The organism is Ancylobacter aquaticus, assembly GCF_004339465.1.
GTDB classification, from domain to species: Bacteria; Pseudomonadota; Alphaproteobacteria; order Rhizobiales; family Xanthobacteraceae; genus Ancylobacter; species Ancylobacter aquaticus.
Window position 1 is genome coordinate 1,590,450 of sequence record NZ_SMFY01000001.1, and the last position, 110,979, is coordinate 1,701,428.

Consider the following 110,979-nt stretch of genomic DNA (forward strand, 5'->3'; position numbering starts at 1 on the left):
CGGGGGCCGGCTCCAGTTCGTACAGCGTCACCACCGGGCCGGGATTGGCGTCGATGATCTCGCCGCGCACGCCGAAATCGTGCAGCACCTGCTGCAGCTTCACCGAATTGCGGTCGAGGAATTCCTCGGAAAGCTCGTAATCGGGCTCGTTGGCCGGGGGCTCGGTGAGCAGGTCCAGCGGCGGCAGTTCGTAGTCGTCGCTCGCCTCGGTCGCCGGGCGCGGGGCCGGTCGGGTGGCGCGGGGAGACGGGGCGAGCACGGGCACGGCAACCGGCGCCACGGCGGCGGGCACTGGCGCAGGCTCCGGAGCGGCCGGCGGGGCGGCTGCCGGGGGAGCGGCGGAGACGGCGACCATGCCGAACATCGGCCAGGAGAAGGACAGTTCCGCCGGCGCCACGCTGTAGCCGGAGAAGCCGCCCAGCACGGCGGTCGGCACCTCAGCCGGGGGGGCGATGTCCTCGAACGGGGCGGCGACGCTGGGCGCGGCACTGTCTTCCACCCAGAACTCCTCGACAACCGCGTCGGTCTCGTCCTCGTAAACGTCGTCTTCGTCGTCGGCGAACTCATCGTCCGCGAACTCGTCCTCGGCCAACTCCTGCTCGTCGAAGTCCTGCTCGTCGAAGTGCTGCTGTGCCTGTGCGGAGACGGCGGGTTCAGCGGCAATCCGTTCCGATGCGAATTCGTGCGCCTGCTGCTGCGCTTCCGGCCCTGCCGTCTCGCCAGCGGGTGCCGCCGCCGTGTCCCGCACCGCGCCATAGCGCGCGGCGAGAAGGCGCTCCTCCTCCGGGAACTCGTCCTCATAGGCGCCTTCTTCCAGCGGGATGAGGTCGTAAATGTCGGCCACGTCGTTGGCGGCGGTGAAGGGCTGCTCCGGCACCCAAGTCGCGCCCGGCGCGAGCGCCCGCGCGGCGGGAATGGCCGGCGGCGTGTCGTGGCCGAACTGGATCAGGGAGGCGAGAGGCTGCAGGACCGGCGTGGTGACGATGGCAGGCGTTGTGACGGCCGGCGCCGCATGGGCGGGAGCCAGTGACGCGGCAGCGGGCGCCGCGACCTCGGGCTGGGCGGAAAGCGCGCGGCGGGCATGGGCGGCGATCAGCGCCTTCGGCACCGCGCCGAGCGGCGGCTTGCGTGGCGGCACGCGCAGCACCGGCGTCTGCGAGGGACGCGGCGGCACCGGGATGGCCGTTGCGGTGACGGGCGTTTCCGGCACCGGCGCCGGCTGGCGCATCAGATAGTCCGGGGTGCGCGTGAAGCGCGTATTGGGCGGCATGGTGAAGGGCTGCAGCCAGCTCGGCACGGCCTCGTGCTGTGGCGCGACAGCGGGCGGCCGGGGGGCGGGGGGCGCCGCCTTCGGCGCCTTGGGCGCCGGTGGCGCGTGCGTCACCTGCGGGTTGGCGCGGGAGAATACATGAGTCTGGGCAGTCGCCTTCGACTCGGAAGCCTTGTCCGCATTCGGATCGGAGGGACGCGCCGGATTACGCATGGGACGCTGGAACCTTTGCCGCTACTGCCGTTGAGCCTGCCGAGCCGAGCGCGGAAGGCGCCGTCGCGGCCGTGCCATATGGTTAGGCGCACAGCGTTAACGAACGGTATGAAGCGGCGGGATTTCCCGCATCGAGTTGCGCAGAGCGGCGCGTCTCTCCGGTGGCGGAAGCGGATGTATCAGGCGGGAAGGCCGAGCGTGGCACGGATTTCTGCCGGCATCAGGTCATGCGTCTCGGGGTGCTTCATCATGTAGCGGCCGAACACCGAGCAGCGTGGCACCACGGCCAGCCCGCGCTGGCGGGCGCTGGCAAGGCCGGCCTCGACCAGCTTGGTGGCGAGACCGCGCCCGCCCAGTTCCGGCGGCACTTCGGTGTGGGTGAAGATGATGTGGTCATGCGCCAGAATGTACTGCGCAATGGCGGTCTGGCCGTCCTGCTCGATCTCGAAGCGGTCGGCGGCGCGGTTGTCCCGCACCTGGACTTCGCCGTTCATGCTCATGGTTTTTCTCCTTGGGGGCGCCCGGTTCGGATTCGTGAGCTGGGATTCGTGACATCGGTTTGGCGTGAAGGGCGGGCGCCTTGGGATATTGTCGACCAAAACGGGCGCAGCGTCGCCCCCGTTTGGTCGCGCGGGGTGAATTTATCGGCTGGGTCCGATATAGCGCAGCTCAACCCGTAGGGAAGAGACCGCTCATGACCCCGCCCACTCGCCGTCCGCCCGCCCCCGAGACGCTGGCGCTGCTGGAGGCCCGCCGCTCGGTCGCCGCGGCCGGTCTTGCCGCGCCCGGGCCGGACGCGGACCAGGCCCGCCGCCTGCTCGCCATCGCCGCCCGCGTGCCCGATCACGCCATGCTGGCGCCGTGGCGGTTCATCGTCATCGAGGGCGCGGCGCGGAGCGAGATCGGCGCCCGGCTGTCGGAGGCCTATCGCGCCGCCAACCCTGAGATGGTGCCGGAAAAGCGGGAAAAGTTTGCCGCCATCATGGGGCGGCTGTTTCCCGCCCCGCTGGCGCTGGTGGTGGTCAGCCGGCCGGTGGTGGGCGCCACCATTCCCGCCTTTGAGCAGGAGCTTTCCGCCGGCGCGGTGTGCATGAACCTTCTGACCGGCGCGGCGGCGATGGGGTTCGATGCGATATGGGTGACGGGCTGGGCAGCCACGCACAAGGCGGCGCTGGCGATCCTTGGCGTGAGCGAGGGCGAGCGCGTCGCCGGCATTCTCCATATCGGCACGGCCACGGACGCCCCCGCCGACCGGCCCCGCCCGGACGTCGCCGCGCTCACCACCCACTGGTCGCCGCCGGGGTGAGCGGGCATAGTCAGCCTGCATGACCCGCTGCGCTTGGCCAGCCTATGGGTCGGGCCGTAGTGCAAGCAGAGACTGAGGGGAGCCGTGATGGCGGAAGGGGCCTGCGCGTCATGGGACGACGTCATCTCTCGCCTTGATTGTATCGTCGCGCAGGCGCCAGAACCGTTTGAGCAGGACACCATCGATAACGGCCGCGAGCTGATCCACTATCTCCGAGAGCGCTTCATTCCGCCGGATGGATTCGACAAGGGCTACTGGAGCACCTTCAGCCTGTTCTGGGATAATTTCGAGATCGAGGTGTTCGACGAGAGGTTTGAAACCTATCGATTCTTCAAGGGTGCGACCGACATTCTGCATTTTTCACATCGGCCCGGCGAGCCTTTCTCTGTCGAATTCTTGGCCCAGCTTCGAATGCCGCGCCTTGGGGACCCAGCACCTTAGCCATGAAAAAGGCCGCCCCGGCGAACCGGGACGGCCTCTCTTCTTGGCGTTTTTGGCGTTTCCTCGAACGATGAATCAGGCGGCGGCCTGCGCTTCCGCCTGGGCCTGCTTGGCTTCGCGGCGGCGGCGGGTGAGCACGAATTCGGTGTAGCCGTTCGGCTGCGCGCGGCCCTCCAGCACGAGGTCGCGGGCGGCGCGGAAGGCGAAGCCGTCAAAGTCGGGCGCCATCGGCACATAGGCGGGATCGCCCGCGTTCTGGCCGTCGACCACCGCCGCCATGCGGCGCAGCGTCTCTTCCACCTGCGCCAGCGTCACCACGCCGTGCAGCAGCCAGTTGGCGACGTGCTGCGAGGAGATGCGCAGCGTCGCGCGGTCTTCCATCAGCCCGACATCGTGAATGTCCGGCACCTTGGAGCAGCCGACCCCCTGGTCGACCCAGCGCACGACATAGCCGAGAATGCCCTGGATGTTGTTGTCCAGTTCCTCCTGCACATCGGCTGGGTTCCAGTTGCCGCGGTCGACGACGGGGATGGTCAGCAGGTCGCGGCGCGCGGCGCGCTTGCGGTGGCGCAGTTCCGCCTGGCGCTTGAACACGTCCACGGTGTGGTAGTGCAGCGCATGCAGCGTCGCGGCGGTGGGCGAGGGCACCCAGGCGGTGTTGGCGCCGGCCAGCGGGTGGGCGACCTTCTGCGCGATCATGTCGGCCATGCGGTCGGGCATCGCCCACATGCCCTTGCCGATCTGGCCATGGCCGTCGAGATGGGCGGCGAGGCCCGCGTCGACATTGTTGTCCTCATAGGCCTTGATCCAGGCCTGGGCCTTCATCTCGTTCTTGCGCACCATCGGACCCGCCTCCATCGAGGTGTGGATCTCGTCGCCGGTGCGGTCGAGGAAGCCGGTATTGATGAACACCACGCGCTCGCGGGCGGCGCGGATCGAGGCGGAGAGGTTGGCGCTGGTGCGGCGCTCCTCGTCCATGATGCCGATCTTCAGCGTGTTGAGGTCGAGCTCCAGCGCCTGCTCGACTCGGGCGAACAGGTCCACCGCGAAGGCAACCTCCTCCGGGCCGTGCATCTTCGGCTTGACGATGTAGACCGAGCCGGCGCGGCTGTTGCGCAGTTCGCCCTTGCCCTTGAGGTCGTGCAGCGCGATCAGCGCGGTGACGGCGGCGTCGAGAATGGCCTCGGGGATCTCCCGGCCCTCTTCGTCGAGCACGGCATCGGTCAGCATGTGCTGGCCGACATTGCGCACCAGCATCAGGCTGCGCCCGTGCAGGGTGAGTTCGCCGCCGGCGGCCGAGGTGTAGCGGCGATCGGCGGCGAGGCTGCGCTCCACCGTCTCGCGGCCCTTGGCGAAGCTGGCGCTGAGCGTGCCGGCCATCAGGCCGAGCCAGTTGCGATAGACCAGCACCTTGTCCTGCGCATCCACCGCCGCGACGCTGTCCTCGCAGTCGACGATGGTGGTGACGGCCGCCTCGATGACGATGTCGGCGATGCCGGCGGCGTCGGTCTTGCCGATGCGGTGGTCACGGTCGATGACGATGTCGATATGCAGGCCGTGATGGAGCAGCAGCACCGAGGAGGGCGCCTGCGCCGAGCCGCCGAAGCCGGCGAACTGGGCGGGGTCCTTCAGCCCGGTGACGCTGCCGGAGCGCAGTTCCGCTGCGAGCGTGCCTTCCGTCACGCGGTAGGCGACGACATCGGCATGGCTGGCGGCGGCCAGCGGCACGCTCTCGTCAAGGAAGGCGCGGGCGCGCTCGATCACGCGCTGGGCGCGCACCGCGTTGAAGCCGTTGGAGCGCGACGCGCCGCCGTCCTCGGGCAGCGCATCGGTGCCGTAGAGCGCATCATAGAGGCTGCCCCAGCGGGCATTGGCGGCGTTCAGCGCATAGCGGGCATTGGTGACGGGCACCACGAGCTGCGGGCCGGGAATGCGGGCCAGTTCGTCATCCACCCTGTCGGTGACGACCTCGAACGCCTCCGGCTCGGGCAGCAGATAGCCGATCTCGGCGAGGAAGACCTCATAGGCAACGGGGTCGATGGGCTTGTTGCGGTGGGTGCGGTGCCAGGCATCGATCTGCGCCTGCAATTCGTCGCGGCGGGCCAGCAGTTCCGCATTGCGCGGGGCGAAGTCGCGCACGATGCCGGCGAAGCTGTCCCAGAAGGCGGCCTTGTCCACCCCGGTGCCGGGAATGGCTTCATTGTCGATGAAGTCGACAAGGGCTGAATCGACCTTCAGGCCGGCGACGTCGGTATGGCTCATAACGGGTCCCTTCACGCGAGCGGAAAGCCGGTCGCCGCGAGCGACCGGCACAGCTGTGCTTTCCAATAGACAAAAGTGCGGGTGCGGCGCAACATCGCATATAGTCGAACTTTGCGGATCGGCACGCGCACCCTTTGCAATTCAACGCCTGGCGAGGGGTTTGCGGTGCACCAAATCGCGAAAATGTCATCCCGGGGGTAACGAGCCCCCCGGGATGCGGCGTCCCTCTGCGCGTCAGAACTGGGCGGTCTCGGTCGAATCCTGCATCGCCGTGGTGGCGCTGGTTCCTTCGCTAAGCACGGTGGCGATAGCGTCGAAATAGCTGGTGCCGACCTCGCGCTGGTGGCGCGTGGCGGTGAAGCCCTGCGCTTCCGCCGCGAATTCGCGCTGCTGCAGCTCGGAATAGGCGGCCATGCCGTCCTCCCGGTAGCGCCGCGCCAGCTCGAAAGTGGTGAAGCACTGGTTGTGGAAGCCGGCCAGCGTGATGAATTGGTACTTGTAGCCCATGGCCCCCAGCTCGGCCTGGAAGGTCTTCATCTGGGCCTTGTCCATGTGCTTGGCCCAGTTGAACGAGGGCGAGCAATTATAGGCGAGCATCTTGCCCGGATGCACACGGTGCACGCCTTCGGCGAAGCGGCGCGCATCGTCGAGGCTCGGGGTCGAGGTTTCGCACCACAGCAGGTCGGCATAGGGGGCATAGGCGATGGCGCGGGCGATGCCGGCCTCGAAGCCCCCATTGTAGCGGTAGAAACCTTCCTGCGTGCGCTCGCCGGTGATGAAGGGCCGGTCCAGTTCGTCGATGTCGGAGGTGATGAGCCGGGCCGATTCCGCGTCCGTGCGGGCCATGATGACGGTCGGCACGCCGAGCACGTCGGCGGCGAGGCGGGCGGCGTTCAGCGTGCGCACGAACTGGCGCGTGGGCACCAGCACCTTGCCGCCGAGATGGCCGCACTTCTTCTCCGAGGCGAGCTGGTCCTCGAAATGCACCGCCGCCGCGCCCGCCTCGATCAGCGCCTTGGTCAGCTCATAGGCGTTGAGCTGGCCGCCAAAGCCGGCCTCGGCATCGGCGATGATCGGCACGAAATAGTCGTGTTCGGGGCCGGCGACGCCGTCCGCGCGCTCCATGGTCTGGATCTGGTCGGCACGCATCAACGCCTTGTTGATGCGCCGGACCACGGCGGGCACGCTGTCGACGGGGTAGAGGCTCTGGTCGGGATACATGTCGCCGGACGAATTGCCGTCGGCCGCCACCTGCCAGCCGGAGAGGTAGATCGCCTCCAGCCCGGCCTTCACCTGCTGCACCGCCTGGATGCCGGTATAGGTTCCCATGGTGGGCACGAAATCCTGCGTTTGCAGCAGTTCCCACAGCCGGCGGGCGCCGTTGGCGGCCAGCGTGTGCTCGATGCGCAGCGAGCCGGCGAGGCGCGAAACCTCAGCGGGGGCGTAGCTGCGGTGGATGTGCCGCCAGCGCTCCGGCGCCCAGTTGGGGGCGGGGAAGCTGTCGGGCGTGGGGCGAAGCTGGTCCAGCATGGTCGTTTCCTGCAGCACTATCGGGAAGGGAGAGAGACGCGGGGGCCGAGGAGGGAGCGGCTCCCGCGCCGGCCGAGCCACGTCGCGCGTCCTGGAAGCAGGACGGGCTGAAGTCTGGCGGCCTGAAGCTCGGCGTTCTGAAGCGGGGTCTTGCCGCCATGCGCCTAGCGGGGCCGCCGCGAATAGGTCGCCGCCACCAGCCGCCCGCCGAGCAGGGCGCCGACGAGGGCGCTCATGTCCTGCTGGCCCGGCGCCAGCGCGATGCGGTGGCGGCCGATGCGGTGGACGATGGTGAAGTCCTTGGCGGCCAGCCCCTGGTCGCGGAAGACCTGGCCGATTTCCTCGGCGTCGCCACCGATGATGGTGACGAATTCGTCTTCGCCGGGTGCGGCTTGGCTGCTGATGGTCGGGGTCATGTCAATTCCTCCCTGCGGCGTCTGGTGTAAAGATTTAACACTCGACGTAAGAAGGCAAGAAAGATAATGATTTGAGTGTGTTAAGCTGATAAGGCTTGTAAAGTTTACAGGCCGTTTTTGTAAAGCCAGCAAAGGGCCGGGCCATGCTCGCCACCGAACCGCGCATCGGCAGCCGGGTACAGAGGCTGCGCCGGGGCAAACGTATCTCGCAGGCAGACCTCGCGAGCGCGCTCGGCATTTCCGCGAGCTATCTCAACCTGATCGAGCACAACCGCCGGCGCATCACCGTGCCGTTGCTGATGAAGCTCGCCGGCTATTTCGGCATCGAGCCGGGCGAGTTGGTCGAGAACGACGAATCCCGTCTCGTCGGCGACATGATGGAACTGTTCAGCGACGAGCTGTTCGCCGAGAACGCGCTGACCAACACCGACATACGCGACCTCGCCACCTCGAATCCGGCGGTGGGGCGCGCCGTGGTGCGGCTCTACGACCAGTTCAAGACGCTGCGCGAGGCGCACCGCACCGGCGCCGGCACGCTCGATACGGACGCCGGGTATCACCCCTCGACCGACGCGGTCTCCGATTTCATCCAGGAGAACGCCAATCACTTCCCCACACTGGAAGCCGAGGCCGAGCGCATCCGCCGCGACATCGACGTCGCCTCGGATTCGTTCGAGTACGGGCTGAAGAGCTACCTCGCCAATGTCTTCGGGCTCAACTGGCGCTCCGCCTCGCTGCCCGCCGGCATCGCCCGCCGCTACGATGCGGGCGCACACGAACTCATCACCGCCGAGGTGCTGCCGCCGGAATCGGCGCTGTTCGTGGTCGCCCACCAGCTGGGCCTGCTCGCCGCCTCGCGCCAGATCGACGAGCTGATCGACGCGGGCAACCTGCCGGCGGACGCACCCATCGTCACCCGCAACGCGCTGGCGAGCTATTTCGCCTCGGCGCTGGTCATGCCCTATGAGCCGTTCTTCGTCGCCTGCCAGGAGACGCGCTACGACATCGAGCGCGTCCAGCGGCGCTTCCGCACCAGCTTCGAGCAGGTGTGCCACCGCATGACCACGCTGCAGCGGCCGGGGCGGTCCGGCATCCCGCTGCATCTGGTGCGCACCGACATCGCCGGCAATATCTCCAAGCGGTTCTCGCTGTCGGGAATCCATATTTCCCGCCACTCCGGCGCCTGCCCGCGCTGGAATGTCTATGCCGCCTTCTTCCACCCCGAGCGCATCAATGTGCAGCTCAGCCAGATGCCGGAAGGCCAGCGCTATTTCTGCATCGCCAAGTCGATCACCAAGGGCGGCCACCGGCACAATGCGCCGCGCCGGCACCTCTCCATCGGGCTCGGCTGCCACATCAGCCATGCCCACCAGATGGTCTATTCCGACGGCATGAACCTGTCCGATCCCTCGCAGACCGTGCCCATCGGCGTCGGCTGCCGCATCTGCCCGCGGCTCGACTGCGAGCAGCGCGCCCAGCCCCTGACCGATCATCGCTTCACCCTGAACGAGATCGACATGTCGGAGAGCTTCTACGCCCCGGCGCGGCGGGGACTGTGAGGGTCAGTCCACCTTCTCACCTGTCACCTCGCTGAGCCGCCGCCCCATCTCGTCGCTGTAGCGCTTGACCGCGTGCGCCTCGCTGAGAATGCCGACGACCTCCCCACCCGGCAGGGTGACGGCGAGCGCATCGGCCTCCGCCCGCTCGAACAGGTCGAGCGCCTCGCGGATGGTCTGCGTGGGAAGCAAGCTCGCATCCGCATGGCGCAGCAGGGCGCGCAGTGTCTCCGGTTGATCGTCCCGCGTGGCGTCGTAGAGCGCGGCGGGAGGGATCATGCCGGCGTAGCGGCCGTTCTCGGTGGCGACCAGCGAGAGGGTGGAGCCGGGCGGAAAGCGCCGGCGGGCCTCATTGAGCGGCGTTTCGATGTCGATGCGGGCCACTTCCTGGCGCATCAGCGTCGCGACGGTCAGCTCGCGCAGCCAGCCGATGTCGTGCGCGCCGCGAATGTTCTCGCCGCGCAGGTGGAATCGCCAGGTGGCGAAGGAGAAGCCGAACAGCCGCCGCGTCGCCAGCGAGGCGGTGCCTGCCGCCGCGAGCACGGCGAGGGTCAGTTGCAGGTTGCCGGTCATCTCCAGCGCCAGCAGCGTCATGGTCATCGGCCCCCCGACCACGGCCACAGCCAAAGCGCTCATACCGATGAGGGCATAGAAGGCGTGCCCCGGCACGAGGTCCGGCAGCAGCAGCCCCATCCCGCCCGCAAAGACGCGCCCGGCCATCACCCCCATCAGCAGCGAGGCGAAGAACAGGCCGCCGCGAAACCCGGCGCCGATGGAGAGGGAGGAGGCCGTCACCTTCGCCACCAGCAGCAGCGCCGCCAGCGCGAGCCCGGTGTCGGCGGCGAGGAAGTGATAGACCGCACCATGCCCGGCCGAGAGCACCGCCGGATTCCACAGGGCGAGGGCACCGACGATCAGCCCGCCCACCGCTGGACGCAGCCAGGCGGGCAAGGCGGAGCGGCGGAAGCCGGCTTCCACCAGCGTCGCGCCGCGCATCACGGCGATGCCGACCAGCGCGCAGAAGAATCCGAGCAGCAGCACCGAGGGCAGGTCGGCGAGGCTCGGCGCGTCGATCGGCGGAAGGGCCGGGTGGTGCTGGGGTGCCAGGAGCTGCTGGGTCAGGGCGGCGGTGAAGGTCGCCGTCATCATCGGCACGAAGGCGGGAATGGCATAGGTGCCGAGCACCAGCTCGAAGCCATAGAAGGCGCCCATCAGAGGCGCGTCGAAGGCGGCGCCGATGGCCGCGCCGGCGCCGCAGCCGACCAGCAGCCGCAGGTCTGCCCGTCGCACATGGAAGACCCGGCCGAACCAGGAGGCGAAGCCCGCCGCCGCCTGGGTGTAGCCGGCCTCCAGCCCCACCGAGGCGCCGACCCCGCTGGAGAACAGCGTCTGCAGCGCCACGATGAGGCTGTCGCCCAGCGACATCCGCCCGCCCTGGAGCGCATTGGCCTCGATAGGGTCGACCGGAGGGGTGGCGCGGGTGCGCAGGAAGGCCCGCACGCAGAGCCCGAAGGCGAGGCCGCCAAGCGCCGGCGCGAGCAACACCAGCAGCGGGGCGATGCCCTCGGTGATCGAGAGGTGGCCAGCGGCCGGAATGCGGAAGACGAGTTCGTGCAAGCCCTGCAGCGCCGCGTTCATGGCGATGACGACCAGTCCAGCGACAACGCCGACAAGGGCGGCAAGCACGACGATGCCAAGCTCGCTCGTGCGCACCAGACGGCGCAGTCCTTGTGCCAGATGCCGCTCGTCCGTGGTGCTCTCGGGGGTCACGTGCCGCTCGCTCTCGCCCTGTCCCGTCGGCCCACCCGATCAATGTTTTGCGGGTCGACCGGGTCGCGACATCAGGGATCCGAATGTCGCGGTCGGACCACTAGGCAAGGACAGGGCCGCGCGCAACCGTCCTCAGGCCGGCTTACCCAACGTCGCGTCGCCACGATGTGATGCGGCCGGGGATGACCGGGTCGGTGGCCGGGCTAAAGTCGCGGCGAAGCCACACGGATTCGGCGGCGCCCTTGCGGTGGGCCGCCCCACGCATGGGAGTTTTCCTGATGTCCGAAACGTCCGACTACACGTCGCCCAAGGTCTGGGTCTGGAACAAGGGCAATGGCGGTACCTTCGCCAATATCAACCGTCCAACGGCGGGCCCGACGCATGACAAGGAGCTGCCCATCGGAAAGCACCCGCTCCAGCTCTATTCGCTGGGCACGCCGAACGGGCAGAAGGTTACGATCCTGCTGGAGGAACTGCTCGCCGCCGGCCACGAAGGCGCGGAGTACGACGCCTGGCTGATCAAGATCGGCGAGGGCGAGCAGTTCGGCTCCGGCTTTGTCGAGGTGAACCCCAACTCGAAGATCCCGGCGCTGATGGACCGCTCGGGCCCGACGCCGATCCGGGTGTTCGAATCCGGCGCCATCCTGCTTCATCTCGCGGAAAAATTCGGCGCCTTCCTGCCGACCGACCCCGCCAAGCGCGCCGAATGCCTGTCCTGGCTGTTCTGGCAGATGGGCAGCGCGCCTTATCTCGGCGGCGGCTTCGGTCATTTCTACGCCTATGCGCCGTTCAAGATCGAATACGCCATCGACCGTTTCGCCATGGAGGTGAAGCGCCAGCTCGACGTGCTGGACCGGCGGCTCAAGGAGAGCGCCTATCTCGCCGGCGACGACTACACCATCGCCGACATCGCGGTGCTGCCCTGGTATGGCGCGGTGGTAAAGGGTTGGACCTATGGCGATGCCGGCGAATTCCTCTCCGCCCATGAATATACGAATGTGCTGCGCTGGGCTGACGCGCTGTTCGCCCGGCCGGCGGTGAAACGCGGGCGCATGGTCAACCGCATGCCCGGCGAACTCTCCGAGCAGCTGCGCGAGCGCCACGACGCCAGCGATTTCGACACGCGCACCCAGGACAAGCTGGAGGGCTGACGGCGCGGGCATGAAAAAGGGCGCCCCGGGGCAGGGGGCGCCCTTCCTCGCGACGGGGTGACGTCAGGCGCACAGGCGCGTGAGTTCGCGGATGTCGCCCAGCTGTTCCAACCGGCGCACCGTCTCGATGATGGACTCGGTCTTGGCCTTGTCCCAGCGCGCGAATTCGGCGCAGCCACGGAACTTGTCGGCGGCCTCGTCATAGCTCATCGGGTTGGCCGGGCTGCCCTTGCCGAAGTCGGAGCGACCGGAGATAGTGCGCCCGTCCTTCATGTGGATGTCGATGATGGTGGTCATCTTGTCGTAGCCGGCGGCTTCCGCCTCCGGGTGGACATGGAAGTTCACCCGCTCGATCATCGCCTTCACGTCGTCCCGCTCCACCGTTTCGTCGGTGAATTCCGGCAGGCTGCCGCGCCCGTCGAGCAGCAGGATGGCCATGCAGAATTCCATCGAGAACTTGGCCTGAAGCTCGTTCTTGGGCCGGTGGTGGATCAGCGCGTTCGGCATGTTCTGGTTGGTGCCGACATCCACCCGCTCGACATCCTCTGCCTTGATGCCGTGGGTGCGGATGAGTTCCAGCATCTTGGTCATGCCGGGATGGGTGAGCGAGCCCGACGGGTGCGGCTTGATGGAGACGCCCGGCGAGGCGAAGGTCCAGGGCTGGCCGAGCTTGCCGACGATGGCGCCGGGGTCGAAGCCGCCGCCCGCCGCCTGGAAGAAGCCGCGCGGCGCTTCTAGGATCTTGTCGGTGGTGGTCCATCCCAGAGCCGCGAAGTCCGCCGCCACCACGCCACTCTCCGAGGACCGGCCGGCGTGGAAGGGCTTCATCATGGTGCCGAAATTCTCCCGCAGCCCGGCCGACTGGCTGCCGGCGCAGCCGAAGGCGCGCACCATCTGCTCGGCGTCCAGCCCCTTCAGCTTGCCGGCGGCGGCCGCCGCCGCATAGGTGCCGCAGGTGGCGGTGGCGTGGAAGCCGTGCTGGTAGTGGCGAGGGTTGATCGCCTCGGCGATCTTGCACTCCACCTCGACGCCGAGGTGATAGGCCAGCATCATGTCCGGCCCGGAGCGGCCATCGGCTTCGGCAACGGCGAGCGCCGCCGGCAGGGCGGGCGCGGTCGGGTGGGTGAGCAGGCCGTAGACCCGGTCCTTGGCGACGGCGAGCTGGGTGTCGTCATAATCGTCGGCGTGGATGCCGACGCCATTGGCGAAGGCGGCGAAGCGCGTCGGCACCTTCAGCGACGTGCCGATCACGGTGGCCGGCCCTTCCTTGATGCCGAGTCCGGCCAGATAGGTCTGGATATGCTCGCCGCTCTTGGCCACCGAGCCGGAGAGCGCGAGCCCGATGCCGTCGAGGATCGACTTCTTGCCGAGTTCGATCACCTCGGCGGGCAGGTCGGCATAGGTGGTGCCGACGACGAATTCGGCCACTTCCTGGGTGAGGCCGTCGACAACCGGTTGGGCCTGCGCGGGGTTGGTCTGGTGCAGCGTCATGGGGACGTTTCCTTCTGTCTCGTTGGACGGGGTCAGACCGCCGAGGAGGGCAGGGCGCCGATGATGGCGTCGGTGAGTTCGCGCGTGCCGGCGGTGCCGCCGAGATCGCGGGTCAGGCTGTCGCGACGGGCCAGCACGTCCTCGATCGCCTGCTCGATGGCGTGGGCGGTGGCCTCCTCGCCGAGATGGCGCAGCATCATCGCCCCCGACCAGATCTGGCCGATGGGGTTGGCGATGCCCTTGCCGGCAATATCCGGCGCCGAGCCGTGCACCGGCTCGAACATGGAGGGATAGTCCTTCTCCGGATTGATGTTGCCGCCCGGCGCGATGCCGATGGAGCCCACCACGGCGGGGCCGAGATCGGACAGGATGTCGCCGAACAGGTTGGAGGCGACCACCACGTCGAACCAGTCCGGGTTGCGCACGAAATGCGCGGTCAGGATGTCGATATGGTACTGGTCGGTGGTAAAGCCCGGATATTCCTTGGAGATCGCCGCGAAGCGCTCGTCCCAATACGGCATGGTGTGGCTGATGCCGTTGGACTTGGTGGCCGAGGTGACATGTTGCTTGCGGCCCTTGGCCAGCTCGAAGGCGTAGCGCATCACCCGGTCGCAGCCACGGCGGGTGAAGATCGACTGCTGCATCACCAGCTCGTCCTCCAGCCCGTCATAGAGCCGGCCGCCGATGGAGGAGTACTCGCCCTCATTGTTTTCGCGCACGACATAGAAGTCGATGGAGCCGGCCTCGCGGCCCTTGAGCGGGCTCTCGACGCCGGCCAGCAGCTTCACCGGGCGCAGATTCACATATTGATGGAAGCTGCGGCGGATCGGGATCAGCAGGCCCCAGAGCGAGACATGGTCCGGCACGCCGGGAAAGCCGACGGCGCCGAGAAAGATGGCGTCCTTGTCGCGGATCTGGTCGAGGCCGTCCGCCGGCATCATCGCCCCGGTCTTGGCGAAGCGCTCGCAGCTCCAGTCATAATGGGTCCAGTCGAACGAGAAGCCGCCGATGCGGCTGGCCGCCTGCAGAACGCGCTGCGCCTCCGGCACCACCTCGTTGCCGATCCCGTCGCCGGGAATGACCGCTATGGAATAGGTCGTCATGGAAACTCCTCGATATCGGGCGGCGGCACCGCAACGCATGCGGAAGGACAGTGTTCAACGCCTCGCCAACTGTCAACACTTTTTGCGGAATGGGTCACTGATCGCCGGCGCTTCGCTGTCGCGGCGAGAGCCGGAAAGTGGTCGAGACACAGCCAATCGCAACGTGTTCCCCATAGTTCCGCGCCGGGAAGCGGATTTCCCGTGGGGCATCGCGATCCGAGCCGGATGACGGGGGTTTTTGGGCATTCGGCCCATCATTGTTGACAATCGGCGATTTTGTGCGCGGAATGGCTCCATGCTCCGCCGCGTCGCAAATCCCGTCCGCACCCCGCGCACCGCCTCGTTCGTGCCGCTGATCCAGCGTGAGATCGAGCGCATGATCGGCACCGGAGAGCTCACCGGCGGCACCCGCATCAATGAAAGCACGCTGGCGCTGCGGCTCGGCATCAGCCGTGGCCCGGTGCGCGAGGCCTGCCGGGCGCTGGAGCAGATCGGCCTGCTCCGCAGCGAGCTGAACCGGGGCTTCTTCGTGCGCGAGGTCTCCACCAAGGAGGCGCTCGACCTCTACGATATCCGCGCCGGTCTTTTCGGCACCGCCGGCCGATTGGCGGCCGCCATCATCACCACGGTGCAGCTGCGCGGGCTGGAAGAGCTGATCGGCGAAATGGACGCGGCCATCGAGGCGCCCGACATCGCCGCCTTCTACACGCTCAACAACGAGTTTCACCGGCAGGTCGTCGTCGCCTCCGACAATGACAAGCTGATCGAACTGTACCCGCTGCTGGAGGCGGAACTGCATCTGTTCCGCCGGCGCGGCCTGGTGCTGCCCGGCTCGATGCGAACCTCCAATGACGAGCACAAGGCGATCCTCGACGCGCTGCGCCAGAGCGACGGCACCGGCGCCGCCCGCCTGCTGGAGCGGCACATCCTCGCTGGCAAGGCGCGCTTTCTGCGCACGCTTGAGGATGAGAACGCCACCGAGGCGCGCCCCGGGCCGCTCGACCCCCGACATTCACGTTCCAAGGACAGGTAGTTCCATGACCGCGCACCCCCTTCCCATCCTCGCCCTCACCCCCGGCGACTGCACCGGCATCGGCCCGGAACAGACCGCGCGCCTTCTCAGCCAGGGTGGCCTAGAGGATGTGGCGCGGCTCGTGGTCGTCGGCGACGCCCGCGTTCTGGAAATGGGCGCCCGCCATGCCGGGGTGGACCTCGCTTTCGCCCGCTACGCCTCGCCGGGCGCGGTGGACTGGGAAGCACCCGGCATCCCGCTGGTCGATCTCGGCAATACCGACCCGGCGGCGTTCCCGCTCGGCGTCGCCAATCCCGATTCCGGCCGGCTGACTGGCGACACGCTCTCCCGCGCCATCGACTTTGCCAAGGCGGGCGAGGTAGACGGCGTGTGCTTCGCCCCGCTCAACAAGCAGGCCATGTTCAAGGGCGGCTGGCGCTTTCCCGACGAGCACAAGATGTTCGCCCATCTGCTCGACCATAAAGGCCCGTTCAGCGAGATGAACGTGCTGGAGGGCCAGTGGATGACGCGCGTCACCTCGCATGTCTCGCTGCGCACGGCGCTGGACCAGGTGACGTTCGACGCCGTGTGCGGCGCGCTGCGCCTTGCCGACACGACCATGCGCAAGGCCGGCATCGACGCCCCCCGCATCGCGGTCGCGGCGCTCAACCCGCATGGTGGCGAAGGCGGGCTGTTCGGCACCGAGGAAATCGACATCATCCGCCCAGCGGTGGAGGCAATGGCGGCCCAGGGCATCGACTGCGAGGGCCCGTTCCCGTCCGACACCGTCTATCTCAAGGCGTTTGCCGGCGCCTATGACAGCGTGCTGGCGATGTATCACGACCAGGGGCAGATCGCGACCAAGCTCAAGGGCTTCAACAAGGGCGTGACTATCACCGCCGGGCTGGAAGTGGTGTTCACCACCCCGGCGCACGGCACCGCCTTCGATATCGTCGGCAAGGGCGTGGCCGATATCGGCGCACTCCGGTCCGCGATCCACCTCGCGGCCCGCGTGGCGTCCCGCAAGATCGAGGCCCGCGCCGCCGCGTGAGGCGGCGTTACTCCCTCTCTCCGCCGGAGAGGGGGAGGCCCGCTTCAATCGTTGCGGGCGTGCCCGTCGACGGCGGCGATCAGCCGGCGCTTGGCCAGCGCCACATGGCGCCAATGCGTCACCTGCGCCCGCTCGCCATCGCCGGAGGCCAGCGCTTCCAGCATCGCCCGGTGCTCGCGGTTCGACACCGCAAGACCGCCGCCCTGCACCAGCGCGCGGGCACGGAACAGATGCAGCTTGTTGACGAAGCGGTGGTACTCGGCAAGCAAAGTACGGTTGCCGCACGAGCTGACGATGAGATTGTGGAAGCCGAGATTGAGCGGGTAATAATCATCGAAGCTGCCGCGCTCGGCCACCGCGTCCATCTCGTCGACCATGCGGGTCAGCTCCGCGAGCAGGCCGTCGGTCATGCGTTCCGCCAGCAGCCGGCCGGCCTGGCCGAACAGTGCCGCGCGCACGTCGTAGATTTCGACCGCGTCCTCGACCGACAGCCGCCGGACGAAGACGCCGCGATTGCGCACCACCTCGACCAGCCCTTTCGCCTCAAGGCTACGGGTAGCCTCGCGGATCGGGCCGCGGCTGGTGCCGAAACGGTTCGAGAGATGGATCTCGTTGATCCGAACCCCCGGCTCCAGCTCGCCAGTGAGAATGAGGCGCTCAAGTTCCTTTTCGAGCGCGCTCGTCAGGGAGACGCTCTTCACAACGGTCAAATCGTTCAAATGCGCGGAATCGCTGACAATGCTCATCCGTTAATTGTAAACAGTTTCGCGTTGGAAGGCTTCCAGTTTCTACGCCACGCTGCGGGTTGCGCCGGCTTCCGCGACACTTTGACGTTGAAGCAGGGCGATCACCGCCGCCGTCACGTCCTCAGTCCGCGCCGTTCCGCCGAGATCGGGCGTCAACGCGGTGCCATCCGCCGTCACCTGCTCGATGGCGACCATGAGCCGCGTGGCCGCCTGCGCCTCGCCCAGATGCTCCAGCATCATCACCGCGCTCCAGAACGCGCCGATCGGGTTGGCGATACCCTTGCCGATCAGGTCGAAGCCGGAGCCGTGGATGGGCTCGAACATGGAGGGGGTGGAGCGGTCCGGCGCCAAATTCGCCGTGGCGCCGATGCCAAGGCTGCCGCTCAGCGCCGAGGCGAGGTCGGAGAGCACGTCGGCATGCAGGTTGGTGGCCAGCACCGTGTCGACCGTGCCGGGGCGCAGCACAAGGCGCATGGTCATGGCGTCGACCAGCATCCAGTCGACCTCCAGCTCCGGGAAGTCCTTGATCACCCCCCGGCACACCTCGTCCCACAGCACCATGCCGTGGCGTTGCGCGTTGGACTTGGTGACGATGGTCAGCTTCTTGCGCGCCCGCGACATGGCGAGTTCGCAGGCGAAGCGGCACACCCGCTCGATGCCGGCGCGGGTGAACACCGAGACGTCGATGCCGACCTCGATCGGCAGGCCGCGATGCGCCCGGCCGCCAGCGCCGGCATATTCGCCCTCGCTGTTCTCGCGCACGATCACCCAGTCGATGTCCTTGCCGAGTTCCGGCCGCAGCGGGCCAATGATGTTGGGCAACAGGCGCGAGGGGCGGACATTGGCGTATTGGTCGAGCCCCTGGCAAATGGCGAGGCGCAGTTCCCACAGGGTGATGTGATCAGGGATCTCCGGATCGCCGACGGCGCCGAAATAGATGGCGTCGAAGCCGCGCAACGTGTCGACGCCGTCCTGCGGCATCATGGTGCCGACGCGGCGATAGCGGTCCGAGCCCCAGTCGAAGCTCTCGAAATCGAAGCCGAAGCCGCCTTCGGTGGCGGCCAGCGCGTCGAGCACTTCGCGGCCGGCATTGATGACGTCGGAGCCGATGCCGTCCCCGGGAATGAGCGCGATTTTATGCCGGCGCATGAGCGTGGTTCTCCATGAACTTCAGAATGCCGTCGACCATGTCGGTCTGGGTGCCGGTGCCGCGAATGTCGGGCGTGCGGGTCGCGGGGTCGGCCAGCGCCGCGTCGATGCCGGCCTTCATCAGCGCGGCCGCCTCGCCAGCGGCGGGAATGCCGCGCCGGCGCCCGAGCCATTCGATCAGCATCCGGGTGGATTCGATCATCGCATAAGGGTTGGCGATGCCCTTGCCGGCGATGTCGGGTGCCGAGCCATGGGTGGCCTGCGCCATGGCGATGTCGCCCCGTCCGATGCACAGGCCCGGCGCCATGCCGAGCCCGCCGACCAGCCCGGCCGCCTCGTCGGTGAGGATGTCGCCGAACATGTTGGTGGTCACGACCGTGTCGAAGCGCTGCGGCTCGCGCACCAGCTTCATGGCGAAGGTGTCGACGATCACCTCCTCGATGGCGACATCGGGGAATTCCTTCCCCGCCTCGTAGCACTCCTCCACGAACATGCCGCAGCCGAGCTTGAACACGGTGTTCTTGTGCACGACCGTGAGCCGCTTCTTGCGGGCGCGGGCGATCTCGAAGGCGGCGCGGGCGACTTTGCGGCTGCCCTCGCGGGTGATGACGCGCACCGAGATGGTGGTGTCGTGGGTGGGGCGGAACTCGCCACAGCCGGCCACCACGTTGCGGTCCGGCTGGAAGCCCTCATTGTTCTCGCGCACGATGACGAGGTCGATATCGTCATAAAGGCAGCCGAGCCCGGGATAGGAACGGGTGGGGCGCACATTGGCGAACAGGTCGAAGCTCTTGCGCAGGATCGGGTGCGGGTTGATCGCCTCCGGCACCTTCGGATAGGCCTGATGGCCGATCGGCCCGAGAATGAAGCCGTCCAGCGTGCCGAGCGTCTCCAGCGTGCCCGGCGGCATGGTGTGGCCGAGCTCGTCTAGCGCCTTGCGGCCGAGCGGCATCGGGCGCCAGTCGATGGCGAGGCCGCAGGCCTGCGCCGCTGCGCTCGCTATGCGGTGCGCGGCGGGCACGATCTCGTGGCCGATATCGTCGCCATTGAGGACGCCGATGCGGAGCGGCGGGTGCGAGGCCATGGCGCTCACTCCGCCGCGTCGCGCAGGCCGGCCGGCACCGAGGCGCGGGCGACTTCGCCGACATCGCCGAGTTCCGGCAGGCGCCAGCACAGGGCCATGAGAGCCTGCGTGACCTCGTCGCCGACGACCAGCGACGCCTGGTGGGCGAATTTGCGCTCCAGGTGGGCGTTGCTCAGCGGTTTCTCGTGGCTGCCGATGGCGCGCTCGATCACCTTCTCGATCACCCGCCCGTCAGTGAACTCCACCTCGATGACGACGGACGCCTCGTGCACGGACGTGTCGGAGGTGGCCGAGACCTTGTCGCGCAGCGCGATGATGTCAGGCGCGTTGGCGGCCTCGTCGGTGAAGGCGGTGGGCGAACCATCGCCGCGCAGCAGGGCGCAGGCGGCGGCGTGGAAGACGCTGAACTTGGTCTCCAGCCCGGTCTTCGGCGTGCGCTTGCCGGTCAGTTCCAGCACCAGCGGGTGGGTGCGCAGGCGCACCGCCGCGATCTTCCGCACCGCGTCGCCGAGTTCCTCGCGCAGCTGCTGGCAGCCATCAATGGTGGGGTGGATGACGATGCCGCAGGCAAACGGCTTGTAGGAGTTGAGCCCGGCCTCCCAGTTCTGCCCGAGCCCACCGAGGATCTCGTTATAATCCTGCTTGGTGGAGAGCACGTTGGCGAAGCCGCGCGGCGCCTCGATCGCCCGCAGCGAGCTGTCGAAGCCGGCTTTGGCGAGGAAGGCGGCCAGCGCACCATTGCGGGCGGCGGCGCCGGGATGCAGGCTCTTGCACATGGTGCCGAACATTTCGCGCAGCCCAGAGGCCTGCGTGGCGGCAATGCCGAGTGCCCAGACCATCTCGGTCTCATTGAGCTTGAGCATGTGGCCGACGGCGGCGGCGGCGCCGAACACGCCTGTCGTGCCGGTGATGTGCCAGCCGCGGTCATAGTGCTCGGGATACACGCTGTTGCCGATCCGGCATTCGACCTCGACGCCGACGATCAGCGCGTTGAGGAAGTCGGCGCCGGTCATCGGCTGATATTCGGCCGCCGCCAGCAAAGCGGAAGCGACCGGGCCGGCGGGGTGGATGATGGTTTTCAGGTGGGTGTCGTCATAGTCCAGCACATGGGAGGAGATGCCGTTGATCAGTGCCGCGTTCGGCACGTCCAGCCGCTCGCCGCGCCCGAGCACGCTCGCCTGCGGCTTGCCGGCGAAGGGGCCGATGCCGGCCAGCGCCCGGTCGACGGTCTCGTGGCTGGCGCCGCCGACGGCGCAGCCCATCCAGTTGAAGAAGGTGCGCACGCCTTCGGCCTGCACGGGGGCGGGAATGTCGTCGAGCCTGCAGCCGACGATCCAGGTGGCGAGTTGGCGGGTGACGTCTTTCGTGGACATTCTGTTCTCCTTTAAACGAGGCCGCGCGCGATGCCGCCGTCGACATTGATGGATTGGCCGGTGACGTAGCTGGCGAGCGGGCTGGCGAGCCAGGCAACCATGACCGCGATCTCGTCCGGTTCGGCGAAGCGCCCGAGCGGGATCTCGTGCGAGAATTCCGCGTAGATCTCCTCCACCGGCACGCCGCGCTCCGCCGCCATCTTGGTGGCGCGGTTGATCCAGAGAGCGGTCTTGGTCCGGCCGGGGCCGACCGCGTTGATGCGGATGCCCTTCTCGCCGAGTTCCAGCGCCAGCGTCTTCACCAGGCCGAGCAGGCCGGCCTTGTGGACATTGGTCATGATCTGGTGGGCGTAGGGCATCTTGGCCGCCGCCGCGCCGAGCGTGACGATGGCGGGCGCCTCGCCCTGCTCCAGAAGCGGCAGGCCGGCGCGGATGGTGCGCACCGTGGAGAGCACGTTGAATTCGTAGCTGCCGAGCCAGTCGTCATCGCCCAGCGTGTCGAAATCCGCCCGCACGCTGCCGCCCACCGCGCTCACGAGGATGTCGAGCCCGCCCCACAGCGCGTGCGCCTGCGCCATGAGTGCGACGGCCGAGGCGGCGTCCTTCACCACATCGGCAACGAAAGTCTCCGGCGCGCGCCCGGTCGCCGCGATGAGGCGGGCGCTCGCGGCGTCGAGATTGTCCCGGCTGCGCGAAGCAATGAGCACCCGCGCGCCCTCGCGCAGCAGAATGGCGGCGGTGGCCTCGCCAATGCCGTAGCTGCCGCCGACGATGACGGCGCGGCGGCCGTCAAACCCCAGATTCATAATGGCTCCTCAGCACGAAACGGTAGACGCGGAAGACGATCAGGATGGTCGACGAGATCACCGCGATGCGGACGATGTGAAAGGCCGTGACGAGCTCGGCATCGGCGTGCATCGCCTTGGCGGTCAGCACCATTTCGGTGATCGCCGCCGGGGCGAGGGCGAGGAAGCTGGTGGTCAGCGGCAGGCCGGTGGCGAGCGAGAGCACCTCTGCGCCGACGGCGGCGGCGAGGATCAGCAGCACCCCGATCAGCAGCCCGGAAGCGGCAACGCGCGGCAGCCGCACGAACAGGTCGCGCTTGAACCGCATGCTCAGCCAGACGCCGATCATGATCTGCGCGGCGATGATGAGGATGCCGGGCACCGCGACATTCATCAGCCCCGAGGCGCCCAGCGCCGCGCTCGGCAGCAGCGAGCCGAGCAGCCACGGGTTGGGGATCACCGTCGGGCGCAGCGCCTGCGCGCCGAGATAGGCGATGACGAGGCCGAGGGCGAGCAGTAGCAGATCGTGCGAGGTGGCCGGATCGACCGTGTTGACGGTGCCGGCTTCGCCGAAGGCGAACACCATGAACGGCACGATGCTGACAACCGTCGTCACCCGCAGCGCGTGGACGATCGACACCGCATTGGTGTCGCCCCCGCGCGCCGCCGCCACGACGGCCATGTCGGCCATGCCGCCGGCGGCGGTGGCGAAGAAGGCGGTGGTCGGGTCGATGCGCGCCAGCGGCCGCATGATGAGCGCGCCGATGAAGGTGGCGAGAATGATGTAGAGCGTCGCCAGCAGCATCGCCGGCAGCAGTTCCAGCGAGACCAGCAGTAGATGCGGGGTGAACCGCATGCCGATGGCGAGGCCGACGATGACCTGTCCGATCTCGCGCAGATGCCACCCGGCCTGCAGCGGCACGCCCGAGACGTTCAGCAGGCCGCAGACGAAGAGCGGTCCGAGCATCCAGGGCAGGGGGATGTGGATCAGCGAGGCGGCATAGCCGGCAGCGGCGGCGAGCGTATAGGTGCCGAGCAGGCGCAGCCCGGCCCAGTGCCAGGAGGGTTTCGGCGAGGGGCTGGGCGAGGAGCCCCGCGAGGAAGCCCGCAATGCCTCTCCTTCGCCCGCCGGATCGGGCGGTTCGGAACGCGCCGCCATCACCCGTTCGCTCGCCCGGCACGCGCCTGCGTTTTCGTCACGGCGATTCGGGTACGCACGACGATTTGGGAAATGCGGGAGGCCGGCATCCGGCGGTGGCGCGGGCGTTCGGACATGACGGCCTCCCCAATGTGCCGCGACGGTTTACAGGGCCGCGACGGCTTGTTGGCGCCTGTCTCGCAGCGGGCAGGTCTCCGCCGGCAGGGCATGGGGCGATAGAGACATCTGTAATGATAACTGTCAACAGATTGATGGATGCCGCCCCGCCCCGCTGCAGCGGTCGACAGGGCACTGAAAAGGCCCTGCACGGCGTCTTTCAACGACTCTGCGATGTGTGACGCCGTAACGATACCACCCGGTTACAGCCGATCGTGGTTGGCCGGAGTCGGTCGCCCATAGAACGTATCCGCAAATGTGTTGACAGTTGACGGGCAGCGGGACAGTCTTGCCATGCCTAATCCACACGGGCCGGCCGCTTCATGGCCGCCGGCCGAAGGATCCAGATGGAACGGCGGGAGGAAAACATGACAGATTTCACACGCAGAGATGCCTTCAAGATTTCAGCGGGCGGCCTCGCAGCGGTCTCCGGCATGGTTGCCATGCCGTCCATCCTGCGCGCCGCGACCTATCCCAGCCGCCCGATCAACGTGATCGTGCCCTTCGCCACCGGCGGCTACAATGATCGTCTCTCCCGTGCCTTCATGCCCTACCTCGAAAAGGAGCTGGGCCAGCCGCTTGTGATCGTCAACAAGCCTGGCGCCGGCACCCAGCTGGGCAATTCCTATGCGCTGAACCAGCCGGCCGATGGCTATTCCATCCTGTGCACCTCGGCGGCGCCCTATATCCCGCTCACCGTGCTGCTGCAGAATGCGCCCTACAAGGTCGAGGATTTCTCGATGATCAACCTGCCGTCGCGTGACTACACGCTGGCGGCGACCTCGTCCGATGGCCCGGTGAAGACTTTCGCCGAGGTGATCGACAAGCTGAAGAAGGACCCGTCGAGCCTGAGCATCGGCGTGCAGCCGGCCTCGGCCGACTATGCCAACATGGTGCTGGTCTTCCAGGCCGCCGGCATTGATGCCAGCAAGCTGCGCATCGTCACCTATGATGGCGGCGGCCCGGCCCGCAACGCCACCGCCGGCGCGCAGGTCGACGTCGGCTTTGTCGGCGGCGAGGGCTTCCTGCCGCTCAAGACCAAGATCCGCCCGCTCGCCATCTTCGCCGCCGAGAAGGTGGAATGGTACCCCGACGCGCCGCTGATCGGCTCTACCGGCATCAAGACCGACTTCGTCGAAGGCTCGCAGCGCGGCTGGGCCGTCACCACGAAGCTCCGCAACGAGCAGCCTGAGATCTACAAGACGCTCGTCGCGGCGGTTGAGAAGGCCAGCAAGAACCCGAAGTCGATCGAGACGCTGAAGCTGCAGGAACTCGCCACCACCTGGTACGGCCCCGAGGCGTCCGACAAGGCCTATCTCGACAACGCCGCCAAGATGGCGAAGTACGTCGACCTGCTGAAGTAGGCCGCATCAAGAGGAGGCGGGCCGCATTCGCTTTGCGCCCGCCTTCATTCTCGCTCCTCCGACGAATGGAGATGAAGATGCGCATCGGTCGGCACAGCTACGACATCGATTATGGCCATCTGTCGCTCGTCACGTTTATTGCGGCCGTCGTCTTCTGGTACCTTTTGGATGCCCGAAGCGTTTCGCTGAGCGTGAACAATCTTCTTCTGGTGCAGCCGGTGGCGATCTTCGCGCTGGCCATGTACCTGTTCATCCTGCCCCAGTGTTTCCACCGGGTTGATGCCCGCGAGGCGGCGAAGAGCCCCACTCAGAAGGACCCGTTGCATGTGACCATCCCGTCGGAGCGGTCCGATGTGATGCGCATGCTCGCGCTCGGCGTGTCGCTGGGCCTGATGGTCTTCCTGCTCGACGTCATCGGCTTCGACATCGCCATCTTCCTTTTCTCGGCGGCGGCGATGGCTATCTGCGGCGAGCGGCGACCCCTGCGCCTGCTGCTGTTCTCGCTGGGTGTGACTCTGGTCACGATCTACGGCTTCCGCGCCCTGATTTCCTATCCCATGCACACAATGCTGCTGTGAGGCGCGCCCGATGATCGACGTATCCGCCTTCAATGAAGCCTTGGGCATCATGTTCACGTCGGTCGGGTCCTGGGGGTGGATTGTCCCCGGCCTGATCGTCGGCCTCGTCTTCAGCGCCATTCCCGGCATCTCGATCACCATGGCGATGGCGATCGTGCTGCCGATGTCGCTCTACATGGACTTTTTCTCGGCCATCGTCTTCCTCACCTCGGTCTATACCGGAGCGGGGTTCGGCGGCTCGGTTCCAGCGATCCTGATGAACATACCGGGGTCGCCATCGTCCTTCGCGACGACCTTCGACGGCTATGCCATGTCGCAGAAGGGCGAGCATAACGAGGCGCTCGGCTACGCGCTGTTCGCCTCCACCTTGTGCGGCATCGCCGGCTATGTGCTGCTGCTGCTGGTCATCGAGCCGCTCGCCGACATTGTGCTGCGCATCGGCCCGGTGGAAATGTTCGCGGTGGCGATTTGGGGCATGATGCTGCTGGGCTCGCTCGGCTCCACCTATATCAGCCGCGGCCTGCTCGCCGCCGCCTTCGGCATCCTGCTCGGCACGGTGGGCATGAACACCGCCGGCTTCACCCGTGGCACGCTGGGCCTGCCGGTCCTGCTCGACGGCATCGCGCCGATCCCGGCCATGATCGGCCTGCTGGCGGCAAGCCAGCTGCTCAGCCTCGCAACGCGTGACTACATCATCGAGGCGGAAGGGTCGCGCGAGGTCAGCCTGCGCAAGATCCTCAAGGGGTGCTGGGGCACGTTGAAATATCCCGGCGTGCTGCTGCGCGGCTCCATCATCGGCATCATCATCGGTGCCGTGCCGGGCGTCGGCTCGTCCATCGGCAACCTCATCGCCTATGCCGAGACCAAGCGCACCGCCAAGGACAGCGCGACCTTCGGCAAGGGCAACCCCAAGGGCGTCATCGCGGCGGAATCGGCAGTGGCGAGCGGCGAAGGCGGCTCCATGGCCACCATGCTGGCGCTCGGCATCCCCGGCGGCGGCGCGACGGCGATCCTGATCGCGGCCTTCATGATGCACAACATCGTGCCCGGCCCGAGCTTCATCGAGACCCAGAAGCCGATGGTCTACGCGATCATCCTCAACAACATCGTCCAGGCCATCGTGCTGCTGGCGGTGGGCATCGGCTTCATCTACGTCGCCTCCAACATCATGAAGGTGCGGACGCGCTACGTATTGCCGGCGATCCTCGTCATCGCCACGCTCGGCACCTTCGCGGTAACGGGCGAAGCGGCCGGTCCGATCACGCTGTTCGTCTTCGCCCTGCTGGGCTACGCGCTCAACCGCTACCAATATCCCGTCTCGGCGGTGGTGGTCGGCATCCTGCTCGGGCGCATGCTGGAAACCGAGTTCCTGCGCTCCTACCAGCTCTCGGGCGGCAACCCGCTCTATGTGCTGGAGCGGCCGGGCGCGATGGCGATCTTCGCGGTGATGTTCATCTCGCTGGCGATGACCGCGTGGGGCAAGCGCAAGCAGAACCGCGCCGAGGCGGCCGAGGCTGAAGCGATGCTGCGGATGCAGGACGAGGCGAGCCACGCCCACACGCCGAGCAAGGGCTGACGGTTCCTCTGTCTCCCACCGTCTCGCGAGGCTTTCCGAAAGGGCGGGTGCAAACCCGCCCTTTTCCATGCGCGGCGCGCGGGCACCCCGGCACTGACGGCACTCATGGCACGGGCACGAAAAAACCCCCGCCGTCGAGGACGGAGGGGGTCTTTGGGTCTGGTCGGGATGGCGGCGAGAGGTCAGGCAGTGGCGCCGATGGAGACCGGGGCGAACGCCGCGCGCTCGGCCGCGTCGAGCTGGTTGATGAGGTTCATTTCCCAGGCGAGATACTGGCGGGACGCCTCCTTGTTGCCGTCATGGCGGTCATGCACGAACCACACGCGGTCGCGGGCATCCTCCCGGCTCATGCGCCGCTTGACCCGGTCGACCGGCCACCCCGCCTGTGCGCAGGCATCGGCATCGGCCGGTAGCCAGCGGGCCGATATGCCGGCCGCCTGCAACTCGCAGGTGGCGGCCGCGACGGCGGCGGCGTCGCCGAGCAGCAGCACCCGCCGCGTGGAAGCGGCAAGCGCGCCCGGCAGATCGCCGCGCAGCACCCAGCGCGCCCCTTCGAGCCTCCACGCCTCCCATTCGGTGGAACTGCGCAGATCCAGCACCGGCACGCCGCTCTGGGCGAGGCTCCATGCCGCCCTCGCGTCCACCGACAGCGGCCGGGCAGGGGCCTTCAGCGCGGGGTGCGGAACGGCGGGGGCATCGACCCCCTCGGCATCGTCGAGCGCCAGCACATGCACCTCGAAGCCGAGCGCGCGCAGGAACAGCCCGGCCAGCGCGGCCCGCAATCCGGTGTCGTCCATCAGGATCAGCCGCCCATGGCGGACGCCGACATACTGGTCGGTTGCCTGGATCAGCTGGCCGGCGAGGGCGGGGATGGCGCCCGGCACCGGCGGCGCGGCCCGTTCCTCTTCGCTGCGCAGATCGAACAGGAAGGTGGTGCGACCGGCCTCATCCAGCAGGCCTTCCGCCTCACCGGGCGTGAGCGTGGACAGGTGCGACGCGGCGATGAGGCGCGCTGCGCTTGCCCGGCTGGCCTGCGCCTGGCCGGCGTCCAGTTCCGGCATGGGATCGGCGCTGGCGCCCCGGTCGAGGGGCAGGCCGGCCAGCGCCCAGCCCTGCGTGCCGTTCTCCAGCGCATAGACCGGGTTGGTCACGCCGATGGCGCGCAGCGTCAGCGCACCGACAATGCCGCGCGTGCGCCCAGCGCAGGTGATGACGATGGGCGTCGCCGCGTCCGGCACGGCGGCGCCGACGCGATGGGCGAGTTCCCCATTCGGTACGCAGCGCGCACCCTCGATCCGCATCTTGGCGTATTCGGCCGGCGGCCGGGCATCGAAAAAGGCGTGCGGGCGCCCCTCGCGCTGCCAGTTGGCAAGCGTTGCGGCGTCGATCATCGCGGGGTGATGGTCGTGCTCCAGCAGTTCGCCCAGCGTCTTGCTCGGCACGTTGACCCCGGCGAAAACGCCCAGCCCCGCCGCTTCCCAGGCGGGAAGCCCGCCCGCGATCACCGCGATGTCGGTGTAGCCGCAGGCCGCCAGACGCTGCGCCGCCCTCATGGCGATGCCGTCGCCGTCGTCGATGAGCAGCACCGGGCAATCGGCGCGCGGCACGAGGGCGAGGGCGGTGGCCTCCAGCCGGCTGAACGGGCAGGGAATGGCGAAGAGCGGATGCCCCTCGCCGAAGGCCGCCGCCTCGCGCACGTCGAGAAAGGCGATTTCCTCACCGGCATGCAGGCGGTTTTTCGCCGCCGCTGCCGTCACCGATGCCACGCTCATGTCACGGGCTCACCGTGGAAGAAGCGGTGGAAGGCGGCGTAGATCAGGTCCGGGCGATGCTCGGCCGGATAATGGCCGGTCGGCACCGGCAGGCCGACAAGGTCGTCCGCCCATTCCGACCACGCTTCGACCGGCTTGAAGTGCCGCCCGCAATGGCTGTTGGTGCCCCAGATGACCAGCGTCGGGCACTCAATCTTGCGCCTGCCGTAATCGGCGGTGTCCATGTCGAGGTCGACGGTGATGGTCGCGCGGTAATCCTCGCAGACGGCGTGGATCTGCTCCTTGGTGGCGCAGCGTATATATTCCTCCATCGCCTCAGGCGTGAAGATTTCCAGCCCCACGCCCTTCTTGTTGAGCTTGTAGCGCATGTAATAATCGAGGTCGGCGCCCAGCAGGTTCTCCGGGAAGGGCGCCTTCTGCGCCATGAAGAACCAGTGATAGCTCTCGCGGGCCCAGCCGAGCGTGATGTTGTTCAGCACGTGGTGCGTCGGCACGATGTCGAGAGCGGCATAGCGGGTGACGCGCTCGGGCCGGTCGAGCGCCATGCGGAAGCCGACGCGGGCGCCCCGGTCGTGGCCGGCGACGGCGAAGGTCTCATGGCCGAGCGCGTCCATCACCTCGAATGCATCCTCGCCCAGCGCCCGGAACGAATAGCCAGAATGATCCTCGCCGCCCTCGGGCTTGGAGCTGTCGCCATAGCCGCGCATGTCGATGGCGACGACGGAGAAGTCGCGCGCCAGCGAAGGGGCGACCTTGTGCCAGCTCACCAGCGTGAGCGGGTTGCCATGGATGAGCAGGAGGGGCGGGCCCTCGCCGGCGGTGGCGACATTGATCTCGGCGCCGCGCGTCTTGATGCGCTGGAAGGTGAAGCCCTCCATCAGCCGTGTGGAGTGAACGAGTTCGGGAACGGCTTCTGCAACGTCCATCGGGCGCCTCCTCGCAGGGGTCGAGCGGATTTATCCGCATTGTGCCAACTGTCAACAATATGGGCGGGAAAGGCAAGGGGATTGCATCGGAGTGGGCCTCTCCACGGGCGATTGGCGACAACGTTTGGATTGTCGACCAGACCCGCGGCGATCCTGACCCCTATGGTGGAGCCGTAGTGCAACTTTGAGAGACACTGACACAGGCCAGCCTGCGTATTTATACTTGCGTGATAACGATTGCAATTAAATGCAATTGTTATAGATAGAGTGTGACGGGAACGGACCCGCCGCGCTCAGGAAACCCGCCATGACCCGCAACATCGGACCCGTCGACAAGGCCGTCCGCATCGCCCTCGGCCTCGTCCTGCTCTCGCTCACTCTCGTACTGGACGGCGATCTTCGCTGGATCGGCCTCATCGGCGTCGTGCCGCTGCTCACCGCGCTGATGGGCAATTGCCCGCTTTATTCCGTGCTCGGCCTTTCCACCTGCCCGGTGGCCGGGCGCACGTGAGGCCGGCCGAGGCCGGTTGACGCCGAGGAGTTTCCCATGACGCAGAAGCCCGAAGTGACCGGCTTCTTCGACCCGCGCACCTCGTCGATTCAGTATGTCGTTGCCGATCCGGCGGCGAAGAGGTGCGCGATCGTCGATCCGGTCCATGATTTCGACGAGAAGTCGGGCCAGACGGCCACGGTCAATGCCGACCGCATCCTCGCCTTCGTGCGGGCGCGGGGCTACACGGTGAAGTGGATTCTCGACACCCACCCCCACGCCGACCACTTCTCTGCCGCGCATTATCTCAGAGAGAAGACCGGTGCGCCCACCGCCATTGGCGAACGGGTGAAGGACGTGCAGAAACTCTGGAACAGCTTCTACAACTGGCCGGACGTGCCCGCCGACGGCTCGCAATGGGACCGGCTGTTCCGCGAAGGTGACACGTTCAAGGTCGGCGGCATCGACGCCCGGGTGATGTTCTCGCCCGGGCACACGCTGGCTTCGATCACCTATGTCATCGGCGATGCCGCCTTCGTCCACGACACGCTCTTCATGCCCGACAGCGGCACCGCCCGGGCGGATTTTCCCGGCGGCACCGCCAAGGTGCTGTGGAACTCGATCCAGGCCATTCTGGCGCTTCCCAACGCGACCCGCCTTTTCACCGGCCATGACTACCAGCCGGACGGGCGGGCGCCGATGTGGGAATCCACCGTTGCCGCGCAGAAGGCGAGTAACATCCACATGGCGCGCTGCGCCACGCAGGAGGCCTTCGTCGCGGTCCGCGAGGAGCGGGACCGCAGCCTCGCCATGCCAAAGCTGATCCTGCAATCCTTGCAGATCAACACCAATGGCGGCCGGCTGCCAGTGCCGGAATCGAACGGGGTGCGTTATCTCAAGATCCCGCTCGACCTGCTCAAGGGCGCGGTGTGGGACTGACGCCATTCGGGGAAGACACGATGCTCGACACGCCTGCCATCGAGATCGCCGACATGAAGGCCCGGGTCGGCGAGGCCTCGGCCTTTCTGAAAACCCTGTCCAACCCCGACCGGCTGATGGTGGCCTGCGCGCTGGTGCAGGGCGAACGCTCGGTGCGCGAGTTGGAGGACCTTCTCGGCATCCGCCAGCCCGGCCTGTCGCAGCAGATCGCCGGGCTGCGCACGGCCGGGCTGATCGTCGGGCGCAAGGAGGGCAAGCAGGTTTTCTACCGCCTCGCCGATCCGCGCGTCGAAGCCTTCATCGCCACCATGCATGCCCTGTTCTGCGCGCCGCACGCGGCCGAAGCGACGCGATAGCCCCACGACGGAAGCCCCATGACGGAATTCACCCCGATTGCCTCCCTCATAGGCGGCGCCCTCATCGGCCTCAGCGCCGTGCTGATGATGCTGGCGGAGGGCCGCATCGCCGGCATCAGCGGCATCGCCAGCCGGCTCCTTCCGCCTTATGGCGACAAATCCTCTGCGGAAAGATCAGCCTTTGCCGGCCGGCTGGCCTTCGTCGCCGGGCTGGTCGCCGCGCCTTTTCTCTACGCCGCCGCCACCGGCACGGCCGTGGTGCAGACAGTGTCGTCCAATCTCGCATTGATGGCGGTCGCCGGCCTGCTGGTCGGCTTTGGCTCAGTCTGGGGCTCGGGCTGCACCTCGGGGCATGGCGTGTGCGGCCTGTCGCGCCTGTCGCGGCGCTCCTTTGTCGCCACCGGCGTGTTCATGGCGGCGGGCTTTGCCACCGTCTATGTCATGCGCCATGTGATGGGGAGCTGAGGCATGCGGGTTCCGTTTGCGTCCATCCTGGTCAATCTCGGCCTCGGCCTGCTGTTCGGCGTCGGGCTCATTGTTTCCGGCATGAGCGACCCGGCCAAGGTGCTGAACTTCCTCGATCTCACCGGCACGTTCGACCCCTCGCTCGCCTTCGTCATGGGCGGCGCGGTCGTGGTCGCCTTCATCGGCTACCGGCTGGTGCTGACGCGGGACAAGCCGCTCATGGCGCCGCGCTTCCAACTGCCGACCCGGTCCGATATCGACGCAAGGCTGATCGTCGGGCCGGCGCTGTTCGGCATGGGCTGGGGGCTGGGCGGCTTCTGCCCCGGCCCGGCCTTCACCGCGCTGGGACTGGCCGCGCCGGGAACGCTAGCCTTTCTTCCCGCCATGCTGGCGGGGATGTGGGCGGCGCGGTGGGTGGCCGAACGCGGGCGCTGAATACCAGCGCCGCTGGACGAAGGACGAGGGGAGGGCTAGACCGCTCACATGCGGCCCGGGCTCATCATCTTCGACTGCGACGGCGTGCTGATCGACAGCGAGATGCTCGCTGCACGCGCGCTCGTCACCGAGCTCGCCTGCCACGGCGTCGCCGTCGACATGGATTTCGTGGCACGCCATTTCATCGGCCGAGCCCACACGGTGATCCGGACCGAGGTGCAGGCGCGCTTCGGCAGCGATCTGCCGGCCTCCTTCGAGGGGGATTACCGCAGCCGGCTGCTCGCCGCCTTCGAGACGGGCCTCGCTCCCATGGAAGGGGCGGTGGAGGCGCTGGCGGCGCTCACCGTGCCGTTCTGTCTCGCCACCTCGTCCAGCCCGCCGCGTCTGGCCGCCTCGCTGCGGATCGTGGGGCTGGCGGAGGTGTTCGCGGGCCGCGCCTTCACCGCCTCGCAGGTAGCGCGCGGCAAGCCGGCGCCGGACCTTTTCCTCTATGCGGCGGCGCAGATGGGCGCCCACCCGGCCGCCTGCGTGTTGGTGGAAGACAGCGCGGCGGGCGTCGCCGCCGGGCTTGCCGCCGGCATGGAGGTTTGGCATTTCGTCGGCGGCGCGCACTTCGCGGCCATGGACATGCCGCTGCCCGCCGGGATAACCCCCCACCAGCGCTTCGCCCGCTTCTCGCAAATCCGGGCGGCGATGCCCTCTCTCTTTCACGTCCCGGCCGGCATAGCAGACCCGACATGAGCCTGACCCCCACCATCGACGCCACGATCGACGACCAGGCAGCCCGCGCGGCCTGGCTCTATTATGTCGGGGGCCTGACCCAGGACCAGATCGCCAGCGAGATGGGGCTGTCGCGCCAGCGCGCGCAGCGCCTCGTCAGCCGGGCGGCGGCTGCCGGGCTCATACACGTGCGGCTCAACCATCACCTCGCCCGCTGTATCGGACTGGAGGCGGCGCTGCGCGAACGCTTCGGGCTGGTGCGCTGCCGGGTGATGCCGGGGCTCGGGCCGTCGCGCGACCCGGTGCGCTCCATCGCCCCGGCGGCGGCCGAAGAGATGGAGCGGGTTCTGGCGGAGTCCGGCTCGCGCGTCATCGCGCTCGGCACCGGGCGGGCTCTGCGCGGCATGGTGGACGCGCTGAGCCCGGTGGAGGCGCCGCAGCACCGGCTGGTCTCGCTGCTCGGCAACATCGCGCTCGATGGCTCGGCTTCCTATTTCGAGGTCATCATGCGCCTCGCCGAAAAGGTGCGGGCGCCGCATTACCCGATGCCCGTCCCGGTGCTCGTCGACACGGTCGAGGAGAACCGCACGCTCCAGGCGCTCGGCGCGGTGCGCAAGGTGCGCGGGCTGGCGCAGAAGGCGGACGTGACCTTTGTCGGCGTCGGTCAGATGAGCGAGGACGCGCCGCTGATGACCGACGGCTTCCTCACCCCGGACGAACTGCACGAGATCCAGCGTGCCGGCGCGGCGGGCGAGGTGGCCGGGTGGATCTATGACGGGCAGGGGCGCTATCTCGACCTGTCCCTCAATGCGCGCCTTACCGGAGTGAGGGTGGAGATCGCCACGCCGGAGCGCCCGGTGATCGGCATTGCCGCCGGCGCCGCCAAGATCGTCGCGCTCAGGGCGGCGCTGACCTCCGGCATCATCAACGGCCTCGTGACCGATGAGCCGACCGCCGCCGGCATTCTGGCAGGCTGAGTCTTCGCCCCAACCCCCTCGCTGCACACGCGCATGTGAGGCTTGTGACGCATCGGCCACGTGCCCGGCGGTGGCGTGGGGTGCACACTAAGTGTCCGGGCTGCCGCATATAATACCACAAAATGGCGCGCTTTCGACCAAAGACGGGCGGACTGCTCGCGCGTGCAGCATCGAATTCACTTGACGCCTGCATGGGTGCGCGTGAGTATTTGCCCATACGGCGATTATTTGCTCAAGAACGCCGAAGGGAGGAATGCTATGACCATGACATTGCGCGCCCTCGCGGGTGCCTCGCTGACGGTTGCCCTCATGGGCACGGCCTCGGCGCAGACCACCATCACCGTCGCCACCGTGAACAATGGCGACATGATCCGAATGCAGCGCCTGACCCCCGAGTTCAACGCCCTGCATCCCGACATCAAGGTCAACTGGGTGACGCTGGAAGAGAACGTGCTGCGCCAGCGCGTGACCACCGACATCGCCTCCAAGGGCGGCCAGTATGACGTGCTGACCATCGGCAATTACGAAGTGCCGATCTGGGCCAAGCAGGGCTGGCTGATGCCGCTGGAGAACCTCGGCGCCGATTACGACCAGGCCGATCTTCTGCCGCAGGTGGCGCAGGGCCTCACCGTCGATGGCAAGCTGCACGCCGTGCCGTTCTACGCCGAGAGCTCCATGCTCATGTACCGCACCGACCTTTTGGAGAAGGCCGGGCTGAAGATGCCCGAGAATCCCGATTGGGATTTCATCACCGACGCGGCGGCGAAGATGACCGACAAGGGCGCCGGCATCTATGGCATCTGCCTGCGCGGCAAGGCCGGCTGGGGCGAGAACATGGCGTTCCTCACCTCGATGAACAATTCCATGGGCGGCGCCTGGTTCGACATGGAGTGGAAGCCTGAGTTCACAGGTCCCGAGTGGAAGAAGACCCTCGACACCTATCTGAAGCTGATGAAGGAATACGGCCCCCCCGGCTCGTCTTCCAACGGCTTCAACGAGAACCTCGCGCTGTTCCAGACCGGCAAGTGCGGCATGTGGATCGACGCGACCGTCGCCGCCTCCTTCATCTCGGACCCGAAGGAATCGCAGGTCGCCGACAAGGTGGGCTTCGCCCCCTCGCCGGTGCGCAAGGGCGGCTCGAACCACGGCAACTGGCTGTGGTCGTGGAACCTCGCCATCCCGGCGACCACGTCCAAGGCGGAAGCTGCCAAGACCTTCGTCGCCTGGGCGACCTCGCCGGCCTATGCCAAGCTGGTCGCTGAGAAGGACGGCATCGCCAATGTGCCCCCCGGCACGCGCACCTCGCTCTACAAGAACCCGGAATACGTGAAGGTCGCGCCCTTCGCCGAGATGACGCTAACCGCCATCGAGGCGGCCAACACCCAGAAGCCGTCCGAAAAGGCGGTGCCCTATACGGGTGGCCAGTTCGTCGCGATCCCGGAGTTCCAGGCAATCGGCACGGCGGTGGGACAGCAGTTCTCGGCCGCGCTCGCCGGCAGTGCGACCGCCGACCAGGCGCTCGCCGCCGCGCAGGCCCTCACCACCCGTGAGATGACCCGCGCCGGCTACCCCAAGAAGTAGGCGTTACGGGCCTTCGCACCGCGAAGGCCGCTCGGTCCGCTCGGCGCCCGCCCGCGCCGGGCTGTTTCCCGACACGGTGCGGGTGTCTCCCGCTCCCGCGCCGTGTCGGGACCTCCCCTCGCAAGGGCAGGTTCCTGATGAGCAAGCCGGCGCCCCGAGGCGTCGCCCTTGCAGTCGCGCCCCCTTCGATCCGTTCCGTTTTTCCGAGCCCCCAGCGCGCTTCGCCCGCGGCGCGCCCTGGCCAGGGAGGCCCCCCATGGCGACGCAAGCCTCACGCATTGCCGGCCGGCTGATGCTCTCCCCGGCGGTTCTGCTGCTCTTTCTCTGGATGATCGTGCCGCTGGGCATGACCATCTATTTCTCCTTCCTGCGCTTCAACCTGCTGATGCCGGGAACGGAACAGTTCACCGGCTTCGAGAACTACACCTACTTCTTCACCGACCCCGCCTTCTGGCCCGCGTTGGTGAACACGTTGACCCTCGTGCTGGGCGTGCTGGCGATCACCGTGGTCGGGGGCGTGGCGCTGGCGGTGCTGCTCGACCAGCCCATGTGGGGGCAGGGGATCGTACGTATCCTCGTCATCGCGCCGTTCTTCGTCATGCCGAGCGTGTCCGCGCTGGTGTGGAAGAACATGCTGATGAACCCGGTCAACGGGCTGTTCGCCGCGCTGGCGCGGGGGCTCGGGCTGGAGCCCATCGACTTCTTCGCCGACGCGCCCCTGGCCTCCATCATCGCCATCGTCGCCTGGCAATGGCTGCCTTTCGCGACGCTGATCCTGTTCACCGCGATGCAGAGTCTCGACCGCGAGCAGATGGAAGCGGCCGAGATGGACGGCGCCGGCCCGGTCTGGCGGTTCGTTCACCTCACCATCCCCCATCTGATGAGGGCGGCGACGGTGGTGGTGCTGATCCAGACCATCTTCCTGCTGTCGGTCTTCGCTGAAATCCTCGTCACCACAAATGGCGGGCCGGGCACGGCTTCCACCACGCTGACCTTCCTCGTCTACATGCAGTCCATGCTGCAGTTCGACGTCGGACTGGGTTCGGCGGGCGGCATCGTCGCCGTCATCCTCGCCAACATCGTCGCGATCTTCCTGATGCGGATGATCGGCAAGAACCTGGAGGCATGAGATGGCACGCGAGGCTACCAAGGGCCACAAGGCCGCTGTCACCTTCCTCGCCTGGGGCGTGGCGCTGCTGATCTTCTTCCCCATCCTGTGGACGTTCCTCACCTCCTTCAAGACCGAGGGCGAGGCGATCAACTCGCACCCGTCTTTCCTGTTCTTCGACTGGACGCTGGAAAACTACGAGACGGTGAACCAGCGCTCCGACTACCTCGCGCACTTCTGGAACTCGGTTGTGATTTCCGTCGGCTCCACCGTGCTCGGGCTCATCATCGCGGTGCCGGCGGCGTGGTCGATGGCCTTCGTGCCCGGCAAGCGCACCAAGGACATCCTGATGTGGATGCTCTCCACCAAGATGCTGCCGGCGGTGGGCGTGCTCGTGCCGATCTACCTGCTGGCGCGCGACGCCGGGCTGCTCGACACCAAGACCGGGCTCGTCATCGTGCTCACCATGGTGAACCTGCCGATCATCGTGTGGATGCTCTATACCTACTTCAAGGAAATCCCCGCCGAGATACTCGAAGCCGCGCGCATGGACGGGGCCACCCTGTCCTCGGAAATCCTCTATGTGCTGACGCCCATGGCGGTGCCGGGCATCGCTTCCACGCTGCTGCTCAACGTCATTCTGGCGTGGAACGAGAGCTTCTGGACGCTGAACCTGACCGCCGCCAGCGCCGCGCCGCTCACTGCCTTCATCGCCAGCTATTCCAGCCCGGAAGGGCTGTTCTACGCCAAGCTTTCGGCGGCCAGCACCATGGCCATCGCGCCGATCATGATCCTGGGCTGGTTCAGCCAGAAGCAGCTCGTGCGCGGGCTGACCTTCGGCGCCGTGAAATAGGGAGAGACTTATGGGCGAGATCGTTCTTACCGAGGTCCGCAAGTCCTTCGGCGGCGTGTCCATCATCCAGGGCATCGACCTGGTGATCCCTGATGGCGAGTTCGTGGTCTTCGTCGGCCCCTCGGGCTGCGGAAAATCCACCCTGCTGCGCCTCATCGCCGGGCTGGAGGACACGTCCTCCGGTACCATCTCCATCGACGGCAAGGACGCGACAAGGCTGCCGCCGGCCAAGCGCGGCCTCGCCATGGTGTTCCAGAGCTACGCGCTTTACCCGCATATGAGCGTGGCCAAGAACATCGCCTTCCCGCTGCGCATGGCCGGCCTGCCGGCCGAGGAGCAGCAGCGCAAGGTGGAGGCGGCAGCGAAGGTGCTGAACCTGACCCCCTATCTCGACCGCAAGCCGAGCCAGCTTTCCGGCGGCCAGCGCCAGCGCGTCGCCATTGGCCGCGCCATCGTGCGCGAGCCGGCGGCGTTCCTCTTCGACGAGCCGCTCTCCAATCTCGACGCGGCACTGCGCGTCTCCATGCGGCAGGAAATCTCCGAGCTGCACCACACGCTCGCGACCACCATGGTCTATGTCACCCATGATCAGGTGGAGGCCATGACCATGGCCGACCGCATCGTGGTGCTCAATGCCGGGCGCATCGAGCAGGTGGGCAGCCCGCTGGACCTCTACCACTCCCCCGCCAACCTGTTCGTCGCCGGCTTTATCGGCAGCCCGAAGATGAACCTTGTCGAGGGGGCGGAAGCCGCCAAGCACGGCGCCCATACGCTGGGCGTGCGCCCCGAGCACATCGACATCGCGGATGAGGGGCCGTGGAAGGGCATGGTCGGCCTGTGCGAGCACCTCGGCTCCGACACCTTCCTCAAGGTCGATGTCGCCGGCGTCGGCCAGATCAATGTCCGGGTCGGCGGCGACGTGCCGCTGCGCCATGGCGCGCAGGTGAGCCTCGCCCCGCAGGCGGACAAGCTCCACCGCTTCGACGCCAAGGGCATGGCGATGGCGTGACCTCCTGCGCCCCTGCCTGCCTCGCCTGAAATACGGCGCCCGGCCTTCGGGCCGCGCCTTCAACGTCGCCCGCAACGTCGCCTGTGCGCGCATGGTGCGACAACCGGAAGATCTGAGAGATGACGACCCCCGCCCCCGCGCTTCCCGCCTATGCGGCTCCCGCCTATGACCGCGCCCGCCTGACGCCGGGCATCGTCCATATCGGCCTCGGCAATTTTCACCGGGCCCATCAGGCGGTCTATCTCGACGATCTTTTCGCTCTCGGCGAGGGCCATGACTGGGCCATCATCGGGGCCGGCGTGCGCCCGGCCGATGCGGCAATGCGCGAGGCGCTGAAGGCGCAGGACTGCCTCTCCACCGTCATCGAACTGGACCCCCATGGCCGAAGCGCCCGCCGCATCGGCGCAATGATCGACTTTCTGCCCGTCGAGCCGGGCAATGGCGCGCTCATCGCCGCGATGGCGCGGCCGGAAATCCGCATCGTCAGCCTCACCGTGACCGAGGGCGGCTATTTCATGGACCCGGCCGGGCGGCTCGACACCGGCGCCCCCGGCATCCGGGCCGATGCGGCTAACCCCGCCGCGCCGGAAACCGCGTTCGGCGCCATCCTCGCCGCGCTCACGCTCCGGCGCGCGGCGGGCTTGCCCCCCTTCACCGTGATGTCCTGCGACAACCTCCCCGGCAATGGCCATGTGACGCAGCAGGTGGTGGTGGGGCTGGCGCAGCTTTTCGATGCCGACTTCGCCGCCTGGGTGGAGGCCAATGTCGCCTTTCCCAATGGCATGGTCGATCGCATCACCCCCGCCACCGGGGAGCGCGAGCGCGCCATGGCGGCGGCTTTCGGGCTCGACGACCCGGTGCCCGTCACCTGCGAGCCTTTCCGCCAATGGGTGCTGGAGGATTATTTCCCCACCGGGCGCCCGGCGCTGGAGAAGGTCGGGGTGGTCTTCACCGAGCATGTCCACGCCTATGAGGCGATGAAGATCCGCATCCTCAATGGCGGCCATGCCATCATCGCCTATCCCGGCGGGCTGATGGATGTCGCCCTCGTCCATGAGGCGATGGAAGAGCCGCTCATCTCCGCCTTCCTCGACAAGGTGGAGCGCGAGGAGATCATTCCCATCGTGCCACCGGTGCCCGACACGGACCTTGAAGCCTATTACAGCGTCATCCGCGAGCGTTTCGCCAACCCGGAAGTGGCCGACACGGTGCGCCGGCTCTGCCTCGACGGCTCCAACCGCCAGCCGAAATTCATCGTGCCCTCGATCCGCGACAACCGCGCCGCCGGCCGCCTGCCCAAGGGCCTGATCCTCGAATCCGCCCTGTGGTGCCGCTATTGCGCGGGAACCAGCGACAGCGGCGCCGTGATCGAGCCGAACGACCCGAACTGGGACGAACTCACCGCCCGCGCCTGCGCCGCCAAGGACGACCCGGCGGTGTGGCTGGCGATGGACGAGGTCTATGGCGATCTCGGCAGCGATCCCGAAATCGTGGTGGCTTTCGCGCACGCGCTGCGCGCGCTATGGGCGAGGGGCGCCCGCGCGGTCCTCACCGATTATCTCGCGGGCTGACACCGAACGACCCGGAGGTTCGCGCCGATGTCCGCACCCGCCATCCCCTCCGCGCCGGTCCTGCTCTGTGCTGGCGAGGCGCTGATCGACATGGTGCCGCGCTCGACCCCGGAAGGGCAGGCCTTCCTGCCGCTGCCGGGCGGGGCGGTGTTCAACACCGCCATCGCCGCGGCGCGGCTGGGGGTGCCGACGCGCTTCTGGTATGGCCTGTCGAGCGACATGTTCGGCGTGCAGCTTCGCGCCGCGCTCGACGCCGCCGGCGTCGATGCCAGCCTGTGCGCCCCGGTTGACCGGCACACGACGCTGGCTTTCGTGACGCTGGTGGAGGGGCAGGCGCGCTACCTCTTCCTCGACGAGAACACCGCCGGCCGCATGCTGGCCCCGGCCGACATTCCCGATCTTCCCGACGAGGTCGGCGTGCTGTTCTTCGGCGGCATCAGCCTGGTGGGCGAGCCGGTGGGATCGGCCATGGAGGCGCTGGCCGCGCGCACGGCGGGCGACGGGCAGGGGCGGCTCATCATGCTCGACCCCAATATCCGCCCCGGCTTCATCCGCGACGAGGCCATCTATCGCGCCCGCATCTTCCGGATGATCGGCCTCAGCCATGTGGTGAAGCTGTCCGACGAAGACCTTTTCTGGCTGACCGGGCTGGGCGACATCGCCACGCAGGCGGAGCGTATCCGTGCCATGGGGCCGCGCCTCGTTCTCATCACGCTCGGGGCGAAGGGCGCACGCGCGTTCGGCGAGGGGCTGGACGTGGCGGTGCCGGGGCAGGTGGTGCCGGTTGCCGACACGGTGGGGGCGGGCGACACCTTCAACGCCGCCTTCCTCTGCGCGCTTGTCGAGCGCGGGCAGGCACATCCGCTGGCGCTGGCCGGCGTGTCGCCCGATGGGCTCCGCGCGGCGCTCGACTTCGCCAGCCGGGCGGCGGCGATCTCGGTGACACGCGCCGGCGCCAATCCGCCCTGGCGCGCCGAGGTCGTCGACGCGGGCTGAAGACGGCGCATCTCTCCGGAACCGCCCGCCTGCGGGCGGCGTTGAGCCCGACAGGCAAAACGGGAGGAGAGTTCCATATGACCCCCAGTCAGGCCGCCCCCACTGCGCCCGGCCAGCCCGGCGTGCCCCCGATGCCGGATGTGAACCCGGTGCCGGACGTACCCCCCACCCCGGACCCGGCGCCGATCCACGACCCGGTGCAGCCGCCGGTGCACGATCCCGACGTGCCGGAAATTCGCGATCCCGTTCCCCCCCAGGTCAGCGATCCATGGCCCGCGCCGCCCCCGCCTCAGCAGGGGGCCGGGGCAGCAGCGATATGGGCGGCGCCGCCCCGGGAGCCGCCGCTGGACCGGCCTCAGCCGGGCATAGATGAGCCGACAATCCCGCCCGATCAGGATCCCGACATCACCCCCGAGGTCGAGGAGCCGCTCGACGAGCCGACCGCGCCGCCGATCGACCTTCCTCCGCGTGATCCTGTGCCGGCGCCGATGTGACCGCTCTTACGTGACCGCGCCGAAATCTTGAAAAGCAGGGAACAGGGTCCCTGTTTGACGTTTTTATCTTGTGCGGCGCGGCCGAAACAGGTGCGCGCGGCGACGAGTTAAGTAAAGCGCCTATAAATACCATTCCGCAAGGAGGATTCTAACATGGGCCTGTTCTCCAAGGACATAAAGACGATGGACGATCTCTTCGTCCATACGCTTCGCGATATCTATTATGCGGAGAAGAAGATCGCCAAGTCGCTGCCGACCATGATCGAGAAGGCGAGCGATCCGCAGCTGAAGGCGGACTTCCAGAAGCACCTCTCCGAGACCGAAGGGCACATTCTCCGCGTCGAGGAAGTGTTCAAGATGCATGGCGTCGCGGCCAAGGCAGTCACCTGCCCGGCGATTGACGGCATCATCGACGAGGCCGAGGAAGTCTCCGGCGAGATTGCAGACAAGCAGGTGCTCGACGCCGCGCTGATCGCGGCGGCACAGGCGGTCGAGCATTACGAGATGACCCGCTACGGCACGCTCATCGCGTGGGCCAAGCTGCTGGGCCGTCCCGACTGCGCGAGCGTCCTCGCCAGGAATCTTGAGGAAGAAAAGAACGCCGATGCCAAGCTGACGAAGCTGGCGGAAGCCCGCGTCAATCTGCAGGCCGCCGAATAAGTCGGCGCTCGCGGCCGGCGCTCGCCATGTGCGAGCCCGGCGGCGGCGCAATGCGACGATACGCGCGCGAAAGGAGGCTGGAATGCCTGCCAAATCGAAAGCTCAGCAGAAGGCAGCCGGCGCCGCGCTTTCCGCCAAGCGCGGCGAAACGGAGAAGGGCGAGCTCAAGGGCGCCTCAGCGTCGATGGAGAAATCCATGACGGAAAAGGAGCTTGAGGAACTCGCCAGCACCCCGCGCAAGGGCAAGCCGGAGCGCGTGGACGGCTAAGGCCGGGTCTGGAGACAGACACGGCGGCGCGACGTCACCGGCACCAAAAGGCGTTGGTCGGGGAGCCGTCACGGGTTTCCCGCACGTCTCACAGAGGTCGAAAATGGCACTCAGCAGCCGGGGCAAGCCGACGCGCTCCTATTTCACCCGCTTCGCCCAGTGGATTTCAAGCCAGGCCGGCAGGCCCGTGACGTTCGCTGGCGCGGCCGGTCTCATCGTGCTGTGGGCCCTTACCGGGCCCTTTGTCGGCTTTGGCGACACCTGGCAGCTCATCATCAACACCTCCACCACGATCATTACCTTCCTCATGGTGTTCGTGATCCAGAACAGCCAGAACCGAGACACTGCCGCGCTCCACATCAAGATCGACGAACTGATCGCGCGAACGGAAGGGACCCGGCGCGTGCTTCTCGATCTTGAGGAACTGGACGATGGCGCGCTGGAGACCATTCGCGGCGAATATGAAGAGCTCGCCCGCCGGGAGCGGGAGGGCGGCGAGGACGAGAGCGACGCGCCGACCAGCCCCGGCGCGACGTCCGGAACCTCGCCCAAGGCGGGGCGCGACATACGGCCGGCACCCGCCCCGGGCTGAGCTACCCGTCAGTCCTTCGCGTCGGACTTCTTCGCCGCGCTCTTGTCCTTGTCCTTGCCGCGCTTGCGATTGGTATAGCGGGCATTGCCGAGGCCGGTGCCGATGGTCAGCACGCCCCAATGCTCGACATCCTGCATGAAGGGCACTTCGCTCAGCCCCTGCACCACGGCGTCATTGTGCATGACCACGGTGGTCTCGTTGCCGGCGATGGTGGGTATCGCCTCCCACAGAGCGGCGGGCAGGTTGAAGCGCGAACTCTGCCAGTTTCCCGGCAGGTTCTGCGCGCCGTTCTCGATGGTACCGTCGCCGGCGATCGAGCCGGGACAGCCGACGCCGATGAAGGGCGCGAGGCGCAGATCGTCCTTCTTCGCTTCCGCGATCAGCTTCTCCAGCATACCGACAAGCTTGGCGATGGCCTCTTCCCGGCCGGGATCTTCATCGCCATGGCGCCACAGCTCGAAGCTGCGCACACGGGCCTTCGACAGGTCGTCCGCCTTGTCGAGATTAAGCCGGACGATGCCGCAGCGGATGTTGGTGCCGCCGATATCCACGGCCAGAATGTCGTCGAAGCTGGCGAACATCCAGCTCGGGGCGAGGTGGGCGGCGCCGATCAGCCCGGCCTCGTCGGGCTCGTTGCGGATCGGACGCATCTCGATGTCAATGCCCTCGGCCCGGGCGAGCAGCTCGGCCCGCGCCACGGCGATCTCGGCGAAGCGCCCGGCCTTCAGCCCGCCGCCGACGACGATGCGCTGCGTGTCCCGCCATTCCTTGGTCCGCATGAAGCGGCGCACCACGGTGAACAGCTCGTTGGAATATTCCTCGATGGCGCTGTGGATGATGGCCTGCTCATGCGGCTTGCCATTGGCGAGAGCGTCGTCGATCTCCGATTTGGACAGTTCAGCGGTCGGCGTCTTGCCGAGGATCGACAATTCGCGGTCGCCGAGATCGCGCCAGCGGTCGAAGATTTCAAAGAACGCCGCACGCCGGGCACGGTCGCCGAGAAAGCCGTTCTCGTCGCGTATCTGGGCGTTGAAGCCATCCACGGTCACTCCCGTGAGCGTCGCGGCGCCGTGCACCGCCACATTGGGCGGCGTTTCCTTGATCTTCGGCTCCGCGCTCTTGGTCTGCGCCGCGCTTTTGGCCATTCAGATGCTCCCCATTCACTCTCGCTTCATCTGAACGAGAACGACGAATGGGGACCGGGCGTTCCATCGCCCGGCAGGAAGATAGTAGGGCTGCGATCAGCGCTTGCGGCGGCCGGGCGTCGCCGGGGCGGGCGCCGGCGCCTGCGTGACGGTCGGTTCGGCGCCGGCCGTCTTGGCCCGGGCAGCCTTCGGCTTCGCGGCGGGCACCGGGGACGGCGCCGGCGCAGCGGCCGGCTCGGGCATGGGCTCGGGCGTCGGCTCGGCTGCGGGGCCGGCCTCCGCCACGCCGTCCTCCTCCATCACGATCGCGACCGCGCGCAGCCAGTGCTCTTCGTCGCGGCCATGGGGATATCCCTGTTCTTCCCAAAGCCGGTAGGCCCATTCACGGATACGCGTCTCTCGCTCGTTCATCGCGGGTCCCCTGCAAACGGATGCATCAGCGTGAACCGTTCGGGTCCGCTGCGCTACAGCCAAGGTGCCGCACCGCGATGAAAAGCAGAAGACGGAAGACAACGTACGGGCCGTTCGTCGCGATGACGTGAAGCGGCGCCGTCAGTCCCGCAGGCTGCGATAGGCGCCCTGCAGGGTCTCGAACGCCCTGAAGCGGAGCGCGTGCCAGTCGCGCGTCTGCACGTCCGGGGGGTACACCACCTCGATCTCCGACATGGCGGCCATGGCCTGCGTAAAGCTGGCATAGCGGCCGGCGGCCACCGCGCCGAGTATTGCCGAGCCGAGCAGCACCGGCTCGGGCGAGGCGGTGGCGGCCACGTTCACCTGCGCCGCATCGGCCAGCACCTGGCGCACCAGCGCGCTCTGGCCGGCGCCGCCGGAGATGACGACCATGTCCGTGCGCGCGCCCTTGGCGGCCTGCGCGTCAAGGATCTGGCGCAGCCCGTAGCCGATGCCGGCAAGCCCGGCCATGTAGAGCCCGACCAGGCTTTCGAGCCCTTCATCCATGCCGAGCCCGGCAACGATGCCGCGCGCGAGATGGTCGGCGAAGGGCGCGCGGTTGCCGAGAAACTCCGGCACCACATGCAGCGTGCCGGCGAGCTCCGCGATGGCATTCGCGCCGCCGGCTTCCTCAGCGCGCCGGGCGAGCCAGACATTAAGGCTCTGCCCCGCGGCCCGCGCCAGCTCGGCGGCCTGCGGCGCGGCGGGGTGTAGCCGCACCAGCCGGTCGATGGCGGCGCCAGCGGCGGACTGCCCGCCCTCGTTGAGCCAGAGATCCGGCACCATGGCCGAGAAATAGGGACCCCACACGCCGGGCACGAAGGCCGGCTCGGCCGTGGTGAGCAGGGTGCAGGCGGAGGTGCCGAACACATAGGCCATGCGGCTGAGCACATCGCCGCTGCCGCCGCGCGCACCCACCGTGCCGATGCCGCCGGCATGAGCGTCGATAAGCCCGGCCGCCACCGCCGTGCCGGGGGCGAGGCCCAGCTCGGCCGCCGCCTCGCCCGTCAGGCCGGCGCCGAGCGGCGTGCCGGCCGCGACGATCTGGGTGCCGATCCGCGAAAAGCCTTCATCGGTCAGGGCGCCGAGGCCGATCCTGCGGAAATAATCGGCGTCCCAGCGCTGCTCATGGGCGAGATAGGTCCATTTGCAGGTGACGGTGCAGACCGAGCGGGCCAGGCTGCCGGTCGCCTTCCAGGTAAGGAAGTCCGCGAGGTCGAGAAACTGCCAGGCGCCGGCAAAAGTGGCGGGAAGTTCCTCGCTCAGCCACAGCAGCTTAGGCGTTTCCATCTCTGGCGAAATGGTGCCGCCGACATAGTCCAGCACCGGGCTGCCGAGCGCGTTGATGCGGTCGGCCTGCCCCGTGGCGCGGTGGTCCATCCACACGATGACGTTGCGGGCGGGGTCGCCATGGCGGCCGACGGGCAGCGGCTGCCCGCCCTCGCCGAGCACGACCAGCGAGCAGGTCGCGTCGAAGCCGATACCGGCGATGTCGCGGGCGACGAGGCCGGCCGCCCGGAGGGCCTCCTGCATGCAGGCGCAGACACCGGCCCAGATGTCGTCACTCGACTGCTCGACGACATCGCCCGCCTCCTTCCACATGCGGATGTCGCGCTTGGCGACGGCAAGCTGTCGTCCGTCGGCATCGAAAATGCCGGCGCGCACGCTGCCCGTGCCGACGTCGATTCCCGCGAAGCATCCGCCCATGGCCTAGAGGTCCGTTCCGTTCGGCACGATCACCAGATCGCGTATGGTCACGTTACGCGGCCGCGTCAGCATGAAGATGACGCAGTCCGCCACTTCCTTTGCTTCCATCAGGGCACCGGAGGCAAGCGCCTCGTCAAGCTTGGCCTGCGGCCAGTCCTTGATCAGGGCGGTGACGACAGGTCCCGGCAGCACCGCGCCGACGCGGATTCCGTGCTTTGCCACCTGCCGGCGCGTGGTGTGGACGAACGCCTGCACGGCGAATTTCGAGGCGGTGTAGATCGGCTCCCACACCACGGGCACGACCCCGGCGATGGAGGAGGTGAACAGCACGTCGCCGCCCTTCTGCGCAACCATATGCGGCAGCACCGCCTGCACGGTGCGGAAGGCGGCGTTGATGTTGAGGTTCAGCACCCGGTCCCACACATCCGGGTCGCCCTCCACCACATCGCCGCCGATATAGGCACCGGCATTGGCGTGGAAGATGTCGAGCCGGCCGCATTTTTCCAGGATCTGCGGCAGCATGGTGGCGACGCTCGCGGGGGCGAGCAGGTCGACCACGACAGGCACCGCCTTCGGCCCGAGCTCGGCGCTCAGCGCGGCCAGCGTGTCGGCGGCGCGGTCGACAAGGGCGACGGTCGCGCCCTCATTCAGCATGGCGCGGGCGCATTCGAGCCCGATGCCCGACGCCGCGCCGGTGATGGCGGCCACCTTGCCTTCAAGCCGGTTTGCCATGTGAAGCTCCGATGGGGTTTGGAATTGTTTTCCCCTCTCCCGCCGGAGAGGGGAGCGGGCGCGCTCAGCCCGGCATCACGATCTGCAGCTTCACGTCGGTCGGCAGCCCCTTGGCGGCGCGATCGAACGCCTCGATGCTGCGCGCGAAGTCGAAGGTCTCGGAGATCAGCGGCTTGAGGTCGACCTTGCCGGAGGCGATGAGGTTCACGGCGCGGTCGAAATTATTGGCGTAGCGGAACACGGTCTCGATCCGCGCTTCCTTGATGATCGCCGCCGCCACGTCGAATTTCGTCGTCTCCACCGGCATGCCGATCAGCACCAGCGTGCCGCCCGGGCGAACGATGTCGAACAGGCCCTCATAGGCGCGCGGCGAGCCGCTGGCCTCGAACACCACATCGGCGCCCCAGCCCTCGGTTTCGTCCGTGATCACCTCCGCCAGCGGACGCTCGGTGATGTTCACCGGGTGGATGCCGGGATACTGGCCGGCAATGGCGAGCTTCGGCGCCGAGAGGTCGGAAATGTAGACGCGCGAACACCCGCCCGCCAGCGCCGCCAGCGCGGTCATGATGCCGATGGGGCCGCAGCCGATCACCACAGCCACGTCGCCGGGGGTAATGCGCGCCCGCGTCGCCGCCTGCAGGCCGACGGCGAAGGGCTCCACCATCGCGCCCTCGGCGAAAGAGACGTTCGCAGGCAGCTTGTAGGTGAAGGCGGCGGGGTGGACCACCTCGGGGGTCAGCACGCCATGGATCGGCGGCGTCGCCCAGAAGCGGACATCGGGATCGACATTGTAGATGCCGAGCTTGGTGGCGCGCGAATTCATGTTCGGCACGCCCGGCTCCATGCAGACCCGGTCGCCGACCTTGAGGTTCTTCACATGGGCGCCGACCGCCGTGACGACACCCGCCGCCTCGTGGCCGAGCACCATGGGCTCGCGCACCACGAAGGAGCCGATGGCGCCGTGCGTGTAGTAATGCACATCGCTGCCGCAGACGCCGACCGTGTGGATGGAAATCTTCACGTCGTCCGGGCCAACCTCCAGCGGGAGGTCGATGTCGCGAAGGGAAAGCTCGCCCTTCTTTTCGAGAACCAGTGCCTGCACCATGTGCGTGTCCTGCTGGAGTGTGCCGCCGTCGGGGGGCTCTAGAGAGCGAGGCCGGCGGCGTCGAAGAGATAGATGTGGGAGGGGTCGATGCCGAGGGTGAGGGCATCGCCCGGCTTGAGGTTCGGCCGGCCGGGGGTGAGCGCGATGATCGGCTCGCCTTCCGAGCGGGCATAGAGCTGCGTCGAGCCGCCGAGGCTCTCGGCAAAATCCAGCGTCAGCGCCAGCACCGGATTGCCGGTGTTCACGGTCAGGTGCTCGGGTCGTAGACCCACCGTCACCGGCGCCCCCACCTTGGCGCGGGCGGCGGCCGGCGTGTCGAGGGTGAGCGTCCCGCCGGCGAAGGTGGGGTGCTCTAGCGCGAGAGTGCTTCCGGTGACGGAGGCGACCTTGGCGTTGATGAAGTTCATCTTCGGCGAGCCGATGAAGCCGGCGACGAAGATGTTGGCCGGTGTGTCGTAAAGCTCGGTCGGCGAGCCGATCTGTTCGACAAGGCCCGCGCGCAGCACCACGATCCGGTCGGCGAGCGTCATCGCCTCCACCTGATCGTGGGTGACGTAGACCATGGTGGCACCCAGCGCCCGGTGCAGCTTGGCGATCTCCACCCGCATCTGCGAGCGCAGCTCGGCGTCGAGGTTGGACAGCGGTTCGTCGAACAGGAACAGCTTGGGATGGCGCACGATGGAGCGGCCGATGGCAACGCGCTGGCGCTGGCCGCCGGAAAGGGCGCGGGGCTTGCGCTCCAGCAACGCCTCCAGCTGGAGAATGCGGGCGGCTTCCAGCACCTGCGCCTTGATCTCGGCTTCCGGCTTCTTGGCCATGCGCAGGCCGAACGCCATGTTCTCGAACACGCTCATATGCGGGTAGAGCGCGTAGGACTGGAACACCATGGAAACCTCGCGCTTGGCGGGCTCCTCATAGGTCACGTCCTTCCCGTCGATGTAGAGTTCGCCCGAGCTGACATCCTCCAGCCCCGCGATCATGCGCAGCAAGGTGGACTTGCCGCAGCCCGAGGGACCGACGAACACCACGAACTCGCCCTTCTCGGCCTCGAAGCTGACGCCCTTGATGACGGCGGCGTCGCCATAGTTCTTCTTGATGTTGTCCAGTCGCAGGAAGGTCATCGTGCAGTCTCCAGATAGGCCGGCCGCGAGGGTCCGGCGGCCGTCCATCAGCTCTTGAGCAGCGCCTGCGCGCAGCGTTCGTCCGTCACCAGTCGCTTCACATAGCCGGCCCGCAGGATTGCCCGCACGATCGGCACTTTGTAGAGGCCACCCGAGGCGAGGATCGAGTGGCGCACCGGGTTCAGTTCGTGCGGCGCCAGCGAGAGCACGCGCTCGTTCAGCGGGTGATCCACCGGGCGGCCATCGGCATCGAGAAACATGCCGAGCAGGTCGCCCACCGCGCCGGCAGCCCGCAGGCTGTCGATGTTTTCGGAAACGGTCTGTGTCTGCACCAGCAGCGAGCGGGGGGTCATGTCACCGCAAGAGAGCAGCGCCACGTCCACGGTGCGCGCCCGGCGCATGGTCTCGCTGATCCCGTGATGCGAGAGCAGCATGGTGCGGCTCTCCGGGGTCGGGAAATAGAGTGGGGCGGCGAGATAGTAGCACTCGGCGGACATGGCGCGGGCATAGCCGGTGGCGACCTCGAAGGTGCTCGACCCGGAGCCCCGCGTGAGCCCGCCCATGACCGAGGTCACCCAGCTGTCCGTCATCGGCCGGGCGGTGACGCGCTTGAGCCCGGCGGCCAACGTCTTGCCCCAGCCGACGCCCAGGCCCATGCCGTTCTCCAGCAGGCCGTCGAGCAGCCCGCCGGCGGCCTCGCCGATCACCCGCTGCTGCTCGCTTTCATCCGGCAGCGAGGGCACGACGGTGACGTGCCCCAGCCCGTAATGCGCCTTCAGCTTCTCTTCGGCCTCGATGCAGTCGGCCATGGGCAGGCGGATGTCGATGAACACCGAGCCGTCCGAGCGCACCTGACCGAGGATCTTGTTGATGCGCAGGCGCGTCAGGCCGAGCTGGTCGGCGATGTCCTGCTGGGTCAGCCCGCCGATGAAATAGAGCCAGGCGACCCGCGCGCGGATCTGCGCCGCATCGGTTTCCACCGTCCCCACCGGCCTGCCGCGCTCGCGCCCACCGCCATTCATCGCATGTCCCTCAGGCCAGCGCCTGCTTGAGGCGCGCGCAGCTCGTCTCCAGCGCACGAAGGATCGACGCGCTGTCCTGCTCGAAGGGATAGAACACTTCGAGGAAGACCGGGCAGGCGTCGACGCCGGTACGTCGCAGCAGGGCGGCGGCTTCCACGGGATCGACCCTGCCGGGCACGGTGAAGTCCCAGTGGCGGTCGAGCGTGAAGTCGGTCTGCTGGATGTGCACGGCGGTGATGACGTCTGAGAGGTCCCGCAGCCACGATTCCATGCCGTCCGTCACGTCGCCATAGAGCGGGGCAAAGGTCGCATGCCCCCAGTCCGGGCAAAGCCGCCACGGCACGGCGCTGCCGGCCGTGTCGTTCATCATCTGCCGGGCCTGGTCGATGGTCCAAGGCCATTCGCGGCGCAGCGGCGTCGGTTCGACATAGAGTTCGGTCAGTCCCTCGGCGGCGGCGCGTTCGCCGAGCCGGTTCATGCGGGCGATCAGCTCGGCATAGTCCGCCGGGTCCAGCGCGTCCGCCTCGCTGCCGTCGAGCCGGGCGGGAATGGCGCCGAGCGGCCCGCCGACGCGGGGAATGCCCGCCAGCGCGGCGAAGCGATAGGCCCGGCCGAGCCAGTATTCGGCATAGTTGCGCACCGCCGGATCGGGGTGGAGCAGCTGGTTGAAGCTGTAATGGGCGAGGCCGATGAAGGCGCTGTGGACGGTGATGCCCGCCGCCTCCGTCGCGCGCCTCATGTCGCTTGCGTGGCGGTCGACGATGGCGTCCGGCCACATCGGGTCGAGCAGGTCGAAGGAGAACTGCACGAGGTCGAGCCCGAGCCGCTCGCGCACGAGGGGCGCCCACAGCTCCGGTGTCACCCAGCGCTTGGTGCAGAAGCCGAGATTGATGCCGAAGGAAATCGGCGCGTGCGCCGTTCCCCCGCTCACTTGGTCGCTCCCATGGTCAGGCCGCGCACCATGTGGCGGGAGACGATGAGCGCGAAGATCGTCACCGGCAGCACGATGACCGTGCCAGTAGCCATGATCTTGCCCCAGGGCAGCTCATAGCCGGACATGAAGCTGGTGGCGACGACCGGGGCGGTCTGAACCGCGCGGCGGGTCAGCACGAGTGCATAGAGCAACTCGTTCCAGGAGAAGATGAAGGAGAAGATCGCCGACACCGCAATGCCCGGCGCGCCGAGCGGAAGGTAGATCTTGCGGAAGATGGTGAACTGGTCGGCGCCATCGAGCCGCGCCGCCTGTTCGAGGTCGGGCGGGATCGACTTGAACTGGTCGGTGACGATCCACACCACGATCGGCAGCTGGAAGGTGAGGTAGATGAGGATCAGCACCAGATGCGTGTCGAGCAGCCCGGTCTGGATCGCCAGCAGATAGACCGGCAGCGCCAGCACGATGGGGCTGATCATGCGGTTGGAGATGAACCAGAACCACAAATCGGACTTGCCGCGGAACTCGTAGCGGGCCAGCGCGAAGGCGGCCGGCGCGCCGAGCGTGACGGCGAGCAGGGTCGAGCAGGTGGCCACGATCAGCGAGTTGAGGATCGCCCCGCTCACCTTGGTATCGGCAAAAATCTCGGCATAGTTCTGCAGCGTCGGGGTGAAGAACCACACCGGCGGCGAGGAAAGGATGTCGGCCTGGGTCTTGAAGCTGGCCGACACCATCCAGAAGAACGGGAACAGCGAGAAGATGACGACCGCCGTCAGGCCGAGGGCGTGGAGGAGCTTGCCGGACGAGATGCGCATCAGTTGACCTCCCGATAGAGGACGCGAATGTAGAGGCGGCTGATGATGATGGTGAGGATCAGCAAGAGGATCGCCTGCGCCGAGGCGGTACCGAGATCGAAGATGCGGAAGCCCACGCGCTGGATGTAGATCGAGATCAGGTCGGTGGCCGAGCCCGGTCCGCCCCGCGTCATCACGAACACCATGTCGAACAGCTTGAGCACGTCGGCCGAACGCAGGATCATCACGGCGGTGAGGCCGGGCAGCAGATAGGGCAGCTGCACGTAGCGCAGCAGGGCGAGCTTCGACGAGGTTTCCAGCCGCGCCGCCTCCTCGATTTCGCCCGGCACCATGGACAGGCCGGCGAGGAAGATGAGCGCGCAGAACGGCGTCCACTGCCAGATGTCCATGATGGCGATGGCGGCGAAGGCACCGTTCGGGGTCGACAGCCAGTCCACCGGGCCGAGGCCGAGGAAGCCGGCGAACTGGTTGGCGACGCCGAAATCGCGGTTGAAGATCAGCCGGCCGATGAGGCCCACCACCGCATAGGTGGTCGCCAGCGGGACGACCAGCGTCACCCGCGCCAGCGACTTCAGCAGCCCCATCCCTGGCTTGTGCAGCAGCAGCGCGATGGCGAGGCCGAGCACCACCTGGATCGGCAGCACGGTCACGTAGAACTGCGCGGTCAGAAACAGTGACGACCAGAAGGTGCTGTCGGTCAGCACATGGACGTAATTGTCGAAGCCAACGAACGGAAAGCCGTCGCGCGGACGGGTGATGTTGTACTGGCGGAACGAGGTGACCAGCGCGAAGAGCGTGGGGTAAATGCCGATCAGCAGCAGCGTCAACACGGACGGCGCGAGAAACCACAGCGGCGTCCAGCGGCCATAGCCCCGGTTGGGCTTGCGTCGTGCGGCGGTTGTCGCGGCCTCGCTCATGGCGTCATCCCTGTCGCGTCTTGCTGGGGCGGTGTCCGGAGAAGCGCTCCGGTCACTCCAGATTCGTATGATTGGCGCGCATCTGCGCCGGCGTCACGCCCAGCCGCTCGCGCAGGCCGAGGACGAGAATCTCGAACAGCACATAAAGCGCGCCCTCATAGAGCGAGCCCATCGGCAGCACCGAGGTGGCGGCCGCGTTCTGGTCGCTCGCCATGGTCTGCGCCGGCACGGTGAGCACCGCATCGGCGCGGGTGGCGGCGGAGCCGCCCGGCTCGGCGGTGACGAGCAGCGTGCGGGCGCCGGCGGCGCGCGCCTCGCCCATCAGCGCGGAAACGGTGGAGAAGTCGCCCGGCCCGGCGGAAACGACGAGCAGGTCGCCCGGCCCGACCGGCGGCGTGGTCATGTCGCCCACCACGGCCGCCTTGAGGCCGAGATGGAACAGGCGCATGGCGAGGCCCTTGATCTGCAGGCCCTCGCGGCCGACGCCATAGAGCGCGATGCGGCCGGCCCCCGCCATTTCGGCGATGGCGCCGTCCAGTTCGTCGCTGCGCACCTTGTCGAGGCAGGCGCGGATTTCGTCCAGCGCCCGGCCGTGAAGAGTGGTCATTTCATCGAATCCCGGAACCGTCCGAACGGCAAGGAGGCGGATGCCGCTTCGCGGGTTGCAGCATCCGCCCGGAGGCCGGCGGCGCGGGAGAGAGGCCCCGCCGCCGGCCTCAACTCACTGGAGGAGCTTCTTCTTTCCGTCGTAATAGCCTTCCTTGCCGAGGACGGCTTCCATGCGGGTGCCGATTTCCTTGGCGCCGCCTTCGACGGTGACTTCACCCAGCATCATCTTGGAGCCCCACTCCGCGACGATCTCGGAGATCGCGGGCCAGGCCGGGAAGCGCGGGCGATACTCGGGAACGCCGGCCTGCCAGGAGGCGACCATCGGCTCGACGAACTTCAGCTTCTTGATCTCCGGGTCGTTGTAGACGGCCATGCGGCCCGAGACGCCACCGGCTTCGACATAGGCCTTGGCAATCTCTTCCGAGGTCGCCCACTGGATGAACAGCCAGGTGGCCTTCTGCTGCTCGGGGCTCGCCTGCGCGGCGACGGCGAGCGAGAAGCCGCCCAGCGCGGGCAGGCGGCCGGCGGGGCCGGCGGGCTCCGGGGCCACGGCGAGGCAATCGCCGAGCTTGGAGGTCGCGGGGTCGGCGAGGGTGGAATAGAACGCCGACCATTCGGTGATCATCGCCACCTGGCCCTGCGCCAGCGCGTTCACGGCTTCGGCGTGATCGAAGGAGACGACGCCCGGCGGCTGGTACTTCATCAGGTCCTGACGGAACTGCAGGCCGGCCTGGCTCTCCTTGCTGGTGAGGTTCGACTTGAAGTCCTTGTCGAGCAGCGAACCGCCGAAGGGCCAGAGGACGCGCATGAAGCTGTCGGCCGACTGGGTCTCGCCACGGCGCGACTGCAGGGCATAGGCGTACTCGTTCTTCGCCTTGTCGGTGAGCTTGGGACCGTAGACGTTCATCATCTCGTCCCAGGTCGCCGGCGGCTTGTCGAAGCCTGCGGCCTTGAGCTTGCAGGAATTATAGAACAGCAGGCCGGAATAATTGTCGAAGGGCAGGCCATAGACCGTGCCACCCCAGGAACCGAACGCTTCCAGCAGCAGCGGGAAGAACCCGTCGAGCTTGAGGTTCGGGTCGGTGATCGCCTTGTCCTTGGCGAGATCGTCCACCGGCACCAGCCAGCCATTCTCGGCGAACTCGCCGATCCACACCAGATCGACCAGCGCCATGGTAAGGTCGCCCTGCGAGGTGAAGTTCAGCACTTCCTTCTCGCGTGCGTTCTCATAGGGAACGATCTCGTAATTGACCTTGATGCCGGTCTTCTTCTCGAATTCGGGCAGGAGCTTGATGATGGCGCGGTAGCCCGGACGATCGAGGAAGATGCCGTTGACTTCAGTGCCCTTGAGGGGCTTGGCCGCCTCTTCGAGCCAGTCCGCCATCGCCGCCATCGGCATGGCGGCCGTTGCCGCCGCAAGGGCGACGACGCTGGCGCAGATTTTCAATGCACGCTTCATGGTTTCCTCCTGAAATGGCGCAGCGCCACGGTTCGGGCGAGGCCGACATGCGGACGGTTGAAACCGCCTCTCATCCTTGGCGGGGGCGCGGAACCGTTGCCGGCGCCGCATCCTTCCGCAGTTCCGCCGGACGTGCCGGCCTCAACCCTGTGCCGGCGCTTTTCGAGAAGCCCGGCGGCGACGACAGTGCCGTCGCGGATGGGAAACCGATACATTTGTAATCTGAAATATGCAATAGCATCACAGACGGCGAAGTGGCCGATGCGTTGCAGTCAACAAGTGCGTGGCAGTCAGCAAGCGTGGAGACGGCAGGATGGAGCATGACGACGGAATGGAGCCGCTCCGCGCCCGGCAGGCACTCGCCGAGACGCTGGCGCGCGGGGCGGGGGCGCGGGCGCGCAAGTTCTTTCTCCAGCGCGACAGGCTGCATCCGGAGCTGAAATCGGATTCGCAGGACCTCGTCAGCGAGGCCGACCGCAGCATCGAGATATGGCTGCGCCGCGCCATTGCCCGCCATTTCCCAAGCGATGGCATCGTCGGCGAGGAAGAGGCGGCGAGCGAGGGCACATCCGGTTTCGTCTGGGTGATCGACCCGATCGACGGCACCATGCCGTTTCTGGTCGGCCAGCCCAACTGGACGGTATCGATCGGGCTTGCGCGGGGGACGGAGCCCGTCGGCGGCGTCATTTACGCCCCGATCCTGCGCGAACTCTATTCCGCCGTTGCCGGCGGGGGCGCCCGGCTCAACGGGCGGGTACTGACGATGAACCCGGACTGGACCATCGCCTCCACCACCATCGGCTTCGGCGCCACCCAGAAGGCGGCGGCAAAGGAGGTCGGCGCGTTTGTTGAAGGGCTCTATCGCGAAGGCGGCGTGCTGTTCCGCGTCGGCTCGGGGGCGCTAATGCTGGCCTATGTGGCGGCCAACCGCCTCGCCGGCTATTACGACCCGACGCTGCACTGCTGGGATTGCTGGGCCGGCATGGTGCTGGTGCGCGAGGCCGGCGGACTGGTGAGCTTCGAGGGCGATTTTACCCGCCCCGGCGCCATGTGGGCCGGCAACGCCAACGTCCACGCTGCCCTGCGGCGGCTGAGCGGGCGAGGCTAGCGGCGAGCCGGCAGGGCTATGCTTCGCATTTGGTCATCTGGACTGCGAACAAGGTCAATCAGCTCGCCCCCTTGTCGATAGGCTTCCCCTGCGATGCCGGTCCTGCGGCATGATCGCCAATAGAGGGAACAGCAATGATTTCACGCCTCCTCGTGACTTGCGTCGCCTTATCCGCCACGCTCATGTCGACCTCCGCTTTCGCCGCCGACCCGGCGTCATGCGCGAAGCCCAGCTTTTCCGATGTCGGCTGGACCGACATCACCGCCACCACCGCCGTCGCCAGCGAACTGCTGAAAAATCTCGGCTACAAGCCGGATGTCGCCGTGCTCTCCGTCGCCATCACCTTCAAGGCGCTGGAGAATGGCGACCGCGACATCTTCCTTGGCAACTGGATGCCGTTGCAGGAGCCGACGCAGGTGCCCTTGGTGAAGGCCGGCAAGATCGAGGTTGTCGCCACCAATCTCGACGGCGCGCGCATCGGCTTCGCCACCTCCAAGGCCGCCTATGATGCCGGCCTGAAGACCTATGCCGACATTGCGAAGTTCAAGGACAAGCTGCAGGGCAAGATCTACGGTATCGAGGCCGGCAGCGGCGCCAATGCCACTATCTCCAAGATGATCACCGACGACACGTTCGGCTTGAAGGGGTTCGATCTCGTTGAATCCAGCGAGCAGGCCATGCTCTCGCAGGTCGGTCACCGCATCAAGCAGGGCGAGCCCGTGGTGTTTTTCGGCTGGCGGCCGCACCCGATGAACGTCAACCTGCCGATCGAGTATCTCACCAGTGGCAATGACGTGTTCGGCCCGAAGGACGGCGGCGCCACCGTGCTCACCCTCACCCGGCCGGGCTATTCCAAGGAATGCCCGAATGTCGGCAAGCTGCTCACCAACCTCGTCTTCGACGTGGCGATGGAAGACCGGCTGATGAGCGACATCCTCGACAAGGGGATGCAGCCCGAGGCGGCGGTAACGGCGTGGATGAAGGAAAACCCGGCGGCGGTCGACAAATGGCTCGACGGCGTCACCACGCTCGACGGCAAGCCCGGCGCGGCAGCGGTGAAAACCGGCCTCGGCCTCTGAGACCTACAAACGCTGACGGCGCGCCACGGACGGTGGCGCGCCGAACTGCCGCCGGAACGCCCGCGACAGCGAGGCAATGGCGGAAAAGCCGGTGCGCTCGGCGATGTCGGCAATCGGCAAATTGGTGTCGAGCACCAGCCGCCGCGCCGCCTTAAGCCGCAGCGTGACGTAGTAGGCGCCGGGCGACACATCCACCGTCTTGACGAACAGCGTCTCCAGCCCCCGCGTCGACACGCCCACCCGTCGCGCAATGGCGGCGACGGTGAGCGGGCGGTCGATATGCGTCTCCATCATCCGGATCGCCTCGGCCACGCGCGGCTCATGCTGGCGGATGCGCCCCAAGGAGACGATGGGCTGCACGTCCGACCCCGCGCGCACTTCCTCGTAGATATAGAGGCTGGCGACATCGAGCGCGGCGGAATAGCCGTGCCGGGCGCGGATCAGCGCCAGCATGCAGTCCAGCGCCGGGGTGGCGCCGCCCGTGGTGAACACCGGCTCGTCCACCACGAAGCGGTCGGGCTGCACGTCCGTCTCCGGGAACCGGGCGGCGAAGTCCTCCAGGTCCTCCCAATGGGTGGTGGCGCGCCGCCCCTCCAGCAGCCCGGCGAAGCCCATCAGCCACGAGCCGGACTCGATGCCCCCCGTAGCGGCCGAGCGCTTGGCCCCGGCGCGGATCGCCTTGAGGATCGGCGAGGTCGCGAAACGCGACGCCTTGAACGCCGCCACCACCATCAGCACGTCCTGCCGCGCGCCGGCGTCGAAGGCACCCTCGACCGGGATCGGCAGGCCGCAGCTTGCCGTCGGCATCGCGCCATCCATCGACACCAGCTTCCAGCGAAAGGCGGGCCGTCCCAGCACGCGGTTGGCGCCGCGCATCGGGTCCAGCGTCGCCGCCAGCGAGAGCAGTGACAGGCCCGGAAACAGCAGCAGCGTCACATCGAGCGCGTCGTCGGAGGGGGCAAAGATCATCGCTTCGCAGAATGAAAAACGGGTTGCGTAAATAGTTGCGTCACGTCTGCGCTTTGCCGTCAAGCTCCTTGCATGCGTTCAGGAGCCACGCCATGCCCTTGCAGATGAATCGCGACGTCTTCATCACCTGCGCCGTCACCGGCGCCGGCGACACCACCGGGCGCTCGCCCCATGTGCCGATCACCCCGCAACAGATCGCCGCGAGCGCCATCGACGCGGCGAAGGCGGGCGCGGCCGTGGTGCACTGCCATGTGCGCGACCCCGAGACCGGCGCCGCCTCGCGCCGCCTCGACCTCTATCGCGAGGTGACGGACCGCATCCGCTCGGCCGAGGTGGACGTGGTGCTGAACCTCACCGCCGGCATGGGCGGCGACCTCGTCTTCGGCAACGTCGAGGCGCCGTTTCCGCTGAACGAGAAAGCCACTGACATGGCCGGCGCCACCGAGCGCGTCGCCCATGTCGCCGCGTGCCTGCCGGAAATCTGCACGCTCGATTGCGGCACGATGAATTTCAGCCTCGGCGACTATGTCATGACCAACACGCCTTCCATGCTGCGGGAAATGGCGCGGCAGATGACCGCGCTGGGCGTGCGGCCGGAGATCGAAGCCTTCGACACCGGGCATCTCTGGTTCGCCAGGCAGCTTGCAGAAGAAGGGCTGATCGAGGACCCGGTGCTGATCCAGCTCTGCATGGGCATTCCCTGGGGCGCGCCTGATGACCTCAACACCTACATGGCGATGGTCAACAATGTGCCCGCCGGCTGGACCTTCTCCGCCTTCTCCATCGGCCGCAACGCCATGGCCTATCCGGCGGCGGCGGTGCTGGCGGGCGGCAATGTGCGTGTCGGGCTGGAGGATAACCTCTATGTCGGCAAGGGCCAGCTCGCCACCAACGCCCAGCTTGTGGAGAAGGCGGCAACCGTGGTGACGAATATGGGCGCACGCCTCATCGGGCCTGCCGAGGTTCGCGAGAAGCTGAAGCTGGTGAAGCGCTGAGGAGGCTGACATGCCCATCGAGAAATTCGCCCCCATTTCCCGCGCCGCCTGCATCGGCGGTGGCGTCATCGGCGGCGGCTGGGTTGCCCGCTTCCTGCTTGCCGGCATTGACGTGAGGCTGTTTGACCCGCACCCGGACGCCGAGCGCATCGTCGCCGAGGTGCTGGCCAATGCCGAGCGCGCCTATGGCCTGCTCACCAGCGCGCCGTTGCCCCGGCGCGGCCGGCTCTCCTTCTGCGCCAGCGTGGCCGAGGCGGTGGAAGGCGCGCAATGGGTGCAGGAGAGCGTGCCGGAGCGCCTGGACCTCAAGCGCCGCGTGCTGGCGGAAATCGACGCGGCCGCCCCGGCGGAGGCGCTCATCGGCTCCTCCACCTCCGGCCTCAAGCCGACCGACCTGCAGGAGGGGCTCACCCACCCCGGCCGGCTCTTCGTCGCCCACCCCTACAACCCGGTGTACCTGCTGCCGCTGGTCGAGATCGTCGGCGGCGCCCAGACCGTGCCGGCGACGGTGGAGCGGGCGAAGGCGGTGCTCGACGCCATCGGCATGAAGGGCGTCGTCATCGCCCGCGAGATCGAGGCGTTCGTCGGCGACCGGCTGCTCGAGGCGCTGTGGCGCGAGGCGCTATGGCTGATCAAGGACGACATCTGCGACGTCGAGACGCTCGACGACGTGATCCGCTATTCCTTCGGGCTGCGCTGGGCGCAGATGGGCCTGTTCCAGACCTACCGGATCGCCGGCGGCGAGGCCGGCATGCGCCATTTCCTCGCCCAGTTCGGCCCCTGCCTGCAGTGGCCCTGGACCAAGCTCACCGACGTGGTCGACCTCGATGACACGCTGGTGGAGAAGATCGGCGCGCAATCGGACGCGCAGGCGGCGGGGCTGTCGATCCGCGAACTGGAGCGCATCCGCGACGAGAACCTCGTCGGCATCGTGCAGGCGCTCAAGGCCGGCCAGAGCGGCGAGGGCTGGGGCGCGGGAAAGCTACTCAAGGAGTTCGAGCAACGTCTATGGGCGCAGGCCGGCCACACCGCACCGCCGGTCGACATGAAGGCGCCGCTGGAACTGGTGGAAACCCGGGTCTCCCCGGCCTGGATCGACTATAACGGCCACATGACCGAGCACCGCTATCTCCAGGTGTTCGGCGATGCCACCGATGCGCTGCTGCGCCGGATCGGCGTCGATCTCGCCTATGTCGAAGGCGGGCACAGCTATTACACGGTGGAAACCCATCTGCGGCATCTCGACGAGGCGAAGCTGGGGGAGGGGCTGGTCTGCACCACCCAGATTCTCGCCACGGACGAGAAGCGTCTGCACGTGTTTCACCGGCTCCATGCCGGCCCCGAGCGCCGCGAGATCGCCACTGGCGAGCACATGCTGCTGCATGTCGACACCAGCGCCGGCCGGGCCACCCCCGCCGCCGCGCAGGTCCTCTCCGCCCTCGATGCCATCGCTGCCGCCCACGCCGGGCTGGAGCGGCCGGCGGCGGCCGGGCGTGCCATAGGGCACAAGGCCCGCTTGGCGACGCCAGCGTGACGGAGTAGCCTCAAAAATACCGTCGATCGGCCGCCTCCGACGGGAACAGCGTGGCGCGCTCACGCGTTTCTTCGAGGTTCATTCGGGGCAATGGGAGAGAGACCATGGAAGACGCACAGATTGGCTGGATCGCCGCCATCATCATCGGCGGTCTGGCGGGCTGGATCGCCTCCGCCATCATGAAGACCGGGACCGGGATTTTCCTCAACATCGTGCTCGGCATCATCGGCGCGGCGATTGCCAGCTTCCTCTTCGGCCTGATCGGCGTGGGCTTCGGCGGCTGGATCGGCTATCTCGTCGCCGGCATCATCGGCGCCTGCATCTTGATAGGGCTGGTCCGCGCGATACGAAACTGACGCTGCGGCCGGCGGCATTGCCGTCGACCCGATGAAGAAGGCGCGCTCCCGGCGAGCGCGCCTTTTTTCGTTTCAGAACCCGCTCTTCACCCTGAGATGGGTGTGGGCGTGCGGGGCGCCGTGGTTATGGACGTGATGGGCCTTGTCCTCGACCACCGGGATCAGGCTCAGCGCGCCGTGCATCACCCCGCGTTCGAGGAAGAGCGCCTGCGCATAGGCGGCGATATCGCCGACCTGCCCGCGCATGACCGTCACATCGACCGATGTCGTGTGGTCCAGCGGCACGGAGAGGGCGGCGACGGTCTGGTCGTGTCGTTCGAGCCGCCCCTGCGGTACGCGCGCGGCAAGGTTGCGCACCGACTGGTCGATGGTGCAACTGACGACACCGAAGCAGGGCGCCGTCGGCGGCCCATCCGGGCGGGCGGAAAGGCCGCGCCGTACCATGTCGCGTATGGCCTCCGAGCGGCTCACCGCGCCGGTCTCCTGCATAAAGGCATCCAGCTGCGCGGCCAGATCGTCGTCTATGGCGATAGTGATCCGCTGCATGAAGGCTCCCCGCCGGAGAGGGGAGGCTAGGTTATCGCCTTGATCCCGGCAAGAATTTTCCCCCGTGCCCATTTTTTGGCCTTGTCGCGGGCAAGCTGTCGTTTGTATGATTTTTATTCAATTAATTCATACAAAGGATGCCGCATGTCCGTTCGCCTCCACGCTGGTCTCGTCGCCTTCGCCGCCCTCGCCCTGCCGGTCGGCACGGTGCCGGCGTTGGCGCATTTCCAGGAAATCATCCCCTCGGCGGATGTTTTGCCGGAGGGCGGCGCGGTGAGCGTCGACATGGTGTTCACCCATCCGGTCGAAGGCGGCCCGGTGATGGAGATGAAGAAGCCGGCGAAGATGGGCGTGCTGATGGGCGGCAAGGCGACCGACCTCCTCGGCCAACTCACCGAAAAGCCGGTGGACGGCAAGAGCGCGTGGTCGCTCGCCTATGAGCTGAAGGAGCCGGGCGCGGCGATCTTCTATGTCGAGCCGCAGCCCTATTGGGAGCCCTCGGAAGGCAAGTACATCGTCCATTATTCCAAGGTGATCGTCGACAGCTACGCCTCGGGCGAGGGCTGGGACGAATTGGTCGGCCTCCCCGTCGAAATCCAGCCGCTGACCCGCCCGACCGGCATCTGGGCCGGCAACGTCTTCTCCGGCGTCGTGCTGCAGGACGGCAAGCCGGTGCCCTTCGCCGAGATCGAGGTCGAGTTCATTAATGACGGCACGGTGAAGCCGCCGAACGACGCCTTCGTCACCCAGGTTCTCAAGGCCGATGCCAACGGCACCTTCACCTATGCGATGCCTCGCGCCGGCTGGTGGGGCTTTGCCGCGCTGCTGGAAGGCGACACCCCGATGACCTCGCCCGAGGGCAAGCCGGTGCCGGTGGAAGATGGCGCGCTCATCTGGGTGAAGGCCACCGACATGGGTGGTAAGTAGCCTTTCATGGCGCACATCCCCGACGGCATCCTCTCCGCTCCCGTCCTCATCGCCGGCGGTGCGCTTGCCGCCGCCGGCGTGGCGCTGGGGCTGCGGCGGCTCGACGACCGGATGACCCCGCGCACCGCCATCCTCGCGGCGGCGTTCTTCGCAGGCTCGCTTGTCGCGGTGCCGGTGGGGCCGTCCAGCGTCCACCTGCTGCTGGCGGGGCTGATGGGGGTGATGCTCGGCACCGCCGCCTTTCTCGCCGTCCTCGTGGCCCTGTTGTTGCAGGTGCTGCTGTTCGGCTTTGGCGGACTGACGACGCTCGGGGTGAACACGGTGAACATCGCTCTGCCGGGGGTGCTGTGCGGCCTGCTGCTGGGTCCGGTGATCCGCTCCACGACGCGACCTGCGGTGCGAGTGGCGGCCGGCGCGCTGGCCGGCGCGCTGGCGGTGCTGGGGACGGGGGGGCTCGTTGCCTTGTCGCTGTGGCTGTCGTCGAGCGACTACACGCCGGCGGCCCGCGTGGTGATCGCCACCTATCTGCCGCTCGCCCTCGCTGAGGCCGTCGTCACCGCCACCATCGTCTCCTTCCTCGCCCGCGTGCAGCCCGACGCGCTGAGGCCGGTCGCGCCATGATCCGTTTCCTGACGGCGCTCTTGCTGGCACTGGCCTTCGCCGGACCGGCGAACGCGCACAAGCTCAAGGTCTTCGCGACCGTCGAGGAGCGCGCGGTGAAGGGCTACGCCTTCTTCATCGGCGGTGGCCGGGCGGCACAGGCGCCCTGGATCGCCAAGGACGCCGCCGGCGCGCGCCTCGCCGAGGGCGCGACGGACGGGGAGGGGCGCTTCGCCTTCCCCGCCCCTCAGCCACCCGCGGATGCGACGGTAACGGTCGACACGCGCGAGGGGCATGTGGCGTCGGTAACGCTGCCGGCGTCGCGCTTTGGGGGCGCGGTGGTGGCCGGGGCTCCGCCGCTGGCGTCGGAGAGCCCTGGCCCGGCGGTGGACGGGGCCGAGGCGCGCCTTGCCGGGCTCGTCGAGGCGGCTGTGCAGCGGCAGGTGGCCCCGCTGATGGAACGGATCGAGGAACTGGATTCGCGCCTGCGCTATGCCGACATCCTCTCCGGCGTCTTCCTCATTCTCGGCCTCGCCGGCATCGGCCTGTGGGCGCGCGGGCGCCGCACATGACGGTGGCGGCGCTGCAGACGTCCTCGGGCGACCTTCGCCTGCGCCTCGTCGCGGCCTTCATCGTCATAGCCTGCCTGTCGCAATTGCGCGCGCTCCCCATCGCGCTGGCGGCGCTGGCGGCGGTGGGGTTGGTGGCCGCATGGCGCCGGCCCGATGCCCAGCTCTGGCGGCGACTGCTGCATGTCGAGGCTTTCCTGCTTCTGCTGTTCGCGACGCTCCCCTTCACCCTTGCGGGGCGGCCGCTGTTTACTCTCGGCCCGCTGACGGCGAGCGTCGAGGGCCTGGAGCGCGCCATGCTGATCGCCGCCAAGGTTTCCGCCTCGGTGCTGGTGCTGACGGTGATGCTGGGGCAGGTCGAGCCAGCGCGGCTCGGCACTGCGCTGCGAGGACTCTATGTGCCGGAGGCAATCGTGCGCCTGTTCGTGCTCACGGCGCGCTATCTCGGGCTGATTCGCGACGAGGCCCGGCGGCTGCAGGAGGCCATGCGGATGCGCGGCTTCCGCCCCGGCACGAACCGCCACAGCTGGCGCAGCTATGGCCATCTCATCGGCATGCTGCTGGTGCGGGCGCTGGAACGGGCGCAGCGTGTGGAGGAGGCGATGCTCTGCCGGGGCTATGAGGGACGTTTCCCGCGCCTCGCCCAGCCTGCCCCCTCGCTGCGGGATTGGGCGGGCGCCTCGGCGGCGGTGGTCTTCGGCCTCGCGGTCACGGTGGCGGACAGGCTATGAGCGCGCTGCTCGCCCTTGAGGACGTCACTGTCGCCCGTAACGGGGCCGCCGTGCTGCGCGAGGTCAGCCTTGGCCTCGCCGCCGGCGAGCGGCTGGCCATTGTCGGGCCGAACGGGGCGGGCAAGACGACGCTGCTGCGCACCCTTGTCGGGCTGGAGCACCCGAGCGCTGGACAGGTGTGGCTGTTCGGCACGCCGTGCCAGACCGAGCGCGATTTCCGCACCCTGCGCCCGCGCATCGGCTATCTGTTCCAGGACAGCGACGACCAGCTGTTCTGCCCGAGCGTGATCGAGGACGTGGCTTTCGGGCCGCTCAATCTCGGCTGCACCCAGGCGGAAGCTTTTTGCCGGGCGCAGGAGGTGCTGGCGATGCTCGGCATCGCCGCTCTCGCCCCGCGGATCAGCCACCGGCTTTCCGGTGGCGAAAAGCGCCTGGTCTGCCTCGCCGGGCTGCTGGCGATGAAGCCAGACGTGCTGCTGCTGGATGAACCCACTAACGGCGTCGACACCGAGAACGGAAAGCGCCTGCGGGCGGCGCTGCACGCGTTTCCCGGCGCGATGCTGCTGGTCTCGCATGATGATGCCTTCATCGCCGAGCTGGCGACACGGGCGATGGCGATCGAGAACGGCCTTCTGTCCCCAGCCGCGCTGCACACCCACGCGCACAGCCACACCCATTCGCACCCGCATATCCATGTGAGCGGAGACTGAGGACTTGGGGCGGCAGCGGCGCGCGCGCCCCTCAAAGGCTCGCCTCGGCTGACGGCGCCTTCTATGCTGGCCCGACGCAGTCGCGATCCCCCCGAACCCATCCACGAGGCGCCCATGAATGAATTCGATACGGTCATCCGCGGTGGCACCGTCGTCACCGCTTCGGACACGGTGCGCGCCGATGTCGGCATCCGCGACGGGCGCATCGTGGCGGTGGCCGAGAGCCTGAGCGGCGGGGCGAGGGTGATCGACGCCTCGGGGCTGCTGGTGATGCCCGGCGGCATCGACAGCCACGTCCATCTCGCCCAGCCGGCATTTGGCGGCCCGGCCATGGCGGACGACTTCGAGAGCGGCACCCGCTCGGCCATTGCGGGCGGCAACACCACGGTGCTGCCCTTCGCGCTGCAGCCGCGCGGCGCCAGCCTGCGCGAGAGCGTGATGGACTATCACAAGGAAGCCGACGGCAAGTGCTATTGCGACTACGGCTTCCACCTCATCATCTCCGACCCATCCGCCAGCGTGCTGGGGCAGGAACTGCCGGCGCTGGTGGGTGACGGCTACACCTCGTTCAAGGTGTTCATGACCTATGACGATTTGGTGCTGAACGACCGCCAGCTGCTGGAAGTGTTCGACTGCGCGCGCGGCTGCGGCGCCCTCGTCATGGTCCATTGCGAGGGCTATGACGCCATCCGTTTCATGACCCAGAAGCTGGAGGCGGCCGGCAAGACGGCGCCCTATTATCACGGCGTCTCCCGCCCGCAGTCGGTGGAGCGCGAGGCGACCCACCGCGCTATCAGCCATGCAGAGCTGACGGATGTGCCGATCATGGTGGTGCACGTCTCCGGGCGCGAGCCGATGGAGCAGATCCGCTGGGCGCAGCAGAAGGGCCTCAAGGTCTATGGCGAGACCTGCCCGCAATATGTCGCGCTCACCGCCGAGGACATGAAGGGCCTCAACATGGACGAGAGCGGCGGCAAATATGTCTGCTCGCCGCCCCCGCGCGACCATGCGAGCTGGGACGCCATCTGGGAGGGCATCCGCACCGGCGTGTTCCAGACCTTTTCCTCAGACCACTGCGCCTTCTTCTACGAGGGCGAGATGGGCAAGCTGAACCCGAAGGCGCGCACCTCCTTCCGCTGGGTGCCGAACGGCATTCCCGGCGTCGAGACGCGGCTGCAGATCCTGTTCACCAAGGGCGTGGTGGAGGGGCGCATCACGCTCAACGAGTTTGTCGCGCTCACCTCGACCAACCATGCCAAGATTTACGGCCTGTACCCCAAGAAGGGCTCCATCGCCCCCGGCTTCGACGCCGACATCGTGCTGTGGGACCCCAATCGCAAGGAAACCATCCGCCAGGAACTGATGCACCACGGTGCCGACTACACCCCCTATGAGGGCATGGAAGTCACCGGCTGGCCTGTCATGACGCTGCTGCGCGGCAAGGTGATGGTGGAAGACGGGCAGATCGTCGGAGAGCCCGGCGACGGCGGTTTCCTCAAGCGCGAGCTTTCGCCATACGCTGTGCCGGCAGGCGGCGTGTCGTGAACGGCGCGGGCGGGTCGGCGCGGGAGCTGGAAGTGCTCCCGATGCCCGCAACGGCGGAGGGCTTTGACCCCTACGGCCAGTTGGTGGACGCGGGGGCCGCCGCGCCGATATTGGTGAATGCGGGCACGGCACGCCGCCACGACATCGTCGAGATCGAGCGGGATCACCGGCCCGGAAGCCGGCTGGTCGCCTCGCTGTTCGAGACCACACCGCAGGCGCTGCCGCTGGTGGTGCGGCTGATGGAGCGCCATGCCTTCTCGCAGCAGGCGATCATCTCCCTACATTCGGAGGATTTCATCCTCGCCGTCTGCCTCGATGACGGACGGGGGCGTCCCGATCTCAGCACCCTGCGGGCGTTCCATTTTCCCGGCGGGGGCGGCGTCGTCTACCGGCGCGGGGTCTGGCACACGCCGATCATCGGGCTCGGCGGAGCCGGGCGGTTCTTCGTGCAGTCCTGGCAGGCTGGCACGCGCGAGGATTGCGAGGAGCAACTCGTCGCCCCGTTCGTCATCCGGGCCGGCTGACGGCGCCCGGGAGCGGGGAACGCTAACCAGCGGCGGGCGTTATCCCGGCAGCCACTGTCAGGAGGACCCCCCGATGGCCGACGCCAACAAGATCAACGAGAATCTGCCTTCCAGCGCCGATCAGCTCATGCGCGAAACCGGCCGCAACGTCTCCGCCGCCACCGATGCCGTACGCGACGGTGTCAGCGACGCCGCCGACCGTGCCTCGAACCTCTACGCGACGGGGGCCGACCGTGCGTCGGAACTCTATGCGGCGGGGAACGCGGCTGTGGCCAACCGGATCGACGTGCTGCCCGGCATGGTGACGGCGGCGCTGGCGGGCGTCGTGGTGGGCTATTTCATCGGCCGCGATCGCCAGTCCAACTGGTAGGCGGCCCGGCTCAGGCCGGATGAGGCTGGCCCCTCGGGGTCTGAAGGGGGCAGGGGCATTCGTTCCTGTCCCCTTTTTCAGGTCGAACCGGCCGGAACCGCATGGCGGCCCGGCCGGCCATCATGGCTCGTCAGGTCCGGGCCCGCGACCTCTTCAGCGCGCCGTAGACGGGCAAGGCGAGCGAGAACAGGACCACCACCAGCAGCACGGCGGAGATCGGGCGCTCGACGAAGATCGACAGGCTGCCGAAGGACAGCAGCAGCGACTGGCGCAGCGACATTTCCAGCATCGGCGCGAGCACCAGGGCGAGCACCAGCGGCGGCCGGGGAATGTCGAACTTGATCATCAGCCAGCCCAGCACGCCGAACACGATGCACATCCACACCGTGCCCAGATCCAGCGTTGCGGCATAGGCGCCGACGAGCGACAGCGCGAGAATGCCGGGGGCGAGATACACATAGGGCACCCGCAGCAGTGCCGCGAACAGCGGGGCCAGCGGCAGGTTGATGATCAGCAGGAACAGGTTGCCGACGAACATCGAGGCGATCAGCCCCCAGACCAGGGTCGATTCCTGCTGCATCAGCATCGGGCCGGGGCGGACGCCGTGCAGGATGAGCGCCGCCAGCAGCACCGCCGTCGAGGCCGAGCCGGGAATGCCAAGCGCCAGCATCGGGATCATCGCGCCGTGCGAGGCGGAATTGTTCGCCGCCTCGGCCGCCGCCACGCCGTCCAGCGCCCCCTTGCCGAACCGCTCGGGATGCGGGCTGAACTTGCGCTCGGTGAGATAGGCGAGCAGCGAGGCCACCGAGGCTCCCGCCCCCGGCATGATGCCGACGAACAGGCCGATGATGCCGCCGCGCAGAATGGCAGCGCGGGTCGCCACCCAGTCGCTCATCTTCGGCAGCATGTCGCGGAAGCGGGTGCGGATGGGCTCCATCGCATGCGAGCGTTCCAGCGAGGCCAGCACTTCGCCAATGCCGAAAATGCCGATAGCGACGGGAATGAAGTCGATCCCCTCGAACAGGGCGGGCTGACCGAAGGTCAGGCGCGGCGCCCCCGTCAGCGGATCGGCGCCCACCAGCGCGATCATCAGCCCGAGCACGCCGGCCATGAGGGCGCGCACCGGCGAGGCGCCGAGGCTGGCCGTCGCGGTCACGCCGAGCAGGGCGAGCAGGAAATACTCCGGCGCATTGAACCGCAGGGCAAAATCACTGAGCGTCGGGGTGATGAAGGTGACGGCGATGACGGCGCCGATGCCGGCAATGAAGGAGCCTATCGCCGCGATCGACAGGGCCGTTCCAGCACGGCCCTCGCGCGCCAGTTTGTGTCCGTCGACCGCCGTCATGACGCCCGAGGCCTCGCCCGGCACGTTGATGAGGACGGAGGTCAGCGTGCCGCCATACTGGCCGCCATACATGATGCCGGCCAGCATCATGATGGCGATCGCCGGATCGAGGCCGAAGGTGAGAGGCAGCAGGAGAGCCATGCCCGCCGCCGGGCCGATGCCCGGCAACGCGCCGACGATCTGGCCGATCAGCACGCCGAGAAAGACGAATCCGAGGCCCGCGGGTGTCAGAACGGTCGCGAAACCCTGGCCGAGCAATTCGAGGATTGACATGGTTCGCGGTTCTCAAAAAGGGAAGGCGATCGCCGGCAGGGAAACACCCAGCCAACGCACGAAGACAAGCTCGACGCCGACGGCCACGCCGACGGCGGTGAGAAGGCTGGGCACCAGCTTCTGCCGCAGCACGAGCGTCAGCATGAAGCCGATGAACAGGGCGACGGCGGGCACCATGCCGACGATCGGCGTGACCAGACCCATGCCGACCATGGCCGCCAGGGTCGCCCCGACACGCAGGAAGCCGGCCCCGTCGGGAAAATCGAGATCGCCGAGGGAGTGGCCGCGAAACTGCTCGACGAGCAGAATCACGGCCAGCACCGCCCCCGCAGCGGCAAGCCAGACGGGAAAGAACGCGGGTCCAGGCGTCACGCCGTCCCAATAGCGCAGGCCCATCGTTCCAAGGCCGACGAGCAGGGACAGCCCGATCATGAACAGAGCGGGAAGTGCCGCGAGAAGTCTCATCGTCTGGCTCCGCCGGTCAGTTCTTCGCGAGGCCGACGCTCGTCAGGAGACGTCGGAACGTATCCTGCTCGCGCTTGAAATAGGCCCCGGCGTCATCCAGCCCGTAGAAGGTGGAAAGCTGGAGGTTTCTGGCGATGGTGTCCTTCCAGGCCTGGGTCTCGGAGGCCTTCTGGAACTTGTCCGCCCACCAGGCCGCGACGGCGGGATCGAGGCCCGGAGGACCGGCAACGCCCCAGAACTGCAGGTAGACGACGTCGACGCCCTGTTCCTTCGCCGTCGGCACGTCCTTGTAGCCGGGCTCGGTGCGGCGCTTTTCCGAAAGGATGGCCAGCGGCTTGGCCTTGCCGGATTCGATGAGGCTCAGGCCCTCGGCGAGCGTGGCGAAATGGCCTTCGACATTGCCGCCGAGGAAGGTGGCCTGCGCGGCCGAACCGCTTTCATGGGGGATATAGGTCAGCTTGATGTCGGCGGCCTGCTCGACCAGCGCGGTGGCGAGATGGTCATTGCCGCCCGAGGCGCCGCCGGCGATGCGGACGCGGCCGGGTTGCTCCTTGGCGGCGGCGACGAACTCCTCAAGCGTGTTGAATTTGCCGTCCGGATTGGTCAGCAGCACCAGTTCCGACTGCACGAAGCCGGCAATCGGCGTCACCTGGTCGATCACCGAGGGCGTGCCCTGGACGATCGGCGTGGTGAACACCGGCGAGGCCAGGGTGAGGAGAACGTTCTCGTCGCCCTTCTTGCCGAGGACATAGTTATAGGCGTTGGAATGGCCGCCGCCGGTCCGGTTCTGAACCACGATGGGGTTCTCCACCAGCCCGTCATTCATGATCTTGGCCATGGTCCGCATGATGACGTCAGGCGATCCGCCGGCGCCGGAGCCGACGGTGATCTCGATCGGCCCCTTGGGCGCGCGCATTTCGGTCTGCGCCAGCGCCGGCACGGTGGCGGCCATGGTCCAGGAAAGCGCGCATGTAAACGCCAGCGCACCGGCGTTCCTTATCCTCGTGGTCATGAAAGTCCTCCCGTTTGATCTGTTGTTGTTGGTCCAGTTCCACCGCCCCTGGCTTCGTTCAGGTCCAGAGTGTCGACGGGTGGAAAAGCTCTTCTGGCGAGACCTGCCGCAGAGCGAGGTGCTGCTCGCTGGAATAGCGGCAGGCGGCGGCGAGCTCGGTGCGCGCCGCCGTGAAGCCATAGGGCCAGTAGTCCTGCCCCATGGCGGCCAGGGTCGACTCCATGCTGGCATTCAGCCAGGGAAGCGTCAGCCGGTTCGCCGAGCCGAGCCAGATCTCCCGCAGCTTCTGCATCGCCAGATCGCGCGCGCTGCGGAAGGTGTCGAACAGCAGCATCGGCAGATCGGGATGGCGCTCGACCAGCGAATTCCGCACCGCCAGCACATGCATGACCGGAAAGAACCCGGTCCGGGCGAAGTAAGCGCGCTCGGCGGCCTCGAAATCGGGGAAGACTCGCTCGATGCGCGGGTCGCCGTCGAGGAACGCCTTGGGCGGATTGGGCGCCAGCAGCCCGTCGACCGCCCCGGCAAGCAGAAGTTCCTGCAGCGTCTCGCCGTCGTTGATCGGCTGGATCGACAGGTCCGCCGGCGGCGTGAGGGCCAGGCGTTCGCGGCGCACCCCCTGGTCGAGCGCTCCGGTGCGCCAGGAGATAGCTTCGGCGCGCACGCCATACTCATCGTTGAGGATGCCGCGCATCCACAGCGCAGCCGTCATCTGGTATTCGGGAACGCCGATGGCGCGGCCGGCGAAGTCCGCCGGGGTCTCGATGCCAGAACCCGCCCGCCTGAAGAAGCCGTTATGGCGGAAGGCGCGGGAGAGAAAAACCGGCACCGCCGTATAGTCGGGAGTGCCGCGTGAGACCTGCAGGATGTGGCTGGAAAGCGAGAGCTCGGTGATGTCGAAGCGCGCTTCCTGCACAGCGATCGGAAACAGCGCGCTCGTCGGCAGAACATGTATGTCGGTGGCGTAGCCGGGCAGGGCCAGCGTGCCGTCGATCAGCGCCTGAACGCGATCATGGTTCCAGAAGGCCATCGAAATAGTGGTCGGCGTACCCACGTCCACGCTCCTCCCGCAAGGATGCTCTTTTTGCGCGTTTTTTGTCGTGCAGGCTCTGGCGGCCCGTGCTCGCGGCTGGTGATGGCGGACGCCGCCTCGGCGTCTCGGTCAATCAATTACAACCGATTTAGATTTGGTTTTATATTGGGCCTAACCCAACGTCAACAAAAGTCCACGGGATCGGCGGCCTCTGGGGAAGCTTGCGCAGCGCCCTTGGCAATCTCGTCGCGAAAGCGGGCGATTTCTCGCGGTGATGGGACAAGGGTTGTTCAACCAATATCGATATTGGTTTCTATGCTCGCGGTGTTGCGTCGCAGCCACGGCATTCGCTGCACGGTAGAATCCGCCGGATTCGCGACGTCAGCCCGGGACGCCGAATGCGTTGAATGCCTACCTGCGTCCGCGTTCGAGCAGCGCTTCGAGCTGAAGTTCCGGATAGATCTGCGCGACGTGCCGGACATCCTCGTCGAGCCGCGCGATGATCCAGTCGCGAAGTTCCGCCACGATGGGCCGCAGCGGCTTGTCGCGCGAGCGCACGAACTGGCAGTGCCGACCCGTGGCCTTGACGGCAGGGCTTGCCGGAACCAGCGCTCTGGTCCGCAGCCAGTGGCAGGTGACGTTGAGCCAGCCGAGCGCGACGCCCTGGCCAAGCATCGCCGCCTGCACGACGATCGCATAGTCGGAGAAGATCATTGAATTGGTCGCGGCGCCGGGATCGCCGGGAAAGAACACCTGCGACCAGTCCGGTTGCGTATCGCCAAAGGTGATCGGGCCTTCCGTCTCGACATCGGCAACGCGGTCGCGCGACCTGTCGCGGTAGCCCGGGCTGCAGATCGGCACGAGTATCTCGGGCATGATGTAGCTTGCCTCGTGCCGCTCGTCCGGCCCGTCGACGAAACGCATGCCGAGGTCGACATCGCTGACCGGCCCGGACAGTGCCGACATGATGAGTTGGAAACGCAGTTCGAGCGACGGGAAGGCCCGCTTGATCTCCGCCATGTGCGGCATGATCCAGTGCGTGGTGAAGCCGGTGGAGACCGAGAGGGTAACGGTCTCGACACCCGTCCTGCGGTCCTCGATCTCGCGCAGGGCGTGCTCGAAGCCCGAGAAGCCGCGAGAGACGGCCTCATAGAGAATGCGCCCGGCCTCGGTCAGCGTCACGCCGCCGGCTGCGCGGTCGAACAGGTTGATGCCGAGATGGTCCTCCAACCGTCCCATCATCCGGCTCACGGCGGCGGGCGTCACGTTGAGTTCCTCGGCAGCGCGGGCAAAGTTGCCACAGCGCGCCGCGGCCTCGAACGTGAAGAAGCCATTCATCGACGGCAAGGCGAGGCGAAGCTTGCGCATTACATAATGTAATGCCATCCGGATTTTTATTCAATTGAATGTCCCGGCGATCATTGGTTTCCTGCTGTCATGAACGGCGGGGATTGACCCCGAAAGCGCAGAGTTCGGGAGGTAGAGCCGCGCTGCGGTCCGGGCGCGGCAGGAGCCGCCCAGCGCACGCGACCGCGTCCATTGTGCATACGATGTAACGTTCCGCCGTAGCTTTCCTGAGGAGGCCTCATGGCGAAGGGGATTTGTCGCACATCGGCCCCGGGGTCGAACCGGGGGACAGCATGTCGACAATAGCGTCGCGCGACACCGTAGGGGTCTCCATCCGAGGCGCTTCAAAGTTCTATGGCAGCTTCCGCGCGCTCGACACCATCAACCTTGACGTCGCACCGGGTGAATTCGTCTCCATCCTGGGGCCGTCAGGCTCGGGCAAGACCACTCTGCTGGGTATTCTCGGCGGCTTCGTCCAGCCGACGTCGGGCTCGATTCTCCTCGGTGAGCGCGACATCACCTTCGAGCCGCCGCACACGCGCGACATCGGCATCGTGTTCCAGAACTACGCGCTGTTCCCGCACATGAACGTCGCGGAAAATGTGACGTTTCCGCTGCGGGCGCGACGCATGCCGAAATCCGAGTGGCCGGGCCGGCTCGCATCGGCGCTCGACATGGTGGAACTCGGCGGCTTCGGCGAGCGCAAGATCCACGAATTGTCGGGCGGCCAGCGCCAGCGCGTCGCGCTTGCCCGCGCCATGATCTTCGAGCCCCGCCTGATCCTGATGGACGAGCCGCTTTCCGCGCTGGACAAGCAGCTGCGCGAGAGCATGCAGATCGAACTCAAGCACCTGCACCGCAAGCTCGCGGCGACGATGATCTATGTGACCCACGACCAGCGCGAGGCGCTCACCATGAGCGATCGCGTCGCGGTCATGAACAAGGGGCAACTCGTCCAGGTCGATACGCCGGAGCGGCTTCACGACCATCCGGCCGATTCCTTTGTCGCCGGCTTCATCGGCGAGGCGACGCTGCTGCCGGTGCGGCGCGTCGACGACCGGTCGGTCGAACTCGACGGCATGCGCCTCATCTCCGCGCGCCCGGTGCAGGGCGACACCGACCTGCTGCTCGCTGTCCATTCCGAGAAACTCACCATCGTCGACGCGGCGCCGGGAATGACGAACGTGCTGTGCGGCGTCGTGACCGAGACGCTCTACCAGGGCGAGAGCATCCGCATCTTCCTGGAACTCGACCGCGGGGCGCGGCTCAGCCTCCGGGTGCCGAGCAATCACCAGGGCCGTTCGCAGCTCAAGGCGCCGGGCGAGCGCATCGCCGTCGCCATCCACCCGGACGACACGATCGTCGTCCCCCACGTCCGCTGACCCGATTTACCGATACGCCCGAGAGGAACGCAGAAAATGAAGTTCACCGATTTCAAGGTCATGACGTTCGACGTGGTCGGCACGCTGATCGATTTCGAGGCGGGGGTCCTGGGCGCGGTGCGTGCGCTTGGCGGCCCGCGCGCTGCCGCAGCCAGCGATGACGAGATCTTCGAGCCCTATAAGCGCGGCCGCGACAAATTCTACGGGCGTTCTTCCTTCGCCATGAAGGATGTCTACCTGTCGCTCGCCAATGAATGCGGCTTCACCAATGACGACGCCACCGCCGAGGCCTTCCAGCTCGCGGTGCTGCGCTGGCCCGCCTTCGCCGATTCCGTCGAGGCGCTGCGCCGGCTGCGGAAGAACTTCCGCCTTGTCGCCATGACCAATGCGGACCGCACCGCCTTCTCCGCCTATTCCGCCACGCTGGGCAACCCGTTTCACGACAGCGTCACTTGCGACGAGGCCGGATGCGCCAAGCCGGATACGCGCTTCTTCGCCTTCAACAGGGGCCGGCAGTCGGCGCTCGGATTCCAGCAGTGGGAGATCCTGCATGTCGCGCAGAGCCAGCACCACGACATCGGCGTCGCCAAGGCCGAGGGCTTCACCACCTGCTGGATCGAGCGGCGCCAGGGCCAGAAGGGTTTCGGCGGGACGCCCGATCCCAAGGTGATCACCACGCCGGACTTCCATTTCTCCTCGCTCAAGCAGCTCGCGGACGCGGTCGATGCGGAACGCGCCGACACCCGCGCAGCCGCCTGATGCCGGGCCCGAAGGGCATGGTCGCCCCGCTTCCATCGGTCGGCAGTGGCTCCCTCTGGCAGGCGACCTCGGTTGCCCGGCCGGCGTTCGGGAGACTGTCGGGCGACCAGTCCTTCGACGTCGCCATCATCGGTGGCGGCTATACCGGGCTTTCCAGCGCGCGTTATCTCTCCAAGGCCGGGCTTTCGCCCGTGGTCATCGAGGCCAATTGCATCGGCTGGGGCGCCAGTGGGCGCAATGGCGGCGTGGTGTCCGGCAAGTTCCGCATCGGCTTCAAGGACATCGCCGCTCGCCATGGCCTCGACACGGCGCGCCGCATGCACGCTCTCGGGCTGGAGGCGATTGAGCATGTCGGCCAACTGATCGAGGAACTCGGCATTGCGGGCGCCGAATCCCGGCCCACGGGCTCGCTGCGCTGCGCTCACAATGCCCGCACGCTCGAAGCGCTCAGGAGCGAGGCCGCCTGGCTGCGCGAGGCGCTGGGCGACACCGACGTCTCGATGCTGAGTGCCGGGGAGGTTGCGGATGAAACCGGGTCGCGCGGCTTCACCGGCGGCATGCTCAACACCCATGGCGGCGTCATCCACCCGCTCAACTTCGTGCTCGGGCTGGCGGCTGGGCTGAAGGCTGCGGGCATTGCCATTTACGAGAACACGCCCGTTACCCGCTTCGGGCGCGAGGGAACCGGCGTGGTCGTGGAGACGCCTCGCGGGCGGATCACCGCGCGCCAGCTCGTCATCGCCACCAATGCCTATTCCGACATGACGCCGGCGACCGACATGGTGCGTACATCCATCATCCCGTTCCGCTCGGCGATGGTGGCGACCGAAGCGCTGGGCGGCACGCCGGGGGCAGGGCTGCTGGCGAGCGGACGCAGCTACACCGAGACGCGGCGCATGATGCGCTGGTTCCGCAAGTCGGGCGACCGCCTGCTCTATGGCGGGCGCGGTGCCTTTGGCAAGACAGACAGCCGGGCGGCCTTTGCGGCGCTGGAAAAGGCCATGGTGCGCCAGTTTCCGGAGCTTGCGTCGGTGAAGGTGAGCCATAAATGGTCGGGCCTTGTCGCCATGACGCTGGACAGCCTGCCGCATCTCGGGCGGCTCGACGACCGCGTCGTCTATTCGATCGGCTACAACGGCACCGGCGTGGCGCTCGCCTCCGGGATAGGCCGACATGTCGCCGCGCTGGTCACTGGCGGCACACCCGATCTCGGCCTGCTGACGCGGCAGCCGCTTCCTCCCATTCCCTTTTACGGCCTGCGCGAACCCGCCGTCCGCGTGGTCGCGGGCTGGTACCAGTTCCTTGATGCCATAGGGCGATGACGCGCCGCGACCATCGCTTCACCAACCGCAAGCGGCCGACAAAAATGACCCAGAGGAGAACCGTAATGCGCGTGACACTCTCGATCCCGGCGATAATGGCGGCGCTGCTGCTGCCGGCTGCGGCCGCCTCGGCCGAACAGATCACCTTCGTCTCCCAGGGCGGCGCCTATCAGGAGGCCCAGACCAAGGCCATCCTCGACCCCGTCGCCAAGCTGCTCGGCATCACCATCCACCAGGATTCATCGCCCGATGCCTGGCCGGTGCTGAAGACCCAGACGGCGACCGGAAAGCCGATATGGGACGTGATCGACACACCGACCAAGGATTGCATTCGCGGCGGCGAGCAGGGCATGATCGAGAAGCTCGACTTCTCCCGGCTGCCCAACGCCGCCGAAATTCCCGCCGAATACAAGACAGAATATTCGGTTCCCTATGAGTTCTATTCGTCTGTACTTGCGTTCAACACGAAGAAATACGGCGAGAACGGACCCAAAAGCTGGGCCGATTTCTGGGACGTGGAGAAATTCCCCGGCACCCGGGCACTGCGCAGCCATCCCATGGCCACGCTGGAGGCCGCGCTGCTGGCGGACGGCGTGCCGGCCGACAAGCTCTACCCGCTCGATGTCGACCGCGCTTTCAAGAAACTGGAACAGCTGAAGCCCCACGTCACCGTGTGGTGGACCTCCGGCGCCCAGTCGGCGCAGCTGCTCGCCGATGGCGAGATCGACATGGAGATGGCGTGGAACGGCCGCGTGACGGCGGTCATCAAGGAAGGCGCCCCGATCGGCTACACCTTCAACCAGGGCTTCCTTCAGGAAACCTCGCTCTGCATCCTCAAGGGCGCACCCAATCTGGACACCTCCTACAAGTTCCTGAACGCGGCGATTTCGGCCGACATCCAGGCAAACTTCCCGGCCTATATCGACTATGGCCCGGGCAACCCCGCCGCCTACAAGACCGGGAAAATCGCGCCCGAGCGCGCCGCGCAAATGCCGAGCTCGCCCGACAACGCGGCCAGGCAGATACTGATCTCGGTGGGGTGGTGGAGCTCGCCTGCGGGCGAGGAGGCGCAGAAGCGTTGGGCGTCCTTCATCCAGAAATGAGCGACGGCTGCTAGCGAGGAAGCTCACATGTCGACGTCGTCGGTCAACCCGTCGCTCGCGCATCAGCGGCGCGAACGCCGCCTGGTCCTGCTGCTGCTGGCACCGGCGCTCGCCGTGGTCGGCGGCCTCCTGATCGTGCCGCTCTGCTGGCTGGCCTGGCAATCGGTGCGGCAGGATGGCGGGTTCACCCTGGCGCACTACGCCCGGTTTCTCACCGACGACGTCTACTGGATGACCTTCCTGCAGACCTTCCGCATGGCCTTCATCGTGACGGCGGCGGCCCTCATCCTCGGCTATCCCGTCGCCTATGTGGCGGCGGGTGCCTCCCGGCGCTGGAGCCTCTTCATCCTGGCGATGGTGGTGCTGCCGTTCTGGACCAGCGTTCTCGTGCGCGCCTATGCCTGGCTGATCCTGCTGCAGCGGCGCGGCCTGGTGAACACGGCACTGACCGAACTCGGGCTGGTGGACGCCCCGCTGACGCTCGTCAACAACGAGTTCGGCACGATTGTCGCCACCGTGCACATATTGCTGCCGTTCATGGTGCTGCCGCTTTACGCCACCATGCAGAAGATCCCGCCGGAGCTGACCATGGCGGGGTCCAGCCTTGGCGGCACGCCGCTGCACGTATTTCTGCGCGTGTTCCTGCCGCTCTCCATGCCCGGGGTGGTCGCCGGCATGGTGCTGGTCTTCGTGCTGACGCTCGGCTTCTACATCACGCCGGAGCTGCTCGGCGGCGGGCGGACCTACATGGTCTCAATGCTGGTGTCGCGCAACATCGAAGTCTACAACGAATGGGGCGCGGCTTCCTCGATCAGCGTGGTGCTGCTCGCCTGCGTGTTCTTCATCTTCCGCCTCGCCAGCTTCGTGATCCCGTTCGAGCGCATCATGGGAGCACGCTGACGATGGCATCCACGATCCTGCTGCGTACCTTCGTCGGCCTCGTCCTGCTGTGGCTGATCATTCCCATCGTCATCATCGTGCCGATGTCTTTCTCCGGCGCGCGGTTCCTCGCCTTTCCGCCGCCCTCCTGGTCGCTGCGCTGGTATGAGGCCTATCTCGCCAGCCCCGCCTGGATGCAGGCAACGCGGGTCAGTCTCATCGTCGCCGTGTCGAGCGCGGTCATCGCCACGGTGATGGGAACCGCCGCCGCCTATGCGCTGAACCTCGCCAGTTCGCGGCTGGTCCGCAGCCTTCAACTGGTTCTGATGCTGCCGCTCGTGGTGCCGATCGTGATCACGGCCGTGGGCGTGTTTCTCGTCTATGCCAATGTCGGCCTGCTGGCGACCATGACCGGCCTGATACTCGCAAATGTCATGCTTGGCCTGCCCTATGTCATCACCTCGGTGCTTGTGGGATTGCGGAAATTCGATCCCGCACAGGAAATGGTCTCGCGCAGCCTCGGCATGAACCGGCTGCGCACATTCTTCATCGTCACGCTGCCGCAGATCCGCCCGAGCGTGATCACCGGCCTGCTGTTCGCCTTCATCTCGGCGCTCGACGAGACGGTGGTGGCGCTGTTCATCTCCGGCGGCCAGTATCAGACGTTGACCAAGCGCATGTTCACCGCACTGCGCGACGAGATCGACCCGACCATTGCCGCGATCAGCACGCTGCTCACCGCCGTGTCCTTCCTCGTGGTCATGCTGGTAGCTCTGAACGCGCGCGGCGAGCGCGGCCGGGCCTAGCGTCATGAACACCGATACACTGATCCTCGGCGGCGGATCGGCCGGCTGCGTGCTGGCCGCCCGGCTTTCCGAAGACCCGCATCGTGAAATCGTCCTCGTGGAGGCCGGCCGCAATGTCTCGGTCGGCGACATCCCCGCCGAGGTGCAGGCGCGCTATCCCGGCCGTGCCTATCTCGACAGAGCCAACATCTGGTGCCGGCTGACCGCGCTGATGGGCGGCGCGGCGCGCAATGCCGGCCGCCGGCCCCGCCGCTACGAGCAGGCCCGGATTCTTGGCGGCGGCTCGGCGATCAATGCCCTGATGGCCAATCGGGGCGCCCCCGGTGACTATGACGAATGGGAGGCGCTCGGCGCGGAGGGGTGGAACTGGGAGGCCTGCCTGCCGGTGTTCCGCGCGATGGAAGCCGACCGTGATTTCGGCGGTCCGCTGCACGGCTCCGACGGCCCGCTGGTGCTGCGCCGCATCGGTGACGCGCAGATATCGCCCTTCGTCGACCGCGTGATGAGGACGCTGGACCGGCGCGGCCACCCGATCCGGCCCGACCAGAACGGGATATGGGAGGACGGCACCTTTCGCGGCGTGGTGGCGGTGGATGATCGCGGCGAGCGCCAGCCGACCTCGCTCGCCTATCTGACCCCGGAGGTCCGCCGCCGCCCGAACCTGACGATCCTCACCGGCCATGTCGCGACGCGCCTTCTGTTCGAGGGTACCCGCGCCATCGGTGCCGAGGTCGAGGCGGCCGGAAACGAGCGGCACACCATCGACGCGCGCCAGATCGTGCTTGGGGCCGGGGCGATCCATTCTCCCACGCTGCTGCTGCGCTCCGGCATCGGGCCGGCGGGGGAACTGCGCGCGCTCGGCATCCCGGTGCTGTGCGACCGGCGGGGCGTCGGCCGCAATTTGATGGAACACCCCTCCATCGCGGTCGCGACCTGGCTGCCGCCGGGCGCACGCGAGCGCAATCCGGGCGAGCACCATGAACAGGCGATCTGGCGCTACTCCTCCGGCCTGTCCGGAACGCCGGCCGGAGACATGCACGCGGCGATCCTGTCGCGCGCGGGCTGGCATTCGGTGGGGCTGCGGACCGGCAGCCTGTTTTTCTGGGTGAACAAGTCCTGTTCGCGCGGCTTCCTGCGTCTTGTCTCGCGCGATCCGGCCGTGGAGCCGGAGGTCGACTTCCGCATGCTGAGCGACGAACGGGACCTCACCCGCCTCAAGGCAGCGCTGCGCATGGGCGCGGAGGTCCTGCTAGACCCTGGCATGGACGGTGTGCGCGACGTGGTGTTCCCCGCGAGCTACACGCCGCGCGTCGCCGGGATCGCGGCGCCCGGCGCCTGGAACGCGATGCAGCGCGGCGCGCTCGCCGGGCTGCTCGATGGAGCCGGCCCGCTGCGGGCAGCGCTCATCCATGCGGTGGTGACGCAAGGCATCACCCTGCGCGAACTAGTGTCCGACGACGACGCGCTGACCGAATTCGTGCGGCTGAATGTCGGCGGCACCTGGCATCCCTCGGGCACCTGCCGCATGGGGCAGGCCGACGATCCGCTGGCCGTGACCTCGCCGCTTGGCGCGGTGCTCGGTGTTGAGGGTCTATACGTCGCCGATGCTTCGGTGATGCCGTCGATCCCGCGCGCCAATACCAACATGCCAACCATCATGATCGCCGAGCGCATTGCCGGCTTCATCCGCGACGGCCACCGATAAAGAGCGCGAGCCTTGGCACCGTCTCGCGTCGCGTGACCTGCGTGTGACGCGGGTTCGCGACGATCAAGGGCGTGGTTCCTGTCGGCGCGCATTCCTGGGCATCCTTGCGGCGCAGGAAAGTCCGACATACGGCCTCGTCCGACGGATCGGGGCTCTCCAGCAGCCGGATTTTAGTTTAGTGAAGGAGGCAAATCCGTGGGCGCCCGGTGTGCACGCACGCGTGGAAAGAACGAAATCCGGGGCGTATCGTGGGCAAGAACCGACCGTGCACGATGCGACCCGACACTTTGAAGTCACAAAAATAATGTCGAAAAATCAATCATTTAGATTTGCCGTGGCCCCTATGATCGACTGGACGGACCGGCATTGCCGGGCATTCCACCGGGTCCTCTCGCGCCGGGCGCTGCTCTATACCGAGATGGTGACGGCAAATGCGGTGATTTTCGGCGATCGCGGCCGGCTGATCGGCTATTCGCCGCAGGAGCACCCGATCGCGGTGCAACTGGGCGGTTCGGACCCGGCGGCGCTGGCGAAGGCCGCGGCGATCTGCGCGGAATGGGGCTATGGCGAGGTCAACCTCAATGTCGGCTGCCCCTCCGACCGTGTGCAGGGCGGAAATTTCGGCGCCTGCCTGATGCGCGATCCTTCGCTGGTCGCCGCGTGCGTGGCCGCCATGAAGGCGGAAGTGGCCATTCCCATCACCGTGAAATGCCGGCTCGGCGTCGACGAGCAGGACCCGGAAGTCGCGCTCGACTCGCTTGCCGATGCGGTGCTGGCGGCAGGGGCGGACGCGCTGATCGTCCATGCCCGCAAGGCGTGGCTCGAAGGGCTGTCGCCCAAGGAAAATCGCGACATTCCCCCGCTCGATTATGACCGGGTGCACCGGCTGAAGGCGCGGCTGCCCGATGTGCCGGTCAGCCTGAATGGCGGCATCGCCACGCTGGAGGCCGCGCAGGCGCAGCTGGCGCATGTCGATGGGGTCATGCTCGGCCGCGCCGCCTATCAGCAGCCCGAACTGCTGCTGCGGGTCGACAGCCTGTTCTTCGGCGACGCGGACCCGCACGCCGACGCTTTTGCGGCCGTGGCCGCCTTCGAGCCCTATGTCGCCGCCCACCTCGCCGCGGGCGGCCGGCTCCACGACATCACCCGCCATATGCTCGGCCTGTTCACCGGCCGTCCCGGCGCGCGGGCCTTCCGGCGCCATCTCGCAACCGAGGGCGTGAAGCCGGAAGCGAATCTTGATGTGCTGCGCGCCGCCGTCGACGAGGTGCGCAGGGCGGAAGAGCGGCGGTCCCTGGTGGCATGAAGCAGGGCCATCACCCCGGTGGCCCGGAACGAAGGCGTGGCGTGGTGGCGTGATGGTGCAGGCAATTCCTCTCGAACATCTGATGTGGCTGTCCGGCGTGCTGCTGGTGGCCGGCCTTGCCACAGGCATCCTCGCCGGCCTTTTCGGTATCGGCGGCGGGGCGATCATCGTGCCGGTGCTCTATGAGGTGTTCGGCGCGGTAGGGGTCGACGATTCCGAGCGCATGCACCTCTCCGTCGGCACGGCGCTGGCCATCATCGTGCCGACCGCGCTGCGCTCCTACCTCGCCCATCGACGCCGCACCAAGATCGACAACTCCATCATGCGGCAATGGGCCGTTCCGCTGGTGGCCGGTGTCGTCGCGGGCACCCTGCTGGCGGCGGTGTCGCCGGACGTGGTGCTGAAAATCGCCTTCGTGCTGTTCGCCGCGCTGATGTCGTCGAAGCTGCTGTTCGGCCGCGACCACTGGGTGCTGGCCGACACGCTGCCGGGGCGCTTGCCGATGGCGCTCTATGGCTTCGGCATCGGCGCCTCGGCGCCGCTGATCGGCATTTCCGGCGGCGGCATCGCCACCGTGGTGCTCACCCTCTACCGGGTGCCGATCCATACCGCCATCGCCACCTCGGCCGGGCTCGGGGCGCTGATCGCGGTCCCGGGCACCATCGGCTACATCATCAGCGGCATCCCGCATCTGGACGAGTTGCCGCCCTTCTCGCTCGGCTATGTCTCGCTGCCGGGGCTGGTGCTGGTGGGCGGCATCGCGACGCTGGCCGCGCCGCTCGGCGCCCGGCTGGCGCACGGCTTCACCCGGCGCCAGCTGGAAGTCGGGTTCGGTCTTTATCTGCTCATCGTCGGCCTGCGCTTCGTGGTCGCGCTGATCGTCGAGTGAGGCCCGCTACTCCAGGGCCTTGGCACGCATCACCAACTTCTCGCCGCGAATCTCGAAGCTGGCGAGGCGGGAGAGGAACGTCATGCCCAGCAGGCTGTGCTTGAGCGTGCCGGGGCTGGCGACGAGGGCCGGCACGTCGCGTTCGTCGATCGAGCCGGCGATGCCGATGCGCTCCAGCACCACCGCCGCCGCGCGGCCGCGCCCATTGGCGGTGTCGATGGGAATGTCGTAGCGCAGGAACTCCAGTGGCAGGCCCACCGCCACCGCGTCCTCGGGCGTCAGCACGACGCTGGAGGCGCCGGTGTCGACCAGCATCGGGATGCGGTTGCCATTGACCTCGACCCGCACGTTGAAATCGCCGTCGCGGGCGCGGGCCACCTCGACCGCCGGCCCGTCATCGGCCAGCGGCACGGCATAGCCCGGGGCCAGTTCGGCCAGCACCCGGTAGGCAACCGCGTGCAGTTCGACCCGGTAGGAATACCCCACGGCCAGAACGGCGAAAATCACCAGCCAGAGCGCGGCGGCGCGCAGCGCTTCGCCCAACCGGCCGGTGAAGGTGGCGAACACGCTGGCGCCCACAACCATCAGCAGCGAGCCGTAGAAGACAAGCTGCGCGAGATCGTTGGCGCCGAGGCCGCCGACCTCGCCATAGCGCGAGGCCCAGAACACCAGCCCTATGCCACCGGCGAGGCCGATCACCACGATCCACATCAGGCGGTCGGCGTTCATCGCGCGGCTCCTGCGGGGCGCTGGTTCAGGCGGGCCATGATGGCGCGCCGCTCGTTTTCGCCGAGCGTGGGCCACGCGCCGATCTCCTCCAGGGTGCGGCCGCAGCCGAGGCAAAGCCGTCCGCGCGCATCCAGCGTACAGACGGAAACACAAGGTGTGGTAACGGTTTGCGGCATTGATTCGGTACGCTCAGGGACAACTGACTCTGGCGCAATTTCCTGTCGATCCGGTTAAGCTCCGGGCCGGCAGGGCATCAGCGCGCGAAGATCAACAGACCGATCAGGAAGGCAATCTCGACAAGAAGGGTCGCGGCTCCGGCGACGTCGCCGGTCTGCCCGCCGAATTGGGCGCGCGCAAGGCGAACCACGAGGAGGAAGGCCAGCAGCCCGAAAAGCGCCGCGCCCACAAGGCCGACGAGGCCGATGAGGGGGACGACGAGGACGATGGCCACTATGAGAGCCACGCCCAGCGCCAGCCGCCGGCTCGCCGCGCCCGGCACGCCGGCGCTGCGGGCGAGGCCGTCCGCCCGGGCGAAGGGCAGGGCGGCCAGCATCCACAACCCCGCGAGGCGCGACACGCTGACGGCGGCGATGAGACCGGCGGCGGCGGCAAGCGGGGCGATCGCCAGCAGTCCCGCCAGCGCGCCGATGCGCAGGGAGAAAGCGAGGATGAGGGCGCAGACGCCGAAAGCGCCGACCCGGCTGTCCTTCATGATTTCCAGCCGCCGCGCCACGTTCATGCCGCCGAGCGCATCGGCGACATCGGCCAGCCCGTCCTCATGCAGCGCGCCTGAAATCGCCACCAGCACGGCGACCGCCAGGGTGGCGGCGAGGAAGTCGCCCAGACCTACCCCGTGGGCGACGACCAGCACCGACGCGGCGATCAGCCCCAGCACCGCGCCGGCCAGCGGCAGCGCCGGGCCGAGGCGGTCGAGATCGGGGGGGCCGTCCTCTTGAGGTTCGGAAGGCAGCCGCACCGGCAGCCGCGAGAGAAAGCGCAGCGCGGCCGGGACAGCGGCAAAGACGTTGGCAAGCACGGGGAGGAGGGGCATCGACGTTGTCCTGAAGCCTCAGCGTTCGACCAGCAGGTCGGCAAGGGGGCGCCGACGCTCCCAGCCGGCGCGCTCCAGCTCCGGTACATCCGAAGGCTCGGCGGGATAGCCGATGCAGAGATAGCCGACCAGTTGCCAGTGCGCCGGCACCTCCAGCGCGTGGGCGACCGCCGTCGGGTCGAGGATCGACACCCAGCCGACCCCGATGCCGCGCGCCGCCGCCGCGAGCCACAGCGTGTGGATGGCGAGCACGGCGGAATAGGCGACCGTCTCCGGCATGGTGGCGCGACCCAGGCCGTGGCCGGTGGCGGGATCGGGCTCGACGAAGACGGCGAGCTGCTCGGGGGCGTCATCCAGCCCGGCGAGCTTCAACCGGGCATAGAGGCCGGCGCGCTCGGTCGGCTGGAGTGCCAGCGCCTGCGCGTTCGAGGCTTTGAAAATGGCGCGGATGGCGTCGCGGCGGGCGTCGTCCCGCACCCGCACCAGTCGCCAGGGCTGGCTCAGGCCCACGCTTGGCGCGCGGCAGGCGGCGGCCAGCAGCGCGTCATACTCCGCCGCGTCGAGCGGTGTGGTGCGGAAGCAGCGGACATCGCGCCGCCAGGCGAACAGCGCGTCGAGCCCGTCGCGAAAGGTGGCGTCGAACGCCGGCGGCTCCGCCGAAGCGGCTGTGCGTGCGGCTGCCAGAGGAACGACCATGCGGGCTCCCATACGTGATCCCCTGCGGCCTGCGCGCAGGCCCATGCAGAGAGCTGGGGGCGAAGCTGCGGAGGCAAGGGTTGCGCGACCCTCATGGAGGGTCTAACCCGCCCTCGCGCCCAAGGCGACACTCTTCCGTGGCGCTCGCCCGTTTTGCTGCTGAGGCTCCCATGCTGCGCTCCGCCACCGGCCTGCCCTTCGACGATATCCGCAACCTCGTCACCGAGATGCCGGGGCCGGACATGGCGGCCCGCGCCGCCGCGACCGCCCGGCAGGGGCAACTCGTCAAGCCGCCCGGCGCGCTGGGGCGGCTGGAGGAGATCGCGATCCACATTGCCGGCTGGCAGGGGCGGGAGATTCCGCAGATTAACCGGCCGACGGTGGCGGTGTTCGCGGCCACCCATGGCGTGGCAGGGCGCGGCGTCTCGCCTTATCCCTCCGAGGTGACCAAGCAGATGGTCGCCACCTTCACCGCCGGCAAGGCGGCGGTGAATCAGATCTGCGGCGTGTTCGGCGCCGGGCTCCGGGTGTTCGATCTCGCGCTCGACCTGCCGACGCCCGATATCGTCGAGAAGGACGCCCTCACCGAGGCTGAATGCGCCGCCACCATGGCCTTCGGCATGGAGGCGCTGGCGGGTGAGCCGGACCTGCTGTGCCTCGGCGAAATGGGCATCGGCAATACCACGGTGGCGGCCGCCATCTTCCACGGGCTTTATGGCGGCGACGCCAGTGACTGGGTGGGCCCCGGCACCGGCGCCACCGGCGCGGTGCTGGAGCGCAAGGTGGAAGCGGTGCGGGCGGCGGTGGCGCGCGCGAAGGGCCATCTCGACGACCCGCTGGAGGTGCTGCGCAAGCTCGGCGGGCGGGAGGTAGCGGCGATGGCCGGCGCGATCCTCGCCGCCCGGCTGCAGCGCGTGCCTGTGGTGCTCGACGGCTATGTCGTCACTGCCGCCGCCGCCGTGCTGAAGGCGCTCGACCCCGCCGCGCTCGACCATTGCCTCGCCGGCCATGTCTCCGCCGAGCCGGCGCACCGCGTGGTGCTGGAGCGGCTCGGGCTGCGCCCGCTGCTGGACCTCGACATGCGGCTCGGCGAGGGTTCCGGTGCGGCGCTGTCCATCGGCATCATCAAGTCGGCGCTCGCCTGCCACAGCGGCATGGCCACCTTTGCCGAGGCCGGCGTGGCGGGGGCGTGAGGCGCGGCAAACGCCCTGCGCGTGGCTGGCGGCCGCAGACCCTTCGCGGAATTCTCCTCGCGCTGGGGCTGATCGTGGTCGCGCTGGTGGTGGAGCGGTTCGTGCCCCCGCTCACTGGCGCGGTGCGGGTGGCGGATGGCGACAGCCTTGAGATCGAGGGCGAGCGGGTGCGGTTGGAGGGCATTGACGCGCCGGAACTGCACCAGGACTGCGGCGAGGGGTTGACGGCCTGGCCCTGCGGGATGAAGGCGCGCGGGGCGCTGGCGGCCCTCGTCGCGCGGGGCGAGGTGAGCTGCCGGCCGATGGACGAGGATCGCTATGGCCGCGCCGTGGCGCGCTGCGCGGTCGAGGGCGCCGATATCGGGGCGGAACTGGTGCGGCAGGGCTGGGCGGTGGCGCTCGGTCTGGCCTACCGGGCCGAGGAGCGCGCGGCGAAGTCGGCGGGTGCCGGCATCTGGTCGGGCCCGTTCGAGATGCCGGCGGACTGGCGGGCGCGCCATCCGCGGCCGGCGGAGTGAGGCCGCGTTGGAGGTCCGGACACAAGCCGTTGCCCCCCACCGCACCGTCATCCCGAGATGCGAGCCCACGGGTCTTGCCGCCGGCACGCCCGAGGACAGGCTCCGAGTTACGGTCCATTCACGGGCGGCGAGCGCCGTCCGGGATGACGAACCGGGCGTGTCTTCCTATTTAACCGCGATGCCGCCCGATCCGCTCGTCACCCTGCTCGCCGACATCCGCGCCTGTCGCTTCTGCGTGGAGACGCCGCGCGGCACGCCGCTGCCGCACGCCCCGCGCCCGGTGCTGCATGTCGGGGCTCGCGCAAGGATCCTCATCGCCGGGCAGGCGCCGGGAACGAGGGTGCATGCCTCCGGCCAGTCCTTCACGGATGCCTCCGGCGACCGGCTGCGCGGCTGGCTCGGCGTCGACAGCGAGACGTTCTATGACGAGAACCGCATCGCCGTGGCAGCCATGGGCTTCTGCTTTCCCGGGCAGGATGCCAAGGGGGGCGACCTGCCGCCGCGCCGGGAATGCGCCAGCCTGTGGCACGACCGGCTGTTCGCCGCGCGGCCGCCCTTCGATCTGATCGTGGCGGTGGGTGCGTCCGCGCAGGCCTATCACCTCAGGCGGCTGGGGCTGGAGCGCTTCGTGGGCGGCGGGCTCACCGAACGGGTGGAGCGCTGGCGCGAGATATGGGACGCGCACGCGCAACCCCGCCTGCTGCCGCTGCCGCACCCTTCCTGGCGCAACAGCGGCTGGCTCAGGCGCCACCCCTGGTTCGAGGCGGAACTCGTGCCCGTGCTGCGCACCGAGGTGGCGCGGCTGGTGGGTTAGTCGAGCACGACCTGCTCGGCCTGCAGGTTCTTACCCGCGATAACGTCGCTTTCGACCCTGTCGGACGACACGACGAGATAGTCGGTATCGTCCAGCGCCTTGAGCACGGCTTCTTCGGCCTGGAACTTCACGCCGAACCCCGCGAGATAGCCGATGGTGGGGTGAACGGGATTGTCGTTCTCGTCCCGTCCGTCCTTTCTCACAAAGACGCGCCAGGCTTCTTCGGCCAGTGGCATTGGCTTTCCTCCCCTTTGCGGTTCAGTGCGACAGCAGCAGATGCCGGTTGAGCCGGCGCTCCAGCACGTTCCACACCCGTCGCACGATCTCGACCATTATGAGATAGAGCACCGCCGCCCAGAGATAGACCTCCATGTCGTAGGAGCGGGAGAAAGCGAGGCGGGTGACGCCCATCAGGTCGTAGACAGTGATCACCGAGGCGATGGCGCTGGCCTTGATCATCAGCACCACCTCATTGCCGAGAGGGCGCAGGCCCACCGCGATCGCCTGCGGCAGGATGATCTTGCGATAGGCCAGCACGCGGTGGAGACCGAGCGCCTGCGCCGCCTCCATCTGGCCGACAGGCAGGGTCTGGATGCCGCCGCGCAGGATCTCCGACTGGTAGGCGGCGGTGTTGAGGGTGAAGGTGAACACCGCGCAGTTGAAAGCGTCGCGGAAGAACCACCACAGGCCGATATCGGTCAGCTGCTCGCGGAACTGGCCGGCGCCGTAATAGATGAGGAAGGTCTGCGCCAGGAGGGGGGTGCCGCGGAAGAAATAGGAATAGGTGAACGCCGCGCGGGAGAGGAACTTGCCGCCCTCCACCCGGGCGATGGCGAGCGGCAGCGCCAGCACCGCGCCGAAGACGATGGACAGCCCGACCAGTTGCAGCGTCACCCAGACGCCGTCGAGAAAGCGCAGGCCGTAACGGCTCATCAGGTCGGCGTTGAGGCCGATCAGGCTCATCAGCCAGAGGAAGCCGTCGCCGAGCATGCCGAGAAAGGGCTCCATCAATGGCCTCCCACGCGCTTGAAGCCGCGCGAGGCCCGGTTCTCCAGCGCAGAGAAGACGATGCTCGATAGGCCGGAGAAGACGAGATAGATGAGGCAGGCGACGAGGTAGAAGAAGAAGGGCTGCTTGGTCACGCCCACCGCGATCGAGGTCTGGCGCATCAGGTCGGTGATGGCGATGACCGAGACCAGCGAGGTGTCCTTCAGCAGCACCATCCAGTTGTTGGAAAGCCCCGGCAGGGCGATGCGCCAGAGCTGCGGGAAGGTGACGAGCCGGAAAGTGCTCCAGCCCGACAGGCCGAGCGCCGAGGCGGCCTCCTTCTGGCCTTTCGGCACAGCGCGAATGGCCGCCAGCAGCACCTCGCTGGAGAAGGCGCCGAGCACGAGGCCGAGCGCCACCACGCCGGCGACGAACTGGTTCACCTCGATATGGGCGCCTTCGACCACATAGCCGGCGAGGCGGGTGAGCAGCATCTGTCCGCCATAATAGACGATGAACAGGGTGAGCAGTTCCGGCAGGCCGCGAAACACCGTGGTGTAGAGGTCGCCCACCGCCCGCAGCAGGCGCGAATGCGAATCCTTCGCCACCGCCACGGCGAGGCCTATGGCGATGCCGACCGGCAGGGTGACGAGGGCGAGCTGGATGGTGAGCAGCGCGCCCTGCAAAATCTCGTCGCCCCAGCCATTCGGGCCGAAGGACAGCAGCTCAAGGAGATCAAGCATGATGGACGGCGCGCCCCACGGTCATTCGACGGAAAGGCGCCGCCCCGGCCGGGCCGGAACGGCGCTGCAAGGCGGGCGTCAGTAGACGCTGAAGGGGAAGTACCTGTCGTTGATGGTCTTGTAGGTGCCGTCGGCGACGATCTCGTCGATCGCCTTGTTGAACATCGCCACGAGGTCGGGATCCCCCTTGCGGATGCCGACGCCCACGCCCTCGCCGAAATACTTCGTGTCCGTATGCTCGGCGCCGGTGAACTTGCAGCACTTGCCTTCGTCGGTCTTCAGCCATTCCAGCAGCACCACCTTGTCGGCGATCACCGCGTCGAGCCGGCCATTGGCGAGGTCGAGATTGGCCTCGTCCTGCTTGCCGTAGAGCTTCACCTCGGCGCCAGCCTTGGCGTAAAGGTCTTCGAGATAGTTCGAGTGGATGGTGGAGCCCTGCGCGCCCAGCACCTTGCCCTTGAGTGCCTCTGGCGAGGTATCGGTGATCGGCGAATTCGCCGGCACCACGAAGGTGGCGGGGGTCTTGTAATATTTCTTGGAGAAGGCGATCTGCTGCTGGCGCTCCTCGGTGATCGACATCGAGGCGACGATGGCGTCGTATTTGCCCGCCAGCAGGGCGGGAATGATGCCGTCCCAGTCCTGCGCGGTGAAGGTGCATTCCACCTTCATCTTGGCGCAGAGGGCCTTGCCGATATCGATGTCGAAGCCCTGCAGCTCGCCCTTCTCGATATAGTTGAAGGGCGGGTAGGCGCCTTCGGTGCCGATGCGGACGGTCTTCCATTCCTTGGCGGAAGCGCCGCCGGCCAAGGCCGATGCAAGGATGGCCACGGCCGCGAACCGGGTGACGAGGCTCATGATGTTCCCCTCTGAAAGGTTTTCCTGGGCCGGCTATTCTGTGCTTTCCGGCAACCCATGCTGGCACTATTTCCGAATGTAGTGCAACGGGCGTGCCGCATCCCTAGTCAGAAAGTCGATGTGATCCATTTGAGTGCAGTGCAGCGCCATCGGACCGGCTGATCGGGCAATGGCGCGGCATGGGTTGACGCTGGCGGCGCGCTGGTGTGTCTCAGCTTGAAACAGGTCCATTGAGGAGAAGCGCGCTATGGCGACGGCAGACGATGTGAAGGCGCGGCTGGCGCAGGTTTCCGCCCCCGATGGCCGTCCCGTGACCGAGGCCGGCGTGCTGTCCGACATCCTCGTCTCGGACGGCAAGGTCTACATGTCCATCACCGTCGATGCGGGCGAGGCGCAGGCCTGGGAGCCGGTGCGCGCCGCCGTGGAGCGCACCGTGCGCGGTACGCCGGGCGTGACCTCGGCGCTGGTGGCGCTTACCGCCGAGCGCAAGGCAGGCGCGTCTTCGGCGGTTGGCGCCCAGCCGGTGCGGGTTTCGGGGCAGGGTGCGGCGGGTGGCCATTCCCATGCCGGCCACAGCCATGCCGGTCATTCCCATGCCGGACATTCGCACGCCGCCCCCAGCCCCGCGCAGCCGCCGGCCGATCCGCAGAAGGAGACGCCGGGCCTGCCCGGGGTCGGCGCCATCATCGCGGTGGCCTCCGGCAAGGGTGGCGTGGGCAAGTCCACGCTGGCGGCCAATCTGGCGCTGGGCCTCGCCGCTTCCGGGCTCAAGGTCGGCCTGCTCGACGCCGACATTTACGGCCCCTCGGTGCCGCGCCTGATGGGGCTGAAGGGCCGCCCCGATGTGAACGGCCGGATGATCACCCCGATGCAGGCCTTCGGCCTCAAGGTGATGTCCATCGGCTTCATGGTCGAGGAAGAGACGCCGATGATCTGGCGCGGGCCGATGGTGATGTCGGCGATCAGCCAGATGCTGAAGGAAGTGAACTGGGCGCCGCTCGACATTCTCGTCGTCGACATGCCGCCCGGCACTGGCGACGCGCAATTGACCATGGCGCAGCAGGTGCCGCTGGCCGGCGCGGTCATCGTCTCCACCCCACAGGACCTCGCGCTGATCGACGCGCGGCGCGGCATCGCCATGTTCCAGAAAGTGAACGTGCCGGTGCTCGGCGTGGTGGAGAACATGAGCTATTTCATGTGCCCGCATTGCGGCACCCGCTCCGACGTGTTCGGCCATGGCGGGGCGCGGCACGAGGCGCAGCGGCTCGGCGTGCCCTTCCTCGGCGAAGTGCCGCTGCAGATGTCGATCCGCGAGACCTCCGATGCCGGCCTGCCTGTCGTGGCGACGCGGCCGGACAGCCCGGAAGCGGGCATCTACCGCGCCATCGCGCAGGCGGTGCGCGAGTCGCTCGCCGGCCGCCGCAGCACCGCCCGCGCCGCGCCGCGGATCGTGATGGAGGGGTGAGGGACGGCGGTTCCCGCCTGCCGGGGCTCGCGACTCGTCGGCAGATCGGGCGCCGGTCGGCCCGTGTCGTGGACGGGTGCACGCGGCGGGCCGCCCCGCCATACCGGGGCTTCCGATATAGGCACGCCCGGAGCCGACAGACCCCGCGCCGGCAGTCCGCTCCATCCGTGGCCGGCGGGCGGGCCGCCTATCGCTTCTGCCCCTCGAACGGCGTGAAGAAGGCTTCGATCTCGGCGAAGCCCATGGCCTCGTCGAGAAAATCGAATCGCCCCTCGCGCGCCATCGCCCGCGCCGCGCGGGCGATGCTGCCATAGGCCAGCCGGGCGAGGCTGGAGCCGATGCTGATGCGGCGCACGCCGGCCTTGCTCAGTTCATCCCGGGTGAAACGCGCGCTGCCGATGCCGATGACGACATTGACCGGCCGCGACACTGCCGAACAGACCGTCCGCACCGCCGCGATGTCCGGCAGGCCGGGGGCGTAGAGCACATCGGCGCCCGCCGCCTCGAACGCCTGCAGCCGGCGGATGGTGTCGTCGAGATCGGGTCGGCCCCACAGGAAGTTTTCGGCCCGCGCGGTGAGCACGAAGTCGCCCGCAAGGCCCCGGCGCGCCTCCGCCGCCGCCGCGATGCGCTCCACCGCGAGGCTGAGATCATAGATCGGCGCGTCCGGCCGGCCGGTATGGTCCTCGATCGAGCCGCCCGCCAGCCCCGTGCGCGCGGCGGCGCGGATCGTCTCGGCCACCGCCTCGGGCGCATCGCCGAAACCGTTCTCCAGATCGGCCGAGACCGGAAGCGCGGTTGCCGCGACGATCAGCGCGCAATGGGCCAGCATCGCATCCCGCCCGGTATCGCCATCGCGCACGCCGTTCGAGAACGCCATGCCCGCACTGGTGGTGGCGAGCGCGGGATAGCCCAGCGCGGCGAAGATGCGCGCGGTGCCCGCGTCCCATGGGTTGGGCAGGATGAACGCGCCGGGCCCCTCATGCAGGGCGCGGAAGCGGGTAGCCTTGTCGTCCATGCGGAAACCTCATCCCCGGCAGGTCAAGGGCAGGCTAAAGACAGAATTGGAACATATCAAGAACAAAATTGCCGACTGCTTCTCAGGCGCCCAAGCCGGTTGCCCTGCGCCGTCCGCTGTTGCAAACATCCTCGCCCATCTGCGAGGGATGCCCGCCCATGAAGCGCCGCGATTTTCTCCGTACCGCCGCCATCGCCGCTCCCGCGAGCGCGCTGGCCGGGCCCCTTGCGGCCCCCGCCTTCGCGCAGGACGCACCGCACATCCGCTGGCGGCTCACCTCTTCGGTGCCGAAGGTGCTGGACGCGATCTTTGGCGCCAACGAGTTGGTGTCGAAATATGTGAGCGAGGTGACGGAAGGGCGCTTCATCATCCAGAACTTCGCCGCTGGCGAGATCGTCCCCGGTCTGCAGGCGCTGGACGCGGTACAGAACGGCACGGTCGAGATCGCCCAGACGCCGCTCTACTACTACACCGGCAAGGACCCGTCTTTCGCGTGCTTCACCACCATGCCGTTCGGCCTGAACGCGCGCATGCAGAATGCGTGGTTCTACCATGGCGGCGGGCGCGAACTGCAGGACGAGTTCCTCGCCAGATACAATCTCGTAGGCTTCCTCGGCGGCAATACCGGCACCCAGATGGGCGGCTGGTTCCGCAAGGAGGTGAAGGACCTCGCCGATTTCCATGGCCTGAAGTTCCGCATCGGCGGCATCGCCGGGCAAGTGGTGGCCAAGCTCGGCGTCGTGCCGCAGCAGATCGCCCCCGGCGACATCTATGCCGCGCTGGAGAAGGGCACGATCGACGCCTGCGAATGGGTCGGGCCATATGACGACGAGAAGCTCGGGCTCAACCGGGTGGCGCCCTATTACTATTATCCCGGCTGGTGGGATGGCGGGCCGACGATGAATGTCGTGGTCAACCGCGAGAAGTGGAACGCCCTGCCACGCGCCTATCAGGCCGCGTTCGAGGCGGCGGTGGCCTATGCTAATTCCGACATGCTGGCGAAATACGACGCCTTCAACCCGGCGGCACTGCGCCGGCTGGTAGCGGCGGGGGCGCAGCTTCGCACCTTCCCGCAGAGCTTTCTCGACGCCTCGTGGAAAGCTGCTATCGAGTTGAATGCCGAGATCGGGGCGAAGAATGCCGCGTTCAAGAAGATCATGGACGCGCAGATCGCCTTCCGAAACGAGGAATACCTCTGGTGGCAGGTTGGTGAATATCCCTATGACAGCTACATGATCCGCGCCCGCACGCGGGGTTAGCGGACCGCGCCAACCCATAAAAAGACGTCACCAGACCAGAGGAAACGCCGATGCCGCATTCGCCGTCCCGCCGGGGCCTGATCAAGGGCGCCGGCCTCGCCACCGCCGCCGCAGCTTCCACGCTGGCCGCGCCCGCCATTGCCCAGACCCTGCCGACCCTGCGCTGGCGGCTGACGTCGAGCTACCCGAAATCGCTCGACACCATCTATGGCTCCGCCACCCTGCTGTCGAAATATGTCGGCGAGGCCACGGATGGGCGCTTTACCATCGACGTGTTCGCTCCCGGTGAGCTGGTGCCGGGCCTGCAGGCGTTGGACGCGGTGCAGAACCGCACGGTGGAGGTGTGCCAGACCGCGCTCTATTACTACATCGGCAAGGACCCGTCCTTCGCCCCCTTCACCACGCTGCCCTTCGGGCTCAATGCGCGGATGCAGACGGCGTGGCTCTACCATGGCGGCGGCAACGAGTTGCAGAACGCCTTCCTCGCGAAATACGACGTGATCGGCTTCGCCGGCGGCAATACCGGGGCGCAGATGGGCGGCTGGTTCCGCAAGGAAATCAAGACCGTCGCCGACCTCAAGGGCCTGAAGATGCGGATCCCCGGCATTGCCGGGCAGGTGCTGGCGCGGCTCGGGCTTGTGCCGCAGAACTTTGCCGGCGGCGATATTTATCCCGCGCTGGAAAAAGGCACCATCGACGCCGCCGAATTCGTCGGGCCGGTTGACGACGAGAAGCTCGGCTTCGTCCGGGTGGCGCCCTATTACTACTATCCCGGCTGGTGGGAGGGCGGCCCGACCATCCACTTCATCGCCAACATGAAGGCGTGGAACGAGTTGCCGCGCCCCTATCAGGCCGCGTTCGAGGCGGCGAGCGCCTATGCCAATTCCGACATGCTGGCCAAATACGACGCCCGCAACCCGGCGGCGCTGCGCCGGCTGGTGGCCGGCGGCGCCCAGCTGCGCCCGTTCCCGGCCGAGATCATGGATGCCTGCTACAAGGAGAACACCGCGCTGATGGCGGAAATTTCCGCCAAGAACGCGGACTTCAAGAAGATCTACGACTCGATGCTCGCCTTCCGCAACGAGGAGTATCTGTGGTGGCAGGTCGGCGAATATCCCTATGACGGCTACATGATCCGCGCCCGCCAGAAGGGGTGAGAGACGGCGCGGTTATTCCGGCGGCTCCAGCCGTCTCCGCGATGACGGATGTCGGGAGCGCTGGCAGGGTGGCCTGTGGTGGCTCACGCGACCTTGCGCGGCGCCACCATCACCGGGCGCGCCGTCAGATGATGGTGCATGGTGTACAGCCCCGCCGCCATGATGAGGGCCATGCCGCCGATCGAGATGAGATCGGGCATGTCGTGGAACAACAGCGCGGAAAGGCCGACCGCGCACACCACCGCCGCATAGCGGAAGGGTGAGACCAGCGCCGTGTCCGCCGCCCGGAAGGCGGAGATGGTCAGCATGTGGCCGACCACCAGCGACACGCTTCCCGCGACCAGATAGGCGAGGGTCGTGGTGTCGATCATGTGCCACTGCTCGACCGAGCTTCCGGCAAAGCCGAAGCTCATGCCGACCACCGTGGTCGCGAAGGTGACGACCAGAGTCGGCACGTGTGCGCCGATGCGGCCGGTGATGAAGTCCCGGAACGCCATGAGCAGCGCGGCGCCGAGCGGCAGCAGCGCCATGGCGTCGAAGGCGGAGCTGCCCGGCTTCACGATCAGCGTCACCCCGGCGAAGCCGACGCCGACCGCCAGCCATTGGCGCCAGCTGATGCGCGCGCCGAAGAACAGCACCGCCACCGCCATGGTGGCGAGCGGGGTGATCTGGAGGATGGCGGTGGCGTCGGCGATCGACATCTCGGTGATGGCGGTGATGAACAGCATCGCCACGCAGGCCTCGGCCACCGCGCGCGCCATCACCCTCCAGTCCGCGACGAAGCGCAGCGCGGGCAACTGGCCCTTCCAGCCCAGAACCGCGATCAGGAACAGCGCCGCCATGATCCCGCGCACCGCGAGGATCTGCGAGGGCGGGATATGTTCGAGGGCGAGCTTGGAGAAGGCGTCATTGGTCGAGAAGATCGACGAGCCGGCGATCATCAGGAGGATGCCGCGCTTGGCGCTGGGGGCGTGCATGGGGGAGGTCCGAAAGAGGTGGCGCCCTTAAGCCATCCAATCGCGACGAAATCGCGACCGGCGGCGGGTGCCGGGAAAAATGTTTGTCGTCAAACGAGAAAAGGGTTCAGCCTTCCTCGCAGGCGATGCGGGCATCCAGCTCGTCGGCCTCGACCAGCCCGCCCGTGCGGCGCTCCAGTGCCTGCGAGGCGACGCACAGGCCAAGAGCGCCGATGGCCAGCGCCGCCCCGACCCAGGGCAGGTCGGCATAGCCGATGCCGAAGGTGATCGCCGCCCCGCCGATCCAGGCGCCGGCGGCATTGCCGAGATTGAACGCGCCCTGGTTGAGCGTCGAGGCGAGGTTCGGCGCGCCCACCGCCGCGTCCACTACGCGCATCTGAATCGGCGCCACGACGGCGAAGACCAGGATGCCCCAGACGAAGATGGTGGCCACCGTCGCGGTCGCGAACGGGCTGAGGAAGACGAAGACCACCAGCACGGCCGCGAGGCCGATGAAGGTGCCCATCAGCGAGGGCATCAGCCGCCAGTCGGCCAGCTTTCCGCCGAGCAGGTTGCCGATGGTGATGCCCACCCCGAACAGCAGCAGCACATAGGTCACGGCGTGCGGCGTGAAGCCGGTCACGTCGCGCAGCAGCGGCGCGATATAGGTGAACACCGAGAACAGGCTGGCCGAGGCCATCACGCTCATCAGCATGGTGAGGATCACCTGCGGACGCTTCAGCACCGCGAATTCGCGGATGATGTTGCCCGACGAATGGGGAATGGCGCGCGGCACCCACAGCGCGATGGCGGTGACCGCCAGAATGCCGATCAGCACCACCGCCCAGAAGGTGGAGCGCCAGCCCAGCGCCTGGCCCAGCGCGGTGCCCAGCGGCACGCCCAGCACATTGGCCAGCGTCAGCCCGGCGAACATCAGCGCGATGGCGCTGGCGCGCTGTTTCGGCGGCACAAGATTGGCCGCCACCACCGCGCCGATGCCGAAAAAGGCGCCGTGGCAAAAGGCGGTGACGACGCGCGCGCCCATCAGGAACCAGTAGTCCGGCGCGATGGCGCACAGGAAATTGCCCACCACGAACATGCTGGCGAGGCCGATCAGCGTGCCCTTGCGCGGCAGCGAATTGGTGATGATGGCAACGATCGGCGCGCCGACCACCACGCCCAGCGCGTAGCCGGTGACGAGCAGCCCGGCGGCGGGGATCGTCACCGAGAGGTCGGCGGCGACCTCCGGCAGCAGGCCCATGATCACGAATTCGGTCGTGCCAATGCCGAAGGAGGCCATGGCAAGGGCCAACAGCGGAAGCTGCATCGCGCAACGCTCTACATCGAAAAAGGGTGTGTCCGCTGCTAATTGGCAGCGTTACTCAACGGATCATATGCACGTTGTATTGCAGCGCAGCAATATGATGGAGCGCGCGGCAGCCATGCGGCAGGGGCGCGGGAAGCGCCCGGCTCAGCCGCCGGTGACGCTCATGTGGCGGCGCACGGAGGGCGCGCGGCCGGGGCGGTCGATGACGAAGTCATGCCCCTTCGGCTTGCGGAAGATGGCGTCGTCGAGCACCGCGTGCAGCTTGTCGTCGCTCTCGGAGGCGCGCAGCGGGCTGCGCAGGTCCGCCGCGTCTTCCTGGCCGAGGCACATATAGAGCGTGCCGGTGCAGGTGACGCGCACCCGGTTGCAGCCCTCGCAGAAATTATGCGTCAGCGGGGTGATGAAGCCGAGCCGGCCGCCGGTTTCCTTGATCGAGACATAGCGCGCCGGGCCGCCGGTGCGGAACGGAATGTCCTCCAGCGTCCACTGGCGGGCGAGGCGCTCGCGCACGGTCGACAGCGGCAGATACTGGTCGGCGCGCTCCGCGCCGGTCTCGCCCAGCGGCATGACCTCGATGAGCGAGACGTCCATGTTGCGGCCATGCGCCCATTCGATCAGGCCGGGGATCTCATGCTCGTTCTCGCCGGCGAGCGCGACGGCGTTCAGCTTCACATGGATGCCCGCCGCCTGCGCCGCATCGATGCCGGCAAGCACCTTGTTGAGGTCGCCCCAGCGGGTGAGCGCGCGGAAGCGGTCGGGGTCCAGTGTATCGAGCGAAACATTGATGCGCTTGACGCCGCACGCCGCCAGCTCCTTGGCGAAGCGGGCGAGCTGCGAGCCGTTGGTGGTCAGCGTCAGCTCTTCCAGCGCGCCGGAATCGAGGTGCCGGCCGAGCGAGCGGAACAGGGTCATCACGTCGCGGCGCACCAGCGGCTCGCCGCCGGTGAGGCGGAGCTTCCGGACGCCGCGCGCCACGAAGGCCGAGCACAGGCGGTCCAGTTCCTCCAGCGTCAGCAATTCGGGCTTGGGCAGGAACGTCATGTGTTCCGCCATGCAGTACACGCAGCGGAAATCGCAACGGTCGGTGACGGAGACGCGCAGATAGGTGACGGCGCGGCCGAACGTGTCGACCAGCGGCGCGCGCGGAGCCCCGAGCTGGATACGGTCGATGACGGCTTCGCTGGTGCTCACGCAGTCGCTCCCACGCGCAAATGGCGCTGTTCTTCTTCCATTTCTAAGGGCCGGCGCCGCTTCTGCCAAGGCGCGAGGGCCTATCAGGCGATAGCCTAACCCATTCGTGACAGTGCGTTTGCCGAAAGGCCGGCGCTTGGCGAAAGCGCCATGCCTGTCTATGTGGGGATGAACGAGAAAAGAGGAAGACGCCCGTGACCGATGCTGCCGGCACATTCTGGCCGACCGAAATCAAGGTGCACAAGGACCGCCGCGCGCTGACCATCGCCTTCGAGGGTGGGGCGAGTTTCAACCTGCCGGCGGAATTGCTGCGGGTGGAAAGCCCCTCCGCCGAAGTGCAGGGTCATTCGCCGGCGGATCGCCAGCTGGTGGCGGGCAAGCGTGAAGTGCGGATCGAAGAGGTGATTCCGATCGGCAATTACGCCGTGCGGCTGATCTTCGACGACGGCCATTCCACCGGCATCTTCACCTGGGACCTGCTTCACACGCTGGGCCAGGAGCAGGACACGCGCTTCAAGCGCTATCTGCAGGAGCTGGCGGCCAAGAACCTCTCGCGCGACGCCCCCGGCGCGGTGCGCCGGCACTGAAGAATCCGCGGTGCGTCGGCACTGAAGAATCCGCCGGGCGCCGTCACCGAGAATTTGCGCGGTGCGCCGTCACTGGCCGTTGGCGATCCCCGAGCGGCCTTGCGGTCGCCCGGGAAGAGGCTGTGGCCTCAGTTCAGCACCACCACCTGGGTGCCGACGCGGACGCGATCATAAAGGTCGGTCACGTCGTCATTGGTCATGCGGAAACAGCCCGAGGATACCGCCTGGCCGATCGTATCCGGCTCGTTGGAGCCGTGGATGCGGTAAAGCGTCGAGCCGAGATAGAGGGCGCGTGCGCCGAGCGGATTGTCGACGCCGCCGGGCATGTAGCGCGGCAGGTCGGGGCGGCGCTTGAGCATCTGCGCCGGCGGGGTCCAGCCCGGCCACTCGGCCTTGCGGGTAATCGTCTTCATCCCGCCCCAGCGGAAGCCGTCGCGGCCCACGCCGATGCCGTATTTCAGCGCGGTGCCGTTGTCCTGCACCAGATAGAGCCGGCGCTCGGCGGTGTTCACCACGATGGTGCCCGGCCGGTATTTGCCAACATAGGGCACGACCTGCCGGCGGATGGATGAATAGCCCTTCGCCGGCCCGTTGCCGAAATTCGACGGACGCGGAAAGAAGCTGAAAAAGGACGGCGTGCTTGCGCTCTGCGCCATGGCGGGCACGCTGCCGGCGAGTATCACGGCACCCAGCGCCAGGGCAGCCATTGTCTTCAGTCGCATTGTAAGCCCCATAGAATTGCCCCGTTCCGTCTGTCCGCCGCTGAGGAAGGCGGCGGCCGACCGACACCGAAGCGCGAACAGCCCCGCCGGAGTATGCGGCGAAAATACGGGCGCTGCCAGTGGCCCGACCGCGACATTTGGATTCCGGATGTCACGACACCGTCGGCCCACAAAGCATTGGGCTTATGGAGCAACTTTTCGGAACGGACGGGTACCCGCCGTTTCGGTCGATCTGCTGGCGCCGGCGGGATACGGGAAGATTTGCCCGGCGCTATGGCATGAAAGCCACAGGTCGCGCCTGTCACTTCGCCGGGTCGCCAAAGATCAACGCGCTCACCGGCCGGCCGAAGAAATGAGCCCCGGCCTGGGTGAAGTGCGAGCTGTCATGCTGCAGCGGCACTCCTTTGGCTATCAGCGGACAGTCGGTACCGCCGCAGGCGGCGTCGAACACGGAAATGTAGGTGACATGCGGGTTGCCGGCGAAATGCGCGCGCAGCCTTTCATCCTGCCGGCGGGCACTGGGGAGAAGGTCGGCTCCCGCTCCCGTATCGCTGTCGCCGGCCATCAGGCGGCGGGCGAGAAGCTTGGGCACCGAATCGCGATAATGCGGCACCGGGCCGACCACCACGACGCGGATGCCCTGGCGGGCAAAGCCCTCAAGCGCCTCATCCAGCGCCGGCGTCGGTGCGCCCAGCCCGCCAAGCACCAGTATGTCCGGCTTGTTGGCCTGCACCCAGTCCCGCGCGAAGGCATTCATCGCCGTGCAGTAGGGCAGGCGGGAATTTGCGGGTTCCAGCACCGGCGGGCAGGCGGCGCCGGTAATCTGGCCGACGGCATAGCCGCGCGCCTCGCCGGCCTCGATGAACGCAGTGATGAAATGGGCGATATGGCTGCTGCCCCACACCAGCATGGAAGGGTGGCGGGTGGGCAGGCATTCCGGCTTGATGACGAACGCGGCCTGGAAGAAGGGGGTGAAGCAGAAGCCCTGACGGAACACCGGGTCGCCATTGTAGAAGGAATAGGCGGCCAGGCGCTGGACCTCCGGGTCGAGGCGCGTCGGCAGGCCGCGCGTGGAGATGGCGGTCTGCGCGAAGGCCGCGAGCGCTAGCGTGCCCGCCATTGTCGTCCCGAGGAGCACTTTCGGGGTGAAGGCGCGGCGGTTGACGCGCACCGGCTGCTCGACGAAGCGCCACGAGAGAAAGCCGAGCAGGGTCGAGAGCACCACCCCGCCGACGAGAAAGGGCAGGGGCGCCACCGGGCCCAGCCATTCCCGGCCGAGCGCGGCGAGCGGCCAGTGGACGAGATAGAGCGAATAGGAAATGGCGCCGAAGAACACCATGGGTCGGCTGCCCAGCAGCCGGGTCGGCAGCGTCGTCTCGCCCTCGCCGCCCCAGATCACCAGCGCGGTGCCAAGACAGGGAATGAGCGCCAGCAGCCCCGGAAAGGGCGAGGCGGAGCTGAGGCCGACCATGCCGCCAAGGATCAGGGCGCAGCCGCCGGCCACCGCCGCCACGCGCACCGCCCGCCGCTCGGCAAAGCGCATGCCGGGCAGCGCCAGCGCCGAGCCGATCAGCATCTCGAAGGCACGGAAGGGCAGCAGGAAATAGGCCGCCGCGGGGTCGCGCGTCACCATGAACTGGCTGGCGGCCAGCGAGGCGAGAAGCAGGGCGGGCACGCTCCAGACGATCGCCCGCCGGCCGAAGCGGGCGGCGATCAGGACGAGCGCGGGGAAGAGGAAATAGAACTGCTCCTCCACCCCCAGCGACCAATAGTGCAGCAGCGGCATTTCCTGCGCGGCCGGGCCGAAATAGTCGGTGCGCTGGAAGAAGAAGATATTGCCGGCGGCGAACACCGACCACAGCACCGAGCGGCCGAAGATCATCATCTCGTACGGCAGCAGGATGAGCGTGGCGAAGGCGGCGGTGACGGCGGTGACGACCAGGAACGCCGGCGCGATGCGGCGGATGCGGCGCTCATAGAAGCCGAGCAGCGAAAAGCGGCCCGCCTCGACATCGCCATAGATCGACTTGGAAATCAGGAAGCCGGAAATGACGAAGAACACGTCGACGCCGACAAAGCCGCCCGGCAGCCAGGTCGCGCCGAAATGGTAGAGGACGACACCGAGAACGGCGACGGCGCGCAGGCCGTCAATATGGGCGCGATAGCGCAGGGAATGATGCACGGAAAACCGGAGGCTGATGGAGGCGGGCAAAGGGCGCAAAAGGTGGCGCCATTATGGACGCTGCGCCGCCGCAGTGGCATGCCCCGCTTGCGCCGTCACCTGCCGCGCCCCCAGTTAGGCCGGGAGTGTGGCTGTGCGGCCATAGCGGCGCCCGCCCGCCTCAGGGCGCCTGCGGGGCAGGGGCAGGAGATGGCGCGGCGCCGAAGATCGCCGTGCCGAGCCTCCCGCCGAAATAGGCGACGCCCTCGCGGGTGAAATGCGTGGGGTCGAACTGCAACGGCGCGCCGTCGATCATCATCGGGCAGTTGCCGTCCGGGCACAGGCCGAGGAGGGAGACGAACTCCACATTCGGATTGCCGGCGAAATGCGCCGCCATCAGCCGGTCGGAGCGGCCTGTCGCCTCGGTGAGGTCGTCATCGGCGAGGCGGCTCGGCGCGTTGCGGTACAGGCGCTCGGCCAGGATTTCCGGCACCGGGCGCCTGTAGTGCGGCACCGGCCCCAGCAGCACCACGCGGATGCCGGCCCCGTGCAGGCGGGCGAAATCGGCATCGAGCTGTCGGAATTGCTCGGCCGAGACCAGCGTGTCGCCGCCAATGACCACGATGGACGGCCGGTGTTCCAGCAGCCAGTCGAAGGCGAAGCGGTTCAGCGTGTCGCACATGGGGGTGATGGACGACTGCACCAGCGGCGGGCAGGCGGCGGCGGTGATCTGGCCGACCGCATAGCCCTGCGCCTTGGCGATCGGCTCCAGCGCGCCGATGAACTGCGCCACATGGCTGCTGCCCCACAGCACGAGGCTCGGATGCGTGTCGGGCAGGCATTCCGGCGCGGGCCGGGGCCGGGGGCGATTGCCGTTGATGAAGCAGGTGCCGTCGCGCACCACCTCGCGGAAGGGGTAGCGGGTGAAGGCGAGCACGCGCTGGATTTCCGGGTCCAGCCGCCCGGGAAAGCCGCGCGTGTCCGAGGCCAGCGTGCCGAAGGCGATGAGCAGCGCCCCGCCCGCCGCTGTCCCGCCATAGACCAGCCCGCGCGAGAACAGACGGCGGTTCTGCCGCACCGGCTGTTCCACGAAGCGCCAGGACAGCCAGCCGAGCAGGGTCGAGAGCGCGACCCCGCCGACAAGGAAGGCCGGCGCCGGCAGGTCCGGCAGCAGATGGCGGGCAAACACCACGATCGGCCAGTGGACGAGGTAGAGCGAATAGGAGATGGCGCCGAAGAAGACGAGCGGTCGCAGCCCGAGCAGCCGCGCCGGCAGGGTTTGCGTGCGCTCTCCGCCCCAGATCGCCAGCGCCGTACCAATGCACGGCACCAGCGCGAGCACGCCCGGAAAGGGCGAGCGCTCGGTGATGAGGAGCATGCCGGCGAGGATGAGGGCGAGCCCCGCCAGCATCGCCGCCGTGCCGGTCTTGCGCCCTTCGGGAAAACGAACGCCGGGCAAGGCGAGGCCGGCGCCGATCAGTAGCTCGAAGGCGCGGAAGGGCAGAAGGTAGAACGCCGCTGGCGGGTTGAAGGGGCGGATGATCTCGCAGGCGAGGAGCGAGACCACCAGGAGGCCGAGCACCAGCTTCCCCCGCGCTTTCGCGGCGAACCGCGCGCACAGCAGCACCAGCGCCGGAAAGAGGAAATAGAACTGCTCTTCCACCCCCAGCGACCAATAGTGCAGCAGCGGCGTCTCTTCCGCCGAGGGGCCGAAATAGTCGGTGCGCAGGTAGAAATAGACGTTGCCGAAGGCCAGCACCACCCAGATGAGCGAGCGCCCATAGGTCATCAGCTGGTTGGGGAAAAAGATCAGGAAGGCGGCAAGGCTGGTGGCCGCCGTGACCACGAAGAAAGCCGGCGCGATGCGCCGCATCCGCCGCTCATAGAAGCCCAGGATCGAAAAGCTGCCCGCGTCCACATCGGCGTAGAGCGACTTGGCGATGAGGAAGCCGGAAATGACGAAGAACACGTCGACGCCGATGAAGCCGCCCGGCAGCCAGTCCGCGCCGAAATGGAACAGCACCACGCCGAGCACGGCGATGGCGCGCAGGCCGTCAATATGGGCGCGATAGCGCAGGGGATTATGCACGGACCGCAGGCTCTTTCAGGCAGGGGGAGATGAGGGGCGCGGGTCTCGGTCTGGGCATCAGAACAGGCTGCCCTGGCGCGGCGAGGCTTCGGGGGAAGCGTCGGAAAGGCCGGGTGGCGATTCGGGCGCGGCGGCGGGCGGCGGGTCCTCCTTCGCCGGCCCGCGCGCGACGATCACGAGGCGATCGTCCGGCAACGGCCGCTGCAGGGCGCGCGCCTCGCTCCACGGTGCGCGCAGCCACGTCTCGCGTTCCTCGGCGGTGGTGAGAATCACCGGCATCGCCTTGGGGTGGATGGGCTCGACGACGCCGTTGGGCGCGCAGGTGAGAAAACCGAACAGGTCGTGCTGGCCTTCCACCGGCGCCGCTTTGGTGCCGCGCGTGCCGTTCCAGCGCGTCCACAGCCCGGCGAAGAAGGCGAGGGGGCGCTCGTCGCTCACGGCAAACCACACCACGTCCTTGCGGCCGGTGGCGGGGTTGGGCAGCGGCGCATATTCGGAAAAGCTGGTGAACGGCACCAGGCAGCGATGCGCCGGCCCGCTCCAGCCACGCCAGTGCGGCGAGGCGAGGTTGCGGATATTCGTCACCGGCGGGCCGGCGACCGTGGGCGGCGAGGGCATGCCCCAGCGGGCGAGCGCCAGTTCGCGCGTGCCATCTGCGCCGGTGCGGACGATCGGTGCGGGAAAATCCGGGAAGATGCCGGTCTGCGGCGGCAGGTTGCCGGCGAGATTGCGCAGCGTGCCGACCAGATCGCTGATGGCGTGGAGATTGGAGTGATGGCTGTAGAGGTTGCACATGGGGCGCCCCTGCCGGCCCGGATGCCGAAGCCGTGCCCGTCGCGCTCCAGACCTTAAGCGCTTTCGGCCCTGAGCGCTTTCGGCCGGGGAAGGCGGATGGTGGGCGATGCAGGGATTGAACCTGCGACCCCTCCCGTGTGAAGGGAGTGCTCTCCCGCTGAGCTAATCGCCCGTCGGCCCCGTCGGATGTGTCCGGGGCCAGCGCCATCGCGGCGGGATGTAGTGTGTCCGCAGCCCGGGTGTCAAGCGGGGTTGCGCCGTCACCCACGGGAGAGAAGGCGCTCCACCGTTTCCACCAGCAGGTCGTAATGGCCGATGAAGGCATCGCCGCCCAGTTCCTCGGCCGGGATTTCGGTGTAGCCGAACGGCACGACGATGCAGGGAATGCGGGCATTCTTCGCGGTGAGAACGTCGGTCATGCTGTCGCCGACCATGATGGCGCGGGTCGGCAGGCCGCCGGCACGCTCGACGGTGCCGAGGAGATGGCCGGCATCGGGCTTGTAGACCGGAAACGTGTCGGAGCCGGCGATGACGGCGAAACGGTCGGTCAGGTCGAGCCGGTCGAGCAGCAGGCGGGAGAGATATTCCAGCTTGTTGGTGCACACGGCCAGCACATGGCCCCGGGCGGAGAGCTCGTCCAGCGCGTCGAGCAGGCCGGGATAGGGGCGCGAAAGATCGGCGATATGGGCGGCGTAATGGTCGAGAAAGCGCGCATAGAGCGTCTCGAACTCGGGCGGCTCGACGGTGATTCCGGCGGCGGTGAGCCCGCGATTGACCAGCGCTTTGGCGCCAGCGCCGATCATCTTGCGCGTCTCGTCGCGCGGCAGGCGAGCGGCGCCGACCTCGTCGAGCACGATGTCGAGCGTGTCGAGCAGGTCGGGGGCGGTGTCGACGAGCGTGCCGTCGAGGTCGAAGGCGATCACGGCAGGAGGCGAAGTGGGCATGACGATTTCCGTGGAAGGTGACGGGAAAAGCGAGGGCCCGGTGCCGCGAGACGGGCTTCCCACTCTGGGACGCGATCCGATCAGATTGGCGCAATCCGGTCGGTAAATCGCCCTCAAACTCAAAGATCGAGAGCGCGATATCCGAACATCTTGCTGTGCACGCTGATTGGCGCGTCTTCTAGGCCTACAATCCTGCCGCTTTTGCTGTCCAGCCTGCCGCGTCCATCGGGCGCACGCGGGCGTGCCGGCGATGCGCGGAAGATGGGCGAGGCACAGGGTATCCCGGCAATGAGGATGACGATGCAGAACTGGCATGTGGCGGTGGTGGCGGCCGCTCTCGGGCTTGGCGTGCTGGCGGGCGGCGGCGCCATGGCGCAGGAAGACAAGCCGGGCGACACGCCCCCGGGCCCGGCATCGGCGGCGCCTGCCGAGGCGCCCGCCGGCGATGGCCCCTATGTGTTCGCCTCGCCCCCGGCGGCGCAGGCCAACCGGCTCTATTCGGTGAATGTGCGGACCGGCGAGGTGAATGCCTGCCAGTTCGAGCGCCCGGAGGGCAGCCTTGTCGGCGTCACCCGCTGCTTCCGCCGCGATGCGAGCGCACAGGCCGCCGCGCCGGGCCGCTACGACATCATGTCGACCCGCTACTCCGGCGAGACCGGCGTTTTCCGCGTCGATGCCGGCACCGGCCAGATGAGCGTCTGTTATGTCCGGGACATGCCCAAGGACGGCGGCGGCGTCGAGCCGGCGGTGGTCTGCACCCCGCCTTCCAGCCAATGATCGGCGGGGGAGGCGGCGGCCGGCGGGCTTGTCGGCGCGCGCCAACGGCGCTACGCACGAGGTGAAGATTAAGAAGTCCTAAAAACGAGGGCCCGGCGACAATCATGACCGATGCCGACAATCTCAAGAGACAGGCCGCCGCGCAGGCCCTCGAATATGTCCGCTCGGGCATGAAGCTCGGCCTCGGCACCGGCTCGACCGCGAAGCATCTGGTCGACCTGCTGGCGCTGCGGGTGAATGAGGGGCTGGAGGTGGTCGGCGTGCCGACCTCCGAGGCCACCCGCGCCCAGGCCGAGAGCCTCGGCGTTCCGCTCGGCACGCTGGACGAGCATCCGGTGCTCGACCTGTGCATCGACGGCGCCGACGAGGTCGGCCCGGACCTCACCTTGATCAAGGGCGGCGGCGGCGCGCTGCTGCGCGAGAAGATCGTCGCCTCGGCCGCCAAGCAGATGATCGTCATCGCCGACGCCTCGAAGAAGGTGGAGGTGCTCGGCACCTTCCCGCTGCCGATCGAGGTGGTGGATTTCGGCGTCGCCGCCATCCGTCGCGGTATCGACCGCGCGGCCCGCAATGCGGGCTGCCACGGCCTGCTGACGCTGCGGCGCCGGCCGGACGGTCATGTTTTCGTCACCGATCAGGGACACCTGATCCTCGATGCGGCCTATCACAGCATCACCAACCCGCAGGCGCTCGCCGCCGAGCTCTCCAATGTGCCGGGCGTGGTCGAGCACGGCCTCTTCATCAATCTGGCGAGCCGCGTCATTCTCGCGGGCGCCGGCGGCGTGACGGTCATCGACCGCGCGTGAGCAGTTCGTCAGGAGACTTTCATGCAGCTTGATATTGCAGCAGCGCGCGCAGCCCGGCTGACCGCGCCGTTTGCCGCCGCAGCGATGGGGCTTGTCCTTCTCGCCGGCGGTGCCCCGGCGCTGGCGCAGGACACCGCGCCGTTCCAGCTTGCCCAGGCCGCCGCCCCCAAGGCGCCCGAGCCCAGCGCCGAGCAGATGAAACTCGCGAACGAACTGCTCGTCGCCAATGGCGAGGCCAGCAGCTTCGACGCGGTGATCCCCAATGTCGTGGACCAGACGGCGGCCAGCTTCGTGCAGTCCAATCCGGACCTGATTCGCGACCTGCGCGAGGTCGCCAAGCAACTCTCCACCCAATATGAGAGCCGCCGCTCCGAGATCGTGCAGATCCTCGCCAAGATCTACGCCACCGAGTTCACCACCCAGGAATTGGGCGACCTTCTGGCGTTTTACCGCTCGGAGGCCGGCACGAAGCTGGTGGCCAAGCGCGAGGATTTGCTCAAGGCCGGCTTCAGCAGCATTCAGGCCTGGAGCGCGGCCTTCGCCCGCGAGATGGACGCCCGGGTGCGCGAGGAAATGAAGAAGCGCGGCTTCACCATCTGATCGCGGCGCCGTCGCCTGAAAGAAAAATGCCCGGCTCGCGCCGGGCATTTTCATATGGAGGCGGGGCGGACGCGGCCCAGTTCAGTCCTCGTCCGAACCAACCGGGGCCTTGCGGCCGGTAAAGACGTAGAACAGCAGCGGCCCGAACAGAGCCAGCGCCGAGAGCGCGTAAAGCGTCAGCGCCACCGGGCTCTGGAACAGCACCACCGGATCGCCGACGCTGATCGCCAGCGCCCGGCGCAATTGCTGTTCCGCCAGCGGGCCGAGGATCAGCCCCACCACGACGGGCGCGATCGGGTAGTCGTAGCGCCGCAGCACATAGCCCAGCAGGCCGAACAGCAGCAGCATGCCAAGCTCCACCAGCGAGGGGTTCGCCCCCAGCGTGCCGAGCGTGGCGAAGACCAGGATGCCGCCATAGAGCCAGGGGCGCGGAATCGCCAGCAGCCGCACCCACAGCCCGACGAGGGGCAGGTTCAGCACCAGCAGCATGCCATTGGCGATGAACAGGCTGGCGATCAGGCCCCAGACCAGGTCTGGATTGGTGGCGAACAGCAGCGGGCCGGGATTCATGCCGTATTGCTGGAAGCCGGCGAGCATGATGGCGGCCGTCGCCGAGGTCGGCAGGCCCAGGGTGAGCAGCGGCACCAGCACGCCGGCCGCCGCCGCGTTGTTGGCTGCCTCCGGGCCGGCGACGCCCTCGATGGCGCCGTTGCCGAACTCGCCCGGCTTCTTGCACAGGCGCTTTTCCAGCGCATAGGACAGGAAGGTGGGGATTTCCGCGCCGCCCGCCGGCATGGCGCCGATGGGGAAGCCCAGAAACGTGCCGCGCAGCCACGGCTTCCACGAGCGCTTCCAGTCCTCCCGGTTCATGAACACCGAGCCCTTGACCGGCTCGATGATCTCGTCGGCCCGCGCGCCGGCCGCCACCACCGAGAGCGTCTCGCCGATGGCGAACAGGGCGACGGCGAGCGTCGTCACTTCGACGCCGTCCAGCAGGTCCGGCACGCCGAAGGAGAGCCGCGCCTGCCCGCTCTGCAGGTCGATGCCGATCAGTCCGAGCGACAGGCCGATGAACAGGCTGGTAAGCCCGCGCGTGACCGAGGAGCCGAACGCCGCCGAGACGGTGGTGAAGGCCAGCACCATCAGCGCGAAATAATCCTCCGGGCCGAAGGAGATGGCGATGTCGACCACGGTCGGGGCGATGAGCGCCAGCCCGATGGTGGCGATGGTGCCGGCGACAAAGGAGCCGATGGCGGCGGTGGCAAGCGCCGGCCCGCCGCGCCCGGCACGGGCCATCTTGTTGCCCTCCAGCGCGGTAACGATGGAGGCGCTTTCCCCCGGTGTGTTCAGCAGGATGGAGGCGGTAGAGCCGCCATACATGCCGCCATAATAGATGCCGGCGAACATGATGAGCGAGCCGGCCGGGTCGAGCTGGAAGGTGATCGGCAGCAGCAGCGCGACGGTCAGCGCCGGGCCGATGCCCGGAAGCACTCCCACCGCCGTGCCGAGCATGACGCCGACAAAGGCGAAGAGCAGGTTCATCGGCTGGAGGGCGACCATGATGCCCTGGCCGAGGGCGGCAAACGTATCCATGGGTGCGTCCTCAGATCAGCCGTTCGAGCGGGCCGGCCGGAAGCGCCAGCTGCAGCCCCTTGGCGAACACCGCATAGATGACGAAGCACAGCACCGCGCCGGCGAGGAAGTGCTTCCACACCGGCCCGCGCCCGAAGCCCTTGGCCGTGGCGGCGAACAGCCAGCCGGTGGCGAGGGCGAAGCCGGCGCCGAAGGCCAGCAGCACGATCTGGCCGATCAGCCCTCCCAGTACCCAGGCCATCGGCCCGATCTCGTCGCGCGGGCGCTCCTGCGCTCCCTCGCGAACCGCCTCGACCGCATTGGCCAGCGCCAGCAAGGCGAGGCCGGCGGAGATGATGGCGGGAAAAGCGCCCGGGCCGACGGCCGAATAGGTGTTGATCCCGGATAGCCGCCACGCATCCCAGCCGACCACGAGGGACAGGATGGCGAGGGCAAAGGCGATGACGAAGCGGCCCTTGTCGGGGCCGGCAGTGGAGGAGGGGCGGGAATCGCTCATCGGCGGGGGCTCCGGGGGTGTCGGAACGAGAGACTCCCCCGCGGCGAACCGCGAGGGAGCATCGAAGAAGCGGAAGATCGGGGCGCTTTACTGCGCGAGGCCGATGTCCTGCAGGATGGTCTTGGTGGCGGCGATATCCTTGGCCAGCTGGGCGTCGAAGGCTTCGCCGGAGAGGTAGGTATTGGCCCAGCCCTTCTGCGCCAGCATGTCGGTCCACGCCTTGGACTTCACCATCTTCTCGATGGTCTGGCTCAGCTCCTGCTTCTGCTCCGGGGTGATGCCCGGGGCGGCGGCAATCATGCGCCAGTTCTGGATTTCCACGTCGACGCCGGCTTCCTTGAAAGTCGGCACGTCGGGGGCTTCCGGCAGGCGGGCGGCGCTCGACACGCCGAGAATGCGCAGCTTGCCGGCCTTGGCCTGCGCGTCATATTCCGAAAGGCTGGAGATGCCGACCGTGACCTTGCCGCCGAGCAGCGAGGCGAGCGATTCGCCGC

At 67.7% G+C, this 110,979-nt stretch carries 113 protein-coding genes and 1 tRNA gene (2 of these 114 running past the window's edge); 58 read left to right on the forward strand and 56 right to left on the reverse strand.

The window, feature by feature from the left end; translation table 11 throughout:
* Positions 1-1,483, reverse strand: the 5' portion of a protein-coding gene (locus EV667_RS07320; protein WP_131834591.1) for a DNA translocase FtsK. The gene continues 1,319 nt to the left of window position 1, outside the view; 1,483 of the gene's 2,802 nt are visible here — the first part of the coding sequence; it begins with the start codon at positions 1,481-1,483; its stop codon lies off the left edge, out of view.
* Positions 1,484-1,662: 179 nt separating this feature from the next.
* The gene (locus EV667_RS07325) at positions 1,663-1,983 is read right to left on the reverse strand and encodes a GNAT family N-acetyltransferase (RefSeq protein WP_131834592.1); all 321 of its coding nucleotides are present in this window, start codon (positions 1,981-1,983) and stop codon (positions 1,663-1,665) included.
* A gap of 194 nt (positions 1,984-2,177) precedes the next feature.
* On the opposite strand from EV667_RS07325, the gene EV667_RS07330 reads away from it, so the two are divergent.
* Both EV667_RS07330 and EV667_RS07335 read left to right on the forward strand, forming a co-directional pair.
* The gene (locus EV667_RS07330; protein WP_131834593.1) at positions 2,178-2,789 is read left to right on the forward strand and encodes a nitroreductase family protein; all 612 of its coding nucleotides are present in this window, start codon (positions 2,178-2,180) and stop codon (positions 2,787-2,789) included.
* Positions 2,790-2,876: 87 nt separating this feature from the next.
* Positions 2,877-3,230, forward strand: a complete 354-nt coding sequence (locus tag EV667_RS07335) for a hypothetical protein (RefSeq protein WP_131834594.1) — start codon at positions 2,877-2,879, stop codon at positions 3,228-3,230.
* A 75-nt stretch (positions 3,231-3,305) separates the two neighbouring features.
* On the opposite strand, the gene EV667_RS07340 is transcribed toward EV667_RS07335, so the two are convergent.
* The 3 genes from EV667_RS07340 to EV667_RS07350 form a co-directional block, all read right to left on the reverse strand.
* Complete coding sequence (locus tag EV667_RS07340) at positions 3,306-5,492, reverse strand: malate synthase G (protein WP_131834595.1); 2,187 nt, start codon at positions 5,490-5,492, stop codon at positions 3,306-3,308.
* A gap of 234 nt (positions 5,493-5,726) precedes the next feature.
* Entirely contained in the window at positions 5,727-7,022 is a 1,296-nt protein-coding gene (gene aceA, locus EV667_RS07345) for an isocitrate lyase (RefSeq protein ID WP_131834596.1), read from the reverse strand.
* A gap of 164 nt (positions 7,023-7,186) precedes the next feature.
* Entirely contained in the window at positions 7,187-7,438 is a 252-nt protein-coding gene (locus EV667_RS07350; RefSeq protein WP_131834597.1) for a hypothetical protein, read from the reverse strand.
* 143 nt (positions 7,439-7,581) lie between these two features.
* Here EV667_RS07350 and EV667_RS07355 point away from each other — a divergent pair, with 143 nt between their 5' ends.
* Entirely contained in the window at positions 7,582-8,997 is a 1,416-nt protein-coding gene (locus EV667_RS07355; protein ID WP_131834598.1) for a helix-turn-helix domain-containing protein, read from the forward strand.
* Positions 8,998-9,000: 3 nt separating this feature from the next.
* Here the strand turns inward: EV667_RS07355 and EV667_RS07360 are convergent, their stop codons facing one another.
* On the reverse strand, positions 9,001-10,764 hold the full coding sequence (locus tag EV667_RS07360) for a chloride channel protein (protein WP_131834599.1): 1,764 nt from the start codon (positions 10,762-10,764) through the stop codon (positions 9,001-9,003).
* A gap of 278 nt (positions 10,765-11,042) precedes the next feature.
* On the opposite strand from EV667_RS07360, the gene yghU reads away from it, so the two are divergent.
* Entirely contained in the window at positions 11,043-11,915 is an 873-nt protein-coding gene (gene yghU / locus EV667_RS07365; protein WP_131834600.1) for a glutathione-dependent disulfide-bond oxidoreductase, read from the forward strand.
* A gap of 63 nt (positions 11,916-11,978) precedes the next feature.
* Here the strand turns inward: yghU and EV667_RS07370 are convergent, their stop codons facing one another.
* Positions 11,979-13,406 (reverse strand): MmgE/PrpD family protein, encoded by a 1,428-nt coding sequence (locus tag EV667_RS07370; protein ID WP_131834601.1) that lies wholly within the window; start codon positions 13,404-13,406, stop codon positions 11,979-11,981.
* Positions 13,407-13,438: 32 nt separating this feature from the next.
* On the reverse strand, positions 13,439-14,509 hold the full coding sequence (locus EV667_RS07375; RefSeq protein WP_131834602.1) for a tartrate dehydrogenase: 1,071 nt from the start codon (positions 14,507-14,509) through the stop codon (positions 13,439-13,441).
* Between the two features lie 295 nt (positions 14,510-14,804).
* On the opposite strand from EV667_RS07375, the gene EV667_RS07380 reads away from it, so the two are divergent.
* Both EV667_RS07380 and EV667_RS07385 read left to right on the forward strand, forming a co-directional pair.
* Entirely contained in the window at positions 14,805-15,542 is a 738-nt protein-coding gene (locus EV667_RS07380; RefSeq protein ID WP_131834603.1) for an FCD domain-containing protein, read from the forward strand.
* Positions 15,543-15,546: 4 nt separating this feature from the next.
* Positions 15,547-16,572 (forward strand): PdxA family dehydrogenase, encoded by a 1,026-nt coding sequence (locus tag EV667_RS07385; RefSeq protein ID WP_131834604.1) that lies wholly within the window; start codon positions 15,547-15,549, stop codon positions 16,570-16,572.
* Positions 16,573-16,616: 44 nt separating this feature from the next.
* Here EV667_RS07385 and EV667_RS07390 read toward each other — a convergent pair whose 3' ends face one another.
* The 6 genes from EV667_RS07390 to EV667_RS07415 are packed head-to-tail and all read right to left on the reverse strand — an operon-like array spanning position 16,617 to position 22,868.
* The gene (locus tag EV667_RS07390; protein ID WP_131834605.1) at positions 16,617-17,318 is read right to left on the reverse strand and encodes an FCD domain-containing protein; all 702 of its coding nucleotides are present in this window, start codon (positions 17,316-17,318) and stop codon (positions 16,617-16,619) included.
* Positions 17,319-17,360: 42 nt separating this feature from the next.
* A complete protein-coding gene (locus tag EV667_RS07395) occupies positions 17,361-18,467 on the reverse strand; it encodes a tartrate dehydrogenase (RefSeq protein WP_131834606.1) in 1,107 nt (368 codons plus the stop codon).
* On the reverse strand, positions 18,454-19,551 hold the full coding sequence (locus tag EV667_RS07400) for an isocitrate/isopropylmalate dehydrogenase family protein (RefSeq protein WP_131834607.1): 1,098 nt from the start codon (positions 19,549-19,551) through the stop codon (positions 18,454-18,456). The genes EV667_RS07395 and EV667_RS07400 overlap by 14 nt, the downstream gene beginning before the upstream one ends.
* Positions 19,552-19,556: 5 nt before the next feature.
* On the reverse strand, positions 19,557-20,924 hold the full coding sequence (locus EV667_RS07405) for an MmgE/PrpD family protein (protein ID WP_131834608.1): 1,368 nt from the start codon (positions 20,922-20,924) through the stop codon (positions 19,557-19,559).
* Between the two features lie 11 nt (positions 20,925-20,935).
* Complete coding sequence (locus EV667_RS07410; RefSeq protein ID WP_131834609.1) at positions 20,936-21,730, reverse strand: SDR family oxidoreductase; 795 nt, start codon at positions 21,728-21,730, stop codon at positions 20,936-20,938.
* Positions 21,714-22,868, reverse strand: coding sequence for an AbrB family transcriptional regulator (locus tag EV667_RS07415; protein ID WP_245516016.1), 1,155 nt, complete (start codon positions 22,866-22,868; stop codon positions 21,714-21,716). Before EV667_RS07415 ends, EV667_RS07410 begins: the two co-directional genes overlap by 17 nt.
* A 524-nt stretch (positions 22,869-23,392) precedes the next feature.
* Between EV667_RS07415 and EV667_RS07420 the strand changes: the two genes are divergently transcribed.
* The 3 genes from EV667_RS07420 to EV667_RS07430 all read left to right on the forward strand — a co-directional run bounded on the left by EV667_RS07420 (position 23,393) and on the right by EV667_RS07430 (position 26,542).
* Positions 23,393-24,388 (forward strand): tripartite tricarboxylate transporter substrate binding protein, encoded by a 996-nt coding sequence (locus EV667_RS07420; protein ID WP_245516017.1) that lies wholly within the window; start codon positions 23,393-23,395, stop codon positions 24,386-24,388.
* Positions 24,389-24,459: 71 nt separating this feature from the next.
* Entirely contained in the window at positions 24,460-24,966 is a 507-nt protein-coding gene (locus tag EV667_RS07425) for a tripartite tricarboxylate transporter TctB family protein (RefSeq protein ID WP_131834611.1), read from the forward strand.
* A gap of 10 nt (positions 24,967-24,976) precedes the next feature.
* Positions 24,977-26,542 carry a tripartite tricarboxylate transporter permease gene (locus EV667_RS07430; RefSeq protein ID WP_131834612.1) on the forward strand — a complete coding sequence of 522 codons (1,566 nt, stop codon included), beginning with the start codon at positions 24,977-24,979 and terminating at the stop codon, positions 26,540-26,542.
* Between the two features lie 182 nt (positions 26,543-26,724).
* On the opposite strand, the gene EV667_RS07435 is transcribed toward EV667_RS07430, so the two are convergent.
* The gene (locus tag EV667_RS07435; protein ID WP_131834613.1) at positions 26,725-28,314 is read right to left on the reverse strand and encodes a rhodanese-like domain-containing protein; all 1,590 of its coding nucleotides are present in this window, start codon (positions 28,312-28,314) and stop codon (positions 26,725-26,727) included.
* A complete protein-coding gene (locus EV667_RS07440; protein WP_131834614.1) occupies positions 28,311-29,240 on the reverse strand; it encodes an alpha/beta fold hydrolase in 930 nt (309 codons plus the stop codon). The genes EV667_RS07435 and EV667_RS07440 overlap by 4 nt, the downstream gene beginning before the upstream one ends.
* Before the next feature lie 307 nt (positions 29,241-29,547).
* On the opposite strand from EV667_RS07440, the gene EV667_RS07445 reads away from it, so the two are divergent.
* The 17 genes from EV667_RS07445 to EV667_RS07525 all read left to right on the forward strand — a co-directional run bounded on the left by EV667_RS07445 (position 29,548) and on the right by EV667_RS07525 (position 42,754).
* The gene (locus EV667_RS07445) at positions 29,548-29,751 is read left to right on the forward strand and encodes a YgaP family membrane protein (protein ID WP_131834615.1); all 204 of its coding nucleotides are present in this window, start codon (positions 29,548-29,550) and stop codon (positions 29,749-29,751) included.
* Positions 29,752-29,787: 36 nt separating this feature from the next.
* Positions 29,788-30,669, forward strand: a complete 882-nt coding sequence (locus EV667_RS07450; RefSeq protein ID WP_131834616.1) for an MBL fold metallo-hydrolase — start codon at positions 29,788-29,790, stop codon at positions 30,667-30,669.
* A 20-nt stretch (positions 30,670-30,689) separates the two neighbouring features.
* Positions 30,690-31,025 (forward strand): ArsR/SmtB family transcription factor, encoded by a 336-nt coding sequence (locus tag EV667_RS07455; RefSeq protein WP_131834617.1) that lies wholly within the window; start codon positions 30,690-30,692, stop codon positions 31,023-31,025.
* Positions 31,026-31,043: 18 nt separating this feature from the next.
* Positions 31,044-31,490: a YeeE/YedE family protein gene (locus tag EV667_RS07460; RefSeq protein WP_131834618.1), complete on the forward strand. Its 447-nt coding sequence runs from the start codon at positions 31,044-31,046 to the stop codon at positions 31,488-31,490.
* Positions 31,491-31,493: 3 nt separating this feature from the next.
* On the forward strand, positions 31,494-31,925 hold the full coding sequence (locus EV667_RS07465) for a DUF6691 family protein (RefSeq protein ID WP_131834619.1): 432 nt from the start codon (positions 31,494-31,496) through the stop codon (positions 31,923-31,925).
* A 48-nt stretch (positions 31,926-31,973) separates the two neighbouring features.
* Positions 31,974-32,666: an HAD family hydrolase gene (locus EV667_RS07470; protein WP_131834620.1), complete on the forward strand. Its 693-nt coding sequence runs from the start codon at positions 31,974-31,976 to the stop codon at positions 32,664-32,666.
* Entirely contained in the window at positions 32,663-33,622 is a 960-nt protein-coding gene (locus tag EV667_RS07475) for a sugar-binding transcriptional regulator (protein ID WP_131834621.1), read from the forward strand. Before EV667_RS07470 ends, EV667_RS07475 begins: the two co-directional genes overlap by 4 nt.
* A 264-nt stretch (positions 33,623-33,886) precedes the next feature.
* Positions 33,887-35,203 carry an ABC transporter substrate-binding protein gene (locus tag EV667_RS07480; protein WP_207907724.1) on the forward strand — a complete coding sequence of 439 codons (1,317 nt, stop codon included), beginning with the start codon at positions 33,887-33,889 and terminating at the stop codon, positions 35,201-35,203.
* Between the two features lie 256 nt (positions 35,204-35,459).
* Positions 35,460-36,332, forward strand: a complete 873-nt coding sequence (locus EV667_RS07485; RefSeq protein WP_131834623.1) for a carbohydrate ABC transporter permease — start codon at positions 35,460-35,462, stop codon at positions 36,330-36,332.
* Position 36,333: 1 nt separating this feature from the next.
* Entirely contained in the window at positions 36,334-37,164 is an 831-nt protein-coding gene (locus EV667_RS07490) for a carbohydrate ABC transporter permease (protein WP_131834624.1), read from the forward strand.
* 10 nt (positions 37,165-37,174) lie between these two features.
* On the forward strand, positions 37,175-38,173 hold the full coding sequence (locus EV667_RS07495; protein WP_131834625.1) for an ABC transporter ATP-binding protein: 999 nt from the start codon (positions 37,175-37,177) through the stop codon (positions 38,171-38,173).
* 119 nt (positions 38,174-38,292) lie between these two features.
* Positions 38,293-39,744, forward strand: coding sequence for a mannitol dehydrogenase family protein (locus EV667_RS07500; RefSeq protein WP_131834626.1), 1,452 nt, complete (start codon positions 38,293-38,295; stop codon positions 39,742-39,744).
* A gap of 27 nt (positions 39,745-39,771) precedes the next feature.
* Positions 39,772-40,740: a carbohydrate kinase family protein gene (locus EV667_RS07505; RefSeq protein WP_131834627.1), complete on the forward strand. Its 969-nt coding sequence runs from the start codon at positions 39,772-39,774 to the stop codon at positions 40,738-40,740.
* Between the two features lie 77 nt (positions 40,741-40,817).
* On the forward strand, positions 40,818-41,234 hold the full coding sequence (locus EV667_RS07510; protein WP_131834628.1) for a hypothetical protein: 417 nt from the start codon (positions 40,818-40,820) through the stop codon (positions 41,232-41,234).
* 153 nt (positions 41,235-41,387) lie between these two features.
* Complete coding sequence (locus EV667_RS07515; RefSeq protein ID WP_131834629.1) at positions 41,388-41,894, forward strand: YciE/YciF ferroxidase family protein; 507 nt, start codon at positions 41,388-41,390, stop codon at positions 41,892-41,894.
* An 82-nt stretch (positions 41,895-41,976) separates the two neighbouring features.
* A complete protein-coding gene (locus EV667_RS07520; RefSeq protein WP_131834630.1) occupies positions 41,977-42,162 on the forward strand; it encodes a DUF3008 family protein in 186 nt (61 codons plus the stop codon).
* Between the two features lie 103 nt (positions 42,163-42,265).
* Positions 42,266-42,754 carry a low affinity iron permease family protein gene (locus EV667_RS07525; protein WP_131834631.1) on the forward strand — a complete coding sequence of 163 codons (489 nt, stop codon included), beginning with the start codon at positions 42,266-42,268 and terminating at the stop codon, positions 42,752-42,754.
* Positions 42,755-42,762: 8 nt separating this feature from the next.
* Here EV667_RS07525 and EV667_RS07530 read toward each other — a convergent pair whose 3' ends face one another.
* The 12 genes from EV667_RS07530 to EV667_RS07585 form a co-directional block, all read right to left on the reverse strand.
* Positions 42,763-43,899, reverse strand: a complete 1,137-nt coding sequence (locus EV667_RS07530; RefSeq protein ID WP_131834632.1) for an ROK family protein — start codon at positions 43,897-43,899, stop codon at positions 42,763-42,765.
* A gap of 96 nt (positions 43,900-43,995) precedes the next feature.
* Positions 43,996-44,310: a DUF2934 domain-containing protein gene (locus EV667_RS07535; RefSeq protein ID WP_131834633.1), complete on the reverse strand. Its 315-nt coding sequence runs from the start codon at positions 44,308-44,310 to the stop codon at positions 43,996-43,998.
* A gap of 141 nt (positions 44,311-44,451) precedes the next feature.
* Positions 44,452-46,056, reverse strand: a complete 1,605-nt coding sequence (locus tag EV667_RS07540) for an FGGY-family carbohydrate kinase (RefSeq protein ID WP_131834634.1) — start codon at positions 46,054-46,056, stop codon at positions 44,452-44,454.
* 3 nt (positions 46,057-46,059) lie between these two features.
* Positions 46,060-46,788 (reverse strand): SDR family oxidoreductase, encoded by a 729-nt coding sequence (locus EV667_RS07545; RefSeq protein WP_131834635.1) that lies wholly within the window; start codon positions 46,786-46,788, stop codon positions 46,060-46,062.
* Between the two features lie 64 nt (positions 46,789-46,852).
* Positions 46,853-47,890, reverse strand: coding sequence for an NAD(P)-dependent alcohol dehydrogenase (locus tag EV667_RS07550; protein ID WP_207907725.1), 1,038 nt, complete (start codon positions 47,888-47,890; stop codon positions 46,853-46,855).
* Between the two features lie 41 nt (positions 47,891-47,931).
* The gene (locus EV667_RS07555; RefSeq protein WP_131834637.1) at positions 47,932-49,014 is read right to left on the reverse strand and encodes an ABC transporter ATP-binding protein; all 1,083 of its coding nucleotides are present in this window, start codon (positions 49,012-49,014) and stop codon (positions 47,932-47,934) included.
* 47 nt (positions 49,015-49,061) lie between these two features.
* Positions 49,062-50,036, reverse strand: a complete 975-nt coding sequence (locus EV667_RS07560) for a sugar-binding transcriptional regulator (protein ID WP_131834638.1) — start codon at positions 50,034-50,036, stop codon at positions 49,062-49,064.
* Between the two features lie 10 nt (positions 50,037-50,046).
* Complete coding sequence (locus EV667_RS07565; protein WP_131834639.1) at positions 50,047-50,967, reverse strand: sugar phosphate isomerase/epimerase family protein; 921 nt, start codon at positions 50,965-50,967, stop codon at positions 50,047-50,049.
* Entirely contained in the window at positions 50,964-51,782 is an 819-nt protein-coding gene (locus tag EV667_RS07570) for a carbohydrate ABC transporter permease (RefSeq protein WP_131834640.1), read from the reverse strand. Before EV667_RS07570 ends, EV667_RS07565 begins: the two co-directional genes overlap by 4 nt.
* Positions 51,782-52,699 carry a carbohydrate ABC transporter permease gene (locus EV667_RS07575; RefSeq protein WP_131834641.1) on the reverse strand — a complete coding sequence of 306 codons (918 nt, stop codon included), beginning with the start codon at positions 52,697-52,699 and terminating at the stop codon, positions 51,782-51,784. The genes EV667_RS07570 and EV667_RS07575 overlap by 1 nt, the downstream gene beginning before the upstream one ends.
* 52 nt (positions 52,700-52,751) lie before the next feature.
* Complete coding sequence (locus tag EV667_RS07580; RefSeq protein WP_131834642.1) at positions 52,752-53,306, reverse strand: SIS domain-containing protein; 555 nt, start codon at positions 53,304-53,306, stop codon at positions 52,752-52,754.
* Between the two features lie 114 nt (positions 53,307-53,420).
* Positions 53,421-54,767, reverse strand: coding sequence for an ABC transporter substrate-binding protein (locus tag EV667_RS07585; protein WP_131834643.1), 1,347 nt, complete (start codon positions 54,765-54,767; stop codon positions 53,421-53,423).
* 331 nt (positions 54,768-55,098) lie between these two features.
* On the opposite strand from EV667_RS07585, the gene EV667_RS07590 reads away from it, so the two are divergent.
* Together EV667_RS07590 and choX are read left to right on the forward strand one after the other, a co-directional pair.
* A complete protein-coding gene (locus EV667_RS07590) occupies positions 55,099-55,875 on the forward strand; it encodes an inositol monophosphatase family protein (protein ID WP_131835064.1) in 777 nt (258 codons plus the stop codon).
* Positions 55,876-56,009: 134 nt separating this feature from the next.
* Positions 56,010-56,954 carry a choline ABC transporter substrate-binding protein gene (gene choX / locus EV667_RS07595; protein ID WP_131834644.1) on the forward strand — a complete coding sequence of 315 codons (945 nt, stop codon included), beginning with the start codon at positions 56,010-56,012 and terminating at the stop codon, positions 56,952-56,954.
* Positions 56,955-56,957: 3 nt separating this feature from the next.
* On the opposite strand, the gene EV667_RS07600 is transcribed toward choX, so the two are convergent.
* Positions 56,958-57,923, reverse strand: a complete 966-nt coding sequence (locus EV667_RS07600) for a GlxA family transcriptional regulator (protein WP_131834645.1) — start codon at positions 57,921-57,923, stop codon at positions 56,958-56,960.
* Positions 57,924-58,015: 92 nt separating this feature from the next.
* Here EV667_RS07600 and bcoG point away from each other — a divergent pair, with 92 nt between their 5' ends.
* The 3 genes from bcoG to EV667_RS07615 all read left to right on the forward strand — a co-directional run bounded on the left by bcoG (position 58,016) and on the right by EV667_RS07615 (position 60,808).
* Positions 58,016-58,918, forward strand: a complete 903-nt coding sequence (gene bcoG / locus EV667_RS07605; RefSeq protein WP_131834646.1) for a 3-dehydrocarnitine:acetyl-CoA trimethylamine transferase BcoG — start codon at positions 58,016-58,018, stop codon at positions 58,916-58,918.
* A 10-nt stretch (positions 58,919-58,928) separates the two neighbouring features.
* Complete coding sequence (locus tag EV667_RS07610; protein ID WP_131834647.1) at positions 58,929-60,452, forward strand: carnitine 3-dehydrogenase; 1,524 nt, start codon at positions 58,929-58,931, stop codon at positions 60,450-60,452.
* A 104-nt stretch (positions 60,453-60,556) separates the two neighbouring features.
* Positions 60,557-60,808, forward strand: coding sequence for a GlsB/YeaQ/YmgE family stress response membrane protein (locus EV667_RS07615; RefSeq protein ID WP_131834648.1), 252 nt, complete (start codon positions 60,557-60,559; stop codon positions 60,806-60,808).
* Between the two features lie 72 nt (positions 60,809-60,880).
* Here the strand turns inward: EV667_RS07615 and nikR are convergent, their stop codons facing one another.
* A complete protein-coding gene (gene nikR, locus EV667_RS07620) occupies positions 60,881-61,354 on the reverse strand; it encodes a nickel-responsive transcriptional regulator NikR (protein ID WP_131834649.1) in 474 nt (157 codons plus the stop codon).
* 144 nt (positions 61,355-61,498) lie between these two features.
* Here nikR and EV667_RS07625 point away from each other — a divergent pair, with 144 nt between their 5' ends.
* The 8 genes from EV667_RS07625 (at position 61,499) to EV667_RS07660 (ending at position 67,330) form a co-directional block, all read left to right on the forward strand.
* Positions 61,499-62,281 (forward strand): DUF4198 domain-containing protein, encoded by a 783-nt coding sequence (locus EV667_RS07625; RefSeq protein ID WP_131834650.1) that lies wholly within the window; start codon positions 61,499-61,501, stop codon positions 62,279-62,281.
* Positions 62,282-62,287: 6 nt separating this feature from the next.
* Positions 62,288-62,902, forward strand: a complete 615-nt coding sequence (cbiM, locus tag EV667_RS07630; RefSeq protein ID WP_131834651.1) for a cobalt transporter CbiM — start codon at positions 62,288-62,290, stop codon at positions 62,900-62,902.
* Positions 62,899-63,453, forward strand: a complete 555-nt coding sequence (locus EV667_RS07635; RefSeq protein ID WP_131834652.1) for a cobalamin biosynthesis protein CbiL — start codon at positions 62,899-62,901, stop codon at positions 63,451-63,453. Before cbiM ends, EV667_RS07635 begins: the two co-directional genes overlap by 4 nt.
* Positions 63,450-64,181 (forward strand): cobalt ECF transporter T component CbiQ, encoded by a 732-nt coding sequence (gene cbiQ, locus EV667_RS07640; RefSeq protein ID WP_245516019.1) that lies wholly within the window; start codon positions 63,450-63,452, stop codon positions 64,179-64,181. Before EV667_RS07635 ends, cbiQ begins: the two co-directional genes overlap by 4 nt.
* Positions 64,178-64,891: an energy-coupling factor ABC transporter ATP-binding protein gene (locus tag EV667_RS07645; RefSeq protein WP_131834654.1), complete on the forward strand. Its 714-nt coding sequence runs from the start codon at positions 64,178-64,180 to the stop codon at positions 64,889-64,891. The genes cbiQ and EV667_RS07645 overlap by 4 nt, the downstream gene beginning before the upstream one ends.
* A 114-nt stretch (positions 64,892-65,005) precedes the next feature.
* Positions 65,006-66,436, forward strand: coding sequence for a dihydropyrimidinase (hydA, locus tag EV667_RS07650; RefSeq protein WP_131834655.1), 1,431 nt, complete (start codon positions 65,006-65,008; stop codon positions 66,434-66,436).
* 41 nt (positions 66,437-66,477) lie between these two features.
* The gene (locus EV667_RS07655; protein ID WP_131835065.1) at positions 66,478-66,960 is read left to right on the forward strand and encodes an ureidoglycolate lyase; all 483 of its coding nucleotides are present in this window, start codon (positions 66,478-66,480) and stop codon (positions 66,958-66,960) included.
* Positions 66,961-67,033: 73 nt separating this feature from the next.
* Entirely contained in the window at positions 67,034-67,330 is a 297-nt protein-coding gene (locus EV667_RS07660) for a hypothetical protein (protein ID WP_131834656.1), read from the forward strand.
* Positions 67,331-67,460: 130 nt separating this feature from the next.
* Here the strand turns inward: EV667_RS07660 and EV667_RS07665 are convergent, their stop codons facing one another.
* From EV667_RS07665 to EV667_RS07685, 5 genes are all read right to left on the reverse strand, one after another.
* Positions 67,461-68,948 carry a tripartite tricarboxylate transporter permease gene (locus EV667_RS07665; protein WP_131834657.1) on the reverse strand — a complete coding sequence of 496 codons (1,488 nt, stop codon included), beginning with the start codon at positions 68,946-68,948 and terminating at the stop codon, positions 67,461-67,463.
* A gap of 12 nt (positions 68,949-68,960) precedes the next feature.
* Positions 68,961-69,413 (reverse strand): tripartite tricarboxylate transporter TctB family protein, encoded by a 453-nt coding sequence (locus EV667_RS07670; protein WP_131834658.1) that lies wholly within the window; start codon positions 69,411-69,413, stop codon positions 68,961-68,963.
* Positions 69,414-69,429: 16 nt separating this feature from the next.
* Complete coding sequence (locus EV667_RS07675) at positions 69,430-70,425, reverse strand: Bug family tripartite tricarboxylate transporter substrate binding protein (protein WP_245516020.1); 996 nt, start codon at positions 70,423-70,425, stop codon at positions 69,430-69,432.
* A gap of 58 nt (positions 70,426-70,483) precedes the next feature.
* On the reverse strand, positions 70,484-71,479 hold the full coding sequence (locus EV667_RS07680) for a substrate-binding domain-containing protein (protein ID WP_245516021.1): 996 nt from the start codon (positions 71,477-71,479) through the stop codon (positions 70,484-70,486).
* Between the two features lie 390 nt (positions 71,480-71,869).
* Positions 71,870-72,826: a LysR family transcriptional regulator gene (locus tag EV667_RS07685; RefSeq protein ID WP_131834659.1), complete on the reverse strand. Its 957-nt coding sequence runs from the start codon at positions 72,824-72,826 to the stop codon at positions 71,870-71,872.
* A 272-nt stretch (positions 72,827-73,098) separates the two neighbouring features.
* Between EV667_RS07685 and EV667_RS07690 the strand changes: the two genes are divergently transcribed.
* From EV667_RS07690 to EV667_RS07730, 9 genes are all read left to right on the forward strand, one after another.
* Complete coding sequence (locus EV667_RS07690; RefSeq protein WP_131834660.1) at positions 73,099-74,187, forward strand: ABC transporter ATP-binding protein; 1,089 nt, start codon at positions 73,099-73,101, stop codon at positions 74,185-74,187.
* 36 nt (positions 74,188-74,223) lie between these two features.
* Positions 74,224-74,946, forward strand: a complete 723-nt coding sequence (locus EV667_RS07695) for an HAD-IA family hydrolase (protein WP_131834661.1) — start codon at positions 74,224-74,226, stop codon at positions 74,944-74,946.
* Positions 74,946-76,268, forward strand: a complete 1,323-nt coding sequence (locus EV667_RS07700) for an NAD(P)/FAD-dependent oxidoreductase (protein WP_131834662.1) — start codon at positions 74,946-74,948, stop codon at positions 76,266-76,268. Before EV667_RS07695 ends, EV667_RS07700 begins: the two co-directional genes overlap by 1 nt.
* A 65-nt stretch (positions 76,269-76,333) precedes the next feature.
* Positions 76,334-77,371 carry an ABC transporter substrate-binding protein gene (locus EV667_RS07705; protein WP_131834663.1) on the forward strand — a complete coding sequence of 346 codons (1,038 nt, stop codon included), beginning with the start codon at positions 76,334-76,336 and terminating at the stop codon, positions 77,369-77,371.
* Positions 77,372-77,398: 27 nt separating this feature from the next.
* Complete coding sequence (locus EV667_RS07710; protein ID WP_131834664.1) at positions 77,399-78,271, forward strand: ABC transporter permease; 873 nt, start codon at positions 77,399-77,401, stop codon at positions 78,269-78,271.
* Positions 78,272-78,273: 2 nt separating this feature from the next.
* Entirely contained in the window at positions 78,274-79,056 is a 783-nt protein-coding gene (locus tag EV667_RS07715) for an ABC transporter permease (protein WP_131834665.1), read from the forward strand.
* 4 nt (positions 79,057-79,060) lie between these two features.
* The gene (locus tag EV667_RS07720) at positions 79,061-80,761 is read left to right on the forward strand and encodes a GMC family oxidoreductase (RefSeq protein ID WP_131834666.1); all 1,701 of its coding nucleotides are present in this window, start codon (positions 79,061-79,063) and stop codon (positions 80,759-80,761) included.
* A 304-nt stretch (positions 80,762-81,065) separates the two neighbouring features.
* The gene (gene dusA, locus EV667_RS07725) at positions 81,066-82,067 is read left to right on the forward strand and encodes a tRNA dihydrouridine(20/20a) synthase DusA (RefSeq protein WP_131834667.1); all 1,002 of its coding nucleotides are present in this window, start codon (positions 81,066-81,068) and stop codon (positions 82,065-82,067) included.
* Positions 82,068-82,119: 52 nt separating this feature from the next.
* The gene (locus tag EV667_RS07730) at positions 82,120-82,956 is read left to right on the forward strand and encodes a sulfite exporter TauE/SafE family protein (protein ID WP_131834668.1); all 837 of its coding nucleotides are present in this window, start codon (positions 82,120-82,122) and stop codon (positions 82,954-82,956) included.
* Positions 82,957-82,962: 6 nt separating this feature from the next.
* Here the strand turns inward: EV667_RS07730 and EV667_RS07735 are convergent, their stop codons facing one another.
* From EV667_RS07735 to bluB, 4 genes are all read right to left on the reverse strand, one after another.
* On the reverse strand, positions 82,963-83,685 hold the full coding sequence (locus tag EV667_RS07735) for a TIGR02281 family clan AA aspartic protease (RefSeq protein WP_131834669.1): 723 nt from the start codon (positions 83,683-83,685) through the stop codon (positions 82,963-82,965).
* A complete protein-coding gene (locus EV667_RS07740) occupies positions 83,682-83,861 on the reverse strand; it encodes a DUF1289 domain-containing protein (protein WP_131834670.1) in 180 nt (59 codons plus the stop codon). The genes EV667_RS07735 and EV667_RS07740 overlap by 4 nt, the downstream gene beginning before the upstream one ends.
* 77 nt (positions 83,862-83,938) lie before the next feature.
* A complete protein-coding gene (gene cobS, locus EV667_RS07745) occupies positions 83,939-84,736 on the reverse strand; it encodes an adenosylcobinamide-GDP ribazoletransferase (RefSeq protein ID WP_131834671.1) in 798 nt (265 codons plus the stop codon).
* Positions 84,737-84,754: 18 nt separating this feature from the next.
* The gene (bluB, locus tag EV667_RS07750) at positions 84,755-85,444 is read right to left on the reverse strand and encodes a 5,6-dimethylbenzimidazole synthase (protein WP_131834672.1); all 690 of its coding nucleotides are present in this window, start codon (positions 85,442-85,444) and stop codon (positions 84,755-84,757) included.
* 158 nt (positions 85,445-85,602) lie between these two features.
* Between bluB and cobT the strand changes: the two genes are divergently transcribed.
* From cobT to EV667_RS07765, 3 genes are all read left to right on the forward strand, one after another.
* Positions 85,603-86,625 carry a nicotinate-nucleotide--dimethylbenzimidazole phosphoribosyltransferase gene (gene cobT / locus EV667_RS07755; RefSeq protein WP_131834673.1) on the forward strand — a complete coding sequence of 341 codons (1,023 nt, stop codon included), beginning with the start codon at positions 85,603-85,605 and terminating at the stop codon, positions 86,623-86,625.
* On the forward strand, positions 86,622-87,143 hold the full coding sequence (locus EV667_RS07760; RefSeq protein ID WP_245516023.1) for a thermonuclease family protein: 522 nt from the start codon (positions 86,622-86,624) through the stop codon (positions 87,141-87,143). Before cobT ends, EV667_RS07760 begins: the two co-directional genes overlap by 4 nt.
* A gap of 178 nt (positions 87,144-87,321) precedes the next feature.
* On the forward strand, positions 87,322-87,957 hold the full coding sequence (locus tag EV667_RS07765; protein WP_131835069.1) for a uracil-DNA glycosylase family protein: 636 nt from the start codon (positions 87,322-87,324) through the stop codon (positions 87,955-87,957).
* Here EV667_RS07765 and EV667_RS07770 read toward each other — a convergent pair.
* The 4 genes from EV667_RS07770 to EV667_RS07785 all read right to left on the reverse strand — a co-directional run bounded on the left by EV667_RS07770 (position 87,954) and on the right by EV667_RS07785 (position 90,542).
* On the reverse strand, positions 87,954-88,193 hold the full coding sequence (locus EV667_RS07770) for a hypothetical protein (protein ID WP_131834674.1): 240 nt from the start codon (positions 88,191-88,193) through the stop codon (positions 87,954-87,956). The genes EV667_RS07765 and EV667_RS07770 overlap by 4 nt on opposite strands.
* A gap of 22 nt (positions 88,194-88,215) precedes the next feature.
* Complete coding sequence (locus EV667_RS07775) at positions 88,216-88,965, reverse strand: ABC transporter permease (protein ID WP_131834675.1); 750 nt, start codon at positions 88,963-88,965, stop codon at positions 88,216-88,218.
* Positions 88,965-89,687, reverse strand: a complete 723-nt coding sequence (locus EV667_RS07780; RefSeq protein ID WP_131834676.1) for an ABC transporter permease — start codon at positions 89,685-89,687, stop codon at positions 88,965-88,967. The genes EV667_RS07775 and EV667_RS07780 overlap by 1 nt, the downstream gene beginning before the upstream one ends.
* Positions 89,688-89,765: 78 nt before the next feature.
* Positions 89,766-90,542 (reverse strand): ABC transporter substrate-binding protein, encoded by a 777-nt coding sequence (locus EV667_RS07785; RefSeq protein WP_131834677.1) that lies wholly within the window; start codon positions 90,540-90,542, stop codon positions 89,766-89,768.
* Between the two features lie 247 nt (positions 90,543-90,789).
* Here EV667_RS07785 and EV667_RS07790 point away from each other — a divergent pair, with 247 nt between their 5' ends.
* The gene (locus EV667_RS07790) at positions 90,790-92,007 is read left to right on the forward strand and encodes an Mrp/NBP35 family ATP-binding protein (protein WP_131834678.1); all 1,218 of its coding nucleotides are present in this window, start codon (positions 90,790-90,792) and stop codon (positions 92,005-92,007) included.
* A gap of 187 nt (positions 92,008-92,194) precedes the next feature.
* Here the strand turns inward: EV667_RS07790 and EV667_RS07795 are convergent, their stop codons facing one another.
* The gene (locus EV667_RS07795; protein WP_131834679.1) at positions 92,195-93,025 is read right to left on the reverse strand and encodes an isocitrate lyase/PEP mutase family protein; all 831 of its coding nucleotides are present in this window, start codon (positions 93,023-93,025) and stop codon (positions 92,195-92,197) included.
* 158 nt (positions 93,026-93,183) lie between these two features.
* Between EV667_RS07795 and EV667_RS07800 the strand changes: the two genes are divergently transcribed.
* Positions 93,184-94,284, forward strand: coding sequence for a TRAP transporter substrate-binding protein (locus EV667_RS07800; RefSeq protein ID WP_131834680.1), 1,101 nt, complete (start codon positions 93,184-93,186; stop codon positions 94,282-94,284).
* 50 nt (positions 94,285-94,334) lie between these two features.
* Positions 94,335-95,441, forward strand: coding sequence for a TRAP transporter substrate-binding protein (locus EV667_RS07805; protein ID WP_131834681.1), 1,107 nt, complete (start codon positions 94,335-94,337; stop codon positions 95,439-95,441).
* A gap of 83 nt (positions 95,442-95,524) precedes the next feature.
* Here EV667_RS07805 and EV667_RS07810 read toward each other — a convergent pair whose 3' ends face one another.
* The 3 genes from EV667_RS07810 to moaA all read right to left on the reverse strand — a co-directional run bounded on the left by EV667_RS07810 (position 95,525) and on the right by moaA (position 98,915).
* Entirely contained in the window at positions 95,525-96,418 is an 894-nt protein-coding gene (locus EV667_RS07810; RefSeq protein WP_131834682.1) for a DMT family transporter, read from the reverse strand.
* 106 nt (positions 96,419-96,524) lie between these two features.
* Positions 96,525-97,724, reverse strand: coding sequence for an MFS transporter (locus EV667_RS07815; protein WP_131834683.1), 1,200 nt, complete (start codon positions 97,722-97,724; stop codon positions 96,525-96,527).
* A 144-nt stretch (positions 97,725-97,868) separates the two neighbouring features.
* Positions 97,869-98,915, reverse strand: a complete 1,047-nt coding sequence (gene moaA, locus EV667_RS07820) for a GTP 3',8-cyclase MoaA (protein WP_131834684.1) — start codon at positions 98,913-98,915, stop codon at positions 97,869-97,871.
* Positions 98,916-99,109: 194 nt separating this feature from the next.
* Between moaA and EV667_RS07825 the strand changes: the two genes are divergently transcribed.
* The gene (locus EV667_RS07825) at positions 99,110-99,502 is read left to right on the forward strand and encodes a gamma-butyrobetaine hydroxylase family protein (RefSeq protein WP_131834685.1); all 393 of its coding nucleotides are present in this window, start codon (positions 99,110-99,112) and stop codon (positions 99,500-99,502) included.
* 128 nt (positions 99,503-99,630) lie between these two features.
* Here EV667_RS07825 and EV667_RS07830 read toward each other — a convergent pair whose 3' ends face one another.
* The 6 genes from EV667_RS07830 to EV667_RS07855 all read right to left on the reverse strand — a co-directional run bounded on the left by EV667_RS07830 (position 99,631) and on the right by EV667_RS07855 (position 106,213).
* On the reverse strand, positions 99,631-100,236 hold the full coding sequence (locus tag EV667_RS07830) for a L,D-transpeptidase (protein WP_131834686.1): 606 nt from the start codon (positions 100,234-100,236) through the stop codon (positions 99,631-99,633).
* 289 nt (positions 100,237-100,525) lie between these two features.
* Positions 100,526-102,406 (reverse strand): acyltransferase family protein, encoded by a 1,881-nt coding sequence (locus EV667_RS07835; protein WP_131834687.1) that lies wholly within the window; start codon positions 102,404-102,406, stop codon positions 100,526-100,528.
* A 160-nt stretch (positions 102,407-102,566) separates the two neighbouring features.
* Complete coding sequence (locus EV667_RS07840; protein WP_131834688.1) at positions 102,567-104,474, reverse strand: acyltransferase family protein; 1,908 nt, start codon at positions 104,472-104,474, stop codon at positions 102,567-102,569.
* 57 nt (positions 104,475-104,531) lie between these two features.
* Positions 104,532-105,269, reverse strand: a complete 738-nt coding sequence (locus EV667_RS07845; protein ID WP_131834689.1) for an SOS response-associated peptidase — start codon at positions 105,267-105,269, stop codon at positions 104,532-104,534.
* Positions 105,270-105,366: 97 nt separating this feature from the next.
* Positions 105,367-105,441: transfer RNA gene (locus EV667_RS07850), tRNA-Val, on the reverse strand.
* 88 nt (positions 105,442-105,529) lie between these two features.
* Entirely contained in the window at positions 105,530-106,213 is a 684-nt protein-coding gene (locus EV667_RS07855; protein WP_131834690.1) for an HAD-IA family hydrolase, read from the reverse strand.
* A gap of 300 nt (positions 106,214-106,513) precedes the next feature.
* Between EV667_RS07855 and EV667_RS07860 the strand changes: the two genes are divergently transcribed.
* The 3 genes from EV667_RS07860 to EV667_RS07870 all read left to right on the forward strand — a co-directional run bounded on the left by EV667_RS07860 (position 106,514) and on the right by EV667_RS07870 (position 108,396).
* Positions 106,514-106,990, forward strand: coding sequence for a hypothetical protein (locus EV667_RS07860; RefSeq protein WP_245516024.1), 477 nt, complete (start codon positions 106,514-106,516; stop codon positions 106,988-106,990).
* Positions 106,991-107,094: 104 nt separating this feature from the next.
* Positions 107,095-107,796 carry a ribose-5-phosphate isomerase RpiA gene (rpiA, locus tag EV667_RS07865; RefSeq protein ID WP_131834691.1) on the forward strand — a complete coding sequence of 234 codons (702 nt, stop codon included), beginning with the start codon at positions 107,095-107,097 and terminating at the stop codon, positions 107,794-107,796.
* Between the two features lie 21 nt (positions 107,797-107,817).
* Positions 107,818-108,396 (forward strand): DUF2059 domain-containing protein, encoded by a 579-nt coding sequence (locus tag EV667_RS07870; protein WP_131834692.1) that lies wholly within the window; start codon positions 107,818-107,820, stop codon positions 108,394-108,396.
* 81 nt (positions 108,397-108,477) lie between these two features.
* Here EV667_RS07870 and EV667_RS07875 read toward each other — a convergent pair whose 3' ends face one another.
* The 3 genes from EV667_RS07875 to EV667_RS07885 form a co-directional block, all read right to left on the reverse strand.
* Positions 108,478-109,989, reverse strand: coding sequence for a tripartite tricarboxylate transporter permease (locus EV667_RS07875; protein WP_131834693.1), 1,512 nt, complete (start codon positions 109,987-109,989; stop codon positions 108,478-108,480).
* A gap of 10 nt (positions 109,990-109,999) precedes the next feature.
* Complete coding sequence (locus EV667_RS07880) at positions 110,000-110,485, reverse strand: tripartite tricarboxylate transporter TctB family protein (protein ID WP_131834694.1); 486 nt, start codon at positions 110,483-110,485, stop codon at positions 110,000-110,002.
* A gap of 87 nt (positions 110,486-110,572) precedes the next feature.
* Positions 110,573-110,979, reverse strand: partial view of a Bug family tripartite tricarboxylate transporter substrate binding protein gene (locus EV667_RS07885; protein WP_131834695.1) — the 3' portion only. Its footprint extends 559 nt past the window's final position; only the last 407 of its 966 coding nucleotides appear in the window; its start codon lies off the right edge, out of view — the gene reads right to left on this strand; its stop codon occupies positions 110,573-110,575.

Bases quoted from the DNA above. Each gene is read 5' to 3' on its own strand.
- EV667_RS07325 (WP_131834592.1), bottom strand. From the start codon at position 1,983: ATGAGCATGAACGGCGAAGTCCAGGTGCGGGACAACCGCGCCGCCGAC.
- EV667_RS07330 (WP_131834593.1), top strand. From the start codon at position 2,178: ATGACCCCGCCCACTCGCCGTCCGCCCGCCCCCGAGACGCTGGCGCTG.
- EV667_RS07335 (WP_131834594.1), top strand. From the start codon at position 2,877: ATGGCGGAAGGGGCCTGCGCGTCATGGGACGACGTCATCTCTCGCCTT.
- EV667_RS07340 (WP_131834595.1), bottom strand. From the start codon at position 5,492: ATGAGCCATACCGACGTCGCCGGCCTGAAGGTCGATTCAGCCCTTGTC.
- aceA (WP_131834596.1), bottom strand. From the start codon at position 7,022: ATGCTGGACCAGCTTCGCCCCACGCCCGACAGCTTCCCCGCCCCCAAC.
- EV667_RS07350 (WP_131834597.1), bottom strand. From the start codon at position 7,438: ATGACCCCGACCATCAGCAGCCAAGCCGCACCCGGCGAAGACGAATTC.
- EV667_RS07355 (WP_131834598.1), top strand. From the start codon at position 7,582: ATGCTCGCCACCGAACCGCGCATCGGCAGCCGGGTACAGAGGCTGCGC.
- yghU (WP_131834600.1), top strand. From the start codon at position 11,043: ATGTCCGAAACGTCCGACTACACGTCGCCCAAGGTCTGGGTCTGGAAC.
- EV667_RS07370 (WP_131834601.1), bottom strand. From the start codon at position 13,406: ATGACGCTGCACCAGACCAACCCCGCGCAGGCCCAACCGGTTGTCGAC.
- EV667_RS07375 (WP_131834602.1), bottom strand. From the start codon at position 14,509: ATGACGACCTATTCCATAGCGGTCATTCCCGGCGACGGGATCGGCAAC.
- EV667_RS07380 (WP_131834603.1), top strand. From the start codon at position 14,805: ATGCTCCGCCGCGTCGCAAATCCCGTCCGCACCCCGCGCACCGCCTCG.
- EV667_RS07385 (WP_131834604.1), top strand. From the start codon at position 15,547: ATGACCGCGCACCCCCTTCCCATCCTCGCCCTCACCCCCGGCGACTGC.
- EV667_RS07390 (WP_131834605.1), bottom strand. From the start codon at position 17,318: ATGAGCATTGTCAGCGATTCCGCGCATTTGAACGATTTGACCGTTGTG.
- EV667_RS07395 (WP_131834606.1), bottom strand. From the start codon at position 18,467: ATGCGCCGGCATAAAATCGCGCTCATTCCCGGGGACGGCATCGGCTCC.
- EV667_RS07400 (WP_131834607.1), bottom strand. From the start codon at position 19,551: ATGGCCTCGCACCCGCCGCTCCGCATCGGCGTCCTCAATGGCGACGAT.
- EV667_RS07405 (WP_131834608.1), bottom strand. From the start codon at position 20,924: ATGTCCACGAAAGACGTCACCCGCCAACTCGCCACCTGGATCGTCGGC.
- EV667_RS07410 (WP_131834609.1), bottom strand. From the start codon at position 21,730: ATGAATCTGGGGTTTGACGGCCGCCGCGCCGTCATCGTCGGCGGCAGC.
- EV667_RS07415 (WP_245516016.1), bottom strand. From the start codon at position 22,868: ATGGCGGCGCGTTCCGAACCGCCCGATCCGGCGGGCGAAGGAGAGGCA.
- EV667_RS07420 (WP_245516017.1), top strand. From the start codon at position 23,393: ATGACAGATTTCACACGCAGAGATGCCTTCAAGATTTCAGCGGGCGGC.
- EV667_RS07425 (WP_131834611.1), top strand. From the start codon at position 24,460: ATGAAGATGCGCATCGGTCGGCACAGCTACGACATCGATTATGGCCAT.
- EV667_RS07430 (WP_131834612.1), top strand. From the start codon at position 24,977: ATGATCGACGTATCCGCCTTCAATGAAGCCTTGGGCATCATGTTCACG.
- EV667_RS07435 (WP_131834613.1), bottom strand. From the start codon at position 28,314: ATGAGCGTGGCATCGGTGACGGCAGCGGCGGCGAAAAACCGCCTGCAT.
- EV667_RS07440 (WP_131834614.1), bottom strand. From the start codon at position 29,240: ATGGACGTTGCAGAAGCCGTTCCCGAACTCGTTCACTCCACACGGCTG.
- EV667_RS07445 (WP_131834615.1), top strand. From the start codon at position 29,548: ATGACCCGCAACATCGGACCCGTCGACAAGGCCGTCCGCATCGCCCTC.
- EV667_RS07450 (WP_131834616.1), top strand. From the start codon at position 29,788: ATGACGCAGAAGCCCGAAGTGACCGGCTTCTTCGACCCGCGCACCTCG.
- EV667_RS07455 (WP_131834617.1), top strand. From the start codon at position 30,690: ATGCTCGACACGCCTGCCATCGAGATCGCCGACATGAAGGCCCGGGTC.
- EV667_RS07460 (WP_131834618.1), top strand. From the start codon at position 31,044: ATGACGGAATTCACCCCGATTGCCTCCCTCATAGGCGGCGCCCTCATC.
- EV667_RS07465 (WP_131834619.1), top strand. From the start codon at position 31,494: ATGCGGGTTCCGTTTGCGTCCATCCTGGTCAATCTCGGCCTCGGCCTG.
- EV667_RS07470 (WP_131834620.1), top strand. From the start codon at position 31,974: ATGCGGCCCGGGCTCATCATCTTCGACTGCGACGGCGTGCTGATCGAC.
- EV667_RS07475 (WP_131834621.1), top strand. From the start codon at position 32,663: ATGAGCCTGACCCCCACCATCGACGCCACGATCGACGACCAGGCAGCC.
- EV667_RS07480 (WP_207907724.1), top strand. From the start codon at position 33,887: ATGACATTGCGCGCCCTCGCGGGTGCCTCGCTGACGGTTGCCCTCATG.
- EV667_RS07485 (WP_131834623.1), top strand. From the start codon at position 35,460: ATGGCGACGCAAGCCTCACGCATTGCCGGCCGGCTGATGCTCTCCCCG.
- EV667_RS07490 (WP_131834624.1), top strand. From the start codon at position 36,334: ATGGCACGCGAGGCTACCAAGGGCCACAAGGCCGCTGTCACCTTCCTC.
- EV667_RS07495 (WP_131834625.1), top strand. From the start codon at position 37,175: ATGGGCGAGATCGTTCTTACCGAGGTCCGCAAGTCCTTCGGCGGCGTG.
- EV667_RS07500 (WP_131834626.1), top strand. From the start codon at position 38,293: ATGACGACCCCCGCCCCCGCGCTTCCCGCCTATGCGGCTCCCGCCTAT.
- EV667_RS07505 (WP_131834627.1), top strand. From the start codon at position 39,772: ATGTCCGCACCCGCCATCCCCTCCGCGCCGGTCCTGCTCTGTGCTGGC.
- EV667_RS07510 (WP_131834628.1), top strand. From the start codon at position 40,818: ATGACCCCCAGTCAGGCCGCCCCCACTGCGCCCGGCCAGCCCGGCGTG.
- EV667_RS07515 (WP_131834629.1), top strand. From the start codon at position 41,388: ATGGGCCTGTTCTCCAAGGACATAAAGACGATGGACGATCTCTTCGTC.
- EV667_RS07520 (WP_131834630.1), top strand. From the start codon at position 41,977: ATGCCTGCCAAATCGAAAGCTCAGCAGAAGGCAGCCGGCGCCGCGCTT.
- EV667_RS07525 (WP_131834631.1), top strand. From the start codon at position 42,266: ATGGCACTCAGCAGCCGGGGCAAGCCGACGCGCTCCTATTTCACCCGC.
- EV667_RS07530 (WP_131834632.1), bottom strand. From the start codon at position 43,899: ATGGCCAAAAGCGCGGCGCAGACCAAGAGCGCGGAGCCGAAGATCAAG.
- EV667_RS07535 (WP_131834633.1), bottom strand. From the start codon at position 44,310: ATGAACGAGCGAGAGACGCGTATCCGTGAATGGGCCTACCGGCTTTGG.
- EV667_RS07540 (WP_131834634.1), bottom strand. From the start codon at position 46,056: ATGGGCGGATGCTTCGCGGGAATCGACGTCGGCACGGGCAGCGTGCGC.
- EV667_RS07545 (WP_131834635.1), bottom strand. From the start codon at position 46,788: ATGGCAAACCGGCTTGAAGGCAAGGTGGCCGCCATCACCGGCGCGGCG.
- EV667_RS07555 (WP_131834637.1), bottom strand. From the start codon at position 49,014: ATGACCTTCCTGCGACTGGACAACATCAAGAAGAACTATGGCGACGCC.
- EV667_RS07560 (WP_131834638.1), bottom strand. From the start codon at position 50,036: ATGAATGGCGGTGGGCGCGAGCGCGGCAGGCCGGTGGGGACGGTGGAA.
- EV667_RS07570 (WP_131834640.1), bottom strand. From the start codon at position 51,782: ATGCGCATCTCGTCCGGCAAGCTCCTCCACGCCCTCGGCCTGACGGCG.
- EV667_RS07575 (WP_131834641.1), bottom strand. From the start codon at position 52,699: ATGAGCGAGGCCGCGACAACCGCCGCACGACGCAAGCCCAACCGGGGC.
- EV667_RS07580 (WP_131834642.1), bottom strand. From the start codon at position 53,306: ATGACCACTCTTCACGGCCGGGCGCTGGACGAAATCCGCGCCTGCCTC.
- EV667_RS07585 (WP_131834643.1), bottom strand. From the start codon at position 54,767: ATGAAGCGTGCATTGAAAATCTGCGCCAGCGTCGTCGCCCTTGCGGCG.
- EV667_RS07590 (WP_131835064.1), top strand. From the start codon at position 55,099: ATGGAGCCGCTCCGCGCCCGGCAGGCACTCGCCGAGACGCTGGCGCGC.
- choX (WP_131834644.1), top strand. From the start codon at position 56,010: ATGATTTCACGCCTCCTCGTGACTTGCGTCGCCTTATCCGCCACGCTC.
- EV667_RS07600 (WP_131834645.1), bottom strand. From the start codon at position 57,923: ATGATCTTTGCCCCCTCCGACGACGCGCTCGATGTGACGCTGCTGCTG.
- bcoG (WP_131834646.1), top strand. From the start codon at position 58,016: ATGCCCTTGCAGATGAATCGCGACGTCTTCATCACCTGCGCCGTCACC.
- EV667_RS07610 (WP_131834647.1), top strand. From the start codon at position 58,929: ATGCCCATCGAGAAATTCGCCCCCATTTCCCGCGCCGCCTGCATCGGC.
- EV667_RS07615 (WP_131834648.1), top strand. From the start codon at position 60,557: ATGGAAGACGCACAGATTGGCTGGATCGCCGCCATCATCATCGGCGGT.
- nikR (WP_131834649.1), bottom strand. From the start codon at position 61,354: ATGCAGCGGATCACTATCGCCATAGACGACGATCTGGCCGCGCAGCTG.
- EV667_RS07625 (WP_131834650.1), top strand. From the start codon at position 61,499: ATGTCCGTTCGCCTCCACGCTGGTCTCGTCGCCTTCGCCGCCCTCGCC.
- cbiM (WP_131834651.1), top strand. From the start codon at position 62,288: ATGGCGCACATCCCCGACGGCATCCTCTCCGCTCCCGTCCTCATCGCC.
- EV667_RS07635 (WP_131834652.1), top strand. From the start codon at position 62,899: ATGATCCGTTTCCTGACGGCGCTCTTGCTGGCACTGGCCTTCGCCGGA.
- cbiQ (WP_245516019.1), top strand. From the start codon at position 63,450: ATGACGGTGGCGGCGCTGCAGACGTCCTCGGGCGACCTTCGCCTGCGC.
- EV667_RS07645 (WP_131834654.1), top strand. From the start codon at position 64,178: ATGAGCGCGCTGCTCGCCCTTGAGGACGTCACTGTCGCCCGTAACGGG.
- hydA (WP_131834655.1), top strand. From the start codon at position 65,006: ATGAATGAATTCGATACGGTCATCCGCGGTGGCACCGTCGTCACCGCT.
- EV667_RS07655 (WP_131835065.1), top strand. From the start codon at position 66,478: ATGCCCGCAACGGCGGAGGGCTTTGACCCCTACGGCCAGTTGGTGGAC.
- EV667_RS07660 (WP_131834656.1), top strand. From the start codon at position 67,034: ATGGCCGACGCCAACAAGATCAACGAGAATCTGCCTTCCAGCGCCGAT.
- EV667_RS07665 (WP_131834657.1), bottom strand. From the start codon at position 68,948: ATGTCAATCCTCGAATTGCTCGGCCAGGGTTTCGCGACCGTTCTGACA.
- EV667_RS07670 (WP_131834658.1), bottom strand. From the start codon at position 69,413: ATGAGACTTCTCGCGGCACTTCCCGCTCTGTTCATGATCGGGCTGTCC.
- EV667_RS07675 (WP_245516020.1), bottom strand. From the start codon at position 70,425: ATGACCACGAGGATAAGGAACGCCGGTGCGCTGGCGTTTACATGCGCG.
- EV667_RS07685 (WP_131834659.1), bottom strand. From the start codon at position 72,826: ATGCGCAAGCTTCGCCTCGCCTTGCCGTCGATGAATGGCTTCTTCACG.
- EV667_RS07690 (WP_131834660.1), top strand. From the start codon at position 73,099: ATGTCGACAATAGCGTCGCGCGACACCGTAGGGGTCTCCATCCGAGGC.
- EV667_RS07695 (WP_131834661.1), top strand. From the start codon at position 74,224: ATGAAGTTCACCGATTTCAAGGTCATGACGTTCGACGTGGTCGGCACG.
- EV667_RS07700 (WP_131834662.1), top strand. From the start codon at position 74,946: ATGCCGGGCCCGAAGGGCATGGTCGCCCCGCTTCCATCGGTCGGCAGT.
- EV667_RS07705 (WP_131834663.1), top strand. From the start codon at position 76,334: ATGCGCGTGACACTCTCGATCCCGGCGATAATGGCGGCGCTGCTGCTG.
- EV667_RS07710 (WP_131834664.1), top strand. From the start codon at position 77,399: ATGTCGACGTCGTCGGTCAACCCGTCGCTCGCGCATCAGCGGCGCGAA.
- EV667_RS07715 (WP_131834665.1), top strand. From the start codon at position 78,274: ATGGCATCCACGATCCTGCTGCGTACCTTCGTCGGCCTCGTCCTGCTG.
- EV667_RS07720 (WP_131834666.1), top strand. From the start codon at position 79,061: ATGAACACCGATACACTGATCCTCGGCGGCGGATCGGCCGGCTGCGTG.
- dusA (WP_131834667.1), top strand. From the start codon at position 81,066: ATGTCGAAAAATCAATCATTTAGATTTGCCGTGGCCCCTATGATCGAC.
- EV667_RS07730 (WP_131834668.1), top strand. From the start codon at position 82,120: ATGGTGCAGGCAATTCCTCTCGAACATCTGATGTGGCTGTCCGGCGTG.
- EV667_RS07735 (WP_131834669.1), bottom strand. From the start codon at position 83,685: ATGAACGCCGACCGCCTGATGTGGATCGTGGTGATCGGCCTCGCCGGT.
- EV667_RS07740 (WP_131834670.1), bottom strand. From the start codon at position 83,861: ATGCCGCAAACCGTTACCACACCTTGTGTTTCCGTCTGTACGCTGGAT.
- cobS (WP_131834671.1), bottom strand. From the start codon at position 84,736: ATGCCCCTCCTCCCCGTGCTTGCCAACGTCTTTGCCGCTGTCCCGGCC.
- bluB (WP_131834672.1), bottom strand. From the start codon at position 85,444: ATGGGAGCCCGCATGGTCGTTCCTCTGGCAGCCGCACGCACAGCCGCT.
- cobT (WP_131834673.1), top strand. From the start codon at position 85,603: ATGCTGCGCTCCGCCACCGGCCTGCCCTTCGACGATATCCGCAACCTC.
- EV667_RS07765 (WP_131835069.1), top strand. From the start codon at position 87,322: ATGCCGCCCGATCCGCTCGTCACCCTGCTCGCCGACATCCGCGCCTGT.
- EV667_RS07770 (WP_131834674.1), bottom strand. From the start codon at position 88,193: ATGCCACTGGCCGAAGAAGCCTGGCGCGTCTTTGTGAGAAAGGACGGA.
- EV667_RS07775 (WP_131834675.1), bottom strand. From the start codon at position 88,965: ATGGAGCCCTTTCTCGGCATGCTCGGCGACGGCTTCCTCTGGCTGATG.
- EV667_RS07780 (WP_131834676.1), bottom strand. From the start codon at position 89,687: ATGCTTGATCTCCTTGAGCTGCTGTCCTTCGGCCCGAATGGCTGGGGC.
- EV667_RS07785 (WP_131834677.1), bottom strand. From the start codon at position 90,542: ATGAGCCTCGTCACCCGGTTCGCGGCCGTGGCCATCCTTGCATCGGCC.
- EV667_RS07790 (WP_131834678.1), top strand. From the start codon at position 90,790: ATGGCGACGGCAGACGATGTGAAGGCGCGGCTGGCGCAGGTTTCCGCC.
- EV667_RS07795 (WP_131834679.1), bottom strand. From the start codon at position 93,025: ATGGACGACAAGGCTACCCGCTTCCGCGCCCTGCATGAGGGGCCCGGC.
- EV667_RS07800 (WP_131834680.1), top strand. From the start codon at position 93,184: ATGAAGCGCCGCGATTTTCTCCGTACCGCCGCCATCGCCGCTCCCGCG.
- EV667_RS07805 (WP_131834681.1), top strand. From the start codon at position 94,335: ATGCCGCATTCGCCGTCCCGCCGGGGCCTGATCAAGGGCGCCGGCCTC.
- EV667_RS07810 (WP_131834682.1), bottom strand. From the start codon at position 96,418: ATGCACGCCCCCAGCGCCAAGCGCGGCATCCTCCTGATGATCGCCGGC.
- EV667_RS07815 (WP_131834683.1), bottom strand. From the start codon at position 97,724: ATGCAGCTTCCGCTGTTGGCCCTTGCCATGGCCTCCTTCGGCATTGGC.
- EV667_RS07830 (WP_131834686.1), bottom strand. From the start codon at position 100,236: ATGGGGCTTACAATGCGACTGAAGACAATGGCTGCCCTGGCGCTGGGT.
- EV667_RS07845 (WP_131834689.1), bottom strand. From the start codon at position 105,269: ATGTGCAACCTCTACAGCCATCACTCCAATCTCCACGCCATCAGCGAT.
- EV667_RS07855 (WP_131834690.1), bottom strand. From the start codon at position 106,213: ATGCCCACTTCGCCTCCTGCCGTGATCGCCTTCGACCTCGACGGCACG.
- EV667_RS07860 (WP_245516024.1), top strand. From the start codon at position 106,514: ATGCAGAACTGGCATGTGGCGGTGGTGGCGGCCGCTCTCGGGCTTGGC.
- rpiA (WP_131834691.1), top strand. From the start codon at position 107,095: ATGACCGATGCCGACAATCTCAAGAGACAGGCCGCCGCGCAGGCCCTC.
- EV667_RS07870 (WP_131834692.1), top strand. From the start codon at position 107,818: ATGCAGCTTGATATTGCAGCAGCGCGCGCAGCCCGGCTGACCGCGCCG.
- EV667_RS07875 (WP_131834693.1), bottom strand. From the start codon at position 109,989: ATGGATACGTTTGCCGCCCTCGGCCAGGGCATCATGGTCGCCCTCCAG.
- EV667_RS07880 (WP_131834694.1), bottom strand. From the start codon at position 110,485: ATGAGCGATTCCCGCCCCTCCTCCACTGCCGGCCCCGACAAGGGCCGC.